This window comes from Laedolimicola intestinihominis (assembly GCF_040096155.1).
GTDB classification, from domain to species: domain Bacteria; phylum Bacillota; class Clostridia; order Lachnospirales; family Lachnospiraceae; genus Laedolimicola; species Laedolimicola intestinihominis.
On the sequence record NZ_JBBMFE010000007.1, the window covers coordinates 57672 to 171620 of the forward strand.

Genomic DNA, 113949 nt, shown 5'->3' on the forward strand with positions numbered 1-113949 from the left:
CGGTAAAAATTCCCATGTCCCACGGGGTAGATTCCCTGAATGTGGCGGCGGCCAGCGCGGTGGCATTCTGGCAGGTTGGGCAAAAAAATAGATAAGAAAATCGAACATTTGTTCTTGAAAATAAGATGCGGCTGTTTTATAATAAGGACAAGAATAATAAGCATAATAAGAAAATCGACACCGGAAGCGGTTGGAGGTGTTTGGAAAAATGGGAAAAGAACATTGCTATGTGGCGATTGATTTAAAATCCTTCTATGCCTCTGTGGAATGTCGGGAACGGGGACTGGATCCGCTGACGACGAATCTGGTGGTGGCAGATCCGGAGCGGACGGAAAAAACCATCTGTCTGGCAGTGACGCCTGCGCTGAAGGCATACGGGATCTCTGGACGGGCCAGGCTTTTCGAGGTAGTAGAGAGAGTACGTGCGGTCAATGCGGAACGGCTTCGGCGGGCGCCGGGAGGAAGGTTTGCAGGCTCATCCTCCGATGCGGCAGAGCTGGCGGCACATCCGGAATACGCGCTGGATTACATTGTAGCGACGCCCCGTATGGCGTATTATCTGGAATACAGCTCGCAAATATATGAGATATATCTGAACTATATTGCGCCGGATGATATGCATGTCTATTCCATCGACGAGGTATTCATGGATGTGAGCACCTATCTGCATACCTACCGGAAGACGCCCCGGGGGCTGGCCATAGAAATGATTCGCTCTGTTTACCGGGAGACAGGTATTACAGCTACAGCCGGGATCGGAACGAATCTGTATCTGTGCAAGATAGCCATGGATATCCTGGCCAAGCATGCCAGACCGGATGCAGACGGAATCCGGATTGCGGAGCTGGATGAGATGTCCTATCGGCAGAAGCTTTGGACGCACCGGCCGCTGACGGATTTCTGGCGGGTGGGGCCCGGCTATGCCAGAAAGCTTCAGGAGCAGGGCATGTATACCATGGGTGATGTCGCCCGCTGTTCCATAGGAAAGCCAGACGATTACTACAACGAAGAGCTTCTTTATAAAATGTTCGGCGTCAATGCGGAGCTTCTGATCGATCACGCCTGGGGCTGGGAGCCCTGTACGATCCCGGAGATTAAGGCGTACAAGCCGGAGAACAACAGTATAGTCTCCGGTCAGGTGCTGCAGTATCCTTACGAATATGAAAAAGCCCGGATGGTGGTCCGGGAGATGACCGATTTGCTGGCGCTGGATCTGGTGGATAAAGGATTGGTGACCGATCAGCTGGTGCTGACGGTCGGCTACGACATTGACAACCTGACGGATCCGGAGCGCAGAAAGAATTATCATGGGGAAATTACCGTGGATCGATATGGACGCAGGGTTCCTAGGCATGCCCACGGTACGGTCAATCTGGAACGACAGACATCCTCCTCTGCTATCCTGATTCAGGCGATTTTAGAGCTGTGCGAGAGAATCGTAAATAAAAACCTGCTGGTGCGCCGCATTACAGTGACGGCCAATCACCTAGTGCGGGAAGAGAGCGTACAGAAGAAAGAGACCTATGAGCAGCTCAGCCTGTTTACCGATTATGAGGCAGAAAAAAAGGAAACGGAAGCGCAGGAAGAGGCCTTGGAAAAGGAAAAGCGTCTGCAGAAAGCCATGCTGGACATCAAGAAACGATATGGAAAAAACGCAATCCTGAAGGGCTCGAACCTGCAGGAAGGAGCCACCGCTCGGGGACGGAACAGCCAGATCGGAGGCCACCGGGCCTAGGGCAGAGCTGCCGCTTGTTATGCGGAAAATCAGAAAGAAAATCATTTAGAAAGAAGATTTTGATTTATGGGAAAATCAGATTCATACGAAGATATTATCCATTTACCGCACCACCAGTCCACGGTACATCCCCAGATGTCCCGCGCTGATCGGGCGGCCCAGTTCTCCCCCTTCGCAGCCCTGACAGGTCATGAGGCGGCTATCCGCAATACCGCTGAGCGCGTGGAACAGGAGCGGGACAGCCGGGAGACAGAACCGGTGTGGGAGACTTAGCCAGCGTAAGAAAGAAAACCATAACTGCTTAAGTATCAGCAAAATTCAGAGTTCGGATCATCCGGTAATACACCGGAATCAGCAGTCCGCAGGCTCCGGCCCAGGCCAGAGGACTGGCCAGACAGACGCCCATATAGCCGATAGCTGCCGTAAGGCCGATGGTGGCAGCCAGACGCATGACAAGTTCAATCATACAGGCGGCAAAGGGAGCAGTACCATTCTGCATGCTCTGGATGCTGGTCCGATAGACAGCCAGAAGTCCCAGCAGCCAGTAGAAGGGAGCTACGGTCAGCAGATAGCCGTTGGCGTAGGAGAAGATTTCATCACTGGGATTTGCGATAAAAAGTGTTACAATGGGGTGGCGCAGCAGAATGATTCCGGCGCACATCAGGAGATTCAGGGCCTCCGTCTGGAGCAGAGAAGCCCGGACGCCTGCCAGAATTCTGTCCTTTTTACCGGCTCCATAGTTTTGAGCCACATAGTTGGAGATAGCGGTCATCATGGCGTTATTGACCAGAACGGATACCTGATCGGCCTTGGTAGCGGCTGTATAGCCGGCGACTGCCGCAGATCCCAGCGTGTAAAATAACTGGAACAGGTTGCCTCCGATTACCGGAAGCGCAAAGATAAGAAGCGCCCGGAACGGGCGCCCTTCGGTCAGGTCTAGCATAGATAGCAGGCTCTCCTTTTCGATATCATAAGAATAGGATTTTAAATCTTTCTTATAGTAACGCGGAGAAAAAGAGAGGTCAAGAAAAATTTTGCCAGTTTATGTGTCGCTTTTTCAGGCGCAGATATACGTACTCACGGAAAAGGGTGTACAAAACGGAGGTCAGTGGGATAAAGACAAGCATTCCCACAATTCCCATCAGATTTCCGCCAATTGTCACAGCCGCAAGCACCCAGATGGAGGGCAGCCCGACAGAGCCGCCGACCACATGAGGATAAATCAGATTTCCCTCCAGCTGTTGAAGAATCAGAAATACAAGAATAAACAAAACAGCCTGTTTGGGACTTACCATGAAAATGAGAAAGGCTGCCGTTGCACAGCCTATGAATGCGCCGAAAATGGGAATCAAAGCGGTAAACGCAATCAGAATTCCGATTAAAAGCGCATAGGGCATTTTTAAAATACTTAAGACAAGGAGAAATATACTTCCGAGAATCACCGCTTCCAGGCACTGCCCGGTAAGAAAATTTGCAAAGGTCCGATAAGTCAGGGAACAGATTCGAAGGGAAGCTTCCGCTTTTTCTTTTGGGAGAAAGGCAAAAAATACCTTCCTTACCTGAATACGCAGTTTTTCTTTCTGAAACAGAATATAACAGGCAAAAGAAAACGCGATAAAAAAGGTCGTGATACCGCTGACGATAGAGCCGACAGCCAGTATGGTTGTGTTCATCATATTTCCGGTTCCTTTTCCCAGAAGGCCCATTCCCCATCTGACAGCCTGGTCCGGATCGAACCGGATCTGGTTTACCAGCTGCATGATTTCCTGGTTATTGTGTGAAAATTCCAGAATCCAGGACTGCATCTGAGGAATAAAGGCAGTGATGTTTGTGATTAGAGTTCCGATAGTCCTGGTAAGCTGGGGAATGACTCCAAACATCACGAAGACAAGAAGGCTGACGATCCCGATAAGGGTGAGAAGCAGGCTTATAGGCCGAGCGAATTTTTCGGCGGCCTTCGTTCCTTTTTCCTTTGCTTTTCCAAAGAGCTTCTTTTCTAAGAAGCTCATGGGGACATTGATGACAAAGGCGATGGCGCCTCCCAGCGCAAAGGGAGACAGAATGTCCCAGATGGTTTTTATTACGTCGATCACGATATCGAATTTCCACAGCGCAATGACAAGAAATGCGGTAAATACGATGAGTTCGCGGATTTTTTTCATGGATAAGTTATTTAGATCCATTGTGTTCTCCATTCTTTTTTAATTTCATACGAATCCATTTCAGCGCCTGAATGAGCAAAAGACTGGTAACTGCATACAGGTATACCTGGCCAAGCTGCGTCAGGTTCAGAGATTCCACCTTAAACAGGAGATGAAGGCTGGGAAGGGTCAGTACGGCTGTGATAAGCACTGCGCCCAGAGCAAAGGCTCCCAACAGCCATTTATTGTGAAAGAAGCGGCTGGTAAAGAGAACCGGGTGATCGGATTTGCAGTTAAAGCCGTGGAACAGACGCGACAGGCAAAGGGTTCCAAATGCATACGTGCTTCCAAGCAGCGCGCCGTTCTGATGGTATCCGGTCAGAAATCCAACCATCGTCATGATACCGATGACCAGGCCCTCCAGGCCGATTTTGTTGAGAAAATCTTTTGTCAGAATCGACTCACCCGCAGCGCGCGGCTTTTCCTTCATGACCTCGCTGCTATGGGGCTCTACGCCCAGGGCAATTGCCGGAAGGCTGTCTGTCAGAAGATTGATAAACAGCAGATGTACCGGTGCAAACGGAACCGGAAAGCCTGCTATCGACGCGCAAAGAACCGTCAGGATTGCTCCGAAGTTTCCGGATAACAGAAACTGGATTGCGTACTTAATATTCCGATAGACGTTACGGCCATTTTCCACTGCTTTTACAATCGTTGCAAAGTTATCATCGGTCAGTACCATCGCTGCAGCATCCTTGGCAACCTCTGTTCCGGTGATTCCCATGGCAACGCCAATGTCTGCCTGTTTCAGCGCGGGGGCGTCATTGACGCCGTCTCCGGTCATTGCGACAATCATACCTCTTTCCTGCCATGCGCGGACAATACGGATCTTATGCTCCGGAGATACCCTTGCGTACACCGAAATATTCGGAACCAGCGATTTTAGCTCCTCATCGCTTAAATGTTCAATATCCGTTCCCTCGCAGGCCTCAGATAAGTCCTGTAAAATGCCGATTCTTTTCGCGATTGCCGCCGCTGTTATCTTATGATCTCCAGTGATCATAACCGGCCGGATTCCGGCTCTGATACATTCGGCAACCGCTGCCTTCGATTCCTCTCTTGGCGGATCCATCATAGCGATCAGACCCAGGAAGATCAGATGATTTTCATCTTCGGCGGTTAAGAGATGTTCTTCCGGAAGTGGCCGGTAGGTAAAAGCAAGCACGCGGAGACCTTCCATGGAAAATTTCTGATTCTGTTTTTGGATTTTCTCTTTATCGTCCGCTGTCATTTCCCGGACGCCGTCTTTGGTCCAGATTTGTTCTGTCCGTTCAAGGAGACAGTCTACCGCGCCCTTTACGATCAGTCGGTTTTCACCGTCTATCTTATGAAGGGTTGACATCATTTTACGTTCACTGTCAAAGGGAAGCTCTCCGTTCCTGGGATAAGCGCTTCTTACTTCCGCGGCATGAATTCCGCAGCGGCTTCCCAGATTAATCAGAGCAGTTTCTGTGGGATCTCCGATTTCGACTCCGTTTTCATTGGTTGAATCATTGCATAAAATACTGCAGTTCAGAAGATATCGCTGCGCCGGATCCATTACATCAATGGCAGATGCGGGAATCCGTTTTTCATCTATATAATAATCCTCTACGGTCATCTTGTTCTGGGTAAGCGTTCCTGTTTTATCGGAACAGATAATGGAGACACTTCCAAGCCCCTCCACCGCCTGAAGCTTGCGAATGATAGCGTGTTCCTTCGCCATTTTCTGCGTTCCAAAGGAAAGAACTATGGTGACGATGGAGCTTAAGGCCTCCGGAATTGCAGCGACCGCAAGCGCTACGGCAAACAGAAAGGCATTGCCGGGCTGTTCGCCCCGGAACACGCTGAGGGCAAATAAGATTCCGCAGAAAAGCAGAATTAAGATGGAAAGCTTCTTTCCGAAGGCCTCCAGATTTACCTGGAGAGGCGTCTGCTTTTCAGAGGTGGATTTCAAAAGTCCGGCAATCTTTCCGACCTCGGTCTGCATTCCGATGGCAGTCACAACTGCCCTGCCGCGGCCATAGGTCACAAAGCTTCCGGAGAACAGCATATTGGTTCGATCGCCAAGGGGAACCTCTGCGGAAAGAGTATCCAGGCTTTTTTCTACAGCAAGGCTTTCTCCGGTGAGAGCGCTTTCGTCAAGCTTCAGACTGGCGTTCTCGATTAATCTTCCGTCTGCCGGAATCATATCGCCTGCCTCAAGCAAGATGATATCCCCGATGACCAGCTCCCTTGCCGGAAGCTGAACGACTCTGCCGTCGCGCGATACTTTGGCCTCTGGACCGGCAAGCGTCTTCAGGCTTTGCAGGGATTGTTCTGCCTTTATTGTCTGAACAGTTCCTAAAATTGCGTTAATTGTGATAACGATCAGGATAACGAGCGCGCTTTCCATGTCTCCGAGCGCACCGGATATGATTGCCGACGCAATCAGAATAAGCACCAGAAAATCCCGATACTGTTCAAAGAAAATCTGTGGGATGCTTTTCTTTTTTCCTTCCGCAAGTTCATTCCAGCCGTAGATCTCTCTGGCTTTTTTTACTTCTTCACCGGTAAGTCCGGATTCTCTGCTGTTCACATGTTTCAGAACCTCTTCCGGTGTTTGCTGATAAATTTGTTTCATATGATTTCCTCCTTTTTCCTAAGTATTGCCAACAGAAATTTTTGTATAAAAAAGAGACCTTTATTGCACCATAAATATGCAATAAAAGTCTCACTGTTTTCTTGTGACACCGGATGCTTCCACCGTATTGACGACGCCACAAACGCAGATTCGCAAGCGTAAGTTACTCCCTTTTATTTAAGAAAACTATATACCATCGCTGTTGTTTCTGTCAAGAAGTATATTTCATTTGCCATTTATTCCCCGCGGAATTCCCTTAATATCCCCAGGTCATGAGCTTCCATTTTCCGCCTTCGCTCCGGGCCAGCCACCAGGACCAGGTGTATTCTTCGTTCGCTTCCCATGCGCCGCCGCCATTTTCCGGTGAGCGGAAGCTGCTGTCAAATGCGATGCATTGGGTAAAAGGCTCTTTCTCGTCTTTTTCCGTTCGCAAGTCGTTCATCCATGCAAGGGTATCGGGATCACTGCAGGTTTCATCGGATATATAGGAGAGGCTATGTAATTCGCAGCCCTCAAAGGAACGGAACTGTTTTCGTATAACCTTAATGGCGGCGTCCATGTCTTCTTTGGAATAAAGGGAAGAGGTTCCATAATCGATTTCTACCTCTGAGGTATCGGCTTTTCCGCAGCCGACGAAAAGAAGTGTCAGCATAAGGCAAAGGATTGTAGTTATCATTTTTTTCATAGCGGCTGCCTCCTTATCATTTGGAATGTATAGCTGTTTCTATACCTTATTATAGAACGCATAAAAATGAAACACAAGGAAAAATACAAAAGGATGTATCACGATAATTCTTCCATTACCATGACGCATCCTTTCGTACTGGCATCATTATATCCATTCCTAATGACAGCTGTGACTTCCACATCCATGCTCGCCGCATGTATGTCCTTCCCCATGGTTGTGCTCATGGTGAGAACACTTCACATCTGGATTATAATCAAGTGCATCATTGATAAAAGCTTCTACCGCTTTATCTGCATCTCCGGAAACTCCTCCGAAAAGCTTAATGCCTGCTGCCGCTAACGCGGTCTGAGCACCTCCTCCGATTCCGCCGCAGATCAAAACATCTGCATTTAATGCAGTAAGAACCCCTGCCAATGCACCATGTCCGCTTCCATTCGTATCCACTACTTCTGAATGTACCACTTTTCCTTCCTCTACATCGTAGATCTTAAGTATTGTTGCAACGAAATAGCCAAATTCCGATTTGTCGAACTCTCAAGTTCTCCATTTGCAATAATTATAGCACAAGAATATGAATGATTCTACCAGCTAAACAAGGTTATATGTCCCTATGTAAAGCCGCAGCCGAAACTGCGACTTCCCGACAAGTTGTCGGATTACTGGATTGAGGACAGGCGAACAAGAACTTCTCTCATGTCCGTCCAGATCTCCTCCAGTCGTTTTTGCAAATCCTCAATATCAGCATGATAGATGCTACCTGTTTCGTTCGCTCGTTTGGCGTACTGGTTCAGGTTGTTGGAGCAGATTCGCAGGAGCGAAACCAGGGCTTTCACATCCTGCAAATCCAGTCTGATGCAGTACCCGTCCAGAGCCATTTTTCGCAGATAGGCTCCCATGCTGCGGATGCCAAGCTCGTCCATCTTCTCATGGATTCGCTCGACCTCCTCCTTGGATGCAAGGAAATGAACATCCTGGTCTCGCTTTGCCATTACAACACCTCCTCACGGGGTTCAGAGTATTTTGCAGGCGGGATATGCTCCGACTTGGATTTCAGATCAGCCAACACGGAAGGACGCTCCGACTCGCTCCTTCCGTCACGATTTTCCGCAGAGTCCTCCATATTCAGAGCTGCATCCAGTTCTGCCAGTCGCTGACTTTTTGCTGTCAGCTCCGCTTCCTGCGGGAACGGTTTTCCAACCTCCGCCTTGGCTGCTTCCTGCTGATTGTAGAGATTATTCAGCTGCTCATTGGCTCGTTCTAAGCGCTCAGGAATGCCTGCAAGGGCATTGTCCAGCCGGGTGATATTTCCTCGTGCATCCGTGCCAAGGGCTACTCTGTGGCTCACAGCGCCCTTCAGGGTCACATCAAACTCGTTCCGGAAGCTGTCAAACGAAAGCTCCATCTGAAAGCCACGGTAACTGCCAAGCGGAACCGGATCGGCACTTTTTGTGTCCTTGCAAGCCGCAAGGAGGATTTCACCGGCATCTGCCTTTTCGGTGTAGGCTTTGCCCATGATTTCCATGCCGCAAAAACCATCGGCAATCTGCGGGTGTGCTTCCACGGTTTTCATATCAGCTTCAAAGCCATGAATATAGCTTGTCTGCTTTTCAATCTCAGCCGGGAAGTATTTCAAGAGCTTATCTTCCATGCGGTACTGCTGGCTCTGGTGGTCAGCTTTCAGCACCTTCAGCCTTGCTACATCAATATCCAAATCCATCTTTTCCTTGATAAGCGGATTGCCGGCACACAGCGCCTTGATCTCCGCATAGGACAATGCCTGCTCGTCCACATCGTCACAGGAGCGAACCGGCGATTTGGAGGTCATAATCTGAGAAATAAACTTCTGCTTGTTTTCCAAGGTCTGATACAGGTAAGCATCGAAGGTTCCCTCGGTCACATACTGGTAAACCTGAACCTCTTTGTTTCGGTTGCCCTGACGGATGATACGACCGTTTCTCTGGGTCATATCAGACGGACGCCAGCCCACATCCAGGTGGTGAACTGCCACCAGTTTGTCCTGGACGTTGGTTCCTGCGCCCATCTTTTGCGTACTTCCAAGCAGCACTCGCACCTGTCCGGTGCGAACCTTGGCAAAGAGGTCTTTTTTCTTTGCTTCGGTGTCTGCATCATGGATAAAGGCAACTTCTTCCGCAGGCACACCGTTTGCAATCAGCTTGGTTTTGACATCATCATAGACATTGAAGGTTCCGTCATTTTTGGGTGTGCTGAGGTCGCAGAACACCAACTGGGTCAATTTATCAGCCTGACCGTCCTGCCAGATACGCAGGATATTTCCCACGCAAGCATTGAGCTTGCTGTCAGGGTCATCGGGTAACAGAGGATTCATCAGCCGCTGATCCAGTCCCAATTTTCGTCCGTCGCTGGTAATCTTGAGCATATTATCTACGGACGGGTCAACGATACCGGCATGAACATCCGCCGCTCTTTCTGAAAGAGAAGCCACCATATCCTTCTGATACTCAGAGGGCTGAACCACAACCGTTTCAAACTTTGCTTCGGGAACAGGGAGATGCAACTGGTCAGAGGTCTTGATGTCGGCAACCTCCTTGAACATATTCATCAGTTCAGGCAGGTTGAAGAACTTTGCGAATCGGGTTCTGGCACGATAGCCGGTTCCTTCCGGTGCAAGCTCAATCGCAGTTGTCGTTTCTCCGAAGGTCGATGCCCAGGAATCAAAATGGGTCAGTTTCTTTTGCTGGAGCGTACTGTACTGGAGATAGCGCATGACCGTATAAAGTTCGGTCATCGAGTTACTTACGGGAGTACCGGTTGCGAAGATCACGCCACGCCCGCCGGTCAGCTCATCCATATAGCGGCACTTCATAAACATATCCGAAGATTTCTGGGCTTCAGAGGTGGACAGACCTGCCACATTTCGCATTTTGTGTAGAGGAACAATGACGATAGGTAATCCTTTGAACGTGATGTGCGGCGAAGCCGCACATTCGTTTCCTCCGGATTTTCCCCCGTCTCACGCCGGGCGTGCACCTTTCAGCGCACCCGGCCTACCATCAGAGAATGGTTTCCCTGCTCATGGCATTGACCAGTGCTACCTCCATACCTGACAGTTCAATGTTGGATGGCACCAAATCAACGCCCTCCGGATGATGAAGAATCCCTTCATCGGGAGCAATGGGGTTTTCCATCATAATCTTTCCCATCAGATCGGAAAGTGTCGGAGACAGATCATCCGGGCAGGGATTGCCCAAACTGACCGTCAGGGAAGCCTGGGGATCGGTGTCTACCAGAAGCACCTTTTTTCCTTCAAGAACCAAGCCAACGCCCAGATTCTCGGTGGTGGTGGTCTTGCCGGTTCCTCCTTTCTGATTGACCACCGCAATGATGGTTGCTTTTTTCGACATTTTTCGTCACTCTCCTTCCTCTCGCTTCATTTTCAATTTCTTAAATCCTCCTTCCAAATATCCGTGTGACATATCGTGCCGAACAAGAGCATCGTAGTAGGTGTCTATTGTCGTCGGCGCATTGTATATCGTAGTCAGCATATACTGACGGATATTTCTAATCTTTGTGGTGTTCTCCTTGAAGCAGTCCATAACATATCGAATGTGTTCGGCATTCAGTTTCATAAACCGACTGCGGACAATTTCTGCCGGACGCTCCTCTGCACCAATGCGAATCAACGGTCGTTTCGTGCAAACTGTTTCAACGATCAACTCCAGAATGTTATCCAGCATTTCGGAATCGTAAGGGTAATCCTTCTTCAACAAATCCATACTGAGCTGATCCGAGAAATAATCAAAGTATTCTTGATACCGGTCATTCTCGTCCATCATTCCACCATTTCCGGAAGGAAAGATAGAATCAGTATCATTAAATTCAGTATTATTTTTATCAGTATTATTACATTGTGATTTCGGAAGTTCTTGAGTTGTGATTTCCATTGTTCCAGAATTGTGATTTTCACAATTCAAGAGTTGTGAATCCACAGCAGAGATAAAGTTCTTCACATAGATCAGGTTGGGTTTTCCCAAACCCTGGCGCTTGCGTTCAATCAATCCTGCTTTCTTCTCAAGTTCACTGAGCAGTTTGATAGCCTTTTGTTCAGCGCAGTTCAGAGCTATCTTCGCTTCGTCGATTGTAAAAATGATATACACTCGACCGTTTTTATCTATCCAGCCATTCTTGGCAGACAAGCTCATACGGTCAAGCAAAATGCCATACAGCATCTTGGCATCAGCGGAAATATTCCAGAACCTCTCGTTCGTGAACAACACCTTCGGAACTCGATAGAATGTGAATTGATCGGATTGCTGACCGTAAAAATAATCAAAACTCACACGGCTTCACCACCTTCTTTCTGCGGAAAACTTTCTGTTGTCAGTGGAACGCTGCGGAAAGTCGTATCCGTCTTTTCGTGAGGACATTGGGCAAAATAGCAGAAGCGGTATTCCTGTTCATACGCATCCATATCAACGAAGCCCCACTTCACGCATAACCTTCTTCGTACACCAACCAATGCACGGGTGATCTCGCCCATAGGGACAGCCATCACATTCCGACTTGGGTTTCGGTGGCAAAGAGATTAGGTAGTAGCAATTATTTCTACCCAGACGGCAACCCTTTCTGCCATTCGTCCAGTAGTAGCAGTAATGGCAATCGCTCGGCTTGTCTGCGGCATAAACAGGCTTGCTCAAATAAAACACCTCCAATCTCTTGTATTTGCCCATGGTTTTGGGCATAAAAAAAGAGCGCTTATCCATCCCCGATGCGGGGCAAATAGACGCTCTATGTATATAACGATATTCAATTTTATCTGCTATAACAGCATGGTACTCAAAACATCCGCCTTTTTTGATTAGCTGGATTTTTGGCACGATTTTGGGGCTGATTAGCAGGAAGGGCATTTTCATTAGCAAGAACAGCCCGTTTTCTGCTAAAAATTAGCTGGCGATTTTGTCTTATAACAACCGTTCGATTCTGGAGGGGTTGTCAAAAATCAAATTTTGGAGTAGAATTTTATCTCATACAGTGAAAGAGCTTTTTCGTGCCTTTTCATATAAGAAAAGCCGAAAACCCTTGAAAACAAAGGCTTTCGGCGTTGTTCACTGGCGTCCATAAGAGGATTTGAACCTCCGACCCCACGCTTAGGAGATGGACCCAGTGCATATATTCCCTATCAACAGGGATAAAGAAAATGCAGTTATATCAAGGCTTTTCTCCATGTTCTCTATAAACCTTGTACAAGCAAAATCAAGCAAAAACAAAGGATTTTAGCCCCCTATTGTTTGCACTCTGTTTGCAAAGGCGCGAAATTTGGCGTTAGCCAAAAGTTCAATTCCCGTCGAGACTTAATTATATTCATGGTATCGTGGACATAGTTTACCATACATAGAGGTTCATTACAAGAGGTATTGAGCCAGTGAAAGTGCCTGTTTTATCTTTCTCAGGAAAGGTAAAGCAGGCACTTTTTTTCATATCTAAACTTAGAAAGAAATGAGGTGAAATCATGAATACACAGATTATTGCCATAGCCAACCAAAAAGGTGGTGTCGGCAAAACAACCACTTGTGCCAATCTTGGAATTGGTCTGGCGCAGTCCGGGAAGAAAGTCCTTCTGATTGACGGAGACCCACAGGGAAGCCTGACCATCAGCTTGGGCAATCCTCAGCCTGATAAGCTGCCCTTTACACTGTCAGACGCTATGGGCCGTATTTTGATGGATGAACCAATTCGTCCCGGCGAGGGTATCCTGCACCACCCTGAGGGCGTAGACCTGATGCCTGCGGACATCCAGCTATCTGGTATGGAGGTATCTCTGGTAAACGCTATGAGCCGAGAAACCATTCTGCGACAATATCTGGACACGCTGAAGGGGCAATACTCCCATATCCTTATTGATTGCCAGCCCTCCCTGGGTATGCTTACGGTCAATGCACTGGCTGCCGCTAATAGGGTTATAATCCCCGTCCAGGCAGAGTATCTTCCAGCTAAAGGTTTGGAGCAGCTCTTGCAAACTATCAATAAGGTTCGCAGACAAATCAATCCCAAGCTGCAAATTGATGGGATTCTGCTGACGATGGTAGACAGCCGAACCAATTTTGCCAAAGAAATCTCCGCTCTTCTGCGCGAAACCTATGGCAGTAAGATCAAGGTGTTTACATCAGAAATTCCTCATTCTGTCAGGGCTAAAGAAATCAGTGCTGAAGGAAAAAGCATTTATGCCCATGATCCTAATGGCAAAGTGGCTGAGGGCTACAAAAATCTGACGAAGGAGGTATTGAAACTTGAAAAGCAGCGCGAAAAAAATAGAGCTGGCCTCAGTAGATGACCTGTTTTCTACAGAAGAAAGTCGGCAAGACGAGCAACTGGAAAAAATTCAGGAAATTCCCCTATCTGAACTGCATCCGTTCAAGGATCACCCCTTCAAGGTCAAGGATGATGATGCAATGATAGAAACCGCAGACAGCATCAAAAAGTATGGTGTGTTGGTTCCTGCGATTGCCAGACCACTGCCTGATGGCGGTTATGAGCTGGTAGCCGGTCACAGACGCCGCAGAGCCAGCGAATTGGCCGGAAAAGAAACCATGCCTGTCATTGTGCGCGACTTGGATGACGATGCTGCCACAATTATTATGGTTGACAGCAATTTGCAGCGAGAAAATCTGCTCCCCAGTGAAAGGGCTTTTGCCTACAAAATGAAGCTGGAAGCCATTAAACATCAAGGAGCAAGAACAGACCTGACTTCTGTTCAAGTTGAACAGAAGTTGAGCGCCAGAGACCAGGTGGCAAAAGAAGCCGGTGAACGAAGCGGTATCCAGGTAATGCGATATGTTCGTTTGACTGAACTGATTCCAGAGCTTTTGGATATGGTGGATGAAAAGAAAATCGCATTTAACCCAGCCTATGAACTCTCTTTTTTGAAACCGGACGAACAGCAAATGCTGGTGGAAACAATGGACTATGAGCAGGCTACCCCTTCTCTCTCTCAGGCTCAGCGAATGAAAAAGTTCAGCCAGGAAGGGAAGTTGTCAGAAGATGTGATGCTTGCCATCATGTCAGAGGAAAAAAAGGGTGATCTGGATAAAGTGACCTTGAGCAGCGATACCTTGCGAAAGTATTTCCCCAAAAGCTATACACCGGCCAAAATGCAGGAAACCATTATTAAACTGCTGGAACAATGGCAGAAAAAACGCCAACGAGATCAGGAACGATGAAGGGAGAGCCTATGAAAGATATTGCAGCAAGGGAACTGAAAGGCCACAACATTCTTGCAGTGGAGCGATTTTGGGACAGCACTTTCTGGATGATTGAGTTTACTGTCTTGCGCCCTACTGCTTATGGAGAACCTGGTGACGAAATGAGGCTTTTTCTCACAGAGGACGGGTATCAGTCAGCTCTGCAAAGCCAGCAGCGTCGAGAAATCAAAATTAAGAGATATGCCCATGTTATTGAGGGGCATATCCTCGACTTCAAGCCTAAAAAACACCGTCGTTCATAACCGATACAACGAAAGGAAAGGAATGAATATGTGTACTGTAAGAGAAATCCGAGAAGCTATTCAAGAAGATTGCCGCTCACAGCGTGATATGGAATCCACCGAGATTGACCGTGTTTTTCAAACCTTACCATTTTCTCAGGAAAGGGATCTGTTTGATAAACCACCAATGCCAAAACGCCCCTACCGACGCAAGAAAAAAGATACAGACAGACCCTAACCGCTGCCACAATTCTTTTATGAATTGCGGCTTTTTTCATACCTGAGAAATGAAAGGAGTGAAGTAAATGGCTGTTTTTCGTGTAGAACGCACTGGCGATTACACGGTTATGAGCAATTTTCATCTAAAAGACAAACGACTTTCTTTGAAGGCAAAGGGTCTCTTGTCGCAAATGTTATCTCTGCCTGATGACTGGGATTATACGCTGTCAGGACTCAGCTATATCAATCGAGAAAGCAAAGATGCAATCCGCTCTGCTGTCAATGAGCTTGAAACAGCCGGATACATTCGGCGCAGACAGACAACTGATGCTTCTGGTAAATTCGCAGCCAATGAGTATACCATTTTTGAGCGTCCCATCGAGGGAGAACCGATGTTGGATAAGCCGTTGTCGGAAAACCCGATAACGGTAAACCCGTCAGCGGTAAATCCGTTACCGGAAAATCCAACACAATTAAATACTAAGAAATCAAATACCCAAAAACAAAATACTCATGGATCAAATACCGATTCCATTCCCTTCCGGGAAACAGCGGCGGTAATACCGCCGGAGCGGAAAGGAAGGGATGCGATGTCTGTCACAGAGATAGAAAATTATCGGGAATTGATTTTGGAGAATATCGAGTATGATTGTCTGAAGCAGCGTTATCCTCTCTACCTGGATGACCTGAATGAGATCGTAGAGCTGTTGGTAGAAACGGTCTGTGCCAAACGAAAGACCACCCGGATCTCTGGTGCGGACTTTCCTCATGAAATTGTACGCTCCCGCTTTTTGAAGCTGGACAGCTCTCACATCGAGTTTGTCATGGACTGTCTGCAAAAGAACACCACCCAGGTACACAACATCAAGCAGTACCTGCTTGCAGTGCTGTTCAACGCTCCTACCACCATGAATAACCACTACACTTCACTGGTAAATCACGATATGCACGCAGGCGGCTGGTAATCAGCCGCTTTTGTATTACACCAAAGGAGGCACAGCATGAATCAGATTGAAATTTTCAATAGTCCAGAGTTCGGAAGCATTCGCACTTTGGAACAGAATGGCAAAGTATTATTTTGCGGTACAGATGTGGCAACAGCGCTGGGATATACCAATCCACGCAAAGCCGTCCGCGACCATACCAGGGGTGGAACGAAATGTTCCATAGGGGTCCAGACTGGGAAAAAGGCAGATGGAAGCCCCGCGGTACAAATGGTCGAAATGCTCTTTATCCCCGAAGGTGATCTATATCGTCTGATCGCCCATAGTAAACTGCCGTCAGCGGAACGGTTTGAACAATGGGTGTTTGATGAAGTTCTACCTGCCATTCGCAAGCACGGAGCCTATCTCACAAAAGAGAAGTTGTGGGAGATAGCCACTTCTCCGGAAGCTCTGATAAAGCTCTGCTCCGAGCTGCTTGCTGAGCGGGAAGAAAATGCGTCGCTACGAGAGGAAAATGCCCTGCTGGAGAGTAAGGCAGCCTTTTATGATTTGTTCATCGACCTCAATCACAGTACCAACCTCCGCACCACCGCCAAAGAGTTGCTTGTCCCGGAGCGTCGGTTTGTCCGTTTCCTTCTGGAAAAGCGTTTTGTGTACCGCACCGCATCCGGTAATGTACTGCCCTATGCAAAGCCAGCCAATGAAGGACTGTTTTGTGTCAAAGACTACTGCAATCACGGGCATATCGGCTCCTATACGCTGATAACCCCGCAAGGCAAACTCTACTTTGCTCAGCTGAGAGACATGATTTTGATGGTTGTATGAGAGTGGGAAAGGAAGTGAGTTTTATGCCAGAAGGCAAAACAATCGGTCAGCTGATGGAAGAAATGCGCCAGAAAGCTGGAGCGCAGAACTATCACGGCCATGACTACATGGATCTCCAGCGATTTGCTGAGAACACCCGGCACATGATTATTTTTGATGTGCTGACGCATGACTCCCCGGTGGGCTGGAAAGGTGAACGAACCCGCCTGTTTTTGTCAGATAAGGGCTATGAAAAAGCTCTGAACAGTCAGGCAAAGGGACAGATCAAGATTCTCAGTCATGCAAAGGTCAGAAATGGAGATTTGCTCTATGACCGTTCTGAGCAAATTCGTTGAGGGCGGTTCGATGAAGAAATACCTTCTCCGGCGGCTGGTGGTCCCGCCTTAGAAATAAATGCACCACCCCTGCACATTTTGTGGAAAGGAGGCGATGAAAATGCAGGAAGAAGTGGAAAACAGGACTTTAACGCTGGTTGTCAGCGGAACAAAGTTCACCGGCAGGCTGCTCAAAGCCGCCATCAGCAAGTACCTTGCCCACCGCAAGGAAAAGAAGCTGCAAAAGCAGAGAAGCCGTGACGCGCCTGTGAAGCCCCAGGGCAAGCAGACGGTGAAACAGCTGATTGGTCAAAACCAAGGGGTTTCCAACATCGAGATCACCGACCCCTCCATCAAGGAGTTTGAGAAGATCGCCCGGAAATACGGCGTGGACTATGCGGTGAAGAAGGACCGCAGCAGCTCCCCACCCAAGTACCTGATCTTTTTCAAGGGTCGGGACGCGGATGCCCTGACCGCTGCTTTTACCGAGTACACCGGGAAAAAGGTCAGAAAGGCGGAGAAATCCGAGCGCTCGTCCGTGCTGGCAAAGCTGAGCCAGTTCAAAGAACTGGTAAAACACGCCGTCGTGGACCGGAACAAGCGGAAGGAGCTGGAACGATGAAAAAGCAGCTGAACATCAAAAAGCTCATTTTGCTGAATCTGCCGTATATCCTGATGGGGCTTTTCTCCACCAACTTCGGTGAAGCGTGGCGGATGGCCGTGGGTGCGGACGCTTCGGCAAAAATGCTCTCGTTCTTCTCCACGCTGCCGGTGGCGCTGGCCAGCTGGTGGCCCAGCCTGCACCCGCTGGACCTGCTGGTGGGCCTGTGCTGCTGCGGCGGCCTGCGGCTGGCTGTGTACCTGAAAAGCAAGAACGCCAAGAAGTACAGGCACGGCATGGAATACGGTTCCGCCCGGTGGGGAACCCATGAGGACATTACACCCTACATCGACCCGGTATTCCAGAACAATGTGATTCTGACGAAAACGGAGAGCCTGACAATGAACAGCCGCCCCAAGGACCCAAAGACCGCCAGAAACAAAAATGTGCTGGTGATTGGCGGCTCCGGTTCCGGTAAGACCCGCTTCTGGCTCAAACCGAATCTGATGCAGATGCACAGTTCCTATGTGGTCACAGACCCGAAGGGAACCATTTTGGTGGAGTGCGGAAAAATGCTCCAAAGGGGCGCACCCAAGCTGGGGAAAGACGGAAAGCCTATGAAGGATAAGCACGGCAAGGTCATTTATGAGCCGTACCGAATCAAGGTCCTAAATACCATTAACTTCAAGAAGTCCATGCACTATAACCCTTTCGCCTATATCCATAGCGAAAAGGACATCTTGAAGCTGGTAACAACGTTGATCGCCAATACCAAAGGCGAAGGCAAGGCCGGAGACGATTTCTGGGTAAAAGCAGAAACCTTGTTGTACTGCGCGCTTATTGGCTATATCCATTATGAGGCTCCGGTGGAGGAACAAAACTTCTCCACCCTCATTGAGTTCATCAACGCCATGGAAGTCCGTGAGGATGACGAGGAGTTCAAAAACCCCGTAGACCTGATGTTTGATGCACTGGAAGCCGAGAAGCCAAACCACTTTGCGGTGCGCCAGTATAAGAAATATAAGCTGGCCGCCGGAAAAACAGCCAAGTCGATTTTGATTTCCTGCGGCGCTCGCCTTGCCGTGTTCGACATTGCAGAGTTGCGTGAGGTCACGGCTTATGATGAGCTGGAGCTGGATACTCTGGGAGACAGGAAAACTGCCCTGTTCCTCATCATGAGTGACACTGATGACAGCTTTAATTTCCTTATATCCATGTGTTATACCCAGCTGTTTAACCTGCTCTGCGAAAAGGCCGACGATGTGTACGACGGCAGACTGCCGGTTCATGTGCGCTGTCTGATCGACGAGTGCGCCAACATTGGCCAGATACCCAAGTTGGAAAAGCTGGTGGCCACCATCCGAAGCCGTGAGATCTCCGCCTGTCTGGTGTTGCAGGCGCAGAGTCAGCTCAAGGCGATTTATAAGGATAACGCAGATACCATTATCGGAAACATGGATACTTCCATCTTTCTGGGCGGTAAGGAGCCGACCACTCTCAAGGAGCTGGCCGCCGTGCTGGGTAAGGAAACCATCGACACCTACAACACCGGAGAGAGCCGTGGGAGGGAAACATCCCATTCACTCAACTATCAAAAATTGGGGAAAGATATGCCATACTTGTTCGTGAAGAGTTCAGTTGCCTTGAATTTATCATGAACAGGGACACGATCAACTGGATTCTGAAAAAACTGAATACAGGAGGTCGAATATGGAGCATTTACCAAAGAAAATCCATCAAAACGGCATCAGCTACACGCTGGTGGGAGACTACTACATCCCCGATCTGGAGCTGCCGGAGGAAAGCCGCCCCATTGGGCGGTGGGGCCGGATGCACAAGGCGTTTCTGCAAGAACACCGGCCCGGCCAGTACAATGCACTGCTTCTGTCGGAAAAACTCTGGACATATCTTGCTGACCTGAACGAACAGGCCGCTGACCGGCTGGCGTGTATTGTCTCGCAGATGCAGGAGGCAGAGGGTGTCACCGAGGAACTGAAAGCCCGTGACCAGCTTGCGTGGGTCGGGGGCATGAACAGCATCCGCAGCCGGGCAGAGGAAATCATCCTGTCTGAGATGATTTTTGTCTGAGGGAGGTGGGCGCATGATTCTGGAAGAAATGTATAACGGCAGATTTTATCCCTGTGAAACGGTGGTCGCTGATTCATCGAGGTTCAAGCAGGCAGTCAAAGCCAGTGCCGCCCTGATGGACACTTTATCTGAGCGTCTGAGCAAAGAGGACTATGCACTGGTTGAAGAACTGCGGGAGCAGGTGGCAATCGCTCAATGTGAGGAAAACGAAAGCCACTTCAAATACGGCTTTTCGGCGGGGCTGCTTGTCCAGCAGGAAGCCCATGCGCAGATGTCGCAGAAAAACAAAGAATAGCATCTTCAATAGTGGCTGTTCCCAAACTGGGAACAACCACCACAACAGAATACTGCTTCATAAAAGCCATTTGCCAATCAACCGGCGGATGGCTTTTTTGCCGCTCCCGGATATGGAAATTTTACTTCCGCTTACGTCTGGCCTTGCGGTTGGGCGGGATGGGGCTGGCCTTTCCTCTCATATTGTTGGGGCTTTTGAGCTGCTTGGACAGGCTCAGTATCCGCAGGAATGCCGAGAAGTCCTCCGAGGAAATCTTCTCAAAGGGTATCTGCAACTTATCGCAGAACTCGTGGATCAGCATTTCTGTATCGCTGCCCTGTCCTATGGCCTGCTCAAATTTTTCCTTCACATCATCCAGCGTGGGCTGCGGGTCGGCGGTAGTCTTGTCCTTGCGGTGTGCCTCCCGGATGTCCCGGACGATGCTGTCCAGATCATCGTGCATGACGTGGCTGTAAAAATCGCTTTCCTGCACCTGCCCCAGTTCCAGCGTCCGCATATAGAGGTCATCTTCTCCGGGCGCATATTTGCTCATGACGGTCTGCCGGGTGGCCTCCAACACCAGATTCATCTGCTCCACCCGCATATTGGCGATCTGGTCGATACAGATTTCCATATCTATCATCAGCCGCCGGAAATTCGGGTGGGTAGCCAGTTCGCAGAGAAGCCGGTTGTTGATTTTGCCGCTGCTCAAAAGTTCCACCATATCATCACTCAGATGCAGAGATTGAAGTTCTGTGTTTGGGTGATTTTTATTTTCCGTCAGCCCCATCAGATAGTCGGTGGACACACCGTAAAAGTCCGCCAGCGTTGCAATCGCAAACGGGCTGATGTCCTTGTAGTCATCGGTTTCGTATTTTCCCAGCGCGGATTTAGACAGGCCGGTCTGCTCCGCCAGTTGTTCCAGCGTCAGGTGCTTGTCCACCACCCGCAGGTCTTTGAGCCGCTCCGGGATTGTCAGCTTTGCGTACATCCAAAGCCCCCTCTCTCGTTATCGTTTTTCAGTGATTACACCCATTATAGCACGATTCCATAAGCGTGGAAATATGCGGATTTCAAGCGTTTTTCCGACGTTTTGGATATACGGGAAAGGGCCTCTTTTTTCGGTAAACTGGTTCTTGCAGACAGGCACAGAACCTTGAAAATCGAATGACCGGCTGCAAGGGGTATGGCCTCCGGGGAAGTGACGCCAGGACAGAAATCGAGCGCACCAAAGAGGCCGATACGCCGGGAGAAATTCCGGGCAGGAGCGGCTTGCAGGCAGACCGGCGGACAGGAAACAAGTTTATCATGCGGGGCGTATGGCTCCGCAGCAAAGAAATGGAGGAAATCATTATGACACTGAGTATGAAAGAAAAGAAGATTCTCTACGCTTACGGCTGTCCCAGCCACCACAATACGGTGACACGGCTGAAATGGCTGACGGCCCTGACGGTTGACCCGGAGGCCAAACGCCGGATGCTGGGGCTGGCCCGGAAGGTGGAGACGGAGGTGGGCGAAAGCTGGTACGAGGATTTTTACCACCATCTGCGGATGGAGATGGACGAGTACCGCCGTCTCAAGCGCAGCCTGCGTGTGCTGAAATCTTACACTGATTATGAGGAGGATCTGTATGAGGAAGCTGTCTAAGTATGAGAAAGAAACTATCATCAACTGGAACGAGGCGGAGAACCTTGCCAGCATCTACACCTTCAACGCCAGCTTGAAGCGCAGGCTGGCTGATTTCAGCCGGAAATACCCGCTGCTGTGCCGGTTGGAGCGCAGCACGCCGGAGGGCAGCGTGACCTATGTGCTGGACAAGTCCCGGCTGTCGATCCGGCTGGTGCCGCCGTACAGCGAGGAACGGAAAGCCGCCGCAAGGGAGTACGCAAAGGAGCATGGCTTTCAGGTGGTGGGAGCGGAAGAAAAAATCGCTTGAAATCGGGGCGATTACGGTCAAAATGCCGGGTCTGCACCCGCTGTTTTGACTGGCAATCCCCGCAGGCGTATTCCGTATCCACTCCCCGCCTATGGGCGCAAATGTGCGGATACGGAGCCGGTGAAACTGGCAAACGCCGCTCCTGCGGTGGAAGCCAGCTTCGCCGGTGCGGGAGTACAGAGGGCAGCCAGCCCTTTGTGCCGGGGTGCAGGGGCGGCAGCGCACTGCTGGGGTCAAGGGGCAACGCCCATTGGCGGGTTAAGGGCGGCAGCCATTATCGGGTCAAGGACGAAGTGCCTTGGCGGGTTGAGGGCAGCCGCCCCATCGGGTCAAGGGTGAAACGCCTTGCCCAGGGAGAGTTGATGCCTGCGTCAACTCGTACTGGGTATTACCTGACGCAAAATTCGCAGGATTTGCGGCTTCGCCGCCCCTTCCCGGCCCCGCAGCATCTTCGCAGGAAGGAGGAAATCTGTTTGAAACTGACACGACACAATGGACGCTCCGGCAAGCATGGCACCTATAATCCCCGCCACAATGACCGCCGGTTTGATGTGGAGAACAGCGAACACATTGACGCAGAACGGGCAAGGCAAAATGTCTACTGGGACTGCTACCGGGGCTTTACCACCCATGAGTTCCGGGAGAACCCGGAGCAGTCGGATTTCAGCTTTGAGGAAATTGAGCGGATGTACTACTATGAGCATTACGGCGGCCATGTGGAGGCCCAGAACGCCCGGAATGAGAAAACCCGGCACACGGAGCGCAACCGCAGCGTGGAGGACTTGCTGAAAAACAACAAGACCTGCCCGGAGGAAAGCATCTACCAGATCGGCACGATGGGAGAATCCGTCCCGCCGGATACGCTCTTTTCCATCGTCAATGAATTTTATGAGGAATTTGAGCGCCGCTTCGGTTCCCATATCCACATCTTAGACTGGGCGCTCCATCTGGACGAGGGGACGCCCCACATCCATGAGCGGCACGTCTTTGACTGTGAGAACCGCTACGGGGAGCTGTGCCCCCAGCAGGAAAAGGCGCTGGAAGAACTGGGCATCCCTCTCCCAAACCCGGAGAAGCCCAAAGGCCGGAACAACAACCGCAAGCAGACCTTTGATGCGGTCTGCCGGACGCTCCTGTTTGACATCGCCAGACGGCATGGGCTGCATCTGGATCAGGAGCCGTCCTACGGTGGGAGGGAGTATCTGGAAAAGCAGGATTATATCCTGATGAAACAGAAGGAGCAACTGGCGGCGCAGGAGCAGAAGCTGGAAGAACTGACGCTCAAAATTGAGGACGTGGAGACACTGTTAGATGATGTTTCCGATGCGGCCTATGACAAGGCGGTGGAGGTCGTGACTGATACCGTCAGGCAGGAGACGCACAAGGAAGATATTCGTCTGGTGGAGGAATCGAAAAAATGGGTGCTTTCGCCGGAGCGCAAGGCTCCAAAGAAGGAGCGTGAGTACGCCGCCGCCCGTCTGGATGGGGTCATTAACAAGATTAAAAATGTCATGCAGACTGCTCTGGCGAAAATCCAGCGGACGCTGATGCAGCCGGAGGTCAAGCAGGCCGGAAAGGAGCAGGTCAAAAAGAAAGCCAAAGAATCCATTATGGATATGCTGGCAAAGGCAAAGATCAACGCAGACCGGGATAACCGGGAGCGTTGGGAACGGGAGGGGCGGATCGCCCCGAAAAAGAAACACGATATGGAGTTATGAGGCATCTGATTTTCTGTGGAAACCGGGTGCCTTTTTCTTTGTCTGGAGGTGAGAAAATCGAATGTGTTTGAAGCGGTGAAGCAGGCTGTCCCCACAAGGCAGGCTGCGGAGTTTTACGGGATACAGGTCGGCAGGAACGGCATGGTCTGCTGTCCCTTCCATGATGACAAACATCCCAGCATGAAGGTTGACCGCCGGTTCCACTGCTTCGGCTGTCAGGCGGACGGGGATGTGATTGATTTTACCGCCCGTCTGTTCGGGCTGAACAAAAAAGAGGCGGCCTTGAAGCTGGCGGAAGATTTCTCGGTCAGCTTTGACGCCAAAGGCCATGACCCGCCCCGCAGGAGGCCGGTCAAACGGAAAATCAGCGAAGAACTGCGCTACCGGCAGGCGGAGCAGAAATGTTTCCGGGTGCTGTGCGATTACCTGCACCTGCTGGAACGCTGGGAGAAGGAATATGCCCCGCATACGCCGGAGGAAGCATGGAACCCGCTGTTTGTGGAGGCACTGCAAAAGAAACCGTATACGGAGTATCTGTTGGATATTCTGCTGTCCGGCGGTATGGAGGAACGGGCCTGCGTGGTCGCTGAATACGGAAAAGAGGTGAGGAAGATTGAGCAGCGAATATCAGAGTTTACCGCCAGCCACCCGGCAGGCCGCCATGAGCGCAGCCGAAGCCTTAGCGCCGGAACAGAGCGTTGACGAAGTGCGGGAAAGCCTCTCTGTCACGGAGAAGGGCCAGCCCGCCAACACCATCGGCAACTGCCGGACGGTGTTCTGCCATGACCCGCTGCTGCGGGACGCCATACGGCTGAACCTCCTGACTGACCGGGTAGACATCGTGCGGAATTTGGGCTGGCGCAGGAACACCAGCGCCCTGACGGATACGGATGTGAAGTATCTACTTCTCTATTTTGAGCAGAACTACGGCCTGACCAGCGAGAAGAAAATGACGGCGGCCCTGTCCATCGTGGCGAATGAGAACTGCTACCATCCCATACAGGATGTATTAAACGGCCTTGTGTGGGACGGGACGCCCCGCATCCGCTCCTGTCTCCATCACTTCTTAGGTGCAGAAGTCAGCGACTATGTGGAGGAAATGCTGAAGCACTTCCTGCTGGGGGCCATCCGGCGGGTGTTTTCCCCCGGCTCCAAATACGAGGAAATGCTCTGTCTGGTGGGCGGACAAGGGGCTGGCAAGTCCAGCTTCTTCCGCCTGCTGGCGATCCGGGACGAGTGGTTCTCCGATGACCTGAAAAAGCTGGACGATGACAGGGTGTTTTTGAAGCTGCAAGGACACTGGATCATCGAGATGTCGGAGATGCTGGCTACCAGCAGCGCCAAAAGCATTGAGGAAATCCGTTCATTTATCAGCCGCCAGAAGGAAACTTACCGCACACCCTATGAGGCCCAGCCCAAAGACCGGCTGCGGCAGTGTGTGTTCGGCGGTTCTTCCAACACGCTGGACTTCCTTCCCCTTGACCGGGCCGGGAACCGGCGTTTCCTTCCCATCATGATTTACCCGGAGAATGCGGAGGTTCACATTTTGGAGGACGAGGACGCTTCCAGAGCCTACCTGTTGCAGGTCTGGGCGGAGGCCATGACGATTTACCGCAGCGGCCACTATTCCATGAAATTCAACAAGTCCATCCAGCGGCAGCTTGTGGAGGTGCAGAAGGATTTCATGCCGGAGGACACGGAGGCCGGGCAGATACAGGGCTTTCTGGAACACTACACCGGCAGCATGGTCTGCTCCAAACAGCTTTTCAAGGAGGCGCTGGGCCACACCTATGACGAGCCGAAGCGGTGGCAGCTTCACAATATCAACGAGATCATGAACACGGTGGTGACGGGCTGGAAGCCGTTCTCCAATCCGAGGATGTTTGCCGGATATGGCAGGCAGAAGGGCTGGGAACGGGACGTTTCCGGCAACGAACTGCCCGGCAACGAAGATGGATTTGTGGAACTGAGCGAGGAAGAATGCCTCCAGTTGGAACTTCCGAAGGAGTGGATCGCCTGAAAATGGCGGTCAGTTGCCGGGATGGTTGCCGCTTGGTTGCCGGGTTCGTTGCCGGGGATTTCCCTGTCTGGATGCGGGAAAAACCAGTAAATAAGGGATATTTTAATCATTATCTTTATCTCCGGCAACGAAAGCAACGAGATTTTTCAAGAAAATTCACAAAGTAAGATTTACAGGCCAGACGGTAGTTTACAGGTTTTCAGAGGTTCGTTGCCGGACTTCGTTGCCGGTGCTGCCGTCCGGCCTGTCTCTCTATGGAGGTAGCCTATGGAAAAAAGCAAAAATCAGAAGAATAAAGTCCGTTTTGTGGTGGTGCGGGAGTTCTCCGGGGAGAAGTCCATGCGGGAAGTCTTTGAGCAGCTCATTGAGCGCCAGACCTGCGAACACTTCGAGGAATGGCGGCATCAGCGGGAAATGGCAGAAAAAGCTGCGTAAAAACGGTTGATTCAGGGACAGGGACATGGTACTATAATGGTATCGTGTCCCTGTTCATAGAAGGAGAACGCTATGAGCAGGAAAAAACAAGTCTATGAGAAAATCACCGCTCTCTACTGCCGAATCTCTCTGGATGACGGCGGCGACAATGAGAGTATGAGCATCAGCAACCAGAAACTCATGCTCCGGGATTTCGCAGAAAAGCATGGGATGTTCCAGTATGAGTATTATGTGGATGACGGCTATACGGGCCGCAACTTCAATCGTCCCTCGTTCCAGCGCATGATCGCTGACATTGAGGCGGGGAAAATCGGCTGCGTGGTCACCAAAGACCTATCCAGACTCGGCAGGAATTATATCGAAGCTGGCAGCTATATCGAAATCTTTTTCCCCAAACACAATGTGCGCTATATCGCCATCACGGACGGCGTGGACAGCCTGACCCGTCAGGAGATGGACATTACGCCTTTTAAGAATATCCTGAACGATATGTACAGCCGGGATATTTCCAAAAAGGTGCTGGCGGGCATTACCACCCGCTCCCGGCAGGGAAAATTCTGCGGAGGGACGCCGCCCTTCGGCCTGATGCGTGACCCAGAGGACAAAGGGCATCTCATTATTGACCCGGAGACAGCGCCGATCATCCGCAAAATCTATGACTATGCCTTGGACGGGCTGGGCTGCATGAGGATTTCCAAACGGCTGATGGAAGAAAAAATCCCCATCACCCATGTCAAGGCCAACACGGAGTTTGACGCCAACTATTATTCCTGGGGCGGGGCGAGAATCAGCCATATCCTGCGGAATCCCTTCTATAAAGGCGCACATCTGGTCTTTCGGACGCACCAGAAGGGCATCCGCTCCAACACCTATGACATTATCCCCCGTGACCAGTGGGAAGTGATTGAGGGCTGCCATGAGGCGATTGTGACGCCGGAGGAATGGGAACAGGTGCAGGAACTGATTGACCGCAGGCCGACCATTCAGGGTAATTCCTGCCCCTTCTACAACCTGTTCCACGGCCTTGTCTACTGTGCCACCTGCGGGAAGTCCATGCAGGTGCGGTATGAGAAGGTGGGCCGAACCGGAAAGAACCGCTTCACCGGCAAGATGCGGGAACCGATTGACAAGGCGTACTATATCTGCCAGACTTACAACCGCATGGGCTGCAAGGTCTGCTCCAGCCACAAAATCGAGGCAAGGGGTTTGTACAATCTGGTGCTGAAGGATATACAGGAACTGGCGGCGCAGGCCATGAAGGACGCCGATGCGTTCTACCAGCGGCTCAGCCGCCGAATGGAGCGCCGGTATCTGGTGGACGCTTCTCAGACGGAGAAAGAACGCCAGCGGCTGGAAGCCCGGAATCAGGAAATTGACAGGATGTTTCTGAGCCTGTATACCGATAAGGCAAAAGGCATCCTGACCGAGCAGCGGTTTGTGAAGCTGACGGCGGCGCTGGAACAAGAGCAGGAATCCAACCAGAAGCGCCTGCATGACCTGGCAATGATGCAGAGCCGGGCGGATACCCAGGAGAGTGAAGTCCGCACCTTCATCAAGGAAATCCGGCGCTATGCCACCATCGAGGAACTGGATGAGGCAGTGCTGAACCGGCTTATCAGTAAAATCCTGATCGGCGAGGTTAAGAAGGTGGACGGCCAGAAGGTGCAGGAAGTCAGGATCGTGTATAACTTTGTCGGGGAAATCCCGGAGATTGCAGCGTAAATAGTTTGCCCCATCTCTCACAACCATTGAGGGATGGGGCTTTTATTTTGCCGTCGTCCGGCAGCATTATATTGATTGGGTTTACTCCATCCGCAACCGTTCCACTACGGTGCGTTTTGCCATCTCATGGCCGGTGATAACAGGAATACCAGCCCCAAGCAAGGCAAAGAGAGGGATGATGAACAGGAAGGGCGTGAGGTTCAGATGGTAGGTAAAAAACCAGAATAGTCCTTCCACCGCCTGGAAGGCAATCGGGCCCAACGTCAGCGTCAAAATCAGAGCCAGCCCTGCCGCCCCCAGAGCGTACAGCAATCCTTCCCAGATCAGCATAGCGCGCAGTTGCCGTCCGGTCATGCCCACGGCCTGGAGCACCGCCAGTTCCCTCTGACGTGCAATGATGCCAGTCAGGATGGCATTGAAGAAGTTCAGCACACCGACCAACCCAACGATGAAACTGAGCGCACCGCCCAGCAGCAGGAACATGGAGCGCATACTCTCAAATTCCCCAGCATAGGTGGCCTTGCTCTCGTAGTCCAGCTCCGGGTTGACGTTCTCAGTGTAATCCGCCAGGAAGGACTCCATGGCGGCGTTGGTCTCGTCGGTGGTGTCGAAGGCGTAGTACATCACATCCGACGTGCCGGTGTCCTGGACAAAGGTCTCGTCGTTCAGGATGAACTCATCGCTACCATAGTAGCGGTAGCTGAGGGCGAAGGGCACCGTCACCAGGGCCGCCACGGTGTAGTCAACGTCCCGGTACTTCACCGGCCGCTCCACCCAGTTGGCCCCGTCCGGCACATCCTCCAGGGAAGCCCAGACCTCGCCGGTGTCTGGGTCGTAATACTCGCTCTCCTCCACATAGCGGAGGGTGACGGTGTCCCCCAACCGGGCCCAGTGGGAGGCCATGTCTGCGTTTCCATAATCGTCCTCTGAGTATACGGCGGCGATAGCCCGGCTGCCCGGCTCGTAGAGGGCGGACAAATCTCCCTCCAGCACCGTCAGGTGGTCCAGGGCAAAATCGCTCATACCGGAGATCTGAACCCCGTCGGCCAGCAGGCCCGCCTCGTTCTTATCAGTCAGGCGTATCAGGTTGTCCATCTCCTCCGGGGTGTAGAAGTTCTGCTTGTTCTGCCGGAACCAGTCTTCGGTGACGTACTCCAGCACAGGAGAGGTCTGGTCGTACACCACGCCGCTGTCGGTGATGCCGCCCTGGGCGTCGATGTCATCAATGACGGACTGGGGCACGGCCTGTTCCGCACTGAACAGGGTGCTGGTCTGGAATTTTCCAGCATTGGCCACAATGAAATCGCTGGCGGTGAAATTGGACACATACTTGTCCATATCAAAGCCACCGGCAAAGTTCACCGTCACAGTAAGCAGCACCACCGCCAGTGACAGCGACAGCACCGTCACCACGGTCTTTCCCTTGCTGCGGCCCAGGTTGGCCCAGGCCATCGTGAAGGGACTGACCTTTCGGGCCTTCCGGCCCTTAACACGGGTCTTTTCGCTGCTGCCTTCGGTGTAGCGCACTGCCTCCACCGGGGAGACCCTGGCCGCCATCCGTCCCGGCTGCCGGCAGGAGATCAGCACCGTCAGCAGTGCGAAGGCCGCGGAAACGACAAAGATCCAGGGGCTTACAGAGGTCATTGGCATAATCCCGTTGAGCCGGGCCACAATCACCGGGGTTAGCTGCCCGCCGATCAGCCAGCCGATCACCAGCCCGATGGGGATACCAACAGCAGAGAGGGTCAGGGCTTGCAGACGGATGATCCGCCGCAGTTGCCGGGGGGTGGTGCCGATGGTTTTCAGAAGGCCATAGAACCGGATATCCCCGGCCACCGAGATCTGGAACACATTGTAGATGATGAGATACCCGGTGAAAACGATAAGCAGGATTACCCCGGCAATGGCCATGACCGTCATGGGGTCCACAATGTCGGACATCCGGGCCCCGGTGTAGCCCCAGTTGACGCCGGTATCAATGTAATTGTCCCCAGCGGTCTCGCTCTGGTAGCCGTGGTTTTCCAAAATTTGGTTCAAATCCCGCTCGATATGTCGGGAGTCGCTTTTCAGCATCACGTCCAAATTCCACCGGCCTGTCATGCCGTCATCAGGGCTGTCAGGATCTACGCCCACTTCCGCCAGGATTTCGTTCACCCGGCTTTCGGGAATCAGGACATGGTTCGCCACAATGGCCTCATCGTATTCCCACCAGCCACAGAGGGTGAAGGTTTGAGTGGTTTCGTGTCCATCTACATCAAAAGTGAGGGTAAACTCGGCCCCGATCTCCGGCTTTATGCCCAGCAGTTCCAGTACATGGGTGTCGGTAGCAGCCTGGTCGGTGCCCTCCTGCGGCAAAGAGCCTTCCACCGGGTCACAGTACATCCAGTGGGCCTCGTTGGCGTCGGCAAAGCTCACCTCCACATGAGCTTTATTGAAAGGCGCCTCCCTAGGCATACCCAGGTATCTCCGTTCGCCCCACTGGCCGATGAGAGGATCATCCTTCAGTTCATCAAACTGCGCCTGGGTCATGTACTTAAATCCGCCGTGGGAGAAGCCGCCCACCTGTCGAAAATTGGATTGCTGAAACCCATCGTTGATGGACAAGGCGATGGTGAATAGAGAAGTAAACAGCATCGTTGTCAGGGCGATAGCCACAATGGCAATCAGATTGCGCGTGCGGCTTGCCAGCAGGCTTTTCCACGCCAAATGGCGAACACATTTTCGATTTGAAACTTTCATGGCTCTCCCCCCTTACTGTGTCACAATCCGCCCATCCTCAATGCGGACAATTCGGTCAGAGAGTTGGGCAATTTCTTCGTTGTGTGTAATCATGACCATCGTTTGGGAAAATTTCCGGCCCGTCACCTTCATCAGGCTCAGTACATCTTGGCTGGTACGGCTGTCCAAGTTTCCGGTCGGTTCGTCGGCCAGGAGAATGGCCGGTTTGGTCGCCAAGGCACGGGCGATAGCCACCCGCTGCTGCTGGCCGCCGGAAAGCTGCCCCGGCAGGCTGTTCAACTTCTTTTCCAGCCCCAAGGCGGTGACTACCTCACCTACATAGCGCTCATCTACTTTACCACCATCCAACTGGATGGGCAAAACGATGTTTTCCCGCACCGTCAGCACCGGCACCAGGTTAAAACTTTGAAATACAAAACCAATTTTTCGGCGGCGAAAAATTGTGAGTGCCTCATCCTTCAGGGAGAAGATGTTCTTCCCGTCCACGGTGACGGAGCCGGAAGTGGGCCGGTCCAGGCCCCCCAGCATGTGGAGCAGGGTGGACTTGCCGGAGCCGCTGGTGCCCACGATGGCTACGAACTCCCCGTCCTCCACGCTGAGATTGACACCATCCAGTGCTTTTACCTGCGTATCTCCTTTTCCGTAATATTTCTTTAAGTTTTTGGTTTCTAAAATCGTCATCTTGTATACCTCCACAAAAAAGTCTGCATTGCCTTTTGACAATACAGACTTTACCACATAATTCTTTCCTGAGCCTTTCTCAAATCTAACAGAGTTGAAAGATTTCCTGTTCTTCATATCCGATTCAACGCACGAGGCAAATACAGTGAGAAAGTGCTTCCGTTTCCTGGTTTGGAGGATACTTTGATATAACCGCCCTGAAGGGACAGAATTTCCCGTGCCAGGTAAAGTCCCAGGCCAAGCCCCTCCGCCGAGTGCGTTAACGTACCACGATAGAAGCGGTTAAAAATCCCGCCCTGTTCTTCTTCTGGAATACCGGGGCCCGTATCCGTCACGTCCACCCGGCAAAAGGTTTCGAGCATCTGTGCAGATACGGTAACCCTTCCGCCAGCGGGTGTGTACTTTACCGCGTTGTTTACAACATTGCCAAGGGCTTCGCTTGTCCAGCGCGGGTCAAAGGAGGCGTCGCCTACAAACGGAAGGTTCTGCAAGGTGATTTTCTTTTTTTCCGCCGCAGGTCTTTCCTGTTCGACAGTCGCCTCTAATAAAGGAGCCACAGGACCCAGTGTGGGAGTTGGAACCACAATACCTGTTTCCAATCTCGAAGCCTTAACCAGAGTCTGAATCAGAAATGACAGTTTCTCCCCCTGTGTTAGCAGCGCCTGGACTTGTTCCCGCTGACGCGGCGACAGATCGCTTTCCGTCAAAAGCGAAGCGTATACAAGTAAATTTGCGATGGGTGTGCGCGTCTGATGGGAAATATCGGAGATCAGTGTTTTCACCGCTTCCTGTTCGGTTTTCATCGTTTTTTGCGTATGAGCAGAGCCGCGCAGGAAGCGAGCAAATTTTGTCTCCAGCGCAGACAGTTCTGTTTCATCAAAATGTTCCTCGGTAAAACCACTGGAAATAGACTGTTCCAACATATTATCCAGCCGCTGAACGGTTCTGCGCCGGGCCGTCCACTGCCAGAGCCCAAATAGAAGCCCAATGACAGCGAAAGCCAGCAACACCCAGGTCAAAGCTGTCATTTGCTTACCTCCCAAGTGTAACCAACCCCGTACACAGTTCTGATCGGGGCATTCCCGAGCTTCCCGCGCAGGCGCCGCACCGCCACAGATAAGGCATTTTCATCCACAAACTCGCCGCCGTCCCACACCTTTTCAAGCAGCAATTCTCTTGGTAACGTGCGGCCCCGGTTCTCCACCAGCAGGCGCAACAGGCGCTGTTCTGTCTTGGAAAGGTCGATGATTGTCCCTTCTTTGGAAAACTCCATCCGTGTGAAGTCGAGGATGAAACCGTTCAATTCGATCCGTTCCTGCTTTACCGGGACAGAGCGCCGCAGTTGGGCATTTACTCTGGCCCGGAGCACTGCCAAGGAGAAAGGCTTGGTAATATAATCATCTGCCCCAGCTTCCAGACCGGTAACTTCATCCAGTTCCAAATCATTAGCCGTAAGCAAAATAGCAGGTGTGGAGGTGCCATTCTGTCGCAGTGTTCGCAACAGTTCCAGCCCACTGCCGTCTGGCAGGTTAATATCCAAAATCAATAAATCAAAAACTACGCCCTGCAAAATCTTGATTGCCTGGAGACGTGTGCTGCAATGTGTGACGGTACAGTTTGGTGTTTCAAGTGCCATACAAATACCACGCCCCAGCGCTTCATCGTCTTCTAAAAGCAAAATTCGACTCACTTCTGTGCTCTCCCTTCCTTTGTTCTGCCATCGACCGGCTTTACAGCATCTTTAGGAAGCAGCCAAACACCGGCCATTTTCACAGCGCCGGGAATACGCCCCTCGACGCAGTAATAGTTGACTTGACGGGACGAAACGCCCCATTTTTCGCTTGCCTCTTTGAGTGTCATGTAGTCCATGCTCATACCTCCGACAATTTCTTTCATTATATTTCATTAGCTCGAAGAACGCAAGGCAGGAAATGTGAATAGATGTTGAATACGCTGCTATCGAAGAAGGATTTCTTTGATAGCTTTTTTTAATTCATCACTTGACATTGTGGCAAAGAGCTGATGAGCCAGGATGAGCTTGCTGTTATGGATGGCGGCAAGTGTATCCTCCAGCTGCGCGGTGTGCGTCCTTTCCTTTCGGATAAGTACGACATCACCAAGCACCCCAATTTCAAGTACACTGCCGACGCGGATGACAAGAACGCTTTTGATATTGAAGCATTCTTGTCCGCAAGGCTGAAACTCAAGCCCAATGAGGTCTGCGATGTATATGAAGTAGACACAAAGGGCGCTTAATTTCGTTCCGCTTTAGAAGGGAGTGATCTTATCTATTCGCCGCATCTGCCCTCTATGGGCCATTGGCGTACAAAGCGGACAATCGCGAGAAAAAATAATGAAAAAGGAGGACAGCCGGAATCATGCCCCCGGAAACCGGGCGGCAGATTGTTCCGGCTTTTGTATGCCTATGAAACATGACAAACCTATTTTTTAATCAGATTCCGGCTAACAAACTATATGGCATTTTTTGAACAGGCAATCACCGTTCTTCAGACCCTCGTTATCGCGCTCGGTGCCGGTCTCGGTATCTGGGGCGTTATCAACCTGCTGGAAGGTTACGGCAACGACAACCCCGGCGCCAATGCTCATGTGCGGTAAAGTAATAAAAAGATTTAGGTAGCCGCCTTAACTATTCCTAAATAAGATAATATGCACAGTATTTTCTCGTAAATAGAAAATAAATTATTGCATTTTACCAATTATTATGTTAAAATGACAATGTAACAAAGAGCTATGTATTTTTAAGGAAAGGGAGGAACTTATGAATTTAAGAAAATCTATTTTAGCACTTTCAGTAGTAGCTGGAATTGTAGCTGCTCCAATGACTGTATTTGCCGCTCATACTCATAGTTGGGGTTCTCCCCAGTACTATGGATATGAAGATGAAATGCCTGGTATATATGATGACTGGGATAAATGTGCGACACGTCATGTATATAATTACAAACAATGTTTAATTTGTGGAGAAGTAAGCATTTATGAAGTTGAGACGATTGAAATGTCTCACAAATGGGTGAATGGTGCATGTGTATATTGCAACAAAGGTTACGCGAAAGAGATAAATTAACATAGTATCATTACCGGCAAGTTTATGATCAAAAAATAGAAAGCATTGAGAATATTTCAAAATTTCTTGAAAGTACTCTCAGTGCTTTCTTTGATAATATGAAAGGAGAAATAAATGCAAAAAAAACAACTTTCTGTATTAGTACTAATTATTTTATGCTTTTTATTAGGATGTAACAGAGAAACACCAAAAGATGAATCTCAACAAAATTATGAAGATGAATCTAATATTTCTAAAACAAATGGAGAAGAACTTGTAAATATAAACAGTGAATTGTTAGGTTCGACTCCTTTTGATATCCAAATCGATAAAACAGCATTGCAGACTAGAAAAGAAACAGAAACAGAAGTTACAATAAAGACAAATTTAACAGACTGGGGTTATACTGTTTCTTCTGAAAAAGGGAAAATATCTGATATAAATAAAAATTCATTCATATATATAGCACCTAAAGATGAGAGGGATGATACTATAAAAATACAATTATCGGACTATGAAAATGGCATATCATATGAATATACAATTCCACTTATTTTTGCGGGAAACAATGAACATTCTTTAGATAAATTCAAGGAAAATCTTTCAAGATTACCTAATAGTTAGTAAAGAGTCGATAGACTAAAGTACCACCATCCTCTTTTATTTCAACTGAATATCCATCCCGCCGCACCGCAGCGGCACATGAAGCAGTAAATCCGAAAAAGATTTGCTGCTTTTTTTGCGTCCATTTTTGGCAAATTTCCAAAAGTTCCGTATTAGACAGTGAAACCAAAAAAGGCTGCCATTTTTTTCAGACAGCGGGCAAAACGCAGCTTCCGAAACGCCTTATTGTCGGGAAAGACCGAGCCGCCGGAAAAGTTCTTGCCGGAAAGTCCGTCCATTCTGCTCTTTTGTGGTTTGTAGGGAGTAAGGGAAAAACGCCAGCCCGCAGCCTTTTATAAAAAAAGCTGGTTATAGATTTTCTGAAAAAGTGGCAGTAGCAAGTGAACGGCAGGCCGGCAGTTTCTTAGAGCAAGATTCTACCGAGGTGCCAAAATTCGCTTATCGCTCATTTTGCCCCTGCGGGAATCTTGTTGGGGAGTGCCTTCCCCAAACCCTGCTTATGCGGCTTGCGCCGCTGAAAAACCCCTCAAAATATTTTTCGGATTTTTCAAAAACAGTTCCGCTTCACACCCTGTTTTTCTCCTATTAGTGAGAGGACACCACGCACAGAAAGGAGGTCAACCACCTATGAAACGATACAACACGCCGCACCGCAGCCGGGTAGTCAAAACACGCATGACCGAGGAAGAATACGCCGAGTTTGCCCAGCGGCTTTCTGCTTACCACATGAGCCAAGCCGAGTTTATCCGGCAAGCCATAACCGGGGCAGCCATACGCCCCATCATAACCGTTTCCCCCATCAATGACGAGCTGCTTGCCGCTGTCGGGAAGCTGACCGCCGAATACGGGAGGATCGGCGGCAACTTAAACCAGATAGCCCGGACGCTGAACGAGTGGCACAGTCCCTATCCGCAGCTTGCCGGGGAGGTACGGGCGGCGGTTTCCGACCTTGCTGCCCTAAAGTTTGAAGTCTTGCAGAAAGTGGGTGACGCTGTTGGCAACATTCAAACATATCAGCTCTAAAAACGCCGACTATGGCGCAGCGGAAGCCTATCTCACATTTGAGCATGACGAGTTTACCATGAAAGCCACCCTTGATGAAAACGGGCGGCTGATACCGAGGGAGGATTACCGCATTTCTTCCCTCAACTGCGGGGGCGAGGATTTCGCTGTTGCCTGTATGCGAGCCAATCTCCGCTATGAGAAAAACCAAAAACGGGAAGATGTGAAAAGCCACCACTATATCATCAGCTTTGACCCACGGGACGGGACAGACAACGGCTTGACCGTAGACCGGGCGCAGGAGCTGGGCGAGCAGTTCTGCAAGGAGCATTTCCCCGGACACCAAGCCCTAATCTGCACCCACCCGGACGGGCATAACCACAGCGGGAATATCCATGTGCATATCGTCATCAACTCCCTGCGGATTTACGAAGTCCCGCTTCTGCCCTACATGGACAGACCAGCCGACACGCTGGAGGGCTGCAAGCACCGCTGCACCAACGCCGCTATGGAATATTTCAAGAGCGAAGTCATGGAAATGTGCCACCGGGAGGGGCTTTACCAAATCGACCTCTTGAACGGCAGCAAGGAACGGATAACCGAACGGGAATACTGGGCGGCAAAGAAAGGGCAGCTTGCCCTTGACAAAGAGAACGCCGCCAGAGAAGCCGCCGGACAGCCGACCAAGCCCACCAAGTTTGAAACGGACAAGGCGAAGCTGCGCCGGACGATACGGCAGGCACTTTCCCAAGCTGGCAGCTTTGACGAGTTTTCTTCCCTTTTGCTGCGGGAGGGTGTGACCGTCAAGGAGAGCCGGGGGCGGCTTTCCTACCTCACGCCGGACAGGACAAAGCCTATCACAGCCCGAAAGCTGGGGGACGATTTTGACAAGGCTGCTGTCCTTGCCCTGCTCACGCAGAACGCCCACAGAGCTGCCGAACAGACCAAAGCCATACCCGAATACCCTGCCGCAGTTAAAAAGCCGTTACAAGGGGAAAAAGCTGCAAAAACCACCCCGGCAGACAACACCTTGCAGCGCATGGTTGACCGGGAAGCCAAGCGAGCCGAGGGCAAGGGCGTGGGCTATGACCGCTGGGCGGCAAAGCACAACCTAAAGCAAATGGCAGCTACCGTTACCGCCTATCAGCAGTACGGCTTTTCCTCCCCGGAGGAACTGGACGAAGCCTGTTCTGCCGCCTATGCCGCCATGCAGGAAAGCCTTGCGTGGTTGAAGCAGGTGGAAAAGACGCTGAACGGGAAAAAGGAGCTGCAACGGCAGGTGCTTGCCTATTCCAAGACCCGCCCTGTCCGGGACGGGCTGAAACAGCAGAAAAACGCCAAAGCAAAAGCAGCCTACCGTCAGAAGCATGAAAGTGACTTTATCATAGCAGACGCAGCCGCCCGCTATTTCAGGGAGAACGGCATTTCCAAGCTGCCGAGCTATAAATCCCTGCAAGCAGAGATTGAAAGCCTTATCAAAGAGAAAAACAGCGGCTACAACGATTACCGGGCAAAACGGGAGGAGTACCGCCGCTTGCAGACTGTCAAGGGCAATATCGACCAGATTTTACGCCGGAGCGAGCCGCAGCGCAGAAAGGAGCAGAGCCATGAACGGTAATATCCCCCGCATGGACTACCGCCAGTACCGGGCAGCCCGCCGCCTTGTGCATGAGTGCTGCAACTATGACAGCGGGAACTGCCTGCTGTTGGAGGACGGCGAGCCTTGCGTGTGTGTACAGAGTATCAGCTATTCGCTGCTCTGCCGCTGGTTTACCGCCGCTGTCCTGCCCCTTGATGAAGCACTGGAAGCCGCCCTCTTGCGCCGGGGAAGCCGGAAACGCTGCGCTGTCTGCGGGGCGTTCTTCTTCCCAAAATCCAACCGGGGGAAATACTGCCCGGACTGCGCCGGACGCATGAAGCGGATAAACGCCGCCAAACGGAAGCGGAAACAAAGGGAGAAATGTCACGCTTTAGGGCATTTCAAACCCGCATAAATCAAGGCTTTTTTGGAGGGTGTCAAAGGGTGCGTGATACATTTATCCTTTTCCCTTAAAAACGCCCCCTAAAAGCGTAACAGAACCCACAGACAGACACCACAAGGAGGTGAACCCTATCGCTGATTATATGACCGCAGGAACGGAGCTGCCCGCTTACCTGCCTTACCCCCGTTTCCTGCTGGAAACAGACCTATCCCACACCGCAAGAGAGTTATATGCGCTGCTGTTAGACCGTTCCACCCTTTCGCAGAAGAACGGCTGGCAGGACAGCGAGGGACGGACATACATTGTCTACCCCATAGCAGAGATAGCGGAAATGCTGGATAAAGGCTGCACCACCATAAAGGGCGCACTGAACGAACTGGACGCTGCCGGGCTGCTGGAACGCAGACGGACGGGCTTTTCTGCCGCCAACCGTCTGTATGTGAAAGTGCCGCCTATCCCAGTGGTACAGTTTTCCGACCAACTGACGGACGGAAAACCGCCCCTCATAAGGGCGGGAAACCGACCAACTGACAGCCGGAAAACTGACCTTATGACGGTCGGAAAACCGTCCCCTAACCAAACTAATATAAACAACCTAATAGAGAGCCAAACAAAAGGAGCGAGTGAGGGGCAGCCCCCCGCCGCTTATGGCAGATATAAAAATGTATTTCTTTCTGACACAGAACTTTTGGAGCTGGAACAGGACTTCCCCGGCAAGTGGGAGTATTACCTTGACCGCCTTTCCTGCCACATCGCTTCCACCGGGAAGCAGTACCAGAGCCATGCAGCCACCATTTACAAGTGGGCGCAGGAGGACGCTGCCAAAGAGAAGCCAAAGAAAGGCATACCGGACTATTCATTCAAGGAGGGAGAAAGCCTATGACCGATACAATCCACAACACCATACTGCCTATGACCGACACCACAGCCGAGCCGGAGGATTACACCGGGGAGGACGGGCTTTTATACTGCGGCAAATGCCGGAAACCCAAAGAAGCCTATTTCCCGGAGGGCAAGACCTTTTTCGGGCGTGACCGCCACCCGTCAGAGTGCGACTGCCAGCGGGCAGCCCGTAAGGAACGGGAAGCCGCCGAGAAGCGGCGCAGCCACCTTGAAACGGTGGAACGGCTGAAACGGCAGGGCTTTACAGACAAGACCATGCAGGACTGGACATTTGCCAACGATAACGGCAGCTGCCCGCAGATGAAGAACGCCGCCGGATATGTGGCACGCTGGGAACAGATAAAGGACGGGAACTACGGGCTGCTCTTGTGGGGCAGGGTAGGCACTGGGAAAAGCTATTTTGCCGGGTGTATTGCAAACGCCCTCATGGAGCAGGAAGTCCCGGTGTGCATGACAAACTTTGCAGCAATATTAAACGACCTTGCCGCCAGCTTTGCGGGCAGGAACGAATATATTTCCCGCCTTTGCAGCTTCCCCCTGCTCATCATTGACGATTTTGGAATGGAGCGTGGCACAGAATACGGTCTGGAACAGGTCTACAATGTGATTGACAGCCGCTACCGGAGCAGGAAGCCGCTGATTGTGACGACCAACCTCACGCTGGAGGAATTGCAGCACCCGGAGGACACCGCCCACGCCCGGATTTATGACCGCCTGCTTGAAATGTGTTCCCCTCTCTGCTTTACCGGGGAGAATTTGAGGAAAGCCGCCGCACAGGGAAAAATGGAACAGCTGAAACGGCTGCTTGCCGGAAAGGAGATTTGCCTATGACCGACACCCAGAGAAACAAACGCCCTGCCCGCCGCCCGGACTGCGTGACCGAAACGAGGATAGGCAACACAATCCTTGTGGTGTCTGGCTTTTTCAAGGAGGGGGCGACCGACACCGCCGCTGACAAGATGATGAAAGTGCTGGAAGCAGAAGCCGCCGCCGGATATTTGACCTGTGATAAGCCTGATTGAAAAACCGTCATTTTTACCGACCGTAAAGAAGCAGATTTGACGCTTTTGCCGCTATACAGACAGCCGCCCCATGTGGTACAATCAAGGTACGGAATAGTGGGGCTGGCTGTCGGAAACGGAGGAATTTATGTTAAGACAGACCACCCAGCAACTCATTACCGCCCTTTACCCAAGACTGTCCCATGAGGACGAGCTGCAAGGCGAGAGCAATTCCATTTCCAACCAAAAGAGGATTTTGGAAACCTATGCCAAACAGAATGGATTTTCTAATCTGCGCTGGTACACCGACGACGGTTATTCCGGTGCGAACTTTCAAAGACCCGGATTTCAAGCCATGCTTGCAGACATTGAAGCAGGGAAAGTCGGGACAGTTATCGTCAAGGATATGTCGAGGTTAGGGCGAAACTACTTACAGGTGGGAATGTACACAGAAATGATTTTCCCACAGAAAGGTGTCCGCTTCATCGCTATCAATGACGGAGTGGACAGCGCACAGGGGGAAAATGATTTTGCCCCGCTGCGGAACATTTTTAACGAATGGCTGGTGAGAGATACGAGCAAGAAAATCAAGGCAGTAAAACGCTCTAAGGGCATGAGCGGAAAGCCCATCACAAGCAAGCCCGTCTATGGCTACCTCATGGACGAGGACGAAAACTTTATCATTGACGAGGAAGCCGCCCCGGTGGTACGGCAGATTTACAGCCTTTGCCTTGCCGGGAACGGTCCGACCAAGATAGCCCGTATGCTGACCGAGCAGCAAATCCCCACGCCGGGGACGCTGGAATACCGCAGGACGGGCAGCACCCGCCGCTACCACCCCGGCTATGAGTGCAAGTGGGCGACCAATACCGTGGTTCATCTGCTGGAAAACCGGGAATATACGGGCTGTCTGGTAAACTTTAAGACCGAGAAGCCGTCCTACAAGCTGAAACACAGCATAGAAAATCCCCCGGAAAAGCAGGCGGTTTTTGAGAACCACCATGAGCCTATCATTGACCGGGAAACGTGGGAACGGGTGCAGGAGTTACGCAAGCAGCGCAAACGCCCCAACCGTTATGACGAAGTGGGCTTGTTCTCCGGCATACTCTTTTGTGCCGACTGCGGCAGCGTCATGTACCAGCAGCGATACCAGACGGACAAGCGCAAGCAGGACTGTTATATCTGCGGAAGCTACAAGAAACGCACCGCCGACTGCACAGCGCACTTTATCCGCACTGACCTCTTGACCGCTGGCGTACTCTCCAATCTGCGGAAAGTTACCAGCTATGCGGCAAAGCATGAAGCCCGGTTTATGAAGCTTTTAATCGAGCAGAATGAGGACGGGGACAGACGCAGGAACGCCGCCAAGAAAAAGGAGCTGGAAGCCGCCGAGAAACGCATAGCCGAGTTATCTGCTATCTTCAAGCGGCTGTATGAGGACAGCGTAACCGGGCGCATATCGGACGAGCGTTTCACAGAGCTGTCGGCAGACTATGAAGCCGAGCAGAAAGAACTGAAAGAACGTGCCGCCAGACTGCGGGAAGAACTTTCCAAAGCGCAGGAAGCCACCGCAAACGCTGAAAAGTTTATGAATGTGGTACGCAGGCACACTACCATTGAAGAACTTACCCCTACTCTGCTGCGGGAGTTTGTGGAGAAAATCGTTGTCCATGAAAGCGTTGCCCTTGACGGGAAACGCCGGGGCAAGTTACGCAGACAGGAAATCGAAATCTATTATTCTTTTGTCGGCAAGGTAGAACTGCCCGACACCTAACCGCCCGACCTATCCGACATACCTCATGTGCCGGATAGGAACGGCAAAATTTTTTACACTTCTATTACTTCTTTATCACACATAAGCAAAGAGCCAGGGCATGAAGCAGCTCATGGCCGGTGCTGGTGTAGCCGTGGTAGGCATGGTCCTTGTACCTCTGCTCTCCGGGCTTTTCTCTGTCTAAGCGTCTCCGTATGAAATCCTTGCCGCTCCCGCAGTTTTGCGGGGGCGGCGGAAAGGAGGTTGACACCGTATGGATTTCTTACTTGAAGCCCTGACAAATTGGCTGAAAGAAATGCTGGTGGGCGGCATTATGAGCAACCTTTCGGGGATGTTTGACAGTGTAAACCAGCAGGTCGCGGATATATCCGTACAGGTAGGCCAGACCCCACAGGGATGGAATGGCAGTATTTTCAGCATGATTGAGAATCTGTCCAACTCCATCATGGTGCCGATTGCAGGCGTGATCCTGGCTATCGTGATGACCGTAGACCTGATCCAGATGATCGCAGACAAGAACAACCTGCATGATGTGGACACCTGGATGATTTTCAAGTGGGTGTTCAAATCAGCCGCTGCCATCCTCATTGTCACAAATACATGGAATATCGTGATGGGCGTCTTTGATATGGCGCAGAGCGTAGTGGCGCAGGCGGCAGGGGTTATCAATTCGGATGCGTCCATTGACATTTCCTCAGTTATGACCGATCTGGAACCGAGGCTGATGGAAATGGATCTGGGACCGCTGTTCGGACTGTGGTTCCAATCCCTCTTTATTGGCATTACTATGTGGGCGTTATATATCTGTATCTTTATCGTTATTTATGGCCGTATGATCGAAATCTACCTTGTGACTTCGGTGGCTCCCGTTCCAATGGCTGCAATGATGGGTAAAGAATGGGGCGGTATGGGACAGAATTACCTCCGATCCCTGCTGGCGCTGGGCTTTCAGGCGTTTCTCATTATCGTCTGCGTGGCAATTTATGCTGTGCTGGTGCAGAACATCGCTCTGGAAGATGACATCATCATGGCAATCTGGAGCTGCGTGGGCTACACCGTACTGCTGTGCTTTACGCTGTTCAAAACCGGCAGTCTCGCAAAATCAGTCTTTCAGGCGCACTAAAGGAGGGTTCTGTATGAAAAAATATCAAATCATTTACGCAGACCCGCCATGGAACTACAAAGTATATTCCAAGAAAGGATTGGGACGCAGTGCAGAAAGTCACTATCCGACCATGAGTATCGAGGATATTTGTGCGCTGCCAGTAGGCAACTTGGCGGATAAAGACTGTGCCTTGTTTTTATGGGTCACGATTCCATGTTTACTGGAAGGTCTCTCAGTTCTGAAGGCATGGGGATTTACCTATAAAACCGTCGGCTTTGTTTGGGTAAAGCAAAATCGAAAGGCAGATAGCTTGTTCTGGGGAATGGGATATTGGACGCGCTCCAATGTGGAACTTTGTATCCTCGCAACGAAAGGACATCCCAAGCGTATAAACGCAGCTGTTCATCAGGTCATTGTCTCTCACATTGAAGAACATTCAAAAAAACCGCAGGAAGCCAGAGAACGCATTGTCTCATTGATGGGTGATCTCCCGCGCATAGAACTGTTTGCTCGTCAATCCACACCCGGTTGGGATGTGTGGGGAAATGAAGTGGACAGCTCTATTTCATTCCCATAAAGGAGGTGGATAATATGGCTTATGTACCCGTACCCAAAGATTTAACCAAAGTCAAAACCAAGGTCATGTTCAATCTGACACGAAGGCAGCTGGTCTGCTTTACCGCCGGGGCGCTTGTAGGTGTACCGCTGTTCTTGTGGCTCCGTGAGCCTGCGGGAAACAGCATGGCTGCCATGTGTATGATGCTGGTCATGATGCCCTTCTTCCTGCTGGCAATGTATGAAAAGCATGGACAGCCCCTGGAAAAGATCGTCGGCAACATCCTCAAAGTAGCTGTGATCCGTCCCAAGCAGCGTCCCTACCAGACCAATAACTTTTATGCCGTATTAAAGCGGCAGGAAATGCTCGATAAGGAGGTGTATGACATTGTTCACCGCAATGAAAAGCTGGCTGCGCCGTCTGCTGGGAAAACCGGAAGAAAAGACCGTGCATCCGGTAAAGACAAAGAAAAAGCTGTCCCGCGCCGATAAGAAGCAGATCGAAGCGGCCATTGCCCGCGCCAACCGCACGGACAAAAAAGGAAAATCGGCACAGGACAGTATCCCCTATGAACGAATGTGGCCGGACGGGATCTGCCGCGTATCGGACAGCCACTACACAAAGACCATTCAGTTTCAGGACATCAACTATCAGCTCTCCCAAAATGAAGATAAGACCGCGATCTTTGAGGGCTGGTGTGATTTCCTCAATTATTTCGACAGCTCGATTCACTTCCAGCTGTCTTTTTTGAACCTTGCGGCATCGGAGGAGACCTTTGCCAACTCCATTTCCATTCCGCCCCAGGGGGATGCCTTTGACAGTATCCGTGAGGAATATACCACGATGCTGCAAAATCAGCTGGTCAGAGGCAACAACGGTCTCATCAAGACCAAATACCTGACCTTTGGTATCAACGCTGACAGCATCAAAGCCGCCAAGCCCCGTCTGGAGCGTATTGAGACCGATATACTCAATAACTTCAAGCGTCTTGGTGTAGCCGCCAGAACATTGGACGGTAAGGAAAGGCTTTCCCAGCTTCATGCGGTATTCCACATGGATGAACAGCTCCCGTTTCAGTTTGAATGGGACTGGCTGGCTCCTTCCGGCCTGTCCACGAAAGATTTTATTGCACCAAGCTCCTTTGAGTTCCGCACCGGCAAGCAGTTCCGTATGGGCAAGAAATACGGGGCTGTTTCTTTTTTGCAGATTTTAGCCCCAGAGCTGAATGACCGTCTGCTGGCTGATTTTCTGGATATGGAAAGCTCGCTCATTGTGAGTATGCACATTCAGTCGGTGGATCAGGTGAAAGCCATCAAAACGGTAAAGCGTAAGATTACCGATCTGGACCGCAGTAAGATTGAGGAACAGAAAAAAGCAGTCCGCGCCGGATACGACATGGACATCATTCCTTCTGACCTTGCCACCTACGGCAGCGAAGCGAAAAAGCTGTTGCAGGATTTGCAGAGCCGAAACGAGAGAATGTTCCTGGTCTCCTTTTTGGTGCTGAACACAGCGGACACCCCCCGTCAGCTTGGCAACAACATCTTTCAGGCAGGCTCTATTGCCCAGAAGTATAACTGCCAGCTGACCAGACTGGACTTCCAGCAGGAAGAAGGGCTGATGAGCTGTCTGCCCCTGGGACTCAATCAGATCGAGATTCAGCGAGGGCTGACCACCAGTTCTACGGCTATCTTTGTACCATTCACCACACAGGAATTATTCCAGAACGGCAAGGAAGCCCTGTACTACGGCATCAATGCCCTGTCCAACAACCTCATCATGGTGGATAGAAAGCTGCTGAAAAACCCCAACGGCTTGATTTTGGGTACGCCGGGTTCCGGTAAGTCTTTCAGCGCCAAGCGTGAGATTGCCAACTGCTTTTTGCTTACCAATGATGATGTCATCATCTGTGACCCGGAAGCGGAGTACGCACCCCTGGTGGATCGTCTGCATGGGCAGGTCATCAAGATCTCGCCTACCTCAACCAACTACATCAATCCGATGGATCTGAACCTGGACTATTCGGATGATGAAAGCCCGCTGTCCCTCAAGTCTGACTTTATCCTCAGCTTGTGTGAGCTGATCGTGGGCGGTAAGGACGGATTGCAGCCGGTGCAGAAAACCATCATCGACCGTTGTGTGCGTCTGGTCTATCAGACCTACCTCAATGACCCGCGCCCGGAGAATATGCCCATACTGGAGGACCTATATAACCTGCTCCGTTCACAGGAGGAAAAGGAAGCCCAGTATATCGCCACGGCCCTTGAAATCTATGTAACCGGCTCCCTCAATGTGTTCAATCACCAGAGCAATGTGGACATCAATAACCGCATTGTCTGCTATGACATTAAGGAGCTGGGCAAGCAACTCAAGAAAATCGGTATGTTGGTGGGCCAGGATCAGGTGTGGAACCGCGTTACCATTAACCGCGCTGCCCACAAGTCCACCCGTTATTACATCGACGAGATGCACCTGCTTTTGAAGGAGGAGCAGACCGCCGCTTATACGGTGGAAATCTGGAAGCGATTCCGCAAATGGGGCGGTATTCCGACAGGTATCACCCAGAATGTCAAAGACCTTTTGAGCAGCCGCGAGGTGGAGAACATCTTTGAAAACTCCGACTTCGTGTATATGCTCAACCAGGCAGGCGGAGACCGTCAGATTCTCGCCAAGCAGCTGGGCATTTCCACGCACCAGCTTAGCTATGTGACCCACTCCGGTGAGGGCGAGGGCCTGCTGTTCTATGGCTCCACCATCCTGCCCTTCGTTGACCACTTCCCGAAGAATACTGAGCTTTACCGCATTATGACCACCAAACCCCAGGAACTGAAAAAGGAGGATGAATAACTATGAAACAGAATATTTGCGAACTTGATACCATGATTTTTTTCCGTGAGGCATTGGAGGCTCACGAATTCATGTTGCTTCCGGTAATGGCCTCCGCTGTTGTTGAGTGTCGTACCGCTGACAAAGAACTCAAAACCTTGAATGAGGATGGCGAAATTGGTCTTGCCCGTCTCTTTTCGATTTGGGCGAATATGATGTGTGCCCCTGGTGCAGCAACCATTGTAGGGTGCAGACCTATCACAATGCTCTCTGAGATTCTGGCGCAAGTCCATGCGTATCTCACCGTGCATCCGCTATATGATCCGGAAGGTTTGGCCCTCTATGTGGAGCTGCACCACATGATGGATGCTATCCTAATGGGTGATTGGTTTGAATAAAGAGCCGCGCCTGCGCTTTACTGATGAGGAACGGGCTGACCCTGCACTGGAAAAGCCGATCCGCAAAACGGAGAAAGCTACGGCCAGAGCAGATAAGGCGCAGGCCAATATTCCAAAGATAAAAGTCAGACAGACGGTCATTGACCCGGACACCGGGAAAAAGACCTCGAAGCTGACCTTTGAGGACAAGAAAAAACCACCTTCCAAACTTTCTCAAGGGGTTAAGGAAGCTCCCGTCCATCTGGTCGCGGGCAAGTTTCACAAAGAGATCCGGGAAACAGAACAGGACAATGTGGGCGTGGAAAGCGCCCACAAGTCCGAGGAGGCGGTGGAGACCAGCGCTTATCTGGTGCGGGAGGGCTATCGCAGCCACAAGCTGAAGCCGTACCGCAAAGCAGCCCAGGCCGAGCAGAAGCTGGAAAAGGCAAATGTAAATGCCCTGTACCAGAAGTCCCTACGGGAAAATCCTCAGTTTACCAGCAACCCTCTCTCCCGCTGGCAGCAAAAACAGAGTATCAAAAAGCAGTATGCCGTCGCCAAGCGCACCGGTCAGACTGCCGGAAATACCGCCCAGGCTGCGTCCAAAACCGGAAAAGCCGCAAGGACGGTAAAAGAAAAGGCACAGCAGGCAGGGGCATTCGTCATGCGCCACAAGAAGGGCTTCCTGATGGCAGGGGTTTTTTTCCTCATCGCCTGTATGCTGATGAATACCATGTCCTCCTGCTCTATGATGGCACAGAGTATTGGTTCTGTAATTTCCGGCACTACCTATCCATCGGATGACCCGGAAATGCTGGCGGTGGAGGCAGATTATGCAGACAGAGAAGCTCGGTTGCAGGAGAAAATCGACAACATCGAAAGCAGCCACCCAGGGTATGACGAGTATCGCTATAACCTTGGCATGATCGGCCATGACCCCCATGAGCTTGCGGCGTTTCTCTCTGCTGTCTTGCAGGGCTATACACGCCACAGCGCACAGGCAGAGCTGGAGCGTGTGTTTGATGCACAGTATCAGCTCACGCTGAGAGAAGAAATTCAGATTCGCACTTACACTGACGAAGATGGGGATGAGCATGAATATGAATATCGTATTCTCCATGTAACTTTAACAAGCCGTTCCATTGTCTCTCTTGCGCCAGAACTACTGACTCCGGAGCAGATGGAGATGTACCAGGTCTACCGACAGACTATGGGCAATAAGCCGCTGTTGTTTGGTGGCGGTTCTCCCGATACAGGTGTTTCTGAAGATTTGACTGGTGTTGAATTTATCAATGGCACCCGCCCCGGCAATCCGCAGCTGGTGGAACTGGCGAAAAGTCAGGTGGGCAATGTGGGAGGACAACCTTATTGGAGCTGGTACGGCTTTGACTCCCGTGTGGAATGGTGTGCCTGCTTTGTATCATGGTGCTATGGTCAATCCGGTCGAACGGAACCACGCTTTGCTGGTTGTCAGTCTCAGGGTGTTCCGTGGTTCCAGTCTCATGGACAGTGGGGCGCACGAGGATATGAAAACATCGCCCCCGGTGATGCCATTTTCTTCGATTGGGATCTGGATGGTTCCGCAGACCATGTGGGAATTGTTGTCGGCACCGATGGCAGCCGTGTTTATACCGTGGAGGGAAATTCCGGCGATGCCTGCAAGATCAAAAGTTATGACCTGAATTATCAGAGTATCAAGGGCTACGGCCTGATGAACTGGTAACAGAGATTTTTTAGAAGGAGTGATAGACGATGGCAAAGAACAAAATTGAACGCATTGACCAGGAGATTACTAAGGTCCGCGAGAAGATCGCAGAGTATCAGGAAAAGCTCAAGGCACTGGAGACACAGAAAACCGAGGCAGAAAATCTGGAGATCGTCCAGATGGTGCGCGCACTGCGTATGACCCCGGCTCAGCTGAGCGCCATGCTGTCCGGAGGCACAGTTCCCGGCAGTTTGGCTGATGACAACAACGAACAGGAGGAAAACAGCTATGAGGAATAAACGATTGCTCCGAACACTTTCCGCCATTTGCCTGACGCTGGTTCTGGCATTGGGCTTTACCGTTCCCGCTTTTGCCCAGGGCGCAGCTCCGCCCCCGGCAGAGGATACCACCAATGACAGCAATGTGGTGGTGGAAGAAACGGAAAAAGCACCTCCGCTGACCCCGGATGGCAACGCCGCTCTGGTGGATGATTTTGGTGGCAACAAGCAGCTCATTACCGTTACCACCAAGGCAGGCAACTATTTTTATATCCTGATCGACAGGGCCAACGAGGATAAAAAGACTGCTGTTCACTTTCTGAACCAGGTGGATGAAGCGGACCTGATGGCACTGATGGAAGATGGAAATGCCAAAGAGGAGCCGCCAGCTGTGTGCAGCTGCACGAAGAAATGTGAAGCAGGGGCAGTTAATACGGCCTGCCCGGTCTGTGTAACTGATAAGAGTAAATGTACGGGAAAAGCACCGGAACCTCCGGCAGAAACACCGGAGCCGGAAAAAGAGAAGCCTGCCGGACTGAACCCGGCTGCCCTGATCCTTCTGCTGGCTCTGCTGGGCGGCGGTGGCGTATTTGCCTACTTGAAGCTCGTTAAGAATAAGCCTAAGACCAAGGGCAATGACAGTCTGGACGATTATGATTATGGTGAGGAAGATTCCGAGGAATGGGAAACCGAAGATGAGGAAGTCCTTGAGGATGGTTTTGAGGGTTCTGACCCTAATGAGGAACGCGATAGAGCAGATTGAACCATTTGAGCGTAGCGTATTTCAAATCATTGCGGGATAAGGGACAGAGGACAGGGAGAAATTCCTGTCCTCTGCTGCTCTACTCACTCTCTTACTGTAAATCCACACCCAAAATCAGCACATGGTCAAAAAAAAGGAGGACCTCACAATGAACACATGGAACTGGTTATTACACTTTCTGATTATTTTTGATCTGGTCGCCTTCGGAATTTACTTTGGAGGAGACATTCTTTTCACTGCTATCAGCAAAGTTCAAAAAAAGTCAAAGAAGGACGATGACTTGGATCTTTATGATTTTGAAATTGAGACCGCACCCCAAAAGCGCTCTTTATGTGTGGACTCAATCCGAATGCTTTATTCTGGTGAGATAGATGAATTTGTGGAAAAGGAACTGTTGCCTGATGCAGCGGAGACCATGAACGCTTTATCTGAAGCTGAAAAAACAGCAGTTAGCCTGTTACTAAAAGCTTATATCGGTTTTTTGAGCGAAGAAGCAACGGTAGATGAACAAAGTTTTCCCATGGTTAAGGAACTGTTGTCTTATACACAGGGCAGCAAAGAAGATGGTGAAAAAGATGCCATAGATTGTCTGATGGAAGATACGGTCAGCAGAACCCACAGACATCGAGAATATTACAACAATTATCAACGCTATCAACTGATGCAGGTGGATAAAGAGCGTGTGATTATGGCCTGCAATATCATAATCAATGATTTGATTGGCAGGTTGTACCGATATGATTATCGCTTTGGCTATGACATTACACTTGCCTCAGAACACAGCATTGCAAAAAAACTGTCTGATAATTGGCAGAATGAATGGGAGGTTGAAGATTATGAAGCTGGTGATTGCTGAAAAACCATCGGTTGCACAAAGTCTGTCGGCGGTGATTGGTGCAACCGCCCGTAAGGACGGGTATCTGGAGGGAAACGGCTGGCGTGTCAGCTGGTGCGTGGGCCATCTGGCCGGGCTTGCAGATGCAGACAGCTATGACCCCAAGTATGCCAAGTGGCGATATGATGACCTGCCTATTCTGCCGGAGCATTGGCAGATGGTGGTGGGAAAGGATAAGAAAAAGCAGTTTGATATTCTCAAAAAGCTGATGAATGCCCCGGATGTGACGGAGGTGGTAAACGCTTGCGATGCCGGACGCGAGGGCGAGCTGATCTTCCGCAGTGTCTATGAGCTGGCAGGCTGCCAAAAGCCGATGAAAAGGCTTTGGATTTCTTCGATGGAGGACTCCGCCATCAGGGAGGGCTTTGCAAACCTCCGCCCCGGTGCGGACTATGACGGACTTCGGGATGCTGCTCTCTGTCGTGCCAAGGCCGACTGGCTGGTGGGGATCAATGCCACAAGGCTTTTTTCCGTGCTGTACCACCGCACCCTCAACATCGGGCGCGTGATGTCCCCTACGCTGGCACTCATTGTCCAGCGAGAAGCTGAGATCGACACCTTTAAGCCGGTTCCCTTTTATACCGTGGCACTGGAGCTACCCGGTCTTACCGTATCCGGGGAGCGCATGGCGGATAAGGCCGCTGCCGAGCAGCTGAAAGAAGTCTGCCAGGGTGCAGCCGTCACGATCAAAAAGGTGGAGTGCAAGGAAAAGTCCGAAAAGCCGCCCGCCCTCTATGACCTGACTACTCTGCAAAGAGATGCCAACCGCTTGCTTGGATTTACAGCCCAGCAGACCCTGGACTATCTGCAAAGCCTGTATGAAAAGAAGCTCTGCACCTATCCCCGTACTGACAGCCGCTATCTGACCGGTGATATGGCAGACAGCCTGCCGGTGCTGGTCAATCTGGTTGCCAATGCTATGCCGTTTCGCAAAGGGATCGCCATTACCTGTGATCCGCAGCCAGTCACCAACGATAAGAAAGTAACCGACCACCACGCAGTAATCCCTACCAGAAATCTCAAGGATGCAGACCTTTCTGCCCTTCCTGCGGGAGAAAAAGCGGTGCTGGAGCTGGTGGCCCTGCGTCTGCTGTGTGCCGTAGCCCAGCCCCATATCTATTCGGAAACCGTTGTGATTGCCGACTGTGCCGGTGGGGAGTTTACCGCCAAAGGAAAAACAGTGAAGCACCCCGGATGGAAAGCACTGGAGGACGCTTACCGTGCCAAAATGAAGGATGCGGAGCCAAAAAAAGAGGGCGCAGAGAAAGCCCTGCCGGAGCTGACCGAAGGACAGACCCTTTCGGTTTCTGCGGCAATCGTCAAAGAAGGCAAAAGCAGTCCGCCCCAGCACTTTACGGAGGACACCCTATTGTCCGCGATGGAGACTGCCGGAAAAGAAGATATGCCGGAGGATGCCGAACGAAAAGGTCTGGGGACACCGGCCACCCGTGCCGGTATTTTGGAAAAGCTGGTATCTGCCGGTTTTCTGGAACGAAAAAAGAGCAGGAAAACGGTGCAGCTTCTCCCTTCCCACGATGCAGTTTCCCTTATCACCGTTCTGCCGGAACAGCTGCAATCGCCGCTTTTGACTGCCGAGTGGGAGTACCGCCTGGGCGAGATCGAGCGCGGGCAGCTTGCCCCGGAGGAGTTTTTGGACGGGATCAGCACCATGTTGGGAGACCTGGTGGGGACTTATCAGGTCATCAAGGGAACCGAGTACCTGTTCTCCCCGCCCCGTGAGGTGGTAGGCAAATGCCCCCGCTGCGGCGGTGAAGTTGCAGAACTGCAAAAAGGCTTCTTCTGTCAGAATGATTCTTGCAAATTTGCAATCTGGAAAAATAACAAATGGTGGGCTGCCAAGAAAAAACAGCCGACCAAGGCTGTGGTGTCTGCACTGCTGAAAGATGGCCGTGTCCGTGTAACGGGCCTATATTCGGAGAAAACCGGCAAGACCTACGATGCCACTGTGGTTTTGGAGGACGATGGACAGTACGCCAACTTCAAGCTGGAATTTGACCAGCGGAAAGGAGGCAGCCGATGAAGCTCTCTTTAGCGGAACGGGAAACCATTCTCCTCTATAACCAGGCAGAACCAATGGCTGAGGTCTACACCCACGATCCCCGTTTGATGGAGAAGCTGGAACTGCTGGCAAAAAAGCACCCCGACCAGATCACCCGAAAGGACGCCCATAACTTTACCGTCCCCAAGCGGTGTGTATCAGTCAGGGAGCCATACAGCGCCGAGCGTCGCAAAGCTGCCAGTGAGCGTGCGAAAGCTGCCGGATACCAGCCCCCTGTGAGAAAGTCCAGCAGTTAAAGGCACATGGCAGAGAATGTATTTGAAGCAGTCAAGCAGTCGGTCAGCACCAGAGAAGCGGCAGCGTTTTATGGGATCGAGGTCAAACGAAATGGTATGGCCTGCTGTCCCTTTCACGATGATAAGAACCCCAGCATGAAGGTAGATCAGCGGTTCCACTGCTTTGGCTGCGGTGCAGATGGGGATGTGATCGACTTTACCGCAAAGCTCTTTGACCTCTCCCCAAAAGAAGCGGCGGAGAAACTGGCACAGGACTTTGGCCTGATCTATGACAGTCAGGCCCCTCCCCGCAGGAGGTATGTCCGGCAGAAAACCGAGGCACAAAAGTTTCGGGAGGACCGGCAGCAGTGTTATCGCGTACTGTCCGATTACTACTATCTGCTGAAAAAATGGGAGGCCGACCATTCTCCCCGGACACCGGAGGAGAAACCGCACCCCCGCTTTGTGGAAGCAATCCATAAGAAAATCTATGTGGAGTACCTGCTGGATCTTTTTCTTTATGAAAGTGAAGAAGAACAAAAGGCATGGATTGCAGAACACACAGCAGAAATCACACACTTGGAAAGGAGATTGAAAATCATGGCTGAGAACAAACCCACCAACCGAGAGCGGCTAAGGGAAATCACAGACGGCATCGAGCAGGGCATCAAGGAACTGTTTGAGAGTGAAAAGTATATGCGCTATCTGTCCGTTATGTCCCGCTTCCACCGCTATTCGGTAAACAACACCATGCTCATCTATATGCAGAAGCCGGACGCCACTTTGGTAGCCGGATACAATAAGTGGAAAGACCAGTTTGAGCGTCATGTTAAAAAGGGCGAGCATGGCATTACCATCATCGCCCCCACACCGTACAAGAAGAAAATCGAGGAGCAGAAACTGGACCCGGATACCAAGGCTCCGATTTTGGATAAAGACGGAAAGATCATCACAGAGGAAAAAGAAATCGAGATCCCCATGTTTCGCCCGGTCAAGGTCTTTGATGTGAGCCAGACCGATGGGAAACCTTTGCCGGAGCTTGCCTCCTCCCTTTCCGGCAATGTGCCCAATTATGAGGCATTCATGGAGGCCCTGCGCCGCAGTGCGCCGATGCCGATCACTTTTGAAGCAATGGCCGCCGATACGGACGGCTATTTTTCTGCCGATCATCAGAAAATCGCCATTCGTCAGGGCATGAGCGAGGTGCAGACGGTTTCGGCCACGGTTCACGAGATTGCCCACAGCAAGCTCCACAATCAGAAAAAGATTCAGATTGCCAATGACGAGCAATATCAGGAGATCGAGCTGTTTGATAAACCCGGTCTGTTCTCCAATGGGCGGATTGTCCGTGATAATCTGCCGGAGGGCGTTTATTGCTATGACCTGCGCGGTTCTGACTACGACCCCGGAGAGCCGGTCTGTGTAGAAGAACGAGTGGTTGTAAACCATGCAGGTTCCGTTCTGCTGACAGATCCGCTGGAGCTGGCGGAAAATGGACGCCTGATGCTGACCGAGGAAGAAGGACTGAATTTTGTTGGCGGCTTTTCTACTCTCGCCCAGTTTTTGCAGGAACAGAAGAAAGACCGTCACACGGAAGAAGTAGAGGCTGAAAGCATCTCCTATGCAGTCTGCAAATATTTTGGCATTGAAACCGGAGAAAACAGCTTCGGCTATATTGCCAGCTGGAGTCAGGGCAAGGAACTGAAAGAGCTGAGAGCCAGTTTGGAGACCATCAATAAGACCTCCGGCACTTTGATCTCTGACATTGAGCGCCACTATAAGGAAATCTGCAAAGAGCGTGGAATTGACCCCAATGCAAAAAAAGAGCCGGAAATGGCGGTTCTTGATGCGGAGGCAAACCAGCAGGAGGCTTTGTTTCTAATTGACGATGCCACCTATCTTCATATTCAGCCCTGTGACAGCGGCTGGGACTACACCCTTTACGATGCCGCGTCCATGAAAGAGCTGGATGGCGGTCAGCTGGATATGCCGGAGCTTTCCCGCATGAAGGCAGTTCTCCAGATTTGTGATGACAACGATCTGGACAGCACTTCACTTAGACACGCTCCCCTGTCTATGATCGAGACCTTGCAGGAAGCTGCCTATCAGCAGATGCAGGCAGAGGTCGGTCAGATGGCCGCTTCTTCCCAGCTGCCGGAGGCACAGGAGCAGGCGCTGGATGAATACCCAACGCCCGATGAGCAGGTCTCCACACCGGATATGCAGAAATACGGTTACTCTTATGACGGGATGCTCCCTGTTACAAGAGAACGGGCGCTGGAACTGGATGCTGCCGGTTTGACCGTCTATGTGCTGCATGAGGACAATACGGAGAGCATGGTGTTTGACCCGCAGGAAATCATGGAGCATGGCGGTCTTTTCGGTGTGGACCGCGAGGAATGGGAGAAAAGCCCTCAGTTCCACGAAAAGGTCATGGAGCGTCAGGAACATCAGCAGGAACGAGAACAGGCATTTCTCTCCCAGAACAGAAACTGCTTTGCCATCTACCAGGTGAGCCGTAACGATCCGCAAAATGTGCGCTTTATGAATCTGGACTGGTTAGAGTCCCATGATGTTTCCGTAGACCGCAGCAATTATGACCTCATTTACACCGCTCCGCTGAGTGAGTCTGGCACTGTGCCGGAGCAGCTGGAAAAACTCTATCAGCAATTCAATCTGGAAAAACCCGTAGACTTTCACAGTCCCTCCATGAGCGTCAGCGACATCGTTGCGATCAAACAGGACGGTAAGGTATCCTGTCATTACTGCGACAGCGTTGGTTTTACCCAGATCCCCGGATTCCTGCCGGAAAATCCGCTGAAAAATGCGGAAATGGCCCTGGAGGACGATTATGGCATGATCGACGGTATCATCAACAATGGCGCAAAAGAGCCTACGGTGGCAGAGCTGGAACAGCAGGCCCGAAGCGGTCAGCCCATTTCCCTGATGGAGTTGGCAGCCGCCACCCATCGGGAGGAACGGGAAAAGAAAAAGTCCGTCATGGAGCAGCTGAAAGGCCAGCCCAAGACAGAACACAAAAAGACAGCACCAAAAAAGAGTGCGGAAAGGGAGATTTGATATGGGAAACTTTACTTTTGAGGAAATGAACCTGATGTGCATTTACAATACCGGCAGCCGCACCGGATTGATCGACAGCCTGCGTGAGATGCGCGGCGAGCTTTCGCCGGAGGAAACGGAACTGAGGGAGCTAACCGACAGCGCCCTTACGAAGCTCTGTGCGATGACCGATGAGGACTTTGCCCAGCTGGAGCTGTACCCGGATTTTGACCAGTAAACAGCATAACCGCAGGGATGGGGTGGCAATTTGCCCCCCCACCTCTTTACCCCAAAACTGAAAGGAGGACAGAACACCATGCTAACCAAAGCTGAACTATATGCACAGATGGCGGACAAGGTGGCAACACAGCTCACGGGGAGCTGGCAGGAATGGGCAGGGTTTCTCACCACTGCTTCCCGTCTTTACAAGTACCCGTTCCATGAGCAGCTGATGATCTACGCCCAGCGACCGGACGCCACCGCCTGTGCAGAGTACGATTTGTGGAATGAAAAGATGGGCCGGTATGTAAGACGCGGCTCCAAGGGGATCGCTCTGGTGGACGATTCCGGAGACAGACCACGCCTGCGCTATGTCTTTGATATTTCCGACACCGGAACCCGTGAACATTCCCGCACTCCCTGGCTGTGGCAGCTGGAGGAGCGCCATCTGGATTCCGTGCAGGCCATGCTGGAGCACACCTATGATGTTTCTGGTGATGACCTTGCCGGACAGCTCACGGAGGTAGCCGGAAAACTGGCTGAGGAATACTGGACGGAGCATCAGCAGGACTTCTTCTATATCGTTGACGATTCCTTTTTGGAGGAATATGATGAGTTTAACATCGGAGTACAGTTCAAAGCAGCAGCCACCGTCAGCATCACTTACGCTTTGATGTCCCGCTGCGGACTGGAGCCGGAACGCTACTTCGACCACGAAGATTTCATGGCAATCTTTGATTTCAACACCCCGGCAACTATCGGGGCGCTTGGAACAGCGGTCAGCCAGATCAACCAGCAGGTGCTGCGGCAGATTGGCGTTACCGTCCGAAATGCAGAGCGCGAAGCCAACCAAGAAAGGAGCAAGCAAGATGAACAATCCCATGACCTATATCCAGAACGGAGACTATCTGATTCCCGACCTGAAGCTGAGCCAGCAGCGGTCGAAACCCCTGGGCAAGTACGGCAGGATGAGGAAAACCTACCTGAAGGAACATCGTCCCATCCTCTACAACCAGATGTTGCTGAGCGAGAAGCTGTACCCGCACCTTCTGGAGATCGACGAGACCGCCCAGAGCAGACTGGAGCAGATGATGCCCCAGCTGGCGAAGGAAGCGGGAGCCACCGAGGAACTGAAAGCCAGCGATCCCATGAAGTGGGTGGGGCTGATGAACACCTGCAAAGCTCAGGCCGAGGAAATCCTGATGGCGGAGCTTATCAACAGCTGACCCTAAACCTGTTCCTCTCCGAAGCGGAACAGATCCAATCCATAGATGAAGCAGAGAATGTAGCGCATACATCCTCTGCTTTTTCTTTTGCCCAAAATGACATCGACCATGTGCTGCGTTTGGGCGGCAACACAGACCGTCAAAGGGAGCGTGTGGTTGCAGCCTTTGAAAAGCAGAAAACCACCGCTGAGATTACCGAGATACTGAAAACGCTGTACCACGGCGGCAATGGCCTTGGCAGTGTGAGCGCATGGTATGCCGAGGATGGTATCCATCTTTCCCATGGGAAGTCTGTCCGTTATGACAGGTCTGCCCAGGTCATTTCCTGGGAGAGCGCCGCAGAGCGTATCGGGGAGCTTTTGGAAAGTGGTCAGTTTGCCTCCAATGTGGAGCTTGCAGAAGCGGCAGGCTATGAACGCTCCCTCCTTGCAGAAAAGCTCTGGTATCTGTATCACGATCTCAGTGAGGGTGCCAGAGAAGCCGGATATTTGTCCTGCCTGTCAGAGATCAAAGGCAATGGTTTCCCGGAGGAGACTCGCCGCCTGACGGAGCAGCTGAGTGACCCGGCTTTCCGCCAGACCCTCAAGGAAGAATACGCCGCCTTCTGGACTGCCTATCAGCAGGACCGTGACCTGTTGCGTTTTCACTATCACAGACCAAGGGAGATCTGGGAGAACCTGAAGGACCTTGACCTGCCGCGCAGGACCTTTTCTTCAGACCTTTCCCAAGTGCCAACCGTTCAGCACTTCATTACCGAGGATGAGATCGACGCCGCTATGACCGGCGGCAGCAGTTTCGCCGGAGGAAAAGGCCGTATCTATGCGTTCTTCATGGCAAACCATACGGATAAGGAGAAAGTGAGATTCCTCAAAGACGAGTATGGCATTGGCGGACGCTCTCATGCCCTGTCCGGCGCAACACACAGCGGCGAAGATCACGATGGGAAAGGACTGCACTATAAAAAGCAGGACTGCCCGGATGTTCACTTGAACTGGGAAAAGGTTTCCAAGCGCATTACCTCACTTGTCCAGAAAGGCCGCTATCTTACCGAACAGGAACAAGCGCAGTATGACAAGATCCAGGCTGAAAAGGATCTGGCAGAAGAAGATGCCATTCAAGCCCAGCAGCCGGAGATAGAGGAAGAAACGCCAAAGCCTACCCTTCGGGAGCAGTTTGAGCAGTATAAGCCTGTGGTGACTGCCGCCATATCTGAGGATGTGGCATATCGAAATGCCTGCGGTCATTCCGACCGTGAAAATGCTGTCATCGAGGGCAATGCCGCTGTGCGCCGTGCGGTTCTTGGCTCTAAGGATATGGAGCTGATCCGCCTTTATTCGGATGTGCCGGAGTTCCGCCAGCGCCTGCACCGGGAAGTGATCGACGAAACCTATCCAAAGCTCCATGAGCTTCTGCGCCCTCTTTCTCAGGAAGATATTGATACTGCCCTTTGTGCATGGAACGGCAATATCGAGAGTAAACACGCTGTCGTCCGTTATATGAAAGACCATGCAAGAGAGAAGGATACCGCTGCATGGCTGGCTCAGGAATACGGTGGCAGCAACAGCCCGTTCGTTGTCCGTGCCGGAAGCCCGGAGGAAACACAGCTGCCCTGGCCGAAGGTACAGCGCAGGCTTGCCCAGCTGATTCAGGAGGACCGGTTCTATACCGAAGAAGAACAGGATCGTTTTGACAATATCGACCCTATCGCCATCCGGGAAGCCCTGGAGGAAAGAGGGATCGTCAACGGACAGGTGGCAGACCCGGAAAAACTGGACAATGACCCGTTTATCCAACAGGTGATGTCGGATGCCGAGCAGATCGCAGCTGCCGAGACAGAACAGACTTCCGAGGTTTCCATTTCCGATGAGGAATATGATGCAGTTCGCCGCCCGACTCCGCAAAGGACTTCCTATGACCCTGCCGCCCCGGTCTATGCTGTGGGCGATACCGTGTATATCGAGAATGACGCCTATCAGATCACCGAGCTGCGGGAGGACACCGTGCAGCTTCTGCCCACCGGCATGGTATATCCCATCTACCGGGCAGAGCGCAAAGAACAGTTCGAGCAGCTGATTCGGGCAGACCGCCGCAATGCTTACTATACCGAGTTTCTTCCTATTGACCCGGACAAGGCAGATCAGGACCTGCGGGATGTATTGACCCATGGACTTATGGATGAAGCAGATAAAAAACAGGTTTCCACGCTGCTGCAATCCGGCAGGAGCAACAGCGAGATCGCTTATTGGCTGAGCAGAGCCTATTCTGGTGAGATCGAGACGCTGAATCTGGAGACCGGCGATACTGCCGATTACCGTACCACGGCACAGGGCATGGAGCTGGAAGTCCTGGACGCAGAGGAAAAGCGTCTGGCTGTGCTGTATTTTCGCTGGGATGAGGTTGCGCCTTTGCTGCGCGGGATGTATGCCCGTCAGCTGGATGGCTTTGGACAGGCACGCCCCGAACCGGCTGTCGAATCCCCGACCTTCCATTCCGAGACTGTGGCCGTCTATCCGGGCGATAAGAACAATCTACCTTATGATGTGGTGGTGGAACGGTTGCATATTGAGGAGCCGGAGCCGCCAGCCCCTGTAACAGAGCCGGAAAAAACCTTTGAGGAAGTGTTGGATGAACACCCGGTTTCCATTCAGGTCAACGGCCAGTGGCAGACCTTCCCCAATGCCAAAGCTGCCGAGGAAGCCTCCTATGAGGAATACAAGGCTAACCTGCGCCGCAATGCACAGAACTTCCGCATTACCGATGAGCATTTGGGCGAAGGCGGTCCAAAAGCCAAGTTCCAAGCAAATGTTAATGCCATTCGTTTGCTGAAAGAGCTGGAATCTGCCGGACAGCAGGCAAGCCCCGAACAACAGGAGATTCTTTCCCGCTATGTGGGCTGGGGCGGTATTCCTGATGCTTTTGACCCAGAGAAACCGGCATGGGCTTCCGAGTATACCCAGCTGAAAGAGCTGCTGACCCCGGAGGAATATGCCGCCGCCAGAAGCTCCACCCTCAATGCCCATTACACCAGCCCTACGGTTATCCAGGCAATCTATGAAGCGGTGGGGCGCATGGGCTTTGAGACCGGAAATATTCTGGAGCCATCTATGGGTGTGGGCAATTTCTTCGGTATGTTGCCGGAGGAAATGCGAAACAGCCGTTTGTACGGTGTGGAGCTGGACCCGGTTTCCGGGCGTATCGCAAAGCAGCTCTATCCCAAGGCGGACATCACAGTAGGCGGCTTTGAGACCACTGACAGGCGTGACTTCTTTGACCTTGCCATCGGCAATGTGCCTTTTGGTCAGTATCAGGTCAATGACAAAGTCTACAACAAGCTGAATTTCAACATTCATAATTACTTTTTCGCCAAAGCACTGGATCAGGTGCGTCCCGGCGGTGTGGTGGCTTTTGTGACCTCCCGCTATACCATGGACGCCAAGGATTCCACTGTGCGCCGCTATCTTGCCCAGCGTGCCGAGCTGCTGGGAGCTATCCGTCTGCCCAATGATGCGTTCAAAAAGAATGCCGGTGCCGAGGTGGTGTCGGACATCATCTTTCTCCAAAAGCGGGACCGTCCGCTGGACATCGTGCCGGAATGGACTCAGACCGGACAAACGGAGGATGGGTTTGCCATCAACCGGTATTTTATCGACCACCCGGAAATGGTGCTGGGCAGACAGGAACCGGTAAGCACTGCTCATGGTATGGATTACACCGTGAACCCTATCGAGGGACTGGAGCTTTCCGACCAGCTGCATGATGCTGTGAAGTACATTCATGGCACTTATCAGGAGGCAGAGCTGCCGGAGCTGGGCGAGGGCGAAGCCATTGACACCTCCATTCCTGCCGACCCCAATGTGAAGAACTATTCCTATGCCATTGTAGACGGGCAGGTGTACTACCGGGAAAACAGCCGCATGGTGTGCCCTGATCTCAACGCTACCGCCGAAGCCCGTGTGAAAGGTCTTGTGGGACTGCGTGATTGTGTGCAGGAACTGATCGACCTTCAGATGGATGCAGCGGTTCCAGACAGCATCATTACCCAAAAACAGGCGGAACTGAACCGACTCTATGACAGCTTTTCTGCCAAATACGGTCTCATCAACGACCGTGCAAACCGGCTGGCCTATGCAGATGATTCTTCCTATTACCTGCTCTGTGCGCTGGAAGTTATCGACGAGGACGGAAAGCTGGAGCGCAAGGCGGACATGTTCACCAAACGGACCATCAAGCCCCATCAGGCAGTGGCTACTGTGGATACGGCAAGCGAAGCACTGGCGGTGTCCATCTCGGAAAAAGCCTGCGTAGATATGAGCTATATGAGTCGGCTTACCGGAAAAACAAAAGAAGCACTGGCCGGAGAACTGCAAGGCGTGATCTTCCGTGTGCCGGGACAGCTGGAACAGGACGGCACACCCCATTATGTGACTGCTGATGAATACCTTTCCGGCAATGTACGCCGCAAACTGCGTCAGGCGCAGCGGGCGGCACAGCAGGACCCTTCTTTTGCAGTCAATGTGGAAGCTCTTACCGCCGCCCAGCCCAAAGACCTGGATGCGTCGGAAATTGAGGTGCGTCTGGGCGCTACCTGGATTGACAAGGAGTACATCCAGCAGTTTATGTACGAGACCTTCAACACCCCGTTTTATCTCCAGCGCAGCATTGAGGTCAACTATTCCTCCTTTACTGCTGAATGGCAGATCAAGGGGAAATCTTCTGTATCCTACAACGATGTGGCAGCTTATACCACCTACGGAACCAGCCGCGCCAACGCCTACAAGATTCTGGAGGATTCCTTAAACCTGCGGGATGTCCGTATCTATGACACCATAGAGGACGCAGACGGAAAAGAGCGCCGCGTACTAAACGCCAAGGAGACCACTCTGGCTGCCCAAAAACAGCAGGCGATCCGGGAAGCCTTTAGGGACTGGATCTGGAGAGACCCGGAGCGCCGCCAGACTTTGGTGCGCCAGTATAACGAAGAAATGAACTCTACCCGTCCCCGCGAGTATGATGGCAGCCATATCACTTTTGGCGGCATGAACCCGGCCATTACCCTGCGGGAACACCAGAAAAGTGCCATCGCCCATGTGCTGTATGGCGGAAATACCCTGCTGGCACACGAAGTAGGCGCGGGCAAAACCTTTGAGATGGTGGCCGCTGCGATGGAAGCCAAACGCCTGGGCTTGTGCCAGAAATCTCTCTTTGTGGTTCCCAACCACCTGACTGAGCAGTGGGCATCGGAGTTTCTGCGCCTCTATCCTTCTGCCAACATCTTAGTCACAACCAAAAAGGACTTTGAGACCCATAACCGCAAGAAGTTCTGCGCCCGTATTGCGACCGGTGACTACGACGCCATCATCATGGGACACAGCCAGTTTGAGCGTATCCCCATCAGCCGGGAGCGTCAGGAACGGCTTCTCTATGAGCAGATCGACGAGATCACCGAGGGTATCGCAGAGGTGCAGGCCAGCGGCGGCGAGCGTTTTACCGTCAAGCAGCTGGAGCGTACCAGAAAGTCTCTGGAAGCCAGACTGGAAAAGCTGCAAGCCGAGGGGCGAAAAGACGATGTGGTAACTTTTGAGCAGCTGGGTGTGGACCGTTTGTTTGTGGACGAGGCCCACAACTATAAAAACCTGTTTCTATACACAAAAATGCGGAATGTGGCTGGTCTTTCCACATCGGACGCGCAGAAATCCTCCGATATGTTTGCCAAGTGCCGCTATATGGATGAGATCACCGGAAACCGTGGCGTGATCTTTGCCACCGGCACACCGGTCAGCAACTCCATGACCGAGCTTTACACCATGCAGCGTTATCTTCAATATGAACGCCTGCAAGAACTGAACATGACCCACTTCGACTGCTGGGCTTCCCGATTTGGGGAGACCGTCACAGCATTGGAGCTGGCACCGGAAGGCACCGGCTACCGGGCAAGAACGAGATTCAGCAAGTTCTTTAATCTGCCGGAGCTGATGAACCTGTTCAAAGAAGTGGCGGACATTAAGACTGCCGACCAGTTAAATCTCCCTACCCCGGAAGTGGAGTACCACAACATCGTGGCGCAGCCCACCGAACATCAGCAGGAAATGGTCAAAGCTCTTTCGGAGCGTGCATCGCTGGTACACAGCGGAACTGTTGACCCGTCCCAGGATAACATGCTCAAGATTACCTCGGATGGCCGTAAGTTGGGGCTTGACCAGAGGATCGTCAACCAGATGCTGCCGGACGAACCTGGCACAAAGGTCAATCAGTGTGTGGACAACATCATGCAGATCTGGCGGGACGGCAAAGCTGACAAGCTGACCCAGCTGGTGTTCTGCGACATTTCTACACCACAGGCAAAAGCTCCTGCAAGCAAGGCGGCGAAAACGCTGGATAATCCACTGCTTCACGCATTGGAAGGCGCTGTACCTCTGCCGGAGCAGGAGCCGGCCTTTACGGTATATGACGATATTCGTCAGAAACTCATTGCCCAGGGGATGCCTGCCGACCAGATCGCTTTTATCCATGAAGCCAATACCGAAGTGCGGAAAAAGGAGTTGTTCTCTAAGGTCCGTACCGGTCAGGTGCGCGTTCTTTTGGGCAGCACCGCCAAGATGGGCGCAGGCACCAATGTGCAGGACCGTCTGGTGGCACTTCATGACCTGGACTGTCCGTGGAGACCGGGAGACCTTGCCCAGCGCAAGGGCCGTATCGAGCGCCAGGGCAACCAGAACCCCCTTGTCCATGTGTACCGCTATGTGACAGAAGGAACTTTTGACGCATACCTCTGGCAGACGGTGGAGAACAAGCAGAAATTTATCAGCCAGATCATGACCAGCAAAAGTCCGGTTCGCTCCTGCGATGATGTGGATGAAACCGCCCTGAGTTTTGCCGAGATCAAGGCTCTGTGTGCCGGAGATCCCCGTATCAAGGAGCGTATGGATTTGGATGTGGAGGTATCCCGCCTGAAACTGATGAAAGCTGACCACCAGAGCAAGCAATATCGTCTGGAGGACCAGCTGCTCAAATACTTCCCGGAGGAGATTGAAAAGCACAAAGGTTTTATCAAGGGCTTTGAATCCGATCTGGAGATTTTGACAGCTCACCCGCACCCGGAGGACGGTTTTGCTGGTATGGAGATTCGTGGAGACCTGCTGACCGATAAGGAGAACGCCGGTGCTGCCCTTTTGGATGCCTGCAAGGAGGTCAAAACCTCCGATCCGGTGCAGATCGGCAGCTACCGGGGCTATGCCATGTCTGTGGAATTTTCCGCTTGGAAACAGGAATATACGCTCCTGCTAAAAGGACAGATGACCCACAGGGCAACCCTTGGTACAGACCCTCGCGGAAATCTTACCCGTATCGACAATGCCCTCGCCCAGATGCCCCAGCGTCTGGAGGCGGCAAAGGCCCAGCTGGATAACCTCTACCAGCAGCAGGCTGCCGCAAAGGAGGAAGTCGGAAAGCCATTCCTTTATGAAGAAGAACTGAGAAGCAAAAACGCCCGTCTGGTGGAGCTGGATACCCTGCTCAACATCGACGGAAAGGGACAGGCACACACCGAGTCTGTTGTTGCCAAAAGCACACGGCCTTCGGTGCTGGATAACCTAAAACGCCCGGTGCAACCCCGCAGTACAGACAAGAAACCAAAACAGCATGAGGAGGTGCGATAACATGAATACCAACGATCTAAATACAGCCCTTTATGAAAAGATGGCTGCCGAGCAGGACAAATACAGGGACTGGCTGAAAAGCCAGCCCCCGGAAGAAATCCTGCACCACACCTATGAGTACACGGTTCGTGAGGACATTGTGATGGCGATGGAGGAACTGGAGCTGACTGATGCCCAGGCTCAGGCACTTTTGGAATCTCCCTCTCCGCTGGCGGATGTGTACCGTTATTTTGAAAAGCTGGAGACCGGCTATATGGATGTGATCCGGGACAGTATTGAGAACCGTGCCGACGATGTGTGCAGAGCTAAAGAGGAACTGCGAACAACACCGGTCTATCCCCACTCTGCCGCCTATGCGAGAGAACATAGGGAACTGGAGCAGTACCGGGTTTCCAACAATGCAAATCTCCAATGCAAGGAGTCCATTGAAGCGGCGGTGCGGGAACACTTCGACGGAATGTATCTCAGTCACGATGCGGCAAAGGGTGTGATCGAGACCTATGGCATGGAGCGTGTGGCGCTGGTCCTTGCCAACACCGTCCAGCTTCAGGACTGGGATGGGCGTTACTCCCGACGCAATAAGGAATGGGCCAAGACCATTCCCAACGATAATCCCGAAACCGTCCGTTGTGGTTATGTCCTGAACAGCCACCCTGCTGTGCTGGATGGCTTTATTGATCTGGTGCGAGAAGAACAGCAGCGCAGCCGTACTCAGGGAGAAAAGATACAACCGTCCCGCCCCTCTGTACGGGATAAGCTCAAGCAGGAACTGCCTGCCCATAAGCCTGCCGCCCCGAAGAAACAGGGACCGGAGAGATAACCATGGCAAAGCGTAAGCGGGATATGCAATTAAACTTTAGAGTTTCAGCGGAGGAGCTTGCTGTGATTGAGCAAAAAATGTCTCAGTTTGGAACCTCCAACCGTGAAGCCTATCTAAGAAAAATGGCGCTGGATGGGTATGTAGTCAAGCTGGAGCTGCCGGAGCTGAAGGAGCTTGTTTCCCTGATGCGCCGAAACAGCAACAACTTAAACCAGCTGACCCGTAAAGTGCATGAGACTGGGCGGGTTTATGATGCTGACTTGGAGGATATATCCCAGCGGCAGGAACAGTTATGGGAGGGCGTAGAGGAAATCCTTACCCAACTCTCCAAACTTTCATAACAGGGATAGATACTCCATTTGCGGAGGGAGGAACGGCGTTTCTTCGCCGCACCTTCCTCCGCTTTTTCTTTTTGTCTGTATCCTTGTCTTTTGCCTGTCCGCACCGGATAATATGATTAGAAAAGATACCAAGAACGCTGCAAGGAGGAAATGACATGAAGATTTTGAAAGGGCTTTTGATGATTATAACTGCACCGGTCATTTTGGTGCTGACGCTTTTTGTCTGGCTCTGCACGGGGCTGATCTACATATCCGGTCTGGTGCTTGGTCTGCTCAGCACTGTAATTGCTCTGCTTGGCGTGGCTGTGCTTATTACCTATTCCCCGCAAAATGGTGTGATTTTGCTGGTTATGGCATTTTTGATTAGCCCTATGGGGCTGCCGTTGGCTGCAATCTGGCTGATGGGTAAGGTGCAGAGTTTGAAATTTGCCATTCAGGATTGGGTTTATGGATAAAAAATACGCAAAGCCACAAAATGCCAAACACCGTCTGTTAAATTTGGAAAGAGAAACTATATATCCACGACTTTACTTTTGAACTAATATTGAATATAATATTAGTACGAAAGGAAGTGACATGATGGGACAATTTGAACAGCTGGATCAGATGCTAACAGCACAAGAAGGAATGCTGCGAACATCACAGGTCGTATCCTCTGGAATTTCAAAGCCGGTATTTTATGATTATGTGCGTTCACGAGATTTGGATAGAGTTGCACATGGGATTTATCTGTCCAAAGATTCCTGGGTGGATGCCATGTATCTGCTTCATTTGCGATTTGAACAAGCAGTATTTTCACATGAAACAGCTTTATTTTTTCACGATCTGACAGACCGTGAACCAATAGAATATACAGTTACGGTCAAAACTGGATGCAATCCAAGCAAAATGAAAGCAGAAGGCATTCAAGTTTTTACGATTAAAGCAGACTTACATGATGTAGGACTTACAACAGCGAAAACTCCGTTCGGGCATACTGTGCCGGTTTATGATATGGAGCGAACGATCTGTGATTTGCTCAGAAGCCGTAGCAGAATTGAAATTCAGACCTTTCAGGGAGCACTGAAAGCGTATGCCCGTAGAAAAGATAAGAACCTGCGAGCTTTAATGCAATATGCCGGGATGTTCAAGGTGGAAAAAATTTTACGACAGTATTTGGAGGTACTTTTATGATAAAAACAGCAAGGCAGCTTAAAGATTTAATACGAAACCTTTCCAGAGAAAAATCCGCAGATGCTCAGATTTTAATGAGGAACTACATGATGGAGCGTTTTTTGGAGCGTATTTCTCTTTCTGAGTATCGTGATAAGTTTATCTTAAAGGGTGGTATGTTGGTAGCGGCTATGGTTGGATTGGATGCCCGCTCTACGATGGATTTGGATGCAACCATAAAAGGAGCTAATGTTAATGTGGAGGATATTGAGAATCTAATTTCATCAATCGTAACTGTTCCGATTGATGATGGTGTTAAATTTCAGCTGAAAAGTATTTCGGAGATTATGGATGAAGCAGAGTATCCGGGAATTCGTGTCAGCATGAGTACAACATTCGATGGTGTAGTGACCCCTTTGAAAATTGATATTTCTACGGGAGATGCAATCACTCCAAGAGAGGTTCGGTATTCATTCAAACTTATGCTGGAAGATCGCTCCATTGATATTTGGGCTTATAATTTAGAAACTGTGCTGGCAGAAAAACTGGAAACCATTATTACCAGAACCACAACCAATACCCGCATGAGAGATTTCTACGATATTTACATTTTAGAACAGCTGCATGGAACCACGCTGAACCCGAAAATTTTACATGATGCGCTTCTGGCAACTGCTCATAAACGGGGATCGGAGAAGTATCTTAACCAGGCTGAAGAAGTTTTTGACGAAGTGGAAAATGATTCGGTTATGCAAAAACTTTGGGAGGCATACCGTAAAAAGTTTTCTTATGCTTCTGATTTGGAATGGGATGTGATTATGAAAGCAATTCGCAGGTTATATGTTCTTTGCGAGAAGGGCATCAGCTTATGAAAAAGCATGGACACTATTGTAAAGTTTGTGGTGAATACAAAGCCAACGAAAAATTTTCAGGCAAAGGTCATGCATCCCACATTTGTAAATCCTGTGCTTCGCTACCAGCAGAAAAGCAGGCTGAACTGATGACACTGAATCGTCTTTTGAATCTTCCATGGAGGCTATCGAAAGAGCAGTTGTCCTGGCTGAAAAATCGACTAAAGGATAGGCGGCCTGATGTCCGTGCATTGGCGCAAGAGCAATATGAAATGAGATTTCCACCAAGACACTTAGAAGATGATGAGTTCAATTTTTTCGATGAAGAAAGTTTTATAGAATAGTGAAAGCGGTCTGCTATGGCAGGCCGTTTTCTTTTCGGGAAGGAGGTCTGACCTATGGCAACCACGAGAATCATGCCGCTTCATGTCGGCAAGGGCCGCACAGAAAGTCGGGCGATCAGTGACATCATCGACTATGTGGCCAATCCCCAAAAAACAGATAACGGCAGGCTCATTACCGGCTATGCGTGTGACAGTCGGACTGCGGATGCAGAGTTCCTTCTGGCAAAGCGACAGTACCTTGCCGCGACCGGACGAGTGCGAGGTGCGGACGATGTGATTGCCTATCATGTGCGCCAGTCTTTCCGCCCCGGTGAGATCACTCCGGAAGAAGCCAACCGGCTGGGCGTAGAATTTGCCAAGCGCTTTACCAAGGGTAATCATGCCTTTGTGGTCTGCACTCACATAGACAAGTCGCACATTCACAATCACATTATCTGGTCATCGGTCAGCTTAGAATATGACCGGAAATTCCGAAACTTTTGGGGCAGCACCAAGGCAGTCCGACAGTTAAGTGACACCATCTGCGTCGAAAACGGACTGTCCATTGTGGAGAATCCGAAACCTCACGGAAAGAGCTATAACAAGTGGCTGGGCGATCAGGCAAAGCCCTCTCACCGAGAGCTGCTGCGTGTAGCGATTGACAACGCATTATCACAAAGTCCTACTGACTTTGAGGCGTTGCTGAAGCTGCTGCAAGAGTCCGGCTGTGAAGTATCAAAACGCGGGAAATCATATCGCTTGAAGCTCCCCGGTTGGGAGAAAGCCGCCCGTATGGACAGCCTGGGCGAAGGATATGGATTAGATGATTTGCAGGCGGTTCTCTCCGGGAAGAAAGCGCATACCCCACGAAAGAAAGTGGTCGCACAGGCAGAGCCGCCGAAGGTCAATCTGCTGGTGGACATTCAGGCAAAATTGCAGGCAGGAAAAGGTGCTGGCTATGCTCGATGGGCTAAGGTTTTCAATCTGAAACAAATGGCACAGACCATGAATTACCTGTCAGAGAATAACCTGTTGGAGTATGCGATTTTAGAAGAAAAGGCTGCGGCTGCCACGGCACATCACAATGAGCTTTCGGCGCAGATCAAAGCGGCTGAAAAGCGCATGGCAGAGATTGCTGTTCTGCGTACTCACATTGTAAATTATGCCAAGACCCGTGAGGTCTATGTGGCATACCGCAAGGCCGGCTACTCTAAGAAATTCCGGGAAGAACATGAGGAAGAAATTCTGCTCCACCAGGCTGCTAAAAATGCCTTTGATGAAATGGGAGTCAAGAAGCTGCCCAAGGTCAAAGAGTTGCAGACAGGGTATGCGAAATTGCTGGAAGAAAAGAAAAAGACCTATGCCGAGTACCGGCGTTCTCGTGAGGAAATGCGGGAGCTTTTAACTGCAAAGGCCAATGTGGATCGGGTGCTGAAAATGGAGGTAGAACAGGATGTTGAAAAAGAAAAAGACCACGGCCAGCGATAAGCTGGTCCTGGTCAAAAGCGTTCGCAGAACGCGCAGCCACAGAATGAAATTCTGTGTTCAAAGGGGCTTGGGGGCACTGCCCTCAACAAGCAGTTTGTGGCGAAATGGATAGCCACAAGCATTGCTTGCCACAATATGCTGCGCATAAAATGAAAAACTAACGACGGGACGCTTACTGCCTCCTATCGTTAGTTTTCTGTGTTTAAGCGACTTATAAAACCAATCAGCATAATCAGATCGTCATCTGACATCTTTCTCATTCCGTCCAAAGCCTTCTTGATAAGCTGAGGGTTATTCTCCTGTGCATCAAAAAATTGAAGCGGCGTGATTTCAAAATACTCACAGATGTTGAGAAACTGCTTCATAGACGGCATAGAACGCCCGGAAGAAATTGCCTGAATATAGCTTCTGTTCTGCCCTAACTCCATGCTCATCTGATATTCTGAAACGCCTTTTTTCAATCGTAATTCTGTGATTCGATTGCGGATAAATTCTTCGTCCATACGCTCACCTCTCTGCTCTTTTAGCATAGCAGAAAGCAATTCTTGATACTTCGTATGTATTGTGTTATAATTTTGTAATACAACCTTTATACGCATTATTATTTGCGTTATTTTTGCTTTATATGCGTAATCACGGCAGTTATCAAGGGTGATTTATATGAATCAGTATGCCTGCGCCATTACCGGCCACCGACCAACAAGATTTTGCTTTGGATATAATGAGGAAGATCCCCTATGCCAAAAACTAAAAGAATGTCTCCTGGAGCAGTTTCGGATACTCCATGACGAGAAATTTGTCCGTACTTTTTTGTCGGCGGTGCTCTTGGTGTGGATATGTGGGCTGGAGAACAGCTGCTGACATTGAGAGCACAAACGGGATACGAGGATATTAAAATTATCGTTGTAGTTCCCTTCATCGGCTATGACTCTAAATGGCCGGATCAGAGTAGACATAGATTGAAAAAGCTGATCCAAAACTCAAACGATTCTATTGTTATTTCACATTCTGCGGATGTTTCCAGTTATAAAAAAGGAATTACTATATGGTCGATCATGCAGAGTACCTTATCGGTGTGTTTGATAATCAGAAAAAGCTGCGTTCAGGCACAGCACAGACAGTCAACTATGCCTTACATCAGGGAAAAGTAATCACTCTGATCCATCCAGACACTATGGAGATAACAGCCCCTGCGCCTTAACAAATTCACAAAAATTTTTCATTAGCATTTCCAACAAAATATTTTCATTGAAGGGGTGCTGTGATATAATAAGATATAAAACTACGCTCAGAACAAATGGTGCCGCTATGAACAAATATATTGGACAGCAATTTGCTGCTTTAAGATACGAAAAAAATATTTTGGTTGTTGAAGAAACTACATCTGCTGGTGGATGCGGCTCCTTCAACGCGGCTTCTTCATGTCCTGCGTCAGCCTGTCTTTATGACAGTGCGGCGTGGGGCTTTTTTATTGCCTGAAAGGAGTATGAGAACATGAGTCTGAAATATACCTGCCCCAGCTGTGGAACCCCATTGGGTTATGAGGGATTGTGTTGGAAATGTAAGTGCGAGCAAGAACGGCAAGCTGCTCTGGCCTGGATGCCGGAACAAATTGTCGAAAAACAAAGAAACTTGATACAGAACATCCAGAGGCTGGCTGATATGGAGGACCCAGAGTTCGCCGACTTTTGGCAGCTGCTTGGCTACCATGATGCCATCACCCCGGAGATTCAGCGAGTGGCACTGGCCGCAGAGGTGTTCTGGCCCTGTGAGATCTATTATCATGCTCCCGCCGATGTGCGGGATGGTCTGATCCATGCGCTGTTGTCCGCAGAATATTCCAGCGCGGCCTCCAACCTGATGAGTTGCCTTGCTATGCAAGGAGATGACAAGGCAATGGAGACTCTGCTGGAGCTGGAGCGAAATCCCCGGCCCTGGCGTAAGGGTCTCTATGTAGATCCATCCAGCTATGCGCAGATCGGAGGCTGGACCTTCGACAAGGAGGGCCAGAGAATCCGACTGGGCTTCGATACCTGCTATCCTATGGTCAAGGGAACCACTGGCGAGAAATCTCCCGTCCGCATTGGCCGAGCACGGGAGGACACCTGTCCCCACTGCGGCGGGCGGATGGTGGATATTTTGGTGCTGGATGGCCGGGATGAGCGGCTCCGGTTCCTGGGGCTGGATGGTATTCTGACTGCCACCTGCTGCCCCAACTGTGTGGGATTCTTGAAAAGTCCAGCCTTTAACAGTTTTACCCTGGATGGCGGCGTGGAAGTCTTTCCCTCCGAGCTCTTTGACGGGGCGGAGAAAACGGATTGCTATGTCAGTCCCGAGGACTACAAGGCCCTCACGGAAAATCCCTTTGTGCTGGGCGAAGCGCCCGTGCCCCTGTTTTACGGTGCGGCCCGCCAGGATGTGAACACGGTGGGTGGCTTTGCCAACTGGGTACAGGACGCGGAATATACGACCTGCCCCCACTGTGGGAAACCTATGAAATATCTGGCCCAGATTCAGTGGGATACGGTGTTTGACTGTGCGGAGGGCACGCTCTATGTGGAATTCTGTCCAGACTGCCAAATCGTATCCATGCAGCATCAGCAAACCTGAGAGGAGACCTTGCCATGAGTTTGCCAAAGCGTGATGGCGTACATGACCGCTACTATCTGATCCACAAGCCGGACACTTCCCTGGAGGTGCTGGCGGAGGCGGATCTCTGCATTCAGGATGTGCTGAACGGAACCGCTCGTGAAAATCACTCCGCCTACCCGACTGTGGTGCGAAATCATAACGGAACACCCTTTCTCCCGGATCAGCTGCTGGAGCGGTATCTGACCGGGCTGCCGCTGAAAGGATTTCCCTGTGAGGATGCTGCCTCTCTCTGCGACGCCATGCGGCGGCTGGTGGGCTGGCAGGAGATCCGCTATACATTGGAGAAATACATAGAAAAGCAGGTGCAGGAAAGGTATTTTGAGGCTGGAGAAAAAGAGGATGATTTTACGCCTTACCCGCCTTGTACTGTGTGGCCGGAGCTGCGGCCGGAGGATGTGGATGAAGGCCTGCTGCGCTTTGCCTGCCATGTGGCGGTCTGCCATACGGTGTACGGGCAGAGTTTTGAATCCCTCACCACCGAGCACATCCTCGGCCTGGTCTCCCAGCTTCGCCCAGATATGGTGAAGCAGCTGAAAACAGCCGGCAGCGGCAAATTACCAAAGGACATCCAGCAGCGTAAGACGGAGCATTTCAACGCATCGGCCAATGATGCGTTTGCCACTATCCGCATCACCGCCAGGGACTCCACGGAGGAGTGCTATGCTGAAATCCTGGACTACCTGTGTGCGGTGCTGGAGCAGGAGGAATTTCCCCGCAGTTACTCGGTGGAGTTCCGTGGGAAGGAAAAACTCTATCTGCCCATTCCCGGCTTGCCCCAAAAGGGCGTCAATCAGCTCTTTGCCTGTGCTGTGCAGCACCCTGATCTTCATCCGGCTATGGAGCGATACGCTCGTTTGGCTATGCGGGAGTTTGAGTGGTATCAAAACCTTGCGGATGAAGCCTGCGCCATGCCTGGCACCTTTGCCGTGTTCGCCCTGGGACTGGAAGGGCCGAAGTGGTGGCGGCTGGTGTGCGATTACCTGGATCGATGTGATGACGAGCACTCCTCTTTGCAGGAGAAGTTCCTGCATATTCTGTTCAAGCAGTACGGGTTCACTGCCCAGTCCCTGCCGGTGCTGGTCCACGGAGTACAGTCCATGCAGAATCTGAAGCCCGCAAAGGAGTTCCGCGCCCTGATCGCCAATGAGGAGAGCCTGGATGCTCTGCTGGAGATCAAAGGGCATCTGGAACATTACCTGCCGGAAGAATCCGGCAATGACAAAAGGGCGCTGGCCTACCTGTGGCGTGATGTGCTCTGGGCCATCTGGGGCACAGCCTCTGAAAACGGCGGCAGCAAGGTCATCAAGACAGCGCCCAAGGAACTGAAAGAGAAATACCAGCAAGTATTTGCGTAAGGAGGGCTCTGTATGTGCGAGCACTGCCGAAACATTCAAACATGGAGAAAATTTGACGCCCCAAAGGACTATCTGGCCTGTATTGCTTACATTCAGCAGTTGGTGTCGGAGGGGGAATTTGAACTGATGCAAGAGGAATCCACCTGCCCACTGGAGAAGGTAAAGACAGAGGATGGCTGGGCAGACGAAATTATGGCTCACATGATTAGGTGCAAGCACTGCGGCCAGATCTTCACCTGTGTGGTCAACACCTGGCGAGGCAGCAGACACTTCAAAAAAGGCAAAGGATGACACGGAAAAGGCGGTGAAATGATGAATCAGGCAGAAAAAGCAGAGCTGCTGGAGCAGCTTGAGGAGTGGAATGATGCGGACGAGTTCTCACGATGTATTGAGGCCATCGAGGCTATCCCGGAGCAGGAGCGAGATTATTTGCTAACCGTCAAGTTGAGTCGGGCTTACAGCAATCTGGCGGTCCTGGGAGATCATGGAGAGCACGGAACCGGCAGTGAAGTGGACGGAAATCTCATCCAGCACGCCATCCGACTGCTGGAGTCCGTTCGCACCCAGGGAGAAAACGACCCTTACTGGAACTCCCGGATGGGCTATTCCTGCCTGATGGCATACAGCTCCGCAGCCATCGCCTATGAATACGCAAAACGCTGGCTGTCCCTGGTCCCGGATGACCCAGCCGCCCAAAAACTGGTTCGGGACTGCGAGGAATATCTGGAGGAGGAAAAAGCTCTGGAGCTGGATTTAAAAGAGCGGGAGGAAATCATCCGAAAGGAAACTCCCGATGATGTAAAAAAGGGGGGGGTATCTGTAAATGAACAGCGAACAGATCACAGCATTTTTACAAGAGCATTGGTACATTGCCTCGGTGCTCATCGGGGCCGTGATTTTGTTTGGAGCGATCCGCAACTGGAACTGGCTCTGCGACCCCACTGGTACGCGGGATGCCCATCGACACAGCAGAGGATACCGGCGTGTGGTTTTCTTTCTGCTGGGTGTCCTCTTGATTGTGGTGAGTATCTGGGGATTTGTGCTGAAATTGAAATAAGAGGTATATCTATGAAACTGAATTGTAAACGCATTGATTTTACATATACACCCGGTGAGGAAATCTTCAACTTTCCCGAGGAATCGGGACTACCCTTTATCTTCGATGTAGAGGAAGAACTGACCGGCGATCCTGCTGTCATGGATGCGGTGGGAGAAATGCTGGATGAGGCGGAGAAATTGGCGGAGAAGGCCAAAGCCGCCATCAAAGCGGCGCTGGCAGACGAGGACAGCCGCTACCATAGCGTTGTGACATTTTTCATGGAGTTCCATCGGGACGATGTAGGCCCGGATATTGTGGCGGAACTTTTTCCGGGAACCGACCCAGCCAAACTGTCCTTTGCTGAGATGGTTGACTTTTTGAAGCTCAAGCGGTTCGGCAGTCTGGTGGATAGCGAGATGAACCAGCAAGTTTTCATTCTGGATCTGTCCTTTAACCCGGAGATTACCGACGAACTGATGGTAATCTACTTTGATTTGAACAAGGAGATTTTCTGTATCACACATGAGAGCTGAGCGTGACTGACATACACGAGGAAAGGAGCAATCCCTATGAAAGCATTTGACCCCAATTACAAGCTGCTGGACGAGATGTATCAGGACGATTACTATCCTGCTTTTCTGGTGGACAAGGTAAAGGACGAGCTTCAGAAGGTCATCGCCCTGCTGGAGAGTGGCGAAACCGACACCGAAGTGGTGCAGGAAACGCTGGACGAGGCGGTCTGCGGCATCAATGATCTCCAGGAGGAGTTTGACGAGAACGACAGCGAGATCGAAACGGTGGCACGGGAGTGTATCGCGGCAACCGTGGCCTACATTCTGGAGTGGTTTGGCATTCCCATTGACACCGAGGAGGCCATCCGGGAACGGGATTGGTGAGCCCTATGGCAGAAAAAGAACGGACCCTTTGTGATGAGTGTGGCAGCCTGTTTTTCAAAGGCTCCTCACAGATGATGGGGCTGTGCCCGGAATGTGCTCATGTTCTCTATGGCTACCCGAATTGTGACCATCATTTTCAGGATGGCCGGTGTGTGAACTGCTACTGGGATGGCTCAAAGAGCGCGTATATCAAGAAACAGAATCAACAGGAGGAAACTGCTATGCCTACAACTGAATGGCTGAACAAATACGAAGCAATCAAGGATAAACTGACCTGTAAAGATGACTTGGAAGGCCATTTCACAGAAAAAGTGATTGGGAACATGGCGGTGGATGTACTGGACATCGGTGTCGTCCATTTTCCCACAGGAACGATTTTCGCCTGCGATCCTCTGGTGGAGCTGGAGGATACACCGCCCTTTATACAGACGATCCCCGCCGGGACTTATCCCGTAAAGATCTGTGTGGTGCCCAGTGAGAAATACGGCGACCGCTATGCCTGCGTCAAGGTGGAGGTCAGTCGGGAGAAGCCTGTCCGCTATGAGCTGGGCATGACCGGCAAAGAGGATCTGGACGAGGAACTGGGCGAGGACGAGTATTTTGGCTTTGGCGTAGACGCTGGAATGGGCTGTGTGGCGGACATCCAGACCCAGGCGGCCTTCAAGACCTACTGGGCCAAGCGTTTGGAAGAAGACCCGGACATCGACCCCTACAACGATCTGTTCTGCGATCTTCTGGAGGAAAACGCCAAAGCCCACCCCAAATATCAGGGGGACTGCGGCGACTGGCTCAACTGGACGGTGCCGGACACGGACTGCAACCTGCCCATCTTTGCCTCTGGCTGGGGGGACGGCTATTATCCCGTCTACTTCGGCTATGACGCAAAGGGCGAAGTCTGCGCCGTGTATGTGCGCTTCATCGACATTGAAGATAGTTACAAGGAGCAGGAGTAAGGAGGAAAGCTATGGAATGGCCAAAACGGGCGCGGACAGCGGATTGGGAAAATGGTGTCCTGGCCTTAGATAGAGAGAAACAATTTGAAGTCCCGAAGCTGACCGCAGAGATCATGGAGCGGTTGGCCGGTTACACCCTGGTGGGCTTCCATGTGAAAGGGTATCCGGTGACGGATGAACTGCTGGCCCCCTTTGCCGGGCATAAAAGCATGGTCAACTTCGGCGTGGAAAACGGCACCCTCACCGACGCCTGTTTCCCCGTTTTTTCCGCCATGCCCAAGCTGCGCATCCTGCTGCTGACCGGGAACGCCGGGATCGACGGCAGCGGCCTGTCCGCCCTGCAAGGCTGTAAGCTGGACCTGCTGACCCTTGACCACACTGGGCTGGATGATGCCGGTCTGCTCCAGGCAGCCTCCATCCCCAAGCTCTCTCATATCTGGATCGACCACACTGCTGTTACTTATGATGGACTGCTGGCTGTCGCCGGCAACAACTACATCAAGCCAGTGGCCCATGTGCAATTTACCAAGGAGCAGATGGAACACTTCTCCCAGCTCCAGCGGGAAAAGGCCAAAAAGCCCGTCCAGCTGGATGAGCAGGCAGCGTCGGAATGCCGCAGTGTGTTGTCCGCTTTCTTTGCCGAAATGACAGAATGGGAGCAGTACATGGAGCAGGTTGGGTTTGAAGATGCCGAGGCTGTGCCCCGCCTGCTGGCGATCTGGGAGAAGTATGTGAGCGAAAAGCCCCGTCTGGGCTATCGGCCTCTGGCCCTCTCATACAGCGCCCAGGGCACCTACAACGGGGAAGAATTCCTTGACGCGGAGCAGATCACTAAGAACAAGCTCTACATCTACACCAGAGAGAAAAATACCAGCTTTGACCGCCGCTTTCTCATGAAGCGTGTGGGCGAGGGCTGGAGGATCGACGGGGTGCAGGAGCGGCTGGACGGCTGGCAGCGCACGGGATTGTGAGGCATCACATGGCTTGGAAATATGAAACTTTTGGCCCAGACGGTCAATGCAAATTGTTCGGTGTGAACATCTTTGACTACAACTGGCAAACCACCGGCAAGCGAGTAAAAGTCAAAGACCCGATCTATCACCAAGACCATACCTTCGAGGTCTGGCAGGTGGAGATTGACGGGCAGATCCACCGCTTTGCCGCTGGAGAGTTCTCCAACTGCGTATGGGGATTCTATCTGGAAAAGAACTGATGAGAGGAGTGTGTGGGCGCATGAGCCGAATTGTTGATGAACCCTACTTTACATACAGTGCATACAACGCCCTGACCTCTGGCATTCAGGTGAAATGCCCCAAGTGCCATGGCGCAGGTGTGGTGACAGCGGATGATGACAACGCCTATTTCCGGTGCCTGAGCTGCGGCCACCGGATGACGCAGGATCGGACGATCTACCGTTATGATGTCCATAACCAGTGCAAAAACTGCGGCAGGTACTACCGAGTGGATATTGAAGATACGGCAAAGCAGCATTTTCCCGTCCTCCATGTGACCTGCCCCTATTGCGGAACAACCATGTCGGGAGAAGTTCATAAAACAGCGGAGGCGTTTTCATATATTGGCGAAATCAGAGATGGACGAGAACCTTATTTCGGGTTGGAACTATGGTTTTTGACTTCATTTCAGGGAAAACCTGTATGGGCACTCAACCGAGAACATCTTGCCTATCTGATCGGCTATCTCAGCGCCGGACTGCGGGAAAAGCCGCCGGGAAGAGCGAAAATGACCCAGGCCGACCATCTCCCCACCTTTATGAAAACCGCAAAGAACCGGGAGCGGATCGTGAAGCTGCTGAGGCAAATGCAGGAGAAATGAGGATGGAACAGAAAGTAATTTACAACGGCCAAATTCTTACTCTGACTCGGTTTTGGGCAACAGGAGAACCTTGCCTGTGGATCACCGACCCACAGCAGATCGAGATGCCCAAAATGGAGTTTGTGGGAGGCCACCCGGACGAATACTGCATTTTCCTGAAAAATCTGACGGAAACAGAACTGGCACAGATCACATCTCTGGACGGCGCTCCACTGGATGTGAAAGAAGAACTAAGCGACATCGAATGAGGAGAACACTATGAAAGACCTTTGCCAATACGGAAACCGACCGGAGGACGAATGGGAAATCTTGCCCTGGATACCCGATCCGCGTCCGCCTTTCAAAATCTGGGTGAAGCCGGAGCAGATTGCGCCATTCTTTCTCATTCCCCACCACCCCTATGCGCTCTCCCTTCTGCTGAAAATCAACGATGGATTCCGGACGGAAGAATTCCGTCGGCTGGGACTGACTGGAAGCAGCGGAGACTGGGAGCGGCTGGTCCGGGGCGTGATACGGGAGTTCGAGGAAAACAACAGCGGTGTGGGTCTGTTTAACTTCGACTCTGACGAGGATGTGTTCTGCGTGTATTCCCAATACATCGACGATTTGATGATGTTGGCCAAAATGATCCGAGTAGCCTGCGCCGATGAAAAAGCGATGCGGACTTATCTTGGCAAGATCGAGTACATCAAGCTCTTTTGGGAGGGCGCACCGGAGGGTGAACCATCGGTCATCCTCTATGAAGTGGATACCGAAAATGAGCGGCTGGCTCTCCGCTCCATCGACATCTTTGCAGATTGCCGCACCCGTAACATCCCTGACCTTTACGACGGCGCCATCGAGATCACGCCGATCCCCACCGTGGAGGAATTGAACGCCCATGTCTGGGGCGAGGAATTCCACGCCTGCATCATAGAGCAGGCGGAATTTGAGGCCATCTGGGAAAGCCGATTTTATAGCGGAGCGTTTTGAAAAGCGAGGAATGACAATGGTTGAAATCAATCGTGTCTGGCTCAATGTGGATACAGACACCAACAAAATCACACTATTCGGCCGCCCCCGTGTATCCATCCGTGTGGATGAGTACATTTGGAGTTTGATCGAAGAACATATCGTGAAGCCCCATAAGCTCATGCGCAGCGAAAAGCATAGGTATCTGCTGAAAATTTCTTTTCACCGATTTGATCCGGTGCGGCACCGATATTATCCGCTTTCCCCGTATAATGGGCCGCTTCTGGAAGGCGTCAAGCCGGACAGCGCAAACGGATGGTATCCCCGTGAGAATTTTGCAGACACTGAGTATCGCACCACCTGGTTCTCTCCTGATAAAATCTGGACAAACTGCGGCAACAAAGTTCTGGATGTCAATGTTGACGCTGCCAATGTAAGCGAGAGCATCACCCCCAGAGAATACGCAGACTTGCTGTTCGATGGGATTGGTGCTGCACTGGTGTTTAACTTCAAAAGGCTCAAGCGCGAGGAGTTTGATGAGCTGAAACCCAGGATCGACTGGAGCATGGTAGAGAGCTTTCCCTTTCCAGCAGCCTTTGAGGAGCAGCAGTACATTGGGGACGAGGGCAAAATTCATGTGTATTCCTGGGATGGCCGGCAGGAAACGGACCTTGTAGGCCCCTATTCCGTGCGGGAGTTGTATCTGGAGCATTTCGGAAAATAGTTGGGAGGAATCTGATGAAACAGACAGATATTTATACTGAGGCTCTGATCTGTCTGCGGTCGATTTTACAGACAGACCACCCGGAATTCAAAAACTGGATCGGCTGGCTGGAGCGGGACATTCAGGACTGGAACCAGCAGCGGGAGGTTGCCCACCATCTTCGGGCATACGGAGGTATGGGCTCGTTCAACGACCTGCCCAGTATGCGTGGAAATCACGACTATATTTTCGGCTTTCTCAAGTCCGTGTGCTATGCCTTCGGCCATCTTTATGGCAAACGGGAAGGCATTTCTCCGGAGGCATTGATGGAGGAGTGCCTGCACGATGTAGAGCAGGCAGCCTATCACCCCCATAAGGCACTGAACCAAGCCATTGCCCAGCACTTGATGCAGGGCGATTTGCAGGAGAATCTGGATAGGCTGTAGGAGGACTTGCTATGAACGAAAAACTGTCCCGTCCCCAATTCAATCAAATGGACACCACCGAGAAGCAGACACTGATGGAAAGCCTGGCTGCTCGTTATAATATGACCTTTCTTGATCTACATACTTTTGACCGCTGGGGCCAGAGCAGCACCACCGGCATATTCGAAAAAGATGGCCGGAAGTTTGTCTTTGTTCCCGGCGATACCGTCACCCTGGGCTGGGAGCAGTTTGCCGTGGGACTGAATCAGGAGAGCCGGGAGGAATTGGAGTATCTGTTCCGGGAATGGGAAATGGAACCGCAGAACCCGGAGGAGATGATCCGGGAAAGCATGGCTCCCGTCCGGCAAGCGGCCATTGGCCCCATGCTGGTGGGCCGGGAGCTGGAGGAACTCTGCTGGGAGTCAGTCAAGATGGACGATCCCAGGCTGACCGCCCACCCTGACTGGCTGAAGGAGTTCCGTGACTTTGCCTGGAGTGACAGCAGCAGTCTTACCTTGCACCAGTCGGCCCGCATAGAACGGACGGAAGATGGATTTCAGACCTGGATCTATAACCGCACAGACTACGATGAACTTCTTACCGGGCTGGAAAAGCAGGGGCTTTCGCTGCCCACAGCAGATGAGTGGGCCTACCTGTGCGGCGGTGGTTGCCAAACCTTGTTCCCCTGGGGAGATGGGTTAGACTACTCCATGCGTCTGCACTGGTTTGAGAACATGGATGAGGATGAGAACCGGCCCTATGACATGGAGGAGCCCAACTTCTTCGGCCTGTCCATCGCCTACGATCCCTATATGCGGGAAGTGGTGCAGGCTGATAGGCTTACCACCTGCGGCGGTGACGGCGGATGCAATATCTGCGGTGGGCTGGGCCCATTTCTCGGTTTCCTACCCTGTTCGCCCCACTGTAAGCCAGAAGTGCAGGAGGACAATGAACTAAACGGAGATTATGACTTTTATCGGCCTATCATTCGGTTGGAGAACTATGATTGACAATAGAAGCTTGATACGAAATAAAGAAAGAGAGGTGCCGACATGGGAGCATGGGGCATAAAAGCATTAGAGCGTGACGAAGGGTTGGATGTACTGGACATCCTCAAAAATGAATATGTACCGGAGCATCCGGTAATGGATCTGGGCGAGATGATCGAACTGATGAAAGAGGAAGTCATGCTGGGATCTGACTTCTCACAAATCGACTTCCTCTTTGACAATACTGCGATGGCTCTGGCGGAGCTGTATTTCCAATGGAAGGATAACAGCAAACTGGACTACGATCATGAAGAAGCTATATGGGATAAAGTCACCGGTTTCACAGCATCCAAAGAAGCCCTTGCTTTCCTGCTGCGGCAGCTCACCGACATCAAAAACGAGGTGCCGGACGAGGACGGCATCCGTGAGATTGTGGATCTTTGGAAGAACGAGGACAGCGGTGAGATCGCTCCTGCGTGGTTGGAACACTTGAATCAGCTCATTGATCGACTGGATTCAGAACAGGAGGCACGACAAATGTATATCAAAAAATACTGGGGCAACTTTATTGGCGGTTCCGATGACAGTCTGAACCTTGTGGCATTTTTAGAGGATCAGAAAAAGGAGGAAATCCCCCTCAGCGAGATTTTCGCCAAGATCGGTCTGGACAAGCAGAGCTGGGACTTCCGCCAAACCGTGGAGTATCTGGAGTTTACACACTCCGATGGCGTGGAGATGGACTTCCACTTCGCCATTGATGTGGTCACCGATCTGGCCGCTATCCTGCTGGAGTGCAGCGTCAGCGGCAGTGTAAACCTTCAGGATCTGGACGAGTACAACACCCCCGTCTGCCGTATCCGCATCACTGCTACGCCAGAGGAGCATGACGCAATGAACAAGTCCCTGGCGGACTTTGTCCAAGATCCCCTGTCCTATGACATCAGCGAGATGATGGGCGAGGATGAGATCACAGATATGGCTTATCAGGTGGAGATGCTGCGGAAAGAGCTGTACGAAGCCTCCGGCCGCAACCGGGACTACCATGTAAAGGCGGAAGATGTGAAACATCTGCTTCCCGACTGGAAGGGTGCCGATGGCTGTATCGCCACCAACCGCATCACGGTGGAGGGCTACAAGGTTGGCTACTGCTACCGGGAGGAGCCGGACGGCGGCTGGGACAGCGGCTGGCGCTTCACCGCCGGTGACGAGAGCGAGGCGTACATGGACGATCCCAACAATGCCGGGATCTACAAGCTGAACACGATCTGCAATGACGATCCCGACATCATCCCTTTGCTGAACACCCCCGCTCCCTGCGCCTTTGAGCGGGATGAAAATGGCGTGTTCCAGCAGATCAAAGACTGGAAACCAGATGAGGACGAGGAGGACCCTGATATGGATATTTTGAAGCAGTGCCAGAAGTGGCATGAGGAGGACAAACACCAGAAAATCGTTGACGCACTGGAGGCAATCTCTGCCGAGGAGCGTACCCCGGAAATGGATATGGAACTGGCCCGCGCCTACAACAATCTGGCGGACTCCAGCGAGCCGGAGGGAAGGAAGCTGCTTCACCAGGCACTGGAACTGATGCAGTCCCATGAGGAGGAACTGGGAGATACTTATTCCTGGAATTTCCGTATGGGGTATGCCTATTATTATCTGGATCAGGAGGGCCGCGCTCTGCGGCATTTTGAAAAAGCTCTGGAACTGCATCCCGGTGATGATCCTAAGCTCAACACCCGACAGGACATGGAGGAACTAATTGACTCGTGCAAAAAGGGTATTTCTCTGCCGCAGTTCTGGGAGTGCTTCCGGGAACGGACAGAGAACTGGTGGGAAACCTTTGCCGAGATGGAAGCAGAGCTGCGCCAGATGATGGACGAGGACAAAGATCACACCCGCGGTGCGGAGATCGTGGCCCAAATGGAGGAAACCCTGAATTTGGTTTTTGACGAGATTTCCTTCGAGATGGGCTTCAACGGCGAAAAGCATGAGCTGATCCTCACCCCGGAGGGGGATAAGGTCAAACTGTTTGAGCTGGTCTACTTCCAGAAGCACGCCCCCAAGGAGGTGCTGGAGCACTGGAATATCCTTGTGGGCCGTCAGCCTCTCCAGAACATCGGCCTGCGTACTGAGGATGGCTGGGACATCTCCGGGGAGGATGTGCAGATCTGGCTGGAGGAGCAGGGTGAAAACAGCTTCGCCATCTCCACCTACTGCGAAAAGCTGCTGCCTATGCTCCGGGAGGAAGAAGGCCGGGCCTGGTGGATGCTCACTACCCTCACCGACCAAGTGCTGGGCGAGATCTCCCACATGAGATACATAGACAGCTTTGATGTGCTGGAGGAACCCAAGGCAGAGCCGTCCTTCCTCCTGTCCCAGCTGCCCGACAAACTGCGGGAGCAGGGCCTGGAGCTCTCCACCGACCCGGAAGCCTATCTGGAGAGCTACCTTGGTTACAAAATGGAACCCAAACAGGACCCGGACGCCGATTGGCGGCTGGATGTAATGGCCGGTTCCACCTGCTGTGTGCCGCTCATCAACGGCTATCTGAATGCCGACAATGATTTTATGGACGATCTCCATGCCGACGGCGCGGTGGCGGGCTTCTTCTGCTATCCCCTGGATACCCTGCGGGAGGAGGAAGGCAGTCAGAAAATTTTCGACTTCCGGGACAAACTGGAGGAAGTGCTCACCGGCGGGGATGGTTCGGAAGTGCTCACTCTCACCGGCGGGGCTACCGGCCTCTACTGTGGCTATGTGGACTTCATCGCCTGGGACATCCAAGAGGCGCTGAACATGGCGAAAGAGTTCTTTGAAGGCACGGACATCCCATGGGCCATCTTCCACACCTTCCGCCGTGAAGCCGGTTCTGTACCCCTAAAGCAACAAGATGATGGGACAGAAACTGAGAATCAGGATGACGAGTTGGACGAAACGCTGACGGGCATGGACTATATTCCTTACACCCAACAGAACGCCGAATCCTTCTTCCAGCAGCTGGAGCAGTGGAACGACGAGGATGAGTACACCCGCTGTATCCAGGCACTGAATGCCATCCCGGAGAACTGGAGGAACTACCGCACCGCCTACGCCCTGGCCCGTGCACTGGAGAACTACGCCATCATCGGGGACCATGACGAAGGTACTTTGAAATCCAAGGGAGACAAAGCCCTTCTGAGGGCCATTGAGGTGCTGGAGTCCGTCCGGGAGGAAGGCCAGGACAAGGCGGAGTGGAATATGCGGATGGCCTATGGCTATCAGTATCTCTATGGTCAGGAGGAAAAGGCCATCCCCTACGCCGAGCGGTGGGCGGAGCTGGACCCCGAGGACGAAAATGCCCCGGCAGTAATTCGGGAGTGTAAGGCGGAGATCCGGAAACGCCAGCGCAGCCGGAAGAAGAAGGCCAAATTCGTGCCCGGTGATACTCCATTTGAGGGCTTCGACCTCACCAACTTCTGGGATGATAATTGGTATGCACTGAAAGAATATGTCAGTGATCCGCCTTCCGATGAGCTGATCGCCAGCGTGGAGGAGGAACTGGGCTACAAGCTGCCCGCCGCCTACATCTGGCTGATGAAGCAGCACAACGGCGGCATTCCGGTGAACACCTGCTATCCCTGCGATGAACCTACCTGCTGGGCAGATGACCATGTGGCCATCACCGGCATTTTCGGCATCGGACGAGAAAAGAGCTGCTCCCTCTGCGGAGAGCTGGGCAGCCAGTTTATGATCGATGAGTGGGAGTATCCTGCCATCGGTGTGGCCATCTGTGACTGTCCAAGCGCCGGACACGATATGATTTTCCTGGACTACCGAGCTTGCGGCCCCCAGGGAGAGCCTGCGGTAGTCCATGTGGATCAGGAAAACGACTACAAGATTACCCATCTGGCAGACAGCTTTGAGGAATTTGTCCGCGGACTGGAGCATGAATCCCTCTATGATCCGGATGAAGATGCAGAGGGTCTTGAGGATGACGCCGACGAGGAGGAAACCGACCATAAGGGTTCCTTTGCCGGATCTGTGCTCCTCTCCAAAGCGGAATGGGACAAGGAGCAGTTGATCCGGAATCTGCGGGAAGAATGGGGCATCGTAGATGAGGAGCCGGATGAGGGCGACGAAGATGATGAGAACAGCGATGACGCTGTGGTAATGCGGGTCGGCGGCATGATGCTGATCGTGACACTCTTCCACGGTCACATCCCGGACAATGAAGCGGAGATCAACGCCGAAAACAACTATATGTGGCCAGAGGCCGTAGAGGTGGCCAAAGCGCACAAGGCCCATATCGTGGTGGCTGTATTGGGCGAGGAGGAAAAACTGCTGGAACGGGGTAAGCTGTTCACTAAGGCGATGGCAGTGTGCTGCAAGCAGAAATATGCCACCGGTGTCTACACCAGCGGCGTGGTATTTGAGCCTCGTTTCTATGAGGGCCTTGCCGATATGCTCAAAGAGGACGAACTGCCCATCTTCAACTGGGTTTGGTTCGGCCTGTACCGGAGCGAGGGGGGCCTAAACGGCTACACCTACGGCATGGATGTGTTTGGCAAGGAGGAAATGGAGGTGTTGAACACCGACGCTGAGCCGGAGGAACTGCGGGACTTTTTGGCCAGCCTTGCCTCCTATGTGCTGGCGTGTGATGTGACACTGCAAGACGGCGAGACCATCGGTTTTTCTGCGGACGATAAGCACACCATCACCCGCAGCCCCGGCGTCTCCCTGCCGGAGGAACAGATGACCCTGAAGATCGGTTACGAGCCTATAAAGGGAGATCCGGAGTATGACAGCTGCGACCACTCAGACAATGATGACACGCAGGATGAGGAAGAATTCAGTAATCCCGAAGTCTACACCGAGGAGGAGATGGAAGCCGTCGAGGGGCACATTGAGCAGTATTTCGGCAAGTTCGAGAATGTGTTCCATGAGCTGGTTTCTCCCGACATCCATGTGGACATCTGCGTGGTGCCGCCCTCTGAGGAGCGGGACTACTGCACCCTGGTCACCATGGGCATGGGCGCTCACCGGATGAATGTGCCGGAGGAACTGGCGGAATATAAGCTGGAGCGGGCGGAGCTGGCCATTGCCCTGCCTGCGGACTGGAAGCTGGATCAGGAGTCCATGAAAGACGAAAAGTGGTACTGGCCCATCCGCCTGCTGAAATCCTTGGCCCGCCTTCCCATTGCCAGCGATACCTGGCTGGGCTTCGGCCATACCATGGACAATGAGGAGGATTTTGCAAAGGACACAAAGCTGTGCGCCGCCATTCTGACTGGTCCCCAGGATACCGAAGATGGCAGCGAGGTCTGCACTCTGCCGGGCGGCGAGGAGGTCAACTTCTATCAGGTGATTCCTCTCTACCGGGATGAATTGGAATATAAGCTGGCCCATGACGCGGACGCCCTGCTGGGCAAAATGAACGGCATCAGCTTTGTGGTGGAGCCTGATCGTCAGGATGCTATCACCCGTGGCACCCTTTCCAATGATGATTTTGACGGTGAGATGGACGATGCTTCCTATCATATCGAGAGCATTGAGGAGAAGGAACTGCCTATTGACCCCATCAATGCTTATAACCACATGGCCATCTACCTGCGCTGGTGTATGGAGCACGACCTGATGGGCGAGGACTTCTTGAAAGAATACAGCGAAGTGACCAAACAGGTCAAAGCTGATCCTGCCAATGTGGATCTGAGGGAGTTTATCCGGGATGAGCTGGACGGCTGTCTGTTCTCTGTGCTGTTCAATCAGCAAGGCCGTGCCTTTGCAGGCTATTACTACGGAGAGGGCGACAGCCCCTACTATCCTGCCGACATTGATGACTATGCCCTGAAATATTTTGGTCCGTCCCGATACCACTCCAATGAATTTCAACAGGAGGCATACTTATTCATCCCATTTGATGAGAAATACTATCAGACCATGGCTCAAGTGATTGAGGAACGCTTTGAAAACTGGCAGGGACAGGACTTCGACGAGGATACGCTGGAGCCTTCCGAGGTTGCTCAGGCCATCATGGAGTATCTGGACTGCGAGTGTACCTATTTCCCATCCATGGCAGATGATGACCCCATCATGTCGGCATACAGCTACGCCCAGCGGCTGGGGGTACGGGAGGGCTTTGTTCCCGTGCTCATCAAGGCGGATGATGAAACGCTGTTGGAGTGTCTGGTGATGAACGCCGACCCGGAGCATGATGCGGACTGCTATGAATTTGACCTCAAAACGGTAGAGGAGTACCGGAAGAAGATGCTCTCCGCTCCTGTTAAGGACGGAAAGGCGATTTTGGAGGAATTGACCGGCCAGCGCAAGGAAGAAGCCGAGGACGATGATCTGGACTGGGAGGAGGAAGTCCTGGGCGAGATGGAGGGCGGAGAACCCAACGACCGCTTCGCAAACTATTGGAACGATGATACCGGAATGACATATCCGCTCATTCTGGCTAAAATTCCGGTAAAGAACCCCTGGGAGATCTTCGCCTACCTGCCCTTTGGAAATTGGAATGAGTGTCCCGATACACCGGACCTGATGGCAGTGGCGAAATACTGGTTCGAGCAACATGGTGCCATCCCTGCCGCCATGAGCCACGATGAATTGGAGTTTGAACTTCCAACTCCGATCTCCAAGGAAAGAGCTATGGAGGTGGCTGTGGAGCAATATGGTTTCTGCCCAGATCTGGATCAGAATGAGGATGGAAGCATTGGCTCCTTGGCAGATGTCCTGTGGCAGTCCACCGTCTGGTACTTCTGGTGGGATTGATGGGAGGTGCGACCAATGACAGAATATCAGAAAACCTATATCGAACTAAAAAAACAGTTTGTTGCGACCAATGAAGGTCCAGACAATGTCCGCGCTCTATATACCTTCAAGGAAGAACTTGAGCAGAGTGAGGATCAGCAGGCCAAAGAAGTGCTGGTGGATGTGTATGATCTACTGGACTTCAAAAAGGATGCCTATGAACTGCTCTGCCAAATCGGAAATCGTTCCGATAAAAAGACCCTCAAGCGGCTGGGCACGCTGAAGGACTATGCGGAAAACTGGGGCAATCATTATGCTCTCCCCAAGCCCAAAACGCCGGAGGAAAAGCAGAAAGAAAAGGAACGGCAGGCCCAGCTGGGCCTGCCCGCCTTCCGGTATCACCCAAACCCTCTGGAAACTGGGGCTTTTGAGGAATCCGCAGACGGCGTTGTCTGCGACTGCTGCGGCAAGACGACCCATATTTTCTATACAGGCCCCTTTTACGCTGTGGAGGATATTGAGTATCTGTGCCCGGAGTGTATCTCCAGTGGCGAAGCAGCCCGGAAATATGACGGCTGCTTCCAGGACGATTGCTCTCTGGATAATGGTGTAGACGATCCAGAGAAGCTGGACGAGCTCATCCACCGAACTCCCGGCTACTCCGGTTGGCAGCAGGAATACTGGCGCGCCCACTGTGGCGACTACTGCGCCTACCTGGGCCATGTGGGTGCCAGAGAACTGCGGGCGCTGGGTGTGCTCGAGGAAGTGTTGGACGATCCCATGTGGGATGACGAACAGAAGAAAATGATTCAGGAATCCGTCAATGGCGGGCATCTGCAATGCTATCTGTTCCAGTGCCTCCACTGCGGAAAACACCTGGTCTGGATGGATTTTGATTGAGGTGGCAACATGGAGAAGAAGGATTTTCCCAAGGGAACCAAGCCCCGTGAGATCTTCGTCTATACCTGTGAGCGGATCGCGGAGCCTTTGAACCCGCTGGGCTACAAATACCGCAAGAGCAAAAATGACATCTACAAAAAAGACGGCATCTTTGTGTTCTCCTTTTACTTTTCCCCCTCCATCCGCTTTGGCTCCACCACTTTTACTGCCTTCTTCGATGTGAGTTCCCCGGTGATTGCCCAGTGGCGCAGTGAGCAGGAAGGGACGGAGGAAACCTATGATGGTATCGTGGGTACCTCCATCGCCCGGCTGACCCACCGGTATGATGACTTCCCCCGCTATGAGGTATCTACTCTGCTGGAGCGGGAACGCTCTATCCAGGAAATTTCCGGGCAGATCCAGGACTATGCACTACCATTCTTTGCCCGGTTTTCCAATCTGCCCAAGCTGCTGGACGATGTGGAACAGGAGGGGTTCTTCCCCCATCGGAAGGGGTTCGATGTCCCTAAGCGGAATCGGGAGTTCATCGAATGCTTCCGGGAGTATCTCCAAAAGCAGTAGGAATCAGCAGAAAGGAAACAACACCTATGTCAAACAGTAGAGTATCCACTTGGAGTGGAATCCGGAACAAATTGGAGAATGACTACCTGTGCCCGGCACTCCGGGGCCACATCCAGTATTTTGCCACCAGTTACAGCAAAAGCGCCGACCATGAGGGCCGGGCCGCCATTCGTGTGGACGGCGTGGAAGTGCTGCGGAGCAACTACTACACCTATTTTGAAAATGTGTGGACGAAATTTCATCACTTGCGCTCCACCACGCTGAAAGATCACGACTCCGCAAAAGAGGCCATCAATCAGGCTCATGCCTATGCGCTGGAGCAGGGCACCTTTGACCAAAAGGTGTTCTATGAGGCGTTTGGGATCTTTGACAACCAGAGCATCGAGAAAAGCCTTGTCAGCGAGAATCCCCTTGTCCGTATCTTTGCCCTTCTGGATCGCAGGCTTGGCAAGCGCCGCCTGCTGGCTTTGGAGGACTCCATGGAGCAGGAACTGGACTGGGTGCGGGCTTTCTATGTGATCCGGTTGCAGGCCGAAGGGCTGATGGAAGCGAATAACATTTAGGAGGAACCACCATGTCACAGATCGCGTCCTTTTATCTGATAAAAAATAACCAGCGGCAGGAGTTGTCCGACGGTGACTGCTCCGGCGCGGTCTATATGGCCATCTGGGACTGGTGTGAGAGCGAACTGGATCTGGATGTCCGTTTTCCTGCTCCCCAGACGGAAGACACCCTGGACTGCGCTCTGCTGGAGGGAGAGCTGGCGTCTCAACTGCTGGCAGCTCTGCGGGAGCAGGATCTCCCGGAGCTGGCCGCTGAAATTGCCCCGGACTGGGATCTGCCCACCGAGGCGGTGCAAAGCGGGCTTAATACGCTGCGCTCCCATCTGGAACTGGTGCAGGGCGATGCTGCTCTGCTGTATGAAATGACATGAGAACGGAGGGATACCATGCTGGCAAAGCGGTTTGAACACATTTTACATGATCTGGGCATGGCTGGGCTGGAACACCCTCTGTTCTACCATGCACCGGTGGGCATTCGTTTTAAGATCGGCGGGGAGGAACCAATCTATCTGGATAGGCGTGCGGCGAAGCTGAAAACCAACCCCGCTTATGTTCAGGGGGCGCTGGACCGAGCCGCCGCGATCTATCGGGCACTTCCGGCGGTGTCGGACCTTCTGCGGATCGACGGGTATCCCGATGAAGAACCCGCCGAGTCCCTGCTGACCGTTATCCGGCAGCGAGTGGGCCTCCCAGTTCCCGATGAACAACTTTCGGCCACAGAGCAGGATGAAGATGGGGATACCCATGCACAAGTGCAGTTTTACTGGGATCTCAGCAAGATCAGCTTTCAACCAGAGCTGCTTCTTCGGGAAATCATTCTGGGGGACATCGGCGGCTGGAACGGCTTTGTGTCCAGCGTCTATCTGGCTGGGCCGGGGCCGTTCCTCTACCATTTGTACGATGACCGTGGGCTGGATGTGCTGGGCGGCTCACAGAAGCTGCTATTGCCTCTCTATCATCAATTTCATGACTGGATTTTGGAATACGATCTGGAGAAGATTGACCAGATGTTCGCTCCAGCAAAAGAATGACTGCATAACAGAAAAGGAGACATTGCTATGGGACTTGACATCTACGCCGGGACGCTGACCCGGTACTATTCTCACAACTGGAAAACTGTTGTTCAGCAGTGGGCGGAGGAAAACGGATACACCTTTAACCGGATCACCCCGGATGGAGAACCCGCCGACAACGAGGAGGAGCTGTCCCCGGCTGAGATCCAGGCGGCAGTGGAGGACTGGCGGGATCAGATCTTAGCCGCCATTTCCCAGCCGAACCAACCGCCCTACACTCCATGGCCGGAGGACAACGAGCGGCCCTATTACACCGATAAGCCGGATTGGGATGCCTTCGGCGCTATGCTGCTGGTAGCCGCCTGTCATACATACGAGGAACCGGTGCCTCCCACCGTGGAGAAGGACTGGGACTTCGGGGAGCATCCCCTGATTGCCCGCCTTGCATCGGACGAGGAGCGGGTGTGGTCCCTGCTTCGGGGCGCGACTTGGTGGCTTCCCCTCACCGACAGCTTTCTATTCCAAGGCCCTCTGCCCACCGATGATCAGACGATGATCGCCACCTTGGGCGGACTGCGGAAGGAGCTGGAAAAGCTGAACCAGCTGGCATGGCAGGCCGATGAGGACACCATCCTTGGCTGGGCAGACACGGAGGGATACCCGGTAGACGGAACCATAGACTCAGATGGACAGTACAGCAAGGCAGACATCCCAGAACACACCCAGTATGACACTCAATCCCTGGCCAAGTTTGTCTTCTCCATGTTCTGGCGGGCCATGCGGTTTGCGGAGGAGCAGCAGGTGCCCATTCTGCTGGATTATTAAAGAAGATTCGTCAGGAGGTGGAGACCGTGGAGCAAAAACGCCCGGCAGATATATTTCAGGAGCTTCTGGACTACCTGTGGAAAGGCTTGGGCCTGGAGGAAAAGGGCTGGAAGCGGCTGAAAAAAGGCGACTTCAAAAAGAAAATGAAAAACGGGCTGACCTATCAGATATGGTTTGACCGGAGGCGCTACAACTACATAGACTACGAAATCGGCCATGGAAATGTAGAGGTGGGCTTCACCTGTATCATAAAGCAGGGAGATGACCGGCTCTACTCTTTCAAAATAGAACCGACAACAGGCGGTTCATTCTTTCGGATGCTGACAGAGGACCTGCGGCTGAACACCGGGCTGCTGGACACCTTTCTGCCCCTGATCAAAGCCCACTACCTTGACTTTATCGACCGCTTTGAGGCGGACCCAGCAGAGGCATTACATCTGGTCTGCGCTCCCTTTATCCAGCCGGAGGATTACAGCTGGTGCATCCATGTGGATGAGCAGATGGTGGAACGGTACGGAACACCAGAGCAGCTGGCGGAGTACCGCCATCAGGCGGAATTGCGCGGAACGCCTGAACACAAGGCAAAGAATTGGATGGGTTCGATGTTGTTCCACCTCTCCCACGCCAATGATGTGGATCAAGCCTGGGCCTCAAGCCGCACCAGAGAGGAACTGGACCAGGTGGTGGAACCCTTTGTGCAGGCCAAGCGGCAGACAGGACAGTGGACACAGGAGGATGAGGCGGGCTATCAGCTCTACCGGCAGGAAACAGATCCGAAGAAGCGCACCTTTCGGGTATGGTATCTCATCGCCAACCCCCGCGGCCTGCCGAAAGAGTTTGTCCAGAAAGAGCTGGAGTTTCGGTGGAAACTGTTCCCAGAAAAGAAGGAGGAACCCAAATGAGCAATAAAGCTTTCCAGCAAAATCTGGACGACAAAAAAGGCCCCCAGCCCGGAGGTCCCTATCTCATTCAGATGCTGTTCAAAGAGCCGGTAGAAATGCCGGATAAAGAAAAAATGACTGCCATAATGGAGAAGCACATCGGATCAACAGAGTGCTTCTGTTATGATAAGAAAATGGCCGGCTTTGCCGCCCTGGATCATGTCGCGGAATTTCAGGACGGCAAGTGCCCGGTACAGCTGATGGTGATGAAATGCGACAAGTTCAAGGGCAAAGGCTTTGATGCCTTTCTGATGAGCCAGATGTGGGACTGCCAGGAGGACCGTGACCGGATCTTCCGGGAGTGCAAATATCAGGTGGTGGCCACCGATATGCTGACTGCGGCGCTTCCAGCGCTGGAGCGTGCCAACCTGGATGCCGACTTTCTGGAGGCTCTGGCAGAGCTGTACCCCACCTGTGAGGCGTTCTATTTCCAGAACTGCGGCAAGCTGTTTCTGGCAGAGGATGTGCGCTCACATCAGATTGAGGGGCCGGATCGGTTCATCCGCTTTGGCGTCAATGTCCGTTTCTTCAACATCGAGGGCACGGAGGATATGCTCATCGACACGGTGGGCATGAGCACCCTGTTTTTGCCGGATCTCCAGTACCACTTCCACGGCATGGACCCCAACTGGGTGGTAAACCACGCCTATAATGCAGCGTCCTATATTCTGGAGCATGATAACCCCATTGAGGATGGGGAAACCATAGACGGCGTGGCGGATGGCCAGATGTGCCGGGAGATCCAGTGGAAGTGCCAATATGAAGATGCCTTGATCCAGCCGCCCAGAGGGGTGCTGGACATCAACATGGGAAACTATGCTTCGGGAGGACGCTGAATGAATGGCGTTGTGCTCCTGGTAGGCGGACTTCTGCTTGTGGCGGTGATCAAGCTGATTATAGATCGAAATTGGATCGGCCTGCTTCTCTGTGCTGTCGCCCTGCTTCTGGTCTTTGGGGCTGGACACCATACAAAATAGGCCATTTTAAGAATCGAGGAGGTGAAGTATGCAGAATTCAACAAATATGCGGATACTGGAATTACTCCGGTTTCTCTATGAGCGGACCGATGAAAACCATCCCGCCACAGTATCTGACATCATTGCCCATCTGAATGGAAAAGGAATTCAGGCAGTGCGGCAGACTGTTTACGCAGATACCAATGCGCTGATCGATGCGGGGATTGATATTGTGGTGGTTAAGAGTACCCAAAACCAATATTTTATGGGAAACCGCCTGTTTGAGTATCCAGAACTGAAAATGCTGACAGACGCAGTAGCATCCTCGAAGATCATTTCTGCCAAGAAGTCTGAGGAGCTGGTGCAGAAATTATGCCGTCTGACCAGTCTACATCAGGCAAAGCAGCTTCAAAAATTTGCTGCTTTATCCAGCCGTGTCAAACCGCATAATGAAAAGGTTTACTACATCATTGACAATATCCAAACAGCGATTGGAAACCATCAGCAAATTCGGTTCCAATACTATGAATATACTCAAGAAAAAAAGAAAATCTTAAAGCATGATGGATATTATTATGTCGTAAATCCTTATGCGCTTGAATGGAAAAATGACCATTACTATTTGATTGGATTTTCTCTGAAGCATCAGAAAATTGCTCACTTCCGTGTAGATCGGCTAACAAGTGTAGAAAATCTGGAAACTTACTTTATGCCGATAGAGGGATTTGATGTAGCCTCCTATACAAATAAAATGGTTGATATGTTTACATCGGAGTCATCGAAGGAAGTAACCCTTCTATGTGAAAACGAATTGATGAGAGTAATCATAGATCATTATGGAGAAGATGCTGCTGTTGATAGGTATGATGATACACACTTCACAGCCAAAATTGAAGTGAACCCCAGTGGAACTTTTTATGGCTGGATATTCAAATTCAAAGGGAAAATAAAAATTCTCTCTCCCAAAGAGTGCATTACGGAAATGCAGCAAATCGCTCAGGAATTTATATAGCGCAAAAGAGGTGTTATTGATTTTTAACACCTCTTTTCAAATGAAATTTTTATCCTTGAAGTGAACAGATGTTCGATATACAATATAAGCAAGATGTTCGCAGTTCGTCGAACAAATGAGAGGTGAATGCTGTGGGCAATATAACTTTTGGATCATTTATAGCCGAGAAACGCAAGGCGCACAAATTCAATTTACGCGATACAGCCAAGCATTTGAATATTGCTTACGGCTATCTGTGTGATATTGAACAAAGCCGCCGTCCTGCACCCAATGGAGATTTTGTGGAACGCATCTCCGCCTTTCTGAATTTGGATAAATCAGAACATGAGTTGCTTTTGGATCTGGCTGCAAAATCACGCAATACAGTATCTGCTGATTTGCCAGACTATATCATGGAAAAAGATATTGTTCGGGCAGCCTTGCGTGTGGCAAAAGAAGTAGACGCTACCGATGAAGAATGGCAGACATTTATGAAAATGCTAAAGGAGCGTAAACGATAGGGGGGATAGCTTTGTCAATTCCACAAATCCGTACAGAAGCAATCGAGGCGGTAGGGCGAAAAATCCTGATGGAATATGATCCCTCTCTGCTATCCGGACAACCATGTTCTGTGCCAATCGAAACCATTATCGAGACAAAGTTTGATCTAATCCTGGAGTTTCATACACTAAGAAAAAACCCCAAGATATTAGGGGAAACAATTTTCGATGACGGTGCCGTTGTTTTATATGACCAGATACAGAGACAGTATCGAATGATTGCAGTAAGAGCCGGTACAATCTTAATTGATGAACGGCTTTGTGATCCATCAAAATTAGGGCGGCTCCGGTTTACCTGTGCCCATGAGCTGGCTCATTGGGTACTACATAAGAAGTTATACTCCGGTACTGGAGATGTTGCTGCTTATAACGGAAATGTTTCTTCCGACGAAAGTCATGGCATAATTGAGCGTCAGGCGGATACCCTGGCCTCTGCTCTGCTGATGCCTTTACCGCAGATCAAAAAATGTTTTTACCAGCTTAGAATAGGCCGGACAGATGAACAGCTCATTGCTGAAATGGCAAATATTTTTGAGGTTTCCAAGCAAGCAATGCAGATTCGTCTAAAATCCAGAAACCTGATATAACCAAATGGGAGAATAGAGAGAGGCACTGCCCTCTCTCACTCTCCTCTGCTATGCTATTTTGTACCTAATATGTTCGCAATATTGCGAACAAGGAGGGATGTTCTATGAGAAAAGAAAGCACAACAATCCAAAAATGTAACAGCAGGCTAACAGCTTTGGGGCTTAACAGCGACGCTGCGTTTCATAGAAGTAAGCTGATTCTAAAGATTTACCGTGATGTAGTCTGGGTTCTGAGTGAACGGGCAGAAGAATTACAAGAAACCGCTTGGATTATGGGAGAACAAGATATAGAGTCTGGCCTCTGCTATCTTGAAAATTTTGCACCAGATATTGAACTGCAAGCCTTTGAAGAAAAAGTTTGCTGCCTTGTTCAAAATCAAATGCTGGTCAATATTATTGACCGTGCACTCCTTCGTCTGAAACGGTATCCGGATCGAGGAGAACTTTACTATGAAATTTTGACTAAGCAATTCATCTATCGGTTTAACAGTACAGAGAAAGAATTGCTGGAAGAACTAAATATAGAACGCAGTGTCTTTTATGACCGAAAACGAGAAGCCATCTATTTATTTTCTGTTTGCTTGTTTGGATATTCTATTCCAGAAGTCCTGGAGGAGCTGCCCCGACTAAATTCCGACTAAATCCCGACAAATCCCCGACCTAATCCCTACTCCCTTCCGACTTCCGACCTGCTATACTTGGTATAGTGGCAGGAATGCGCTAAATTGAATACTTTTCTACATAAGGCCCGGCATTAACCGGGCTTTTTTCATTCCTGCTGCAATATGGCGGCAGGAACATGGCTGGAGGTGAAAACACTTCCGGCCTTTTTCTTTGCCCGGTATTAGGAGGCCGGTATGCGCTGGGAGGCGTACATAGCAAAATATCCATGACACCGTTCAAATTCGCTGTCTACCAAGAATTTGAACGGAGGAAAGGATATGACGAGAGTATTCATTTGGAAAAATAACAGCCCACAGGAATGGGAGGAAATCAGTTTTTCAGCGTTCAGTAAGGCACGCCGCAATGGTTGCTTTACTGGGCGCTTTTTTGTTGAAACAGTCAAAATGTTCCGTGATGAAGATGACCGCATTATCATGGAATGTTCTCGCAAAGATTTTGAAAAATACCAGCAGGAGGACCGCCACAGCCGCTATCTCCAGGAACATGAGAAAAGTTGCTCTATATTCCCGGCTTCTCATGTGGGAGATCGTGACGGCACAGAGGAAGGTTATCAGGATACAGATTTGTTTGTGGATGAATCTGTTGATACTGCGGAACAAGCTATTCAGAATTTACTCCTTGAGGATTTACACCAAGCTCTATTGAAACTGAGTCCGGCAGAACGAGATTTTATATTGTCCTATTATGAAATGAAGATACCAAATGCAACTTGTTTAGCCCAACGATATGGTATTACTCGGCAAGCCGCAGATAAGCGATTGAAAAAAATCGAAGAAAAAATAAAAAAGTTGGTTGCGATTTTCTAAAAAAGTGGCAGTAGCAAGTGAGAGGGAAATCCTTTCACTTGCACCTTGACAACCTCATATACGAATCATTAAGTTTGATCCTCTTTGGGCGTAATAGCCGCTACACCAGCGGTATATTTTCTGAGAGCTGCCACTCACATAACAGGCCAACCCATTTTTGCTGTATAGATGAGTTTGCGTTTTATCAGAAATATATCAGGCTGGAATACATCGGATGGCATCCGGTCATGGCATAACAAGGAGGAAAGCTCTCTTACAGCCATAGTCCGAGCGTGATAACAACCGTCGCAGGCCATGGGTAAGACCAAACGAAGTGGAGGTGAAATTCCTGAGAAGCAGGCCAGCCATCTGCGGCTTAATGATTACCCAAGTCCCTGGGGTGTCGTGGACAAGTAAGGGATAAAACAGGCGCTAAATTGAAGGAGACTCTGTAATTTGCAGAGCCTCCTTCTTACATAATCAAATCTCAAAACATAGGAGGATGAACATGAAAGAAGATTGGATTTATAAGCGTGGGGATTTATATTATGCCAATTTGAATCCTTATTTTGGATCAGAGCAAGGCGGCACCCGTCCTGTCCTGGTTCTTCAAAACAATGTGGGGAATTTTTTCTGCCCCACTTTGATCGTAGCTCCGCTCACCAGTAAATGGATTAAGAAAAAGGAGCTGCCCACACACTATGCACTGGAGAGCGTTCCAGAGCTTGGACTGAAATCTGTTGTTCTGCTGGAGCAAATTAAAACGATTGATAAAAGGCGTGTTTTATCGTACATTGGGCGCGTATCTCGCGAAGAAATGAGAGCGATTGATGATGCTCTGCAAGTTAGTTTAGATATTCATATTCCGGAGGAAATGGAGGCTCCGTAAGGCCACTTACCGGATAAAGGAGGCGTTTTTATGTTTGAAGCAAGAATTGCGGAATTGAACCGCTTTAATGAACAAAATCCTGTCAGCTATGACAAAAGAACCTATACGGTCGATGAGATTCAGGACATTCTGGGTATCAGTCGTCCCACAGCATATAATCTGGTAAAACAGGGTGTATTCCACAGCGTCAGAGTCGGCGGTCATATCCGCATTTCCAAAAAGAGCTTTGATGACTGGCTGGATCACACAGATGAATGATTTGTCAAGGATGCCGATCTCCAAATCGACATCCTTAACTTTTTTTCTGCTTTCTCTTACAATGAGGCCATAGCAAGAAAAACTTTATAGAGGAGGCAAAAGCCATGCAGAAACAAAGAGTAAAGACCAGTATGTCTGTACCAGAGATGGGCAAAATGCTTGGGCTTGGTAAAGTAGAATCCTACTGGTTGGTTAAAAAGAACTATTTCAAAACAATTCAAGTGGCCGGACGAATGAGAGTTATGCTGGATAGCTTTGAAGATTGGTATGCCGGCCAGTTCCACTATAAAAAAGTGGATGGTACACCGCCCGGAGAGAAATGGCGGCATACTACGATGTCAGTTCCGGAAATGGCGGATCTTTTGGGGCTGAAATCTGGCACAGCTTATGACCTTGTTAAAAGGGGCTATTTTGAGACGACCTTGATTGATCGAAGAATTCGTATCATTACCAGCAGTTTTGAAGCCTGGTATCAAAAGCAAACTCATTATGTGAAAATCTCAGAAAGGAGCAATGAAAATGGCATCTATCGTGAAGCGTAAAAGCAAATATTCTGTGGTGTATGATTACACAGATGAAAACGGAAAACGCAGACAGCGTTGGGAAACCTTCAGCACAAATGCAGAAGCAAAAAAACGAAAAAAGCAAATTGAGTATGAGCAGGACTCTGGAACCTTCTTTATTCCTACGGCAAAGACCCTGAACGATCTGCTCGATGAATATATGTCCATCTATGGTGTAAATACCTGGGCAATGTCAACATATGAAAGCCGCCGTGGTCTGGCGAGAAACTACATAACTCCTATTATCGGAGATATGTTACTATCCGACATCACTCCAAGGATGATGGATAAGTATTACCGCGATCTGCTCTCTGTGAAAACGGTAAGCGTCAACAACCGCAAACCCACAAGCGAATATCTGACCCCGCATACAGTAAGAGAAATTCACAAGCTACTTCGCAGTGCCTTTAATCAGGCGGTGCGTTGGGAACTAATCAGCCGTAACCCTGTTCTGAATGCGACACTTCCCAAAGAAGAACATAAAGAACGGGATATATGGACTGCCGAAACGCTGAGCAAGGCTATGGAAGTCTGTGATGATCCTATCCTCTCCCTTGCCTTAAATCTGGCGTTCTCCTGCTCTTTACGCATTGGTGAAATGCTGGGCCTTACCTGGGACTGCATTGATATTGCACCACAGAGCATAGAAAATGGTTCAGCTTATATATTCGTCAACAAAGAGCTGCAACGGGTTACACGAGGTGCATTGGACGATTTGAGCGACAAAGGTGTTATTAAGAAGTTTCCACCTTGCATAGCCAGTACCCATACTGCTCTGGTCCTGAAAGAGCCTAAAACCAAAACCAGTATTCGCCGCGTGTACCTGCCGAAAACAGTTGCCTATATGCTGGTAGAGAGAAAAAAAGAAATTGATGAGCTGATGGATCTGTTTGGAGATGAATACATCGACAATAACCTGGTCTTTTGCTCCAGCAATGGCCGTCCGATGGAAAGTCAGGTGATTAACCGTGCTTTCAATAAACTTATCAAAGAAAACGGACTGCCTCATGTTGTGTTCCATTCTCTCCGCCACTCCAGCATCACCTACAAGCTGAAACTCAATGGCGGCGATATGAAATCCGTCCAGGGCGACTCTGGTCATGCTCAGGTAAAAATGGTTGCAGATGTCTACTCTCACATCATCGACGAGGATCGCTGCATAAACGCTCAGCGATTGGAGGAAGCATTTTACTCATCCAAGACTCCTGACCCTGTTGAAGATACAGAGCCTAAAACTGAGGATACTGCCGTCACTGAAAGTGATGAAAGTGATGCAGCGAAGATACTGGAACTGCTTAAAAATCCCGAAACTGCCGCACTGCTCAAGCAGCTGGCAAAAGCTTTATAAAGTCCCTCCCTCAGAAGAACGCCTCTCACTTTGTGAGAGGTTTTCTTCGTTTGAACCACTTTGCACAGTGACCAAACACTTTTTTTGTTAGCAAGGTTCTGAAAGCATTTTTGAGCGATGTTAGCAAATTCGCGATTTTGTTTGCAACTTCCTCTAATTCCTGCTAACAAATGTTTGCAAGTTCCTTTGGTAAAAATCGAACCTCTGACTTACCGCCTTTCTTAGCAAAAGGCCAAATCTCGTTAGCAAATGTTAGCAAACCAAGGTTTTTTGCAAAAAAGCCACAAAAGCCGCAAAAATAAGAAAAGCCGAAAACCCTGATAAATCAAAGGTTTTCGGCGTGTTTGCTGGCGTCCCTGGCGGGATTCGAACCCACGGCCTTTCGCTTAGGAGGCGAACGCTCTATCCTGCTGAGCTACAGAGACTTATATTAAATTGAGACTGGCAACGATCACTTTTCCCCGTAAGGCAGCTGGTAGAGCACAACCTTAGGAGGCGTGTGCTCTATCCAGCTGAGCTATATGGACACATGCCGTATTTCCGGGATTTGATTCCGGCTATCATCGGAAACCTGCGAGTCAGTCTTGACTGACCTCACTGGAACAGTGTACCATAAAATAAGAAAACAGACAAGGAGAAAAATGATGGAACGTGAGATTGATATGAAGGAGGTTTCCGACGGAAGGCTCTATGGTCTGCGGGATATGGTGAAGGCTGACTGCGGCGGCTGCGCAGGCTGCTCCCAGTGTTGCGAAAGCATGGGAAGCACAATTATTCTGGATCCCTACGATGTATGGCGGCTGACTGCGGGACTGCAGGTGAGCTTTGAGGCGCTTCTGCAGGACAAGCTGGAGCTGAACCTGGTGGAGGGGATTATTCTGCCGAACATGAAGACCTCCGGGGAAAATGAACGCTGTGGCTTCCTGAATGGGGAAGGGCGCTGCAGCGTTCATGCGCTGCGGCCGGGCTTCTGCCGGATCTTTCCGCTGGGCCGGTTTTATGAGAACCACAGCTTTCAGTATTTCCTGCAGGTACACGAATGTCCCAGGGAGCCGAAGCTGAAGGTAAAGGTGCAGAAATGGATCGACACGCCGGATCTGAAGCGCAATGAGAAATTCATCATTGACTGGCATTATTTCCTGAAAGACGTCACAGCGCGCCTCGGGGAACAGAATGGGGAACAGTATCAGAAAATGATAGACCTCTATATTCTGAAAAGCTTTTATCAGGAGGAATGGGAGAAGGACAGAGACTTCTATGAGCAGTTTGACGAGCGACTGACGAAGGCGAAGGAGATATTGAAAATTTCCGGGTGATGTAATAAAAAACGAGCATTCACAACGATCAGAAAATTTGTGAGTGCTCGTTTTTATTACGAATAGTGAATTTTACAGGTCCAAATCATCCCATCCGCCCCGGTCCTTCGGCGTCCGGTGATACCGGTTTTCCGAATGCTTATTTTTTGCTCCGGTTTTGGATCCGGTGAAAGAGGTGCGTCTTCCACGGGAACGTGCTCGTCTTCGATGGAGCTTCGGCAGATGAATGGAAAACCGGAAGGTCTTCATCAGATGGCGAAGCAAGCGGTAAAGCAGGAATAGAAGCAGAAGGATTCCGGCTACAATCAGAATCATCCGCACATTGATTTTGATAAAATGTGTCTGTTGAATCGGTTTTTCGGTGCCGTCCGTGTCAGCGGTTTCGTCAGAATCAGTTTCTTTATCGAATGTAAATTCCTGTAAATTATCCTTGGTAAGCGAAATATCCGCAGTTCCCACAGGTTCCTCGTTGTAAGTATAGGAGAGACTGGCAATCACGTCAGAATCCGTATTTTCATCCTGGAAGGTTAGCTCCGGAGAGGCGTCTGTAAAGGAAGCTCCGTTTGGAAGCACAATGCCTGCGTTGGTGTCGATCTGAATCAACGGCTTGGACTGACCGAAGATGGCGCTTCCGATATAGGAAGTGCCGGAACCGGCTACCGAGAAATTTGTTTCGTTTTCGGAGACATTAAACCGGGTGAAATTCTCGGAGGCATAATCCAGAAGCAGCGCTGTATCGGTGAACAGGGGTACGCCCTTCTCGCCGGTGGACTGAGTCCGCATGGTCACAACGATGAGCGTCATGCCGTTTCGTTCCGCTACAGTGACCAGAGTACCCTTGGCCACACTGGTGTTGCCGGTTTTTCCTGCAATAACCGAATCGTCCAGGTACTTTGTGACGCCTTTGTAGGGGGCAATCATATAGTGGTGATTGGTCATATAGGTGATTTCATCACGTTTATTGGTGGGCTGCATCTGGTACTTGGCCGTACCGGAGATGCGTAAGAAGTCTTCATTTTGAATGGCGGCCTTCGTAATCAGCGCCATATCGTGGGCACTGGTGTAGTGATTATCGTTGTGAAGACCATTGGCGTTGGCAAAATGAGTATTGGTGCAGCCAAGCTCCGCAGCCTTCTGATTCATCATTTCCGCAAAGGCGTCGATGGATCCGGCCACATGCTCGGCCAGGCCGTTGGCACATTCATTGGCGGACTCCAGCATCAAGGCGTAGAGGGACTGCTCCACAGTCAGCTGCTCGTCCTCAGTGGTATAGATACTGCTGCTTCCCGCGTCGATGGTGTGGGTCGCGTTATAGGAATAGGTCACAGTTTCGTCCAGCGAGCAGTTCTCCAGGGTCAGAAGCGCAGTCATGATCTTCGTAATGCTGGCCGGATAATTTTTCATATCCATATCCTTATTATAAAGGATGGCGCCGCTGGAAGCCTCCATGACGATGGCAGATTCCGCGTAGATCTGCGGCCCCTGAGGCCAACCGTCGATGGCGTTCGAGTCGATGGCCTTATTATAAGCGGCCTGGCGTTCCGCCTCCAGCTGTTCGGCGGCAGCCTTTTCAGCAGCAATCTGCTTCGCTGATTTCTTACTGGCCTTCTTTGCAGCTTCTGCGGAAACAGGGCTAAAACAGAGGGAGCCTACCAGGGAAAGGGCTATAAGACCCGTGAAAAATCTAAATTTATGTGAAAATTTCATGTGAAAACGCTCCTGTAATTAAAAATTAAAATATATCTTGAAGATAGAAAAAATTTGGTTCGTAATTGAAAATTGTAACAAATGTAAATTTAAGTATAGGCTATTTCCACTATAGGCGCAAGGGCTTCGGGAAAAAGTTTAAAATTCCTTAAGAAAAAAGTGTGTAAAATCTCTGCCGAACGGTTGACAAAGCCCGCAAAAACGGGTTATACTGGCTAATAGCGACGAAACATAAAGAAAAAGCATTGACGAAGAGAGTAGAAAAGCTCCCAAAGGCACAGAGAACCGGGGATGGTGGAAGCCCGGTGCGAGTAGGACTTTTTGAAAATCACTTCCGAGCTCCGGGCTGAAAGCGTTTTGTATCCGAAAAGCAATACCAGTAGGCTCCGGCGGGACTCCTCCGTTATGGGAGACACATGTGATGGCATGTTGTAATAAGGTGGTTTCACAGAAGCGATCGGCTTTTGTCCTGTTACAGGACAAGGGTCGTTTTTTTTTCGCGAAAGGCACAAGTCCCTTCGGACGCCGCCCCGCGAATCTGAAATTCTGGAGAACAGGGTTTTCAGTGATTTCAAAAGGAGGAAAAATCATGTACAACAAAGTATCAACCGACCTGAATTTCGTCGGCCGTGAGAAAGAGATTGAAAAGTTCTGGGATGAAAATCACATTTTCGAGAAGAGCATGGACAGCCGCAAGGAAGGCGAGACCTACACCTTCTACGACGGACCGCCTACCGCCAATGGTAAGCCCCATATCGGCCATGTGCTGACCCGTGTTATCAAGGATATGATCCCCAGATACCGCACCATGAAGGGCTATATGGTACCGAGAAAGGCCGGCTGGGATACCCACGGACTTCCGGTAGAGCTGGAGGTCGAGAAGATGCTGGGTCTGGACGGCAAGGAGCAGATCGAGCAGTACGGCCTGGATCCGTTCATCCGCAAATGTAAAGAGAGCGTCTGGAAATACAAGGGCATGTGGGAGGATTTCTCCGGCACCGTAGGCTTCTGGGCTGACATGGAGCATCCGTTTGTCACATACGATGACAACTACATCGAGTCCGAGTGGTGGGCGCTGAAGGAGATCTGGAAGAAGGGCCTGCTGTACAAGGGCTTCAAGATCGTTCCCTACTGCCCGCGTTGCGGAACCCCCCTTTCCAGCCATGAGGTAGCCCAGGGCTACAAGCAGGTGAAGGAGCGCTCCGCCATCGTCCGCTTCAAGGTAAAGGATGAGGACGCGTACTTCCTGGCATGGACCACCACCCCCTGGACCCTGCCGTCCAACGTGGGTCTGTGCATGAACCCCAGCGACACCTACGTAAAGGTCAAGGCAGCAGACGGCTACACCTACTACCTGGCAGAGGCCCTGGCAGACAAGGTGCTGGGCGGTCTCGCAGAGGAAGGCAAGCCCGCCTACGAGGTTCTGGGAAAATATGTCGGAAAAGACCTGGAGTACAAGGAGTACGAGCCGCTGTTTGCCTGCGCCGGAGAGGCAGCCGCAAAGCAGCATAAGAAAGGTTTCTATGTAACCGTAGACAACTATGTCAGCATGTCCGATGGTACCGGTATCGTTCATATCGCGCCGGCCTTCGGTGAGGACGACGGACGCGTGGGCCGCAACTACGACCTGCCCTTCGTACAGTTCGTGGACGGCAAGGGTAACATGACCGCCGAGACGCCGTATGCAGGTATGTTTGTAAAGAAGGCTGACCCCGAAGTCCTGAAGGATCTGGACGCAGAGGGCAAGCTTTTCGACGCGCCCAAGTTCGAGCATGATTATCCGTTCTGTTGGCGCTGCGACACACCGCTTATCTACTACGCGCGTGAGTCCTGGTTCATCAAAATGACCGCGGTAAAGGATGACCTGATCCGCAATAACAATACCATCAACTGGATCCCGGAGAGCATCGGTAAGGGACGTTTCGGCGACTGGCTGGAGAACATTCAGGACTGGGGCGTAAGCCGTAACCGTTACTGGGGAACTCCGCTGAACATCTGGGAGTGTGAAGGCTGCGGACACCAGGAGTCCATCGGAAGCCGCGAGGAACTCTATGAGATGAGTGGCGACGAGAACGCGAAGACCGTCGAGTTCCATCGTCCGTACATTGACCAGATCACCATGAAATGCCCCTGCTGTGGCAAGACCATGCGCCGCGTACCGGAGGTACTGGACTGCTGGTTCGACTCCGGAGCGATGCCCTTCGCGCAGCATCATTACCCGTTTGAAAATCAGGAGCTGTTCCATCAGCAGTTCCCGGCACAGTTTATCTCCGAGGCCGTAGATCAGACCCGAGGCTGGTTCTACTCCCTGCTGGCAGAGTCCACGCTTCTGTTCAACAAGGCTCCTTACGAGAACGTCATCGTTCTGGGCCATGTACAGGATGAGAACGGCCAGAAGATGAGTAAGTCCAAGGGAAATGCGGTAGATCCCTTTGACGCCCTGGATAAATACGGCGCAGACGCCATCCGCTGGTATTTCTACATCAACAGCGCGCCCTGGCTGCCCAACCGTTTCCACGGAAAGGCCGTACAGGAAGGACAGCGTAAATTCATGGGTACCCTTTGGAACACCTATGCGTTCTTCGTGCTGTATGCCAACATTGACGAATTTGACGCAACGAAGTATGAGCTGAATTATGATTCCCTGAGTGTCATGGACAAATGGCTTCTGTCCAAGCTGAACACCGTAGTAGGCGAGGTAGACGATAACCTGAACAATTACCGGATCCCGGAGGCAGCAAGAGCCCTTCAGGAGTTCGTGGACGATATGTCCAACTGGTATGTACGCCGCAGCCGTGAGCGTTTCTGGGCAAAGGGCATGGAGCAGGATAAGATCAATGCTTATATGACCCTGTATACCTCCCTGGTAACCATTTCCAAGGCGGCAGCGCCCATGGTACCCTTCATGACAGAAGAAATTTACCAGAATCTGGTAAGAAGCATCGACAAGGACGCTCCCGAGAGCATCCATCTGTGCGACTTCCCGACTGTAAACAAGGCATGGATCAACGAAGAGCTGGAGCGCGATATGGACGAGGTTCTGAAGATCGTTGTGATGGGCCGTGCGTGCCGTAACACCGCGAACATCAAGAACCGTCAGCCCATTGCCCAGATGTATGTAAAGGCGCCCTACAAGCTGGCTGAGTACTACTGCGAGATCATCGAGGATGAGCTGAATGTGAAGAAGGTAGACTTCACCGACGACGTCCGCGCATTTACCACATACAGCTTCAAGCCGCAGCTGAAGACCGTAGGACCCAAGTATGGAAAGTGCCTGAACGGCATCCGCCAGCACCTGTCTGAGGTGGACGGCAATACCGCCATGGACGAGCTGAAGGAGAAGGGAAGTCTTACATTTGACGTAAATGGTACAAATGTGGTATTATCGGAGGAGGATCTGCTGATCGACATGGCACAGACCGAAGGCTTCGTATCCGACGGTGACAATACCATCACCGTAGTGCTGGACACCAAGCTCACGCCGGAACTGATCGAGGAGGGCTTTGTCCGCGAGATTATCAGCAAGGTGCAGACCATGCGTAAAGAGGCAGATTTCCAGGTAACCGACAAGATTGTGATTTCCTGCAAGGGCAATGAGAAGATCGAACAGCTTATCAAGGCCAATGCGGATCAGATCAAGTCCGAGGTTCTGGCAGTGGATGTGAAGTTCGACGAGGCCAATGGCTACGTGAAGGACTGGAGTATCAACGGCGAGAATGTTACCATGGGCGTAGAGCGCGCGTAAGCGCGTTCTGGTCTTGCAGCACGAAATGATGCGGACAGCATAATTTCTGTGCATTGCGAAGCGTGTCACTGTGAACGGAGTGAACAGTGATAAACGGTATCAAAGAGGAGGAAACTATTATGAGTAAGAGACCCTTTGACAAGGAACTCTTTAAGAGAAGCGTAGTTTACAACGTGAAGACTCTGTACCGGACACCCATTGAAGAGGCAACACAGCACCAGATTTTTCATGCGGTAGCGTTGGCTACCAAGGACGCGATCATCGATGCATGGATTGCGACCCAGGAGCAGATGAAAAAGCAGGATCCGAAGATCGTGTATTACATGTCCATGGAATTTTTGATGGGCCGTGCTCTTGGCAATAACCTGATTAACCTGACCTATTATGACGAAGTAAAGGAAGCTCTGGAGGAGCTGGGCTGCGATCTGAACGTGATCGAGGATCAGGAGCCGGACGCAGCTCTGGGAAATGGCGGTCTGGGAAGACTGGCAGCCTGCTTCCTGGATTCTCTGGCAACCCTGGGCTATGCGGCATACGGCTGCGGTATCCGTTACCGCTATGGTATGTTCAAGCAGAAAATTGAGAACGGCTATCAGAAAGAGATTCCCGACGACTGGCTTGTGGATGGCAATCCCTTCGAGCTCCGCCGTCCGGAGTACGCGAAGATCGTCAAGTTCGGCGGCTATGTAGATGTAGAAGTCGATCAGAACGGCAAGAACCATTTTATCCAGAAGGGCTATCAGGCCGTACGCGCTATCCCCTGCGACCTTCCGGTAGTAGGCTATGGCAATAACGTAGTAAATACCCTTCGTATCTGGGACGCAGAGGCCATGAATACCTTCCGTCTGGACGCCTTCGACAAGGGCGATTATCAGCAGGCCGTAGAGGAAGAGAACCTGGCGAAGCTGCTGGTAGAGGTTCTGTACCCCAACGACAACCATATGGCAGGCAAGGAGCTGCGTCTGAAGCAGCAGTATTTCTTTATCTCCGCCAGCGTGCAGGAGGCCATTGCCCGTTATAAGAGAAACCATGACGACATCCGTAAGTTTTACGAGAAGGCGGCGTTCCAGCTGAACGATACCCATCCGACCGTGGCGGTAGCCGAGCTGATGCGTATCCTCATCGACGAGGAAGGCCTGGAGTGGGACGAGGCATGGGAGGTCACCACTAAGACCTGCGCTTATACCAACCACACCATCATGGCAGAGGCCCTTGAGAAATGGCCCATCGAGCTGTTCTCCCGTCTGCTTCCCCGTGTATATCAGATCGTGGAGGAGATCAACCGTCGTTTTGTACTGGATATCCAGGCAAAATATCCGGGCGATCAGGAGAAGATCCGCAAGATGGCTATCATTTATGACGGACAGGTTAAGATGGCGCATCTGGCTATCGCAGCAGGCCATTCCGTAAACGGCGTAGCGAGACTGCATACAGAGATCCTGAAAAAGCAGGAGCTGAAGGATTTCTACGAGATGATGCCGGAGAAGTTCAACAACAAGACCAACGGTATCACCCAGCGTCGTTTCCTGCTTCACGGCAATCCGCTGCTGGCTCAGTGGGTGACCGACCACATCGGCGACGAGTGGATCACCGACCTGTCCCAGATCAGTAAGCTGAAGGTTTACGCAGACGACGAGAAGGCGCAGCAGGAGTTCATGAACATCAAGTATCAGAACAAGGTGCGTCTGGCAAAATACATCCAGGAGCACAACGGCGTCACCGTAGACCCGCGCTCTATCTTCGATGTACAGGTGAAGAGACTGCATGAGTACAAGCGTCAGCTGCTGAACATCCTGCATGTGATGTATCTGTACAATAAGATCAAAGAGCATCCGGATATGGAATTCTATCCGAGAACCTTTATCTTCGGCGCCAAGGCTGCAGCAGGCTACCGCCGCGCGAAGCTGACCATCAAGCTTATCAACTCCGTGGCAGACGTGATCAACAACGACGCGTCCATTAACGGCAAGCTGAAGGTGGTATTTATTGAGGATTACCGTGTCTCCAACGCGGAGCTGATCTTCGCGGCTGCAGATGTATCCGAGCAGATTTCCACCGCCAGCAAGGAGGCATCCGGTACCGGTAACATGAAGTTCATGCTGAACGGAGCCCTGACCATCGGAACCATGGACGGTGCAAATGTGGAAATGGTAGAAGAGATGGGTGAGGAGAACGCCTTTATCTTCGGTCTGAGCGCAGACGAGGTTATCAATTATGAGCAGCATGGTGGCTACAACCCCATGGACATCTTCAATTCCGATCAGGATATCCGTCACGTGCTGATGCAGCTGATCAATGGTTATTACGCACCTCAGGATCCGGAGCTGTTCCGGGATCTGTATGATTCCCTGTTGAACACCAACAACAGCGATCGGGCAGATACCTACTTTATCCTGAAGGATTTCCGGTCCTATGCAGAGACACACGCGAAGATTGAGGCTGTATACCGGGATGAGAAGCAGTGGGCGAAGAAAGCCCTCTGGAACACCGCATGCAGCGGCAAGTTCTCTTCCGACCGCACCATCCAGGAGTACGTAGACGACATCTGGCATCTGGATAAGATGACCGTAGAGCTTCCGAAGGAAGACGAGCCGGTTAAGGACAAGGCCAAAGCAAAATAAAACAGTTTTTTCAAAGGGGCAGACGTTTTCGGGCGTCTGTCCTTTTTGCGCTCCGTCGGTTGCAAAATGGGGTGAAATCGTGTATGGTTAAGAAAAAGGGGGTCAGGCTTATGTACAATGAACATCAGAAACCTTACCATATCGGATTTATCAATGAAGTCGGGGCGCGCTACGCCATCCTGCCGGGCGATCCGGGGCGAGTGGAGAAAATCGCCGCGCACCTTGCAAACCCGCGGTTTGTGGCACAGAACCGGGAATACACCACCTGGGTGGGCGAGATTGAGGGGAAACCAGTATATGTTATGTCAACTGGTATGGGCGGTCCCTCAGCGGCCATCGGAATCGAAGAGCTGCATCAGATTGGCGTGGATACGGTTATCCGCATCGGCACCTGCGGCGGCATGGCCCTGCCGGTGAAGGGCGGCGATCTGGTGGTGGCTACCGGAGCCATCCGCATGGAAGGCACCTCCAAGGAGTACGTGCCAGTGGAATTTCCGGCCATCGCCCATCTGGATGTGACCAATGCGCTGGTAAACAGCGCAAAGGAGCTGGGCCATACGTATCACGCGGGCGTGGTTCAGTGCAAGGATTCCTTCTACGGTCAGCATAGCCCGGAACGGATGCCGGCAGGCTACGAGCTCATGAGCAAATGGGACGCCTGGATCAAGGCAGGCTGCCTGGCTTCGGAGATGGAGAGCGCGGCGGTCTTCATCGTGTCGCAGATCCTGGGCATGCGCGCGGGCTGCGTGCTGAATGTGCTCTGGAACCAGGAGCGCAGGAAACAGGGGATGGATGACACGGAAAGCCAGGACATGACGGCGGCGATTCAGGTGAGCGTCGAAGCCATTCGGAAATTGATTCTTGCGGACAAAGAAAATTAAGTTATGTAAACTATGCGAAAGCAGGCCGGAATCCCCGGTCTGCTTTTTCGTGGCCTCGCATAAGCTGTAGAATGAGAGAAAAAATAAAGACAGCGGCTTCGATTCTGATTATATTGATATTACTGCCCTATGTGGCTGTGGTGCTCTGCACCGGCGAGCTGGCGGGTGGGCAGACGGAGCCTGCGGAAGGCAACCTGGAGCGCTGTGTGGCGCAGATACTGCCCATGCAAATATCCGTGACCTATGAGACCGAGGCGTTGAAGGCTCAGGCGGTGGTGATTCGGACGAATCTTTTGCGGGCGGCCATGGAATATTATGAAGCGGCGGATTGGCAGCAGGCGGCAGAGGCCATCCGGGAGGAGGATTTGGCAGCGCTGGGCTTTACGGTCTGCACAGAAGGCGAGGCAGAAAAGCTCTGGAGCTATGAAAACCGTCAGCGATACCTGGAAAAATGCCGGACGGCGGCAGAGGAGACTGCCGGACAGGTGCTGGCTCTGGAAGGGGAACTGAAAGATCTGCCCTACCATGCAGTTAGCGCCGGAAAGACCAGAGAGGGCGGCGCATTGGGAGAGGGTTATACCTATCTTACTTCGGCGGACTGCGCGGGCGATGTGGAGTCGGCGGATTATCTGCAGATTTTTTATTTCCCGGAGCTGGAGCTGCCGGTGATTGAAAGCCGGGACAGCGCCGGATACGTGCTGACGGTGCGGCTGGGGGATGAGACACTGACCGGCGAAGCCTTCCGGTTCCGATATGAGCTGAATTCCAGCTGTTTCACGGCGGAGGAGACGGACCAGGGCGTGCGCATCGTCACCCGGGGACTGGGCCACGGCTTTGGCATGAGCCTGTATACAGCTGGGCGGATGGCGCTGGAGGGGCGAACCTACCGGGAAATTTTGTCTTATTTTTATAAAAATCTGGATTGTATAAGCTTTACCGAAAATGGCTATGCTAGGGATAGCACTTAAAAAGCGGAATCATATCATAGAGGTGAAGTTTATGACAACAAAAAAGAAACGGCAGACGAGCCCGGCGGGAAGGCGGATGGCCACAGTGGCGCTGAGCCTATGTCTTCTGGCGGGCGTGACTTTGTTTGGCATGTACACAGTGGGTAAGACCGAGGAGCAGCAGCGGAGGCTGGAGCAGGAGGTGGCAGACGCGGAAAAAGCGGCGCAGGCCCGGCAGCAGGAGGTGGCGGCGAAAGCCGCCCGGGAGCAGAAGGCAGCGGAGGCCGAGCGGCAGGCGGCTTCGGGAAGCGCCAGCCGGGACCGGACCGGTGAGAGCGCAGCGGAGACCGCGCAGGTCGAAGGCTCAGAGACAGCCGAGACAGACAACGCCGAGTTGGAGGGCGAATACGCGGAAATCAGTGTGGACGAGCCGGTGATCATTGAGGCAAACGCAGGCGCGGAAGCGCCGCCCCTGTCATTCTCGGCCGAGACGGATCAGCTTCTCTGGCCCATTGCCGGCAATATTCTGATGGATTACAGCATGGACAAGACAGTCTATTTTTCGACGCTTGATCAGTATAAGTACAATCCGGCTATTATAATAGAAGGAAGTGTAGATCAAAATGTTTTGAGCGCAGCCAGCGGAAAGGTAATTTCTATTGAAAATGTGGATGAGACCGGCACGACCATCACCATGGATATCGGCAGCGGTTACCAGGTTATTTACGGGCAGATCAAAGAACCGGCCGTGCAGCAGGGCGACTACGTGCAGGCCGGGGCTCTGATAGGCTATGTGGCGGAGCCTACCCGCTTTTACAGTAAAGAGGGCAGTAACCTGTATTTTCAGGTGCTGAAGGATGGGGAAAGTATCAATCCTAAAGAATTGCTCCCATAAATTACTTTTGTACACTTTCTGTAGTGGGTGCTTCATGCTGCTCCGAAGGTACTCCTATCGTATAGAGTAAATTTGCATCGGATTCAATAAGCCGTTCCTTCTGAGGGCGGCTTAATTTTTTGATGGCGCATTCTCGTTTCATGGCCTCCTCTTTCGTCTCAAAGATCTCATAGTAAGCCAGCTCCACAGGCCGGTGCGCTTTCGTATATTTGGCGCCGCGGCCTGCGTTGTGATCCGCCACGCGTTTATTCAGATGGTTGGTCCAGCCGGTGTAGAGCGAGCCGTCGCCGCACCGGAGGATGTAGGTGTAGTTCATAAAAAACTCCCTCGCATATAATAGAAGCTGTTGTGAGTCTTTCTTATTATACGCGAAGGAGTTCTTTTATGCAAATTTTACAACCCAATCGGCATCTTTGCCACAAATACATACATCATAATAAAATGACAGATACTCCCGCCCATTACAAACAGATGGAAAATCTCATGGGAGCCAAAATACTTATGTCTGGCGTTAAACAGCGGCAGCTTCAGCGCGTAGATAATACCGCCCACCGTGTAAATGATGCCGCCCGCCAGCAGCCAGCCGAAGGCCGCCGGTGACAGGGCGTTCAGAATCTGCGTGAAAGCCAGCACGCACACCCAGCCCATGGCGATATACAGCACCGAGGAAAACCATTTGGGGCAGGTGATCCAGAACAGCTTCAGGATAATGCCGGCGATGGCGATGCCCCAGACGATGGCGCAGAGGGTATACCCTACCTTGCCGCCTAGCACAATCAGGCACACCGGCGTATAGGAGCCTGCGATCAGCATAAAGATCATGCAGTGATCGATTTTCCGCAGGATGCGGTTGGTTCGTTCGGACAGGTTCAGCGTGTGATAGGTGGTGCTGGCCGCGTACAGCAGAATCATGCTGATGATAAAAATGCTTAAGGAAATGAGATGGATCTTATCGGGATTGCTGGCCGCCCGAATTAAGAGCGGCGTCGCCGCAAAGGCAGCCATCAGCATGCCGATAAAATGAGTAATCGCGCTTCCCGGATCTTTGATTTCAAATTTCATGGTAACAACCCCTTTCGTTTAGCTATAATATGAATACGGTTTTTAATAATTCCATATGTAGTATTTAAAACTATGTGTAACTATATTCATATTATATGCGGAAAATGAAAAAAGTCAAGGGGATTTTTACATGCCCGGAAGGTAGTGAGGCTATAAGGCATGCCAGTTCGATTCCGCTGCGCTGCATCTCACTGTCGGGCTGGCGCCCTATAAAAATGTAAAAAAATGGCCCAGAGTGAGCAAGCTCCCTCTGAACCATTTCCTTACATTTTTGCATACCCTGAAGGTAGTGAGGCTATAAGGCATGCCAGTTCGATTCCGCTGCGCTGCATCTCAC

General features: G+C 51.4%; 110 protein-coding genes, 1 tRNA gene and 7 pseudogenes (1 of these 118 cut by a window edge). 96 read left to right on the forward strand and 22 right to left on the reverse strand.

Annotated features, from left to right (window positions below; translation table 11 throughout):
- The 3 genes and pseudogenes from WMO29_RS08985 to WMO29_RS08995 all read left to right on the forward strand — a co-directional run.
- Positions 1–95 carry the end of a TrmH family RNA methyltransferase gene (locus tag WMO29_RS08985; protein WP_349164573.1) on the forward strand. Its footprint begins 733 nt before the window's first position, so the window shows 95 of its 828 coding nt (coding positions 734–828); the start codon falls outside the window, past its left edge; its stop codon occupies positions 93–95.
- A 113-nt stretch (positions 96–208) separates the two neighbouring features.
- On the forward strand, positions 209–1735 hold the full coding sequence (locus tag WMO29_RS08990; RefSeq protein ID WP_349164574.1) for a Y-family DNA polymerase: 1527 nt from the start codon (positions 209–211) through the stop codon (positions 1733–1735).
- Positions 1736–1801: 66 nt separating this feature from the next.
- Positions 1802–1984, forward strand: a pseudogene (locus tag WMO29_RS08995) (hypothetical protein); the annotation flags it as partial.
- Positions 1985–2036: 52 nt separating this feature from the next.
- On the opposite strand, the gene WMO29_RS09000 reads toward WMO29_RS08995, so the two are convergent.
- From WMO29_RS09000 to WMO29_RS09045, 10 genes and pseudogenes are all read right to left on the reverse strand, one after another.
- Positions 2037–2678, reverse strand: coding sequence for an MATE family efflux transporter (locus tag WMO29_RS09000; RefSeq protein WP_349164575.1), 642 nt, complete (start codon positions 2676–2678; stop codon positions 2037–2039).
- A gap of 79 nt (positions 2679–2757) precedes the next feature.
- The gene (locus WMO29_RS09005) at positions 2758–3918 is read right to left on the reverse strand and encodes an AI-2E family transporter (RefSeq protein ID WP_349164576.1); all 1161 of its coding nucleotides are present in this window, start codon (positions 3916–3918) and stop codon (positions 2758–2760) included.
- Positions 3905–6538, reverse strand: a complete 2634-nt coding sequence (locus WMO29_RS09010) for a cation-translocating P-type ATPase (protein ID WP_349164577.1) — start codon at positions 6536–6538, stop codon at positions 3905–3907. Before WMO29_RS09010 ends, WMO29_RS09005 begins: the two co-directional genes overlap by 14 nt.
- Positions 6539–6794: 256 nt before the next feature.
- On the reverse strand, positions 6795–7223 hold the full coding sequence (locus tag WMO29_RS09015) for a hypothetical protein (protein ID WP_349164579.1): 429 nt from the start codon (positions 7221–7223) through the stop codon (positions 6795–6797).
- Between the two features lie 159 nt (positions 7224–7382).
- Positions 7383–7715: pseudogene (locus tag WMO29_RS09020) on the reverse strand (NifB/NifX family molybdenum-iron cluster-binding protein); the annotation flags it as partial.
- 167 nt (positions 7716–7882) lie between these two features.
- Positions 7883–8215, reverse strand: a complete 333-nt coding sequence (locus WMO29_RS09025; RefSeq protein ID WP_009257939.1) for a plasmid mobilization protein — start codon at positions 8213–8215, stop codon at positions 7883–7885.
- Positions 8215–10131, reverse strand: a pseudogene (locus tag WMO29_RS09030) (helicase-like domain-containing protein); the annotation flags it as partial. The gene WMO29_RS09025 and the pseudogene WMO29_RS09030, both read right to left, overlap by 1 nt.
- Positions 10132–10261: 130 nt before the next feature.
- Positions 10262–10609, reverse strand: a pseudogene (locus tag WMO29_RS09035) (ParA family protein); the annotation flags it as partial.
- A 6-nt stretch (positions 10610–10615) separates the two neighbouring features.
- A complete protein-coding gene (locus WMO29_RS09040) occupies positions 10616–11545 on the reverse strand; it encodes a DUF6017 domain-containing protein (protein ID WP_349164581.1) in 930 nt (309 codons plus the stop codon).
- Positions 11542–11745, reverse strand: coding sequence for a hypothetical protein (locus WMO29_RS09045; RefSeq protein WP_349164582.1), 204 nt, complete (start codon positions 11743–11745; stop codon positions 11542–11544). Before WMO29_RS09045 ends, WMO29_RS09040 begins: the two co-directional genes overlap by 4 nt.
- 969 nt (positions 11746–12714) lie before the next feature.
- Here WMO29_RS09045 and WMO29_RS09050 point away from each other — a divergent pair.
- The 11 genes and pseudogenes from WMO29_RS09050 (at position 12715) to WMO29_RS09100 (ending at position 19971) form a co-directional block, all read left to right on the forward strand.
- Positions 12715–13536: a ParA family protein gene (locus WMO29_RS09050; protein ID WP_002569249.1), complete on the forward strand. Its 822-nt coding sequence runs from the start codon at positions 12715–12717 to the stop codon at positions 13534–13536.
- Positions 13493–14422 (forward strand): ParB/RepB/Spo0J family partition protein, encoded by a 930-nt coding sequence (locus WMO29_RS09055; RefSeq protein WP_006059569.1) that lies wholly within the window; start codon positions 13493–13495, stop codon positions 14420–14422. The genes WMO29_RS09050 and WMO29_RS09055 overlap by 44 nt, the downstream gene beginning before the upstream one ends.
- 11 nt (positions 14423–14433) lie before the next feature.
- On the forward strand, positions 14434–14706 hold the full coding sequence (locus WMO29_RS09060; protein ID WP_007862445.1) for a DUF5720 family protein: 273 nt from the start codon (positions 14434–14436) through the stop codon (positions 14704–14706).
- Between the two features lie 22 nt (positions 14707–14728).
- Entirely contained in the window at positions 14729–14923 is a 195-nt protein-coding gene (locus tag WMO29_RS09065) for a hypothetical protein (protein ID WP_008818008.1), read from the forward strand.
- 67 nt (positions 14924–14990) lie between these two features.
- Complete coding sequence (locus WMO29_RS09070) at positions 14991–15869, forward strand: DUF6017 domain-containing protein (protein ID WP_006059572.1); 879 nt, start codon at positions 14991–14993, stop codon at positions 15867–15869.
- A 36-nt stretch (positions 15870–15905) separates the two neighbouring features.
- On the forward strand, positions 15906–16673 hold the full coding sequence (locus WMO29_RS09075; RefSeq protein ID WP_002589066.1) for a BRO family protein: 768 nt from the start codon (positions 15906–15908) through the stop codon (positions 16671–16673).
- A 23-nt stretch (positions 16674–16696) separates the two neighbouring features.
- Positions 16697–17008, forward strand: a complete 312-nt coding sequence (locus WMO29_RS09080; RefSeq protein WP_024738869.1) for a DUF5720 family protein — start codon at positions 16697–16699, stop codon at positions 17006–17008.
- A 100-nt stretch (positions 17009–17108) separates the two neighbouring features.
- A complete protein-coding gene (locus WMO29_RS09085) occupies positions 17109–17609 on the forward strand; it encodes a PcfB family protein (RefSeq protein ID WP_119310450.1) in 501 nt (166 codons plus the stop codon).
- A pseudogene (locus WMO29_RS09090) lies at positions 17606–19201 on the forward strand (VirD4-like conjugal transfer protein, CD1115 family); the annotation flags it as partial. The gene WMO29_RS09085 and the pseudogene WMO29_RS09090, both read left to right, overlap by 4 nt.
- A gap of 97 nt (positions 19202–19298) precedes the next feature.
- Entirely contained in the window at positions 19299–19676 is a 378-nt protein-coding gene (locus tag WMO29_RS09095; protein WP_129873175.1) for a TnpV protein, read from the forward strand.
- Positions 19677–19689: 13 nt separating this feature from the next.
- The gene (locus WMO29_RS09100) at positions 19690–19971 is read left to right on the forward strand and encodes a DUF6809 family protein (RefSeq protein WP_129873173.1); all 282 of its coding nucleotides are present in this window, start codon (positions 19690–19692) and stop codon (positions 19969–19971) included.
- Positions 19972–20092: 121 nt separating this feature from the next.
- Here the strand turns inward: WMO29_RS09100 and WMO29_RS09105 are convergent, their stop codons facing one another.
- Positions 20093–20941 (reverse strand): helix-turn-helix domain-containing protein, encoded by an 849-nt coding sequence (locus WMO29_RS09105; RefSeq protein ID WP_129873171.1) that lies wholly within the window; start codon positions 20939–20941, stop codon positions 20093–20095.
- Positions 20942–21117: 176 nt separating this feature from the next.
- On the opposite strand from WMO29_RS09105, the gene WMO29_RS09110 reads away from it, so the two are divergent.
- The 7 genes from WMO29_RS09110 (at position 21118) to WMO29_RS09140 (ending at position 27781) form a co-directional block, all read left to right on the forward strand.
- On the forward strand, positions 21118–21597 hold the full coding sequence (locus tag WMO29_RS09110) for a hypothetical protein (RefSeq protein WP_242856453.1): 480 nt from the start codon (positions 21118–21120) through the stop codon (positions 21595–21597).
- The gene (locus WMO29_RS09115) at positions 21581–21886 is read left to right on the forward strand and encodes a hypothetical protein (RefSeq protein WP_015544885.1); all 306 of its coding nucleotides are present in this window, start codon (positions 21581–21583) and stop codon (positions 21884–21886) included. Before WMO29_RS09110 ends, WMO29_RS09115 begins: the two co-directional genes overlap by 17 nt.
- Before the next feature lie 473 nt (positions 21887–22359).
- On the forward strand, positions 22360–23604 hold the full coding sequence (locus tag WMO29_RS09120) for a plasmid recombination protein (protein ID WP_129873169.1): 1245 nt from the start codon (positions 22360–22362) through the stop codon (positions 23602–23604).
- A gap of 15 nt (positions 23605–23619) precedes the next feature.
- Positions 23620–24306 carry a CHC2 zinc finger domain-containing protein gene (locus WMO29_RS09125; protein WP_129873167.1) on the forward strand — a complete coding sequence of 229 codons (687 nt, stop codon included), beginning with the start codon at positions 23620–23622 and terminating at the stop codon, positions 24304–24306.
- A complete protein-coding gene (locus tag WMO29_RS09130) occupies positions 24266–25624 on the forward strand; it encodes a virulence-associated E family protein (RefSeq protein ID WP_129873165.1) in 1359 nt (452 codons plus the stop codon). Before WMO29_RS09125 ends, WMO29_RS09130 begins: the two co-directional genes overlap by 41 nt.
- 267 nt (positions 25625–25891) lie before the next feature.
- Entirely contained in the window at positions 25892–26059 is a 168-nt protein-coding gene (locus tag WMO29_RS09135) for a hypothetical protein (protein ID WP_173014769.1), read from the forward strand.
- 72 nt (positions 26060–26131) lie between these two features.
- The gene (locus WMO29_RS09140; RefSeq protein ID WP_129873162.1) at positions 26132–27781 is read left to right on the forward strand and encodes a recombinase family protein; all 1650 of its coding nucleotides are present in this window, start codon (positions 26132–26134) and stop codon (positions 27779–27781) included.
- Between the two features lie 81 nt (positions 27782–27862).
- Here WMO29_RS09140 and WMO29_RS09145 read toward each other — a convergent pair whose 3' ends face one another.
- The 5 genes from WMO29_RS09145 to WMO29_RS09165 all read right to left on the reverse strand — a co-directional run bounded on the left by WMO29_RS09145 (position 27863) and on the right by WMO29_RS09165 (position 33070).
- A complete protein-coding gene (locus tag WMO29_RS09145) occupies positions 27863–30520 on the reverse strand; it encodes an ABC transporter permease (protein ID WP_154265427.1) in 2658 nt (885 codons plus the stop codon).
- Between the two features lie 12 nt (positions 30521–30532).
- Entirely contained in the window at positions 30533–31201 is a 669-nt protein-coding gene (locus WMO29_RS09150; protein WP_055219593.1) for an ABC transporter ATP-binding protein, read from the reverse strand.
- 113 nt (positions 31202–31314) lie between these two features.
- Positions 31315–32229 (reverse strand): sensor histidine kinase, encoded by a 915-nt coding sequence (locus WMO29_RS09155; RefSeq protein WP_055219555.1) that lies wholly within the window; start codon positions 32227–32229, stop codon positions 31315–31317.
- Positions 32226–32891 (reverse strand): response regulator transcription factor, encoded by a 666-nt coding sequence (locus WMO29_RS09160; protein WP_129873158.1) that lies wholly within the window; start codon positions 32889–32891, stop codon positions 32226–32228. Before WMO29_RS09160 ends, WMO29_RS09155 begins: the two co-directional genes overlap by 4 nt.
- Positions 32888–33070 (reverse strand): helix-turn-helix domain-containing protein, encoded by a 183-nt coding sequence (locus WMO29_RS09165; RefSeq protein WP_055219551.1) that lies wholly within the window; start codon positions 33068–33070, stop codon positions 32888–32890. Before WMO29_RS09165 ends, WMO29_RS09160 begins: the two co-directional genes overlap by 4 nt.
- A gap of 141 nt (positions 33071–33211) precedes the next feature.
- Between WMO29_RS09165 and WMO29_RS09170 the strand changes: the two are divergent.
- The 25 genes and pseudogenes from WMO29_RS09170 to WMO29_RS09290 form a co-directional block, all read left to right on the forward strand.
- Positions 33212–33457 (forward strand): annotated as a pseudogene (locus tag WMO29_RS09170) (VirD4-like conjugal transfer protein, CD1115 family); the annotation flags it as partial.
- A 219-nt stretch (positions 33458–33676) separates the two neighbouring features.
- On the forward strand, positions 33677–33817 hold the full coding sequence (locus WMO29_RS09175; protein ID WP_007037419.1) for a Maff2 family mobile element protein: 141 nt from the start codon (positions 33677–33679) through the stop codon (positions 33815–33817).
- Positions 33818–33980: 163 nt separating this feature from the next.
- The gene (locus WMO29_RS09180; RefSeq protein WP_002569240.1) at positions 33981–34286 is read left to right on the forward strand and encodes a hypothetical protein; all 306 of its coding nucleotides are present in this window, start codon (positions 33981–33983) and stop codon (positions 34284–34286) included.
- A 114-nt stretch (positions 34287–34400) separates the two neighbouring features.
- Positions 34401–34889, forward strand: coding sequence for a hypothetical protein (locus WMO29_RS09185; protein WP_002569239.1), 489 nt, complete (start codon positions 34401–34403; stop codon positions 34887–34889).
- Between the two features lie 627 nt (positions 34890–35516).
- On the forward strand, positions 35517–35912 hold the full coding sequence (locus tag WMO29_RS09190) for a plasmid mobilization protein (protein ID WP_002594236.1): 396 nt from the start codon (positions 35517–35519) through the stop codon (positions 35910–35912).
- Positions 35884–37509 (forward strand): relaxase/mobilization nuclease domain-containing protein, encoded by a 1626-nt coding sequence (locus WMO29_RS09195; RefSeq protein WP_002594235.1) that lies wholly within the window; start codon positions 35884–35886, stop codon positions 37507–37509. Before WMO29_RS09190 ends, WMO29_RS09195 begins: the two co-directional genes overlap by 29 nt.
- Complete coding sequence (locus WMO29_RS09200) at positions 37499–37885, forward strand: cysteine-rich VLP domain-containing protein (protein ID WP_002594234.1); 387 nt, start codon at positions 37499–37501, stop codon at positions 37883–37885. The genes WMO29_RS09195 and WMO29_RS09200 overlap by 11 nt, the downstream gene beginning before the upstream one ends.
- A gap of 130 nt (positions 37886–38015) precedes the next feature.
- The gene (locus WMO29_RS09205; protein WP_002594233.1) at positions 38016–38756 is read left to right on the forward strand and encodes a replication initiator protein A; all 741 of its coding nucleotides are present in this window, start codon (positions 38016–38018) and stop codon (positions 38754–38756) included.
- Entirely contained in the window at positions 38753–39607 is an 855-nt protein-coding gene (locus WMO29_RS09210; RefSeq protein ID WP_002594232.1) for an ATP-binding protein, read from the forward strand. Before WMO29_RS09205 ends, WMO29_RS09210 begins: the two co-directional genes overlap by 4 nt.
- Positions 39604–39798, forward strand: a complete 195-nt coding sequence (locus tag WMO29_RS09215) for a transposon-encoded TnpW family protein (protein WP_002594231.1) — start codon at positions 39604–39606, stop codon at positions 39796–39798. Before WMO29_RS09210 ends, WMO29_RS09215 begins: the two co-directional genes overlap by 4 nt.
- Positions 39799–39925: 127 nt before the next feature.
- Positions 39926–41551 (forward strand): recombinase family protein, encoded by a 1626-nt coding sequence (locus WMO29_RS09220; RefSeq protein WP_002594230.1) that lies wholly within the window; start codon positions 39926–39928, stop codon positions 41549–41551.
- Positions 41552–41636: 85 nt separating this feature from the next.
- Positions 41637–41735 (forward strand): annotated as a pseudogene (locus WMO29_RS09225) (Maff2 family mobile element protein); the annotation flags it as partial.
- 69 nt (positions 41736–41804) lie between these two features.
- Entirely contained in the window at positions 41805–42674 is an 870-nt protein-coding gene (locus WMO29_RS09230; RefSeq protein ID WP_024724981.1) for a VirB6/TrbL-like conjugal transfer protein, CD1112 family, read from the forward strand.
- A gap of 13 nt (positions 42675–42687) precedes the next feature.
- Positions 42688–43233, forward strand: a complete 546-nt coding sequence (locus tag WMO29_RS09235) for an MT-A70 family methyltransferase (RefSeq protein WP_002589060.1) — start codon at positions 42688–42690, stop codon at positions 43231–43233.
- A 14-nt stretch (positions 43234–43247) separates the two neighbouring features.
- Positions 43248–43703: a PrgI family protein gene (locus tag WMO29_RS09240; protein WP_002589059.1), complete on the forward strand. Its 456-nt coding sequence runs from the start codon at positions 43248–43250 to the stop codon at positions 43701–43703.
- Positions 43660–46059 carry a VirB4-like conjugal transfer ATPase, CD1110 family gene (locus WMO29_RS09245; protein ID WP_349164599.1) on the forward strand — a complete coding sequence of 800 codons (2400 nt, stop codon included), beginning with the start codon at positions 43660–43662 and terminating at the stop codon, positions 46057–46059. Before WMO29_RS09240 ends, WMO29_RS09245 begins: the two co-directional genes overlap by 44 nt.
- 2 nt (positions 46060–46061) lie before the next feature.
- A complete protein-coding gene (locus WMO29_RS09250) occupies positions 46062–46436 on the forward strand; it encodes a DUF3851 family protein (RefSeq protein ID WP_002569211.1) in 375 nt (124 codons plus the stop codon).
- Positions 46429–48138 (forward strand): CHAP domain-containing protein, encoded by a 1710-nt coding sequence (locus WMO29_RS09255; protein WP_349164583.1) that lies wholly within the window; start codon positions 46429–46431, stop codon positions 48136–48138. The genes WMO29_RS09250 and WMO29_RS09255 overlap by 8 nt, the downstream gene beginning before the upstream one ends.
- Positions 48139–48167: 29 nt before the next feature.
- A complete protein-coding gene (locus WMO29_RS09260) occupies positions 48168–48419 on the forward strand; it encodes a DUF4315 family protein (protein WP_006059582.1) in 252 nt (83 codons plus the stop codon).
- On the forward strand, positions 48409–49161 hold the full coding sequence (locus WMO29_RS09265; protein ID WP_110441751.1) for a DUF4366 domain-containing protein: 753 nt from the start codon (positions 48409–48411) through the stop codon (positions 49159–49161). Before WMO29_RS09260 ends, WMO29_RS09265 begins: the two co-directional genes overlap by 11 nt.
- A gap of 148 nt (positions 49162–49309) precedes the next feature.
- Positions 49310–50017, forward strand: a complete 708-nt coding sequence (locus WMO29_RS09270; RefSeq protein ID WP_002589131.1) for a hypothetical protein — start codon at positions 49310–49312, stop codon at positions 50015–50017.
- Entirely contained in the window at positions 49998–52097 is a 2100-nt protein-coding gene (locus WMO29_RS09275; protein ID WP_349164584.1) for a type IA DNA topoisomerase, read from the forward strand. Before WMO29_RS09270 ends, WMO29_RS09275 begins: the two co-directional genes overlap by 20 nt.
- Positions 52094–52372, forward strand: a complete 279-nt coding sequence (locus WMO29_RS09280; protein WP_006059586.1) for a hypothetical protein — start codon at positions 52094–52096, stop codon at positions 52370–52372. Before WMO29_RS09275 ends, WMO29_RS09280 begins: the two co-directional genes overlap by 4 nt.
- Before the next feature lie 6 nt (positions 52373–52378).
- Positions 52379–55429: an LPD28 domain-containing protein gene (locus tag WMO29_RS09285; RefSeq protein WP_006059587.1), complete on the forward strand. Its 3051-nt coding sequence runs from the start codon at positions 52379–52381 to the stop codon at positions 55427–55429.
- Between the two features lies 1 nt (position 55430).
- Entirely contained in the window at positions 55431–55646 is a 216-nt protein-coding gene (locus tag WMO29_RS09290; protein ID WP_002570996.1) for a transposon-transfer assisting family protein, read from the forward strand.
- A 96-nt stretch (positions 55647–55742) separates the two neighbouring features.
- On the opposite strand, the gene WMO29_RS09295 is transcribed toward WMO29_RS09290, so the two are convergent.
- On the reverse strand, positions 55743–56510 hold the full coding sequence (locus tag WMO29_RS09295; protein ID WP_243129095.1) for a hypothetical protein: 768 nt from the start codon (positions 56508–56510) through the stop codon (positions 55743–55745).
- Here WMO29_RS09295 and WMO29_RS09300 point away from each other — a divergent pair.
- The 9 genes from WMO29_RS09300 to WMO29_RS09340 all read left to right on the forward strand — a co-directional run bounded on the left by WMO29_RS09300 (position 56509) and on the right by WMO29_RS09340 (position 69483).
- Complete coding sequence (locus WMO29_RS09300; RefSeq protein WP_435391139.1) at positions 56509–56853, forward strand: TnpV protein; 345 nt, start codon at positions 56509–56511, stop codon at positions 56851–56853. The genes WMO29_RS09295 and WMO29_RS09300 overlap by 2 nt on opposite strands.
- Positions 56854–61058: 4205 nt before the next feature.
- Complete coding sequence (locus WMO29_RS16800; protein ID WP_494337552.1) at positions 61059–64508, forward strand: helicase-like domain-containing protein; 3450 nt, start codon at positions 61059–61061, stop codon at positions 64506–64508.
- 1 nt (position 64509) lies between these two features.
- Positions 64510–65328, forward strand: coding sequence for a DUF3848 domain-containing protein (locus tag WMO29_RS09310; RefSeq protein WP_008816743.1), 819 nt, complete (start codon positions 64510–64512; stop codon positions 65326–65328).
- A gap of 2 nt (positions 65329–65330) precedes the next feature.
- Positions 65331–65669 carry a plasmid mobilization protein gene (locus WMO29_RS09315; RefSeq protein ID WP_349164585.1) on the forward strand — a complete coding sequence of 113 codons (339 nt, stop codon included), beginning with the start codon at positions 65331–65333 and terminating at the stop codon, positions 65667–65669.
- Between the two features lie 155 nt (positions 65670–65824).
- Positions 65825–66124, forward strand: a complete 300-nt coding sequence (locus tag WMO29_RS09320; protein ID WP_008816745.1) for a CD1845 family protein — start codon at positions 65825–65827, stop codon at positions 66122–66124.
- 121 nt (positions 66125–66245) lie between these two features.
- Complete coding sequence (locus WMO29_RS09325) at positions 66246–66842, forward strand: type IV toxin-antitoxin system AbiEi family antitoxin domain-containing protein (RefSeq protein WP_002595843.1); 597 nt, start codon at positions 66246–66248, stop codon at positions 66840–66842.
- Positions 66839–67693, forward strand: a complete 855-nt coding sequence (locus WMO29_RS09330; RefSeq protein WP_002595844.1) for a nucleotidyl transferase AbiEii/AbiGii toxin family protein — start codon at positions 66839–66841, stop codon at positions 67691–67693. Before WMO29_RS09325 ends, WMO29_RS09330 begins: the two co-directional genes overlap by 4 nt.
- On the forward strand, positions 67690–68016 hold the full coding sequence (locus WMO29_RS09335) for a hypothetical protein (RefSeq protein WP_006773027.1): 327 nt from the start codon (positions 67690–67692) through the stop codon (positions 68014–68016). Before WMO29_RS09330 ends, WMO29_RS09335 begins: the two co-directional genes overlap by 4 nt.
- A 54-nt stretch (positions 68017–68070) precedes the next feature.
- Positions 68071–69483, forward strand: a complete 1413-nt coding sequence (locus WMO29_RS09340; RefSeq protein ID WP_349164586.1) for a relaxase/mobilization nuclease domain-containing protein — start codon at positions 68071–68073, stop codon at positions 69481–69483.
- A 188-nt stretch (positions 69484–69671) separates the two neighbouring features.
- Here the strand turns inward: WMO29_RS09340 and WMO29_RS09345 are convergent, their stop codons facing one another.
- Positions 69672–69986 carry a helix-turn-helix domain-containing protein gene (locus WMO29_RS09345; protein ID WP_002576937.1) on the reverse strand — a complete coding sequence of 105 codons (315 nt, stop codon included), beginning with the start codon at positions 69984–69986 and terminating at the stop codon, positions 69672–69674.
- A 333-nt stretch (positions 69987–70319) separates the two neighbouring features.
- Here WMO29_RS09345 and WMO29_RS16760 point away from each other — a divergent pair, with 333 nt between their 5' ends.
- The 35 genes from WMO29_RS16760 to WMO29_RS09530 all read left to right on the forward strand — a co-directional run bounded on the left by WMO29_RS16760 (position 70320) and on the right by WMO29_RS09530 (position 100438).
- Positions 70320–70634, forward strand: coding sequence for an SLOG family protein (locus WMO29_RS16760; protein WP_243129151.1), 315 nt, complete (start codon positions 70320–70322; stop codon positions 70632–70634).
- Positions 70635–70791: 157 nt separating this feature from the next.
- Entirely contained in the window at positions 70792–70962 is a 171-nt protein-coding gene (locus WMO29_RS09355; RefSeq protein WP_008723379.1) for a hypothetical protein, read from the forward strand.
- 15 nt (positions 70963–70977) lie between these two features.
- Positions 70978–72093: a hypothetical protein gene (locus WMO29_RS09360; protein WP_349164587.1), complete on the forward strand. Its 1116-nt coding sequence runs from the start codon at positions 70978–70980 to the stop codon at positions 72091–72093.
- Between the two features lie 14 nt (positions 72094–72107).
- The gene (locus tag WMO29_RS09365) at positions 72108–73490 is read left to right on the forward strand and encodes a DUF6138 family protein (RefSeq protein ID WP_141267620.1); all 1383 of its coding nucleotides are present in this window, start codon (positions 72108–72110) and stop codon (positions 73488–73490) included.
- A 12-nt stretch (positions 73491–73502) separates the two neighbouring features.
- The gene (locus WMO29_RS09370) at positions 73503–73781 is read left to right on the forward strand and encodes a hypothetical protein (protein ID WP_154239007.1); all 279 of its coding nucleotides are present in this window, start codon (positions 73503–73505) and stop codon (positions 73779–73781) included.
- A gap of 777 nt (positions 73782–74558) precedes the next feature.
- Positions 74559–75062, forward strand: coding sequence for a DUF2004 domain-containing protein (locus tag WMO29_RS09380; protein ID WP_002588985.1), 504 nt, complete (start codon positions 74559–74561; stop codon positions 75060–75062).
- Between the two features lie 36 nt (positions 75063–75098).
- Entirely contained in the window at positions 75099–75425 is a 327-nt protein-coding gene (locus WMO29_RS09385) for a DUF5713 family protein (protein WP_002588986.1), read from the forward strand.
- A gap of 5 nt (positions 75426–75430) precedes the next feature.
- Positions 75431–76378: a DUF4241 domain-containing protein gene (locus WMO29_RS09390; protein ID WP_349164588.1), complete on the forward strand. Its 948-nt coding sequence runs from the start codon at positions 75431–75433 to the stop codon at positions 76376–76378.
- 11 nt (positions 76379–76389) lie between these two features.
- Positions 76390–77349, forward strand: a complete 960-nt coding sequence (locus WMO29_RS09395) for an NTF2 fold immunity protein (protein WP_349164589.1) — start codon at positions 76390–76392, stop codon at positions 77347–77349.
- An 8-nt stretch (positions 77350–77357) separates the two neighbouring features.
- Positions 77358–77591 (forward strand): hypothetical protein, encoded by a 234-nt coding sequence (locus tag WMO29_RS09400; protein ID WP_117528093.1) that lies wholly within the window; start codon positions 77358–77360, stop codon positions 77589–77591.
- Between the two features lie 20 nt (positions 77592–77611).
- On the forward strand, positions 77612–78211 hold the full coding sequence (locus WMO29_RS09405) for a hypothetical protein (RefSeq protein WP_117528091.1): 600 nt from the start codon (positions 77612–77614) through the stop codon (positions 78209–78211).
- Positions 78212–78213: 2 nt separating this feature from the next.
- Positions 78214–78459 carry a hypothetical protein gene (locus tag WMO29_RS09410; RefSeq protein WP_020225637.1) on the forward strand — a complete coding sequence of 82 codons (246 nt, stop codon included), beginning with the start codon at positions 78214–78216 and terminating at the stop codon, positions 78457–78459.
- A 10-nt stretch (positions 78460–78469) separates the two neighbouring features.
- On the forward strand, positions 78470–79183 hold the full coding sequence (locus WMO29_RS16765; protein ID WP_117528089.1) for an Imm51 family immunity protein: 714 nt from the start codon (positions 78470–78472) through the stop codon (positions 79181–79183).
- Between the two features lie 16 nt (positions 79184–79199).
- Positions 79200–79886: a hypothetical protein gene (locus WMO29_RS09425; RefSeq protein WP_206671295.1), complete on the forward strand. Its 687-nt coding sequence runs from the start codon at positions 79200–79202 to the stop codon at positions 79884–79886.
- A 14-nt stretch (positions 79887–79900) separates the two neighbouring features.
- A complete protein-coding gene (locus tag WMO29_RS09430; RefSeq protein WP_117529870.1) occupies positions 79901–80311 on the forward strand; it encodes a DUF6966 domain-containing protein in 411 nt (136 codons plus the stop codon).
- An 11-nt stretch (positions 80312–80322) separates the two neighbouring features.
- Positions 80323–81300 (forward strand): hypothetical protein, encoded by a 978-nt coding sequence (locus WMO29_RS09435; protein WP_176833165.1) that lies wholly within the window; start codon positions 80323–80325, stop codon positions 81298–81300.
- 42 nt (positions 81301–81342) lie between these two features.
- Positions 81343–88035, forward strand: coding sequence for an immunity protein Imm33 domain-containing protein (locus WMO29_RS09440; protein ID WP_349164590.1), 6693 nt, complete (start codon positions 81343–81345; stop codon positions 88033–88035).
- A gap of 15 nt (positions 88036–88050) precedes the next feature.
- The gene (locus WMO29_RS09445) at positions 88051–88914 is read left to right on the forward strand and encodes a CbrC family protein (protein WP_141267631.1); all 864 of its coding nucleotides are present in this window, start codon (positions 88051–88053) and stop codon (positions 88912–88914) included.
- A 9-nt stretch (positions 88915–88923) separates the two neighbouring features.
- Positions 88924–89475, forward strand: a complete 552-nt coding sequence (locus WMO29_RS09450; protein WP_006059611.1) for a DUF4304 domain-containing protein — start codon at positions 88924–88926, stop codon at positions 89473–89475.
- 26 nt (positions 89476–89501) lie between these two features.
- Complete coding sequence (locus WMO29_RS09455; RefSeq protein WP_006059612.1) at positions 89502–90038, forward strand: SF0329 family protein; 537 nt, start codon at positions 89502–89504, stop codon at positions 90036–90038.
- Between the two features lie 11 nt (positions 90039–90049).
- Positions 90050–90409, forward strand: a complete 360-nt coding sequence (locus tag WMO29_RS09460; RefSeq protein ID WP_006059613.1) for a hypothetical protein — start codon at positions 90050–90052, stop codon at positions 90407–90409.
- A 15-nt stretch (positions 90410–90424) separates the two neighbouring features.
- Positions 90425–91069 (forward strand): DUF3885 domain-containing protein, encoded by a 645-nt coding sequence (locus WMO29_RS09465; RefSeq protein WP_349164591.1) that lies wholly within the window; start codon positions 90425–90427, stop codon positions 91067–91069.
- 27 nt (positions 91070–91096) lie between these two features.
- Positions 91097–91876 (forward strand): hypothetical protein, encoded by a 780-nt coding sequence (locus WMO29_RS09470; RefSeq protein ID WP_141267633.1) that lies wholly within the window; start codon positions 91097–91099, stop codon positions 91874–91876.
- Between the two features lie 26 nt (positions 91877–91902).
- Entirely contained in the window at positions 91903–92778 is an 876-nt protein-coding gene (locus tag WMO29_RS09475; RefSeq protein WP_349164592.1) for a spondin, read from the forward strand.
- Entirely contained in the window at positions 92775–93653 is an 879-nt protein-coding gene (locus WMO29_RS09480) for a DUF4261 domain-containing protein (RefSeq protein ID WP_008723407.1), read from the forward strand. Before WMO29_RS09475 ends, WMO29_RS09480 begins: the two co-directional genes overlap by 4 nt.
- Positions 93654–93794: a hypothetical protein gene (locus WMO29_RS09485; protein ID WP_006059618.1), complete on the forward strand. Its 141-nt coding sequence runs from the start codon at positions 93654–93656 to the stop codon at positions 93792–93794. It begins immediately after the preceding gene.
- Positions 93795–93822: 28 nt separating this feature from the next.
- A complete protein-coding gene (locus WMO29_RS09490; RefSeq protein WP_006773000.1) occupies positions 93823–94785 on the forward strand; it encodes a helix-turn-helix transcriptional regulator in 963 nt (320 codons plus the stop codon).
- Positions 94786–94916: 131 nt separating this feature from the next.
- Positions 94917–95285, forward strand: a complete 369-nt coding sequence (locus WMO29_RS09495) for a helix-turn-helix domain-containing protein (RefSeq protein ID WP_002569119.1) — start codon at positions 94917–94919, stop codon at positions 95283–95285.
- 11 nt (positions 95286–95296) lie between these two features.
- Positions 95297–95911: an ImmA/IrrE family metallo-endopeptidase gene (locus tag WMO29_RS09500; RefSeq protein ID WP_141267637.1), complete on the forward strand. Its 615-nt coding sequence runs from the start codon at positions 95297–95299 to the stop codon at positions 95909–95911.
- A 104-nt stretch (positions 95912–96015) separates the two neighbouring features.
- Positions 96016–96552: a hypothetical protein gene (locus WMO29_RS09505; RefSeq protein ID WP_002569117.1), complete on the forward strand. Its 537-nt coding sequence runs from the start codon at positions 96016–96018 to the stop codon at positions 96550–96552.
- A gap of 300 nt (positions 96553–96852) precedes the next feature.
- Entirely contained in the window at positions 96853–97401 is a 549-nt protein-coding gene (locus tag WMO29_RS09510; RefSeq protein WP_024739394.1) for a sigma-70 family RNA polymerase sigma factor, read from the forward strand.
- Between the two features lie 487 nt (positions 97402–97888).
- Positions 97889–98269, forward strand: coding sequence for a type II toxin-antitoxin system PemK/MazF family toxin (locus WMO29_RS09515; protein ID WP_002569115.1), 381 nt, complete (start codon positions 97889–97891; stop codon positions 98267–98269).
- Between the two features lie 30 nt (positions 98270–98299).
- On the forward strand, positions 98300–98527 hold the full coding sequence (locus tag WMO29_RS09520; protein WP_002589006.1) for a helix-turn-helix domain-containing protein: 228 nt from the start codon (positions 98300–98302) through the stop codon (positions 98525–98527).
- A gap of 104 nt (positions 98528–98631) precedes the next feature.
- Entirely contained in the window at positions 98632–99069 is a 438-nt protein-coding gene (locus WMO29_RS09525) for a helix-turn-helix domain-containing protein (protein ID WP_002569113.1), read from the forward strand.
- A complete protein-coding gene (locus tag WMO29_RS09530) occupies positions 99047–100438 on the forward strand; it encodes a tyrosine-type recombinase/integrase (protein ID WP_141267641.1) in 1392 nt (463 codons plus the stop codon). Before WMO29_RS09525 ends, WMO29_RS09530 begins: the two co-directional genes overlap by 23 nt.
- 348 nt (positions 100439–100786) lie before the next feature.
- Here WMO29_RS09530 and WMO29_RS09535 read toward each other — a convergent pair.
- A tRNA-Arg gene (locus WMO29_RS09535) sits at positions 100787–100863 on the reverse strand.
- A 219-nt stretch (positions 100864–101082) separates the two neighbouring features.
- On the opposite strand from WMO29_RS09535, the gene WMO29_RS09540 reads away from it, so the two are divergent.
- Positions 101083–101754, forward strand: coding sequence for a YkgJ family cysteine cluster protein (locus tag WMO29_RS09540; protein ID WP_349164593.1), 672 nt, complete (start codon positions 101083–101085; stop codon positions 101752–101754).
- A gap of 72 nt (positions 101755–101826) precedes the next feature.
- Here the strand turns inward: WMO29_RS09540 and WMO29_RS09545 are convergent, their stop codons facing one another.
- Positions 101827–103461 (reverse strand): D-alanyl-D-alanine carboxypeptidase family protein, encoded by a 1635-nt coding sequence (locus WMO29_RS09545; protein ID WP_349164594.1) that lies wholly within the window; start codon positions 103459–103461, stop codon positions 101827–101829.
- Between the two features lie 589 nt (positions 103462–104050).
- Here WMO29_RS09545 and ileS point away from each other — a divergent pair.
- The 5 genes from ileS (at position 104051) to WMO29_RS09570 (ending at position 112550) form a co-directional block, all read left to right on the forward strand.
- A complete protein-coding gene (ileS, locus tag WMO29_RS09550; RefSeq protein ID WP_349164595.1) occupies positions 104051–107206 on the forward strand; it encodes an isoleucine--tRNA ligase in 3156 nt (1051 codons plus the stop codon).
- Between the two features lie 119 nt (positions 107207–107325).
- Positions 107326–109827: a glycogen/starch/alpha-glucan phosphorylase gene (locus WMO29_RS09555; protein WP_349164596.1), complete on the forward strand. Its 2502-nt coding sequence runs from the start codon at positions 107326–107328 to the stop codon at positions 109825–109827.
- 110 nt (positions 109828–109937) lie between these two features.
- Positions 109938–110708: a uridine phosphorylase gene (gene udp / locus WMO29_RS09560; protein ID WP_349164597.1), complete on the forward strand. Its 771-nt coding sequence runs from the start codon at positions 109938–109940 to the stop codon at positions 110706–110708.
- 71 nt (positions 110709–110779) lie between these two features.
- Positions 110780–111676 (forward strand): SpoIID/LytB domain-containing protein, encoded by an 897-nt coding sequence (locus WMO29_RS09565; protein ID WP_178038966.1) that lies wholly within the window; start codon positions 110780–110782, stop codon positions 111674–111676.
- A 31-nt stretch (positions 111677–111707) separates the two neighbouring features.
- Complete coding sequence (locus WMO29_RS09570) at positions 111708–112550, forward strand: peptidoglycan DD-metalloendopeptidase family protein (protein ID WP_349164598.1); 843 nt, start codon at positions 111708–111710, stop codon at positions 112548–112550.
- 1 nt (position 112551) lies between these two features.
- Here WMO29_RS09570 and WMO29_RS09575 read toward each other — a convergent pair whose 3' ends face one another.
- Positions 112552–112866 (reverse strand): GIY-YIG nuclease family protein, encoded by a 315-nt coding sequence (locus WMO29_RS09575; protein WP_178038967.1) that lies wholly within the window; start codon positions 112864–112866, stop codon positions 112552–112554.
- 77 nt (positions 112867–112943) lie between these two features.
- Positions 112944–113612 (reverse strand): PAQR family membrane homeostasis protein TrhA, encoded by a 669-nt coding sequence (gene trhA, locus WMO29_RS09580; RefSeq protein ID WP_178038968.1) that lies wholly within the window; start codon positions 113610–113612, stop codon positions 112944–112946.
- Between the last annotated feature and the right edge of the window lie 337 nt (positions 113613–113949).

Coding starts and splice junctions, on each gene's coding strand:
- WMO29_RS09210 (WP_002594232.1), top strand. CDS start 38,753: ATGACCGATACAATCCACAACACCATACTGCCTATGACCGACACCACA.
- WMO29_RS09250 (WP_002569211.1), top strand. CDS start 46,062: ATGAAACAGAATATTTGCGAACTTGATACCATGATTTTTTTCCGTGAG.
- WMO29_RS16760 (WP_243129151.1), top strand. CDS start 70,320: ATGTGGGCTGGAGAACAGCTGCTGACATTGAGAGCACAAACGGGATAC.
- WMO29_RS09395 (WP_349164589.1), top strand. CDS start 76,390: ATGGAATGGCCAAAACGGGCGCGGACAGCGGATTGGGAAAATGGTGTC.
- WMO29_RS09010 (WP_349164577.1), bottom strand. CDS start 6,538: ATGAAACAAATTTATCAGCAAACACCGGAAGAGGTTCTGAAACATGTG.
- WMO29_RS09050 (WP_002569249.1), top strand. CDS start 12,715: ATGAATACACAGATTATTGCCATAGCCAACCAAAAAGGTGGTGTCGGC.
- WMO29_RS09385 (WP_002588986.1), top strand. CDS start 75,099: ATGAAAGCATTTGACCCCAATTACAAGCTGCTGGACGAGATGTATCAG.
- WMO29_RS09525 (WP_002569113.1), top strand. CDS start 98,632: ATGCAGAAACAAAGAGTAAAGACCAGTATGTCTGTACCAGAGATGGGC.
- WMO29_RS09205 (WP_002594233.1), top strand. CDS start 38,016: ATGACCGCAGGAACGGAGCTGCCCGCTTACCTGCCTTACCCCCGTTTC.
- WMO29_RS09520 (WP_002589006.1), top strand. CDS start 98,300: ATGTTTGAAGCAAGAATTGCGGAATTGAACCGCTTTAATGAACAAAAT.
- WMO29_RS09325 (WP_002595843.1), top strand. CDS start 66,246: ATGATGGGACAATTTGAACAGCTGGATCAGATGCTAACAGCACAAGAA.
- WMO29_RS09085 (WP_119310450.1), top strand. CDS start 17,109: ATGCAGGAAGAAGTGGAAAACAGGACTTTAACGCTGGTTGTCAGCGGA.
- WMO29_RS09515 (WP_002569115.1), top strand. CDS start 97,889: ATGAAAGAAGATTGGATTTATAAGCGTGGGGATTTATATTATGCCAAT.
- ileS (WP_349164595.1), top strand. CDS start 104,051: ATGTACAACAAAGTATCAACCGACCTGAATTTCGTCGGCCGTGAGAAA.
- WMO29_RS09365 (WP_141267620.1), top strand. CDS start 72,108: ATGAGTTTGCCAAAGCGTGATGGCGTACATGACCGCTACTATCTGATC.
- WMO29_RS09060 (WP_007862445.1), top strand. CDS start 14,434: ATGAAAGATATTGCAGCAAGGGAACTGAAAGGCCACAACATTCTTGCA.
- WMO29_RS09220 (WP_002594230.1), top strand. CDS start 39,926: ATGTTAAGACAGACCACCCAGCAACTCATTACCGCCCTTTACCCAAGA.
- WMO29_RS09505 (WP_002569117.1), top strand. CDS start 96,016: ATGAGAAAAGAAAGCACAACAATCCAAAAATGTAACAGCAGGCTAACA.
- WMO29_RS09460 (WP_006059613.1), top strand. CDS start 90,050: ATGTCACAGATCGCGTCCTTTTATCTGATAAAAAATAACCAGCGGCAG.
- WMO29_RS09555 (WP_349164596.1), top strand. CDS start 107,326: ATGAGTAAGAGACCCTTTGACAAGGAACTCTTTAAGAGAAGCGTAGTT.
- WMO29_RS09150 (WP_055219593.1), bottom strand. CDS start 31,201: ATGACGATTTTAGAAACCAAAAACTTAAAGAAATATTACGGAAAAGGA.
- WMO29_RS09080 (WP_024738869.1), top strand. CDS start 16,697: ATGCCAGAAGGCAAAACAATCGGTCAGCTGATGGAAGAAATGCGCCAG.
- WMO29_RS09175 (WP_007037419.1), top strand. CDS start 33,677: ATGGCATTTTTTGAACAGGCAATCACCGTTCTTCAGACCCTCGTTATC.
- WMO29_RS09530 (WP_141267641.1), top strand. CDS start 99,047: ATGGCATCTATCGTGAAGCGTAAAAGCAAATATTCTGTGGTGTATGAT.
- WMO29_RS09445 (WP_141267631.1), top strand. CDS start 88,051: ATGACAGAATATCAGAAAACCTATATCGAACTAAAAAAACAGTTTGTT.
- WMO29_RS09480 (WP_008723407.1), top strand. CDS start 92,775: ATGAGCAATAAAGCTTTCCAGCAAAATCTGGACGACAAAAAAGGCCCC.
- WMO29_RS09000 (WP_349164575.1), bottom strand. CDS start 2,678: ATGCTAGACCTGACCGAAGGGCGCCCGTTCCGGGCGCTTCTTATCTTT.
- WMO29_RS09275 (WP_349164584.1), top strand. CDS start 49,998: ATGAAGCTGGTGATTGCTGAAAAACCATCGGTTGCACAAAGTCTGTCG.
- WMO29_RS09285 (WP_006059587.1), top strand. CDS start 52,379: ATGGCAGAGAATGTATTTGAAGCAGTCAAGCAGTCGGTCAGCACCAGA.
- WMO29_RS09100 (WP_129873173.1), top strand. CDS start 19,690: ATGATTCTGGAAGAAATGTATAACGGCAGATTTTATCCCTGTGAAACG.
- WMO29_RS09190 (WP_002594236.1), top strand. CDS start 35,517: ATGAAACGATACAACACGCCGCACCGCAGCCGGGTAGTCAAAACACGC.
- WMO29_RS09180 (WP_002569240.1), top strand. CDS start 33,981: ATGAATTTAAGAAAATCTATTTTAGCACTTTCAGTAGTAGCTGGAATT.
- WMO29_RS09110 (WP_242856453.1), top strand. CDS start 21,118: ATGACCGGCTGCAAGGGGTATGGCCTCCGGGGAAGTGACGCCAGGACA.
- WMO29_RS09490 (WP_006773000.1), top strand. CDS start 93,823: ATGCAGAATTCAACAAATATGCGGATACTGGAATTACTCCGGTTTCTC.
- WMO29_RS09270 (WP_002589131.1), top strand. CDS start 49,310: ATGAACACATGGAACTGGTTATTACACTTTCTGATTATTTTTGATCTG.
- WMO29_RS09215 (WP_002594231.1), top strand. CDS start 39,604: ATGACCGACACCCAGAGAAACAAACGCCCTGCCCGCCGCCCGGACTGC.
- WMO29_RS09450 (WP_006059611.1), top strand. CDS start 88,924: ATGGAGAAGAAGGATTTTCCCAAGGGAACCAAGCCCCGTGAGATCTTC.
- WMO29_RS09140 (WP_129873162.1), top strand. CDS start 26,132: ATGAGCAGGAAAAAACAAGTCTATGAGAAAATCACCGCTCTCTACTGC.
- WMO29_RS09315 (WP_349164585.1), top strand. CDS start 65,331: ATGGCAAAGCGTAAGCGGGATATGCAATTAAACTTTAGAGTTTCAGCG.
- WMO29_RS09440 (WP_349164590.1), top strand. CDS start 81,343: ATGGGAGCATGGGGCATAAAAGCATTAGAGCGTGACGAAGGGTTGGAT.
- WMO29_RS09345 (WP_002576937.1), bottom strand. CDS start 69,986: ATGGACGAAGAATTTATCCGCAATCGAATCACAGAATTACGATTGAAA.
- WMO29_RS09075 (WP_002589066.1), top strand. CDS start 15,906: ATGAATCAGATTGAAATTTTCAATAGTCCAGAGTTCGGAAGCATTCGC.
- WMO29_RS09230 (WP_024724981.1), top strand. CDS start 41,805: ATGGATTTCTTACTTGAAGCCCTGACAAATTGGCTGAAAGAAATGCTG.
- WMO29_RS09065 (WP_008818008.1), top strand. CDS start 14,729: ATGAATATGTGTACTGTAAGAGAAATCCGAGAAGCTATTCAAGAAGAT.
- WMO29_RS09565 (WP_178038966.1), top strand. CDS start 110,780: ATGAGAGAAAAAATAAAGACAGCGGCTTCGATTCTGATTATATTGATA.
- WMO29_RS09435 (WP_176833165.1), top strand. CDS start 80,323: ATGAACGAAAAACTGTCCCGTCCCCAATTCAATCAAATGGACACCACC.
- WMO29_RS09135 (WP_173014769.1), top strand. CDS start 25,892: ATGGAAAAAAGCAAAAATCAGAAGAATAAAGTCCGTTTTGTGGTGGTG.
- WMO29_RS08990 (WP_349164574.1), top strand. CDS start 209: ATGGGAAAAGAACATTGCTATGTGGCGATTGATTTAAAATCCTTCTAT.
- WMO29_RS09095 (WP_129873175.1), top strand. CDS start 19,299: ATGGAGCATTTACCAAAGAAAATCCATCAAAACGGCATCAGCTACACG.
- WMO29_RS09145 (WP_154265427.1), bottom strand. CDS start 30,520: ATGAAAGTTTCAAATCGAAAATGTGTTCGCCATTTGGCGTGGAAAAGC.
- WMO29_RS09570 (WP_349164598.1), top strand. CDS start 111,708: ATGACAACAAAAAAGAAACGGCAGACGAGCCCGGCGGGAAGGCGGATG.
- WMO29_RS09355 (WP_008723379.1), top strand. CDS start 70,792: ATGAACAAATATATTGGACAGCAATTTGCTGCTTTAAGATACGAAAAA.
- WMO29_RS09455 (WP_006059612.1), top strand. CDS start 89,502: ATGTCAAACAGTAGAGTATCCACTTGGAGTGGAATCCGGAACAAATTG.
- WMO29_RS09240 (WP_002589059.1), top strand. CDS start 43,248: ATGGCTTATGTACCCGTACCCAAAGATTTAACCAAAGTCAAAACCAAG.
- WMO29_RS09320 (WP_008816745.1), top strand. CDS start 65,825: ATGAAGATTTTGAAAGGGCTTTTGATGATTATAACTGCACCGGTCATT.
- WMO29_RS09390 (WP_349164588.1), top strand. CDS start 75,431: ATGGCAGAAAAAGAACGGACCCTTTGTGATGAGTGTGGCAGCCTGTTT.
- WMO29_RS16800 (WP_494337552.1), top strand. CDS start 61,059: ATGTTCACCAAACGGACCATCAAGCCCCATCAGGCAGTGGCTACTGTG.
- WMO29_RS09015 (WP_349164579.1), bottom strand. CDS start 7,223: ATGAAAAAAATGATAACTACAATCCTTTGCCTTATGCTGACACTTCTT.
- WMO29_RS09360 (WP_349164587.1), top strand. CDS start 70,978: ATGAGTCTGAAATATACCTGCCCCAGCTGTGGAACCCCATTGGGTTAT.
- WMO29_RS16765 (WP_117528089.1), top strand. CDS start 78,470: ATGAAAGACCTTTGCCAATACGGAAACCGACCGGAGGACGAATGGGAA.
- WMO29_RS09185 (WP_002569239.1), top strand. CDS start 34,401: ATGCAAAAAAAACAACTTTCTGTATTAGTACTAATTATTTTATGCTTT.
- WMO29_RS09260 (WP_006059582.1), top strand. CDS start 48,168: ATGGCAAAGAACAAAATTGAACGCATTGACCAGGAGATTACTAAGGTC.
- WMO29_RS09380 (WP_002588985.1), top strand. CDS start 74,559: ATGAAACTGAATTGTAAACGCATTGATTTTACATATACACCCGGTGAG.
- WMO29_RS09235 (WP_002589060.1), top strand. CDS start 42,688: ATGAAAAAATATCAAATCATTTACGCAGACCCGCCATGGAACTACAAA.
- WMO29_RS09310 (WP_008816743.1), top strand. CDS start 64,510: ATGAATACCAACGATCTAAATACAGCCCTTTATGAAAAGATGGCTGCC.
- WMO29_RS09410 (WP_020225637.1), top strand. CDS start 78,214: ATGGAACAGAAAGTAATTTACAACGGCCAAATTCTTACTCTGACTCGG.
- WMO29_RS09155 (WP_055219555.1), bottom strand. CDS start 32,229: ATGACAGCTTTGACCTGGGTGTTGCTGGCTTTCGCTGTCATTGGGCTT.
- WMO29_RS09510 (WP_024739394.1), top strand. CDS start 96,853: ATGACGAGAGTATTCATTTGGAAAAATAACAGCCCACAGGAATGGGAG.
- WMO29_RS09330 (WP_002595844.1), top strand. CDS start 66,839: ATGATAAAAACAGCAAGGCAGCTTAAAGATTTAATACGAAACCTTTCC.
- WMO29_RS09470 (WP_141267633.1), top strand. CDS start 91,097: ATGGGACTTGACATCTACGCCGGGACGCTGACCCGGTACTATTCTCAC.
- WMO29_RS09045 (WP_349164582.1), bottom strand. CDS start 11,745: ATGGGCGAGATCACCCGTGCATTGGTTGGTGTACGAAGAAGGTTATGC.
- WMO29_RS09540 (WP_349164593.1), top strand. CDS start 101,083: ATGGAACGTGAGATTGATATGAAGGAGGTTTCCGACGGAAGGCTCTAT.
- udp (WP_349164597.1), top strand. CDS start 109,938: ATGTACAATGAACATCAGAAACCTTACCATATCGGATTTATCAATGAA.
- WMO29_RS09465 (WP_349164591.1), top strand. CDS start 90,425: ATGCTGGCAAAGCGGTTTGAACACATTTTACATGATCTGGGCATGGCT.
- WMO29_RS09430 (WP_117529870.1), top strand. CDS start 79,901: ATGAAACAGACAGATATTTATACTGAGGCTCTGATCTGTCTGCGGTCG.
- WMO29_RS09280 (WP_006059586.1), top strand. CDS start 52,094: ATGAAGCTCTCTTTAGCGGAACGGGAAACCATTCTCCTCTATAACCAG.
- WMO29_RS09130 (WP_129873165.1), top strand. CDS start 24,266: ATGAGCGCAGCCGAAGCCTTAGCGCCGGAACAGAGCGTTGACGAAGTG.
- WMO29_RS09070 (WP_006059572.1), top strand. CDS start 14,991: ATGGCTGTTTTTCGTGTAGAACGCACTGGCGATTACACGGTTATGAGC.
- WMO29_RS09575 (WP_178038967.1), bottom strand. CDS start 112,866: ATGAACTACACCTACATCCTCCGGTGCGGCGACGGCTCGCTCTACACC.
- WMO29_RS09545 (WP_349164594.1), bottom strand. CDS start 103,461: ATGAAATTTTCACATAAATTTAGATTTTTCACGGGTCTTATAGCCCTT.
- trhA (WP_178038968.1), bottom strand. CDS start 113,612: ATGAAATTTGAAATCAAAGATCCGGGAAGCGCGATTACTCATTTTATC.
- WMO29_RS09265 (WP_110441751.1), top strand. CDS start 48,409: ATGAGGAATAAACGATTGCTCCGAACACTTTCCGCCATTTGCCTGACG.
- WMO29_RS09005 (WP_349164576.1), bottom strand. CDS start 3,918: ATGGATCTAAATAACTTATCCATGAAAAAAATCCGCGAACTCATCGTA.
- WMO29_RS09165 (WP_055219551.1), bottom strand. CDS start 33,070: ATGGACTACATGACACTCAAAGAGGCAAGCGAAAAATGGGGCGTTTCG.
- WMO29_RS09105 (WP_129873171.1), bottom strand. CDS start 20,941: ATGTACGCAAAGCTGACAATCCCGGAGCGGCTCAAAGACCTGCGGGTG.
- WMO29_RS09295 (WP_243129095.1), bottom strand. CDS start 56,510: ATGGGATTGTTCATCTTGCTTGCTCCTTTCTTGGTTGGCTTCGCGCTC.
- WMO29_RS09400 (WP_117528093.1), top strand. CDS start 77,358: ATGGCTTGGAAATATGAAACTTTTGGCCCAGACGGTCAATGCAAATTG.
- WMO29_RS09485 (WP_006059618.1), top strand. CDS start 93,654: ATGAATGGCGTTGTGCTCCTGGTAGGCGGACTTCTGCTTGTGGCGGTG.
- WMO29_RS09115 (WP_015544885.1), top strand. CDS start 21,581: ATGAGGAAGCTGTCTAAGTATGAGAAAGAAACTATCATCAACTGGAAC.
- WMO29_RS09340 (WP_349164586.1), top strand. CDS start 68,071: ATGGCAACCACGAGAATCATGCCGCTTCATGTCGGCAAGGGCCGCACA.
- WMO29_RS09200 (WP_002594234.1), top strand. CDS start 37,499: ATGAACGGTAATATCCCCCGCATGGACTACCGCCAGTACCGGGCAGCC.
- WMO29_RS09025 (WP_009257939.1), bottom strand. CDS start 8,215: ATGGCAAAGCGAGACCAGGATGTTCATTTCCTTGCATCCAAGGAGGAG.
- WMO29_RS09300 (WP_435391139.1), top strand. CDS start 56,509: ATGACCTATATCCAGAACGGAGACTATCTGATTCCCGACCTGAAGCTG.
- WMO29_RS09335 (WP_006773027.1), top strand. CDS start 67,690: ATGAAAAAGCATGGACACTATTGTAAAGTTTGTGGTGAATACAAAGCC.
- WMO29_RS09425 (WP_206671295.1), top strand. CDS start 79,200: ATGGTTGAAATCAATCGTGTCTGGCTCAATGTGGATACAGACACCAAC.
- WMO29_RS09370 (WP_154239007.1), top strand. CDS start 73,503: ATGTGCGAGCACTGCCGAAACATTCAAACATGGAGAAAATTTGACGCC.
- WMO29_RS09290 (WP_002570996.1), top strand. CDS start 55,431: ATGGGAAACTTTACTTTTGAGGAAATGAACCTGATGTGCATTTACAAT.
- WMO29_RS09405 (WP_117528091.1), top strand. CDS start 77,612: ATGAGCCGAATTGTTGATGAACCCTACTTTACATACAGTGCATACAAC.